General features: G+C 53.5%; 77 protein-coding genes (2 of these 77 only partly in view). 50 read left to right on the top strand and 27 right to left on the bottom strand.

The window, feature by feature from the left end; genetic code table 11:
• On the top strand, positions 1-2629 hold the 3' portion of the coding sequence (locus KJ970_04655) for a T9SS type A sorting domain-containing protein (protein MBU2690197.1). It extends 494 nt beyond the left edge of the window; only the last 2629 of its 3123 coding nucleotides appear in the window; its start codon lies off the left edge, out of view; it ends in the stop codon at positions 2627-2629.
• Between the two features lie 16 nt (positions 2630-2645).
• Here the strand turns inward: KJ970_04655 and KJ970_04650 are convergent, their stop codons facing one another.
• Complete coding sequence (locus KJ970_04650; GenBank protein MBU2690196.1) at positions 2646-5159, bottom strand: DNA polymerase II; 2514 nt, start codon at positions 5157-5159, stop codon at positions 2646-2648.
• A gap of 251 nt (positions 5160-5410) precedes the next feature.
• Here KJ970_04650 and KJ970_04645 point away from each other — a divergent pair, with 251 nt between their 5' ends.
• The 9 genes from KJ970_04645 to KJ970_04605 all read left to right on the top strand — a co-directional run bounded on the left by KJ970_04645 (position 5411) and on the right by KJ970_04605 (position 15655).
• The gene (locus KJ970_04645) at positions 5411-7696 is read left to right on the top strand and encodes a chemotaxis protein CheA (GenBank protein MBU2690195.1); all 2286 of its coding nucleotides are present in this window, start codon (positions 5411-5413) and stop codon (positions 7694-7696) included.
• A 34-nt stretch (positions 7697-7730) separates the two neighbouring features.
• Entirely contained in the window at positions 7731-8213 is a 483-nt protein-coding gene (locus tag KJ970_04640) for a chemotaxis protein CheD (protein MBU2690194.1), read from the top strand.
• Between the two features lie 26 nt (positions 8214-8239).
• Positions 8240-8668, top strand: coding sequence for a response regulator (locus tag KJ970_04635; GenBank protein MBU2690193.1), 429 nt, complete (start codon positions 8240-8242; stop codon positions 8666-8668).
• Positions 8669-8737: 69 nt separating this feature from the next.
• Positions 8738-9781: a chemotaxis response regulator protein-glutamate methylesterase gene (locus KJ970_04630; protein MBU2690192.1), complete on the top strand. Its 1044-nt coding sequence runs from the start codon at positions 8738-8740 to the stop codon at positions 9779-9781.
• Positions 9782-9856: 75 nt separating this feature from the next.
• A complete protein-coding gene (locus KJ970_04625; GenBank protein MBU2690191.1) occupies positions 9857-10369 on the top strand; it encodes a chemotaxis protein CheW in 513 nt (170 codons plus the stop codon).
• 48 nt (positions 10370-10417) lie between these two features.
• A complete protein-coding gene (locus KJ970_04620; protein ID MBU2690190.1) occupies positions 10418-11248 on the top strand; it encodes a protein-glutamate O-methyltransferase in 831 nt (276 codons plus the stop codon).
• 15 nt (positions 11249-11263) lie between these two features.
• Positions 11264-11731 carry a chemotaxis protein CheX gene (locus KJ970_04615; protein ID MBU2690189.1) on the top strand — a complete coding sequence of 156 codons (468 nt, stop codon included), beginning with the start codon at positions 11264-11266 and terminating at the stop codon, positions 11729-11731.
• Between the two features lie 91 nt (positions 11732-11822).
• A complete protein-coding gene (locus KJ970_04610; GenBank protein ID MBU2690188.1) occupies positions 11823-12989 on the top strand; it encodes a radical SAM protein in 1167 nt (388 codons plus the stop codon).
• A gap of 98 nt (positions 12990-13087) precedes the next feature.
• Entirely contained in the window at positions 13088-15655 is a 2568-nt protein-coding gene (locus KJ970_04605; GenBank protein ID MBU2690187.1) for a response regulator, read from the top strand.
• Between the two features lie 157 nt (positions 15656-15812).
• Here the strand turns inward: KJ970_04605 and KJ970_04600 are convergent, their stop codons facing one another.
• The 3 genes from KJ970_04600 to KJ970_04590 form a co-directional block, all read right to left on the bottom strand.
• Positions 15813-16775: an HDOD domain-containing protein gene (locus KJ970_04600; GenBank protein MBU2690186.1), complete on the bottom strand. Its 963-nt coding sequence runs from the start codon at positions 16773-16775 to the stop codon at positions 15813-15815.
• A 111-nt stretch (positions 16776-16886) separates the two neighbouring features.
• Positions 16887-20276 (bottom strand): AAA family ATPase, encoded by a 3390-nt coding sequence (locus KJ970_04595; protein MBU2690185.1) that lies wholly within the window; start codon positions 20274-20276, stop codon positions 16887-16889.
• The gene (locus tag KJ970_04590; GenBank protein ID MBU2690184.1) at positions 20273-21496 is read right to left on the bottom strand and encodes a DNA repair exonuclease; all 1224 of its coding nucleotides are present in this window, start codon (positions 21494-21496) and stop codon (positions 20273-20275) included. The genes KJ970_04595 and KJ970_04590 overlap by 4 nt, the downstream gene beginning before the upstream one ends.
• Positions 21497-21682: 186 nt before the next feature.
• On the opposite strand from KJ970_04590, the gene KJ970_04585 reads away from it, so the two are divergent.
• From KJ970_04585 to KJ970_04575, 3 genes are all read left to right on the top strand, one after another.
• Positions 21683-23575 (top strand): GNAT family N-acetyltransferase, encoded by a 1893-nt coding sequence (locus KJ970_04585; protein MBU2690183.1) that lies wholly within the window; start codon positions 21683-21685, stop codon positions 23573-23575.
• Positions 23576-23667: 92 nt separating this feature from the next.
• Positions 23668-24717, top strand: coding sequence for a hypothetical protein (locus tag KJ970_04580; protein ID MBU2690182.1), 1050 nt, complete (start codon positions 23668-23670; stop codon positions 24715-24717).
• A gap of 122 nt (positions 24718-24839) precedes the next feature.
• Positions 24840-26081: a T9SS type A sorting domain-containing protein gene (locus KJ970_04575; protein ID MBU2690181.1), complete on the top strand. Its 1242-nt coding sequence runs from the start codon at positions 24840-24842 to the stop codon at positions 26079-26081.
• Positions 26082-26088: 7 nt separating this feature from the next.
• Here the strand turns inward: KJ970_04575 and KJ970_04570 are convergent, their stop codons facing one another.
• Positions 26089-28431 (bottom strand): PEP/pyruvate-binding domain-containing protein, encoded by a 2343-nt coding sequence (locus KJ970_04570; GenBank protein MBU2690180.1) that lies wholly within the window; start codon positions 28429-28431, stop codon positions 26089-26091.
• 16 nt (positions 28432-28447) lie between these two features.
• Positions 28448-29311 (bottom strand): hypothetical protein, encoded by an 864-nt coding sequence (locus tag KJ970_04565; GenBank protein MBU2690179.1) that lies wholly within the window; start codon positions 29309-29311, stop codon positions 28448-28450.
• Between the two features lie 380 nt (positions 29312-29691).
• Here KJ970_04565 and KJ970_04560 point away from each other — a divergent pair, with 380 nt between their 5' ends.
• The 3 genes from KJ970_04560 to KJ970_04550 all read left to right on the top strand — a co-directional run bounded on the left by KJ970_04560 (position 29692) and on the right by KJ970_04550 (position 36032).
• On the top strand, positions 29692-30948 hold the full coding sequence (locus KJ970_04560; protein ID MBU2690178.1) for a Glu/Leu/Phe/Val dehydrogenase: 1257 nt from the start codon (positions 29692-29694) through the stop codon (positions 30946-30948).
• 169 nt (positions 30949-31117) lie between these two features.
• Complete coding sequence (locus KJ970_04555; GenBank protein MBU2690177.1) at positions 31118-32875, top strand: PEP/pyruvate-binding domain-containing protein; 1758 nt, start codon at positions 31118-31120, stop codon at positions 32873-32875.
• Positions 32859-36032, top strand: coding sequence for a nucleotidyltransferase domain-containing protein (locus KJ970_04550; GenBank protein ID MBU2690176.1), 3174 nt, complete (start codon positions 32859-32861; stop codon positions 36030-36032). Before KJ970_04555 ends, KJ970_04550 begins: the two co-directional genes overlap by 17 nt.
• Positions 36033-36099: 67 nt before the next feature.
• On the opposite strand, the gene KJ970_04545 is transcribed toward KJ970_04550, so the two are convergent.
• The 5 genes from KJ970_04545 to KJ970_04525 form a co-directional block, all read right to left on the bottom strand.
• Entirely contained in the window at positions 36100-37413 is a 1314-nt protein-coding gene (locus tag KJ970_04545) for an OFA family MFS transporter (GenBank protein MBU2690175.1), read from the bottom strand.
• Positions 37414-37509: 96 nt separating this feature from the next.
• A complete protein-coding gene (gene acs / locus KJ970_04540) occupies positions 37510-39453 on the bottom strand; it encodes an acetate--CoA ligase (protein ID MBU2690174.1) in 1944 nt (647 codons plus the stop codon).
• Positions 39454-39904: 451 nt separating this feature from the next.
• On the bottom strand, positions 39905-41278 hold the full coding sequence (locus KJ970_04535) for an ADP-ribosylglycohydrolase family protein (GenBank protein ID MBU2690173.1): 1374 nt from the start codon (positions 41276-41278) through the stop codon (positions 39905-39907).
• A 108-nt stretch (positions 41279-41386) separates the two neighbouring features.
• Complete coding sequence (locus tag KJ970_04530; protein MBU2690172.1) at positions 41387-42208, bottom strand: HAD-IIA family hydrolase; 822 nt, start codon at positions 42206-42208, stop codon at positions 41387-41389.
• A gap of 265 nt (positions 42209-42473) precedes the next feature.
• A complete protein-coding gene (locus KJ970_04525) occupies positions 42474-43838 on the bottom strand; it encodes a radical SAM protein (protein ID MBU2690171.1) in 1365 nt (454 codons plus the stop codon).
• A 161-nt stretch (positions 43839-43999) separates the two neighbouring features.
• Here KJ970_04525 and KJ970_04520 point away from each other — a divergent pair, with 161 nt between their 5' ends.
• Both KJ970_04520 and KJ970_04515 read left to right on the top strand, forming a co-directional pair.
• A complete protein-coding gene (locus KJ970_04520; protein MBU2690170.1) occupies positions 44000-44620 on the top strand; it encodes a hypothetical protein in 621 nt (206 codons plus the stop codon).
• Between the two features lie 104 nt (positions 44621-44724).
• A complete protein-coding gene (locus KJ970_04515; GenBank protein ID MBU2690169.1) occupies positions 44725-45330 on the top strand; it encodes a hypothetical protein in 606 nt (201 codons plus the stop codon).
• A gap of 23 nt (positions 45331-45353) precedes the next feature.
• Here KJ970_04515 and KJ970_04510 read toward each other — a convergent pair whose 3' ends face one another.
• Positions 45354-46841: a hypothetical protein gene (locus KJ970_04510; GenBank protein MBU2690168.1), complete on the bottom strand. Its 1488-nt coding sequence runs from the start codon at positions 46839-46841 to the stop codon at positions 45354-45356.
• The gene (locus tag KJ970_04505; GenBank protein ID MBU2690167.1) at positions 46838-47320 is read right to left on the bottom strand and encodes a hypothetical protein; all 483 of its coding nucleotides are present in this window, start codon (positions 47318-47320) and stop codon (positions 46838-46840) included. Before KJ970_04505 ends, KJ970_04510 begins: the two co-directional genes overlap by 4 nt.
• 86 nt (positions 47321-47406) lie before the next feature.
• Between KJ970_04505 and ggt the strand changes: the two genes are divergently transcribed.
• Positions 47407-49320: a gamma-glutamyltransferase gene (ggt, locus tag KJ970_04500; GenBank protein ID MBU2690166.1), complete on the top strand. Its 1914-nt coding sequence runs from the start codon at positions 47407-47409 to the stop codon at positions 49318-49320.
• Here the strand turns inward: ggt and KJ970_04495 are convergent.
• Positions 49317-51167 (bottom strand): DUF2723 domain-containing protein, encoded by a 1851-nt coding sequence (locus KJ970_04495; GenBank protein ID MBU2690165.1) that lies wholly within the window; start codon positions 51165-51167, stop codon positions 49317-49319. The genes ggt and KJ970_04495 overlap by 4 nt on opposite strands.
• Positions 51168-51490: 323 nt before the next feature.
• Here KJ970_04495 and KJ970_04490 point away from each other — a divergent pair, with 323 nt between their 5' ends.
• Genes KJ970_04490 through KJ970_04475 form a run of 4 tightly spaced genes read left to right on the top strand, consistent with a single transcriptional unit; the run spans position 51491 to position 55839 of the window.
• Complete coding sequence (locus KJ970_04490; protein ID MBU2690164.1) at positions 51491-52693, top strand: aminotransferase class I/II-fold pyridoxal phosphate-dependent enzyme; 1203 nt, start codon at positions 51491-51493, stop codon at positions 52691-52693.
• 9 nt (positions 52694-52702) lie between these two features.
• Positions 52703-53866 (top strand): N-acetyltransferase, encoded by a 1164-nt coding sequence (locus tag KJ970_04485; GenBank protein ID MBU2690163.1) that lies wholly within the window; start codon positions 52703-52705, stop codon positions 53864-53866.
• Between the two features lie 54 nt (positions 53867-53920).
• The gene (locus tag KJ970_04480) at positions 53921-54940 is read left to right on the top strand and encodes an NAD-dependent epimerase/dehydratase family protein (GenBank protein ID MBU2690162.1); all 1020 of its coding nucleotides are present in this window, start codon (positions 53921-53923) and stop codon (positions 54938-54940) included.
• Entirely contained in the window at positions 54913-55839 is a 927-nt protein-coding gene (locus KJ970_04475) for a phosphatase PAP2 family protein (GenBank protein MBU2690161.1), read from the top strand. The genes KJ970_04480 and KJ970_04475 overlap by 28 nt, the downstream gene beginning before the upstream one ends.
• Before the next feature lie 7 nt (positions 55840-55846).
• On the opposite strand, the gene KJ970_04470 is transcribed toward KJ970_04475, so the two are convergent.
• Complete coding sequence (locus KJ970_04470; GenBank protein ID MBU2690160.1) at positions 55847-56059, bottom strand: hypothetical protein; 213 nt, start codon at positions 56057-56059, stop codon at positions 55847-55849.
• 19 nt (positions 56060-56078) lie between these two features.
• A complete protein-coding gene (locus tag KJ970_04465; GenBank protein MBU2690159.1) occupies positions 56079-57176 on the bottom strand; it encodes an MFS transporter in 1098 nt (365 codons plus the stop codon).
• 143 nt (positions 57177-57319) lie between these two features.
• On the opposite strand from KJ970_04465, the gene KJ970_04460 reads away from it, so the two are divergent.
• Positions 57320-57901, top strand: a complete 582-nt coding sequence (locus tag KJ970_04460; GenBank protein ID MBU2690158.1) for a T9SS type A sorting domain-containing protein — start codon at positions 57320-57322, stop codon at positions 57899-57901.
• Positions 57902-57932: 31 nt separating this feature from the next.
• On the opposite strand, the gene KJ970_04455 is transcribed toward KJ970_04460, so the two are convergent.
• Positions 57933-59477, bottom strand: a complete 1545-nt coding sequence (locus KJ970_04455) for a hypothetical protein (GenBank protein MBU2690157.1) — start codon at positions 59475-59477, stop codon at positions 57933-57935.
• The gene (locus KJ970_04450) at positions 59470-60153 is read right to left on the bottom strand and encodes an endonuclease III domain-containing protein (protein ID MBU2690156.1); all 684 of its coding nucleotides are present in this window, start codon (positions 60151-60153) and stop codon (positions 59470-59472) included. The genes KJ970_04455 and KJ970_04450 overlap by 8 nt, the downstream gene beginning before the upstream one ends.
• Before the next feature lie 422 nt (positions 60154-60575).
• Here KJ970_04450 and KJ970_04445 point away from each other — a divergent pair, with 422 nt between their 5' ends.
• The gene (locus tag KJ970_04445) at positions 60576-63506 is read left to right on the top strand and encodes a M28 family peptidase (protein ID MBU2690155.1); all 2931 of its coding nucleotides are present in this window, start codon (positions 60576-60578) and stop codon (positions 63504-63506) included.
• 32 nt (positions 63507-63538) lie between these two features.
• On the top strand, positions 63539-66565 hold the full coding sequence (locus KJ970_04440) for a T9SS type A sorting domain-containing protein (protein MBU2690154.1): 3027 nt from the start codon (positions 63539-63541) through the stop codon (positions 66563-66565).
• 84 nt (positions 66566-66649) lie between these two features.
• Here the strand turns inward: KJ970_04440 and KJ970_04435 are convergent, their stop codons facing one another.
• Positions 66650-68260, bottom strand: coding sequence for a M2 family metallopeptidase (locus KJ970_04435; GenBank protein MBU2690153.1), 1611 nt, complete (start codon positions 68258-68260; stop codon positions 66650-66652).
• A gap of 134 nt (positions 68261-68394) precedes the next feature.
• Here KJ970_04435 and KJ970_04430 point away from each other — a divergent pair, with 134 nt between their 5' ends.
• The 3 genes from KJ970_04430 to moeB are packed head-to-tail and all read left to right on the top strand — an operon-like array spanning position 68395 to position 71319.
• Positions 68395-69561 carry a cysteine desulfurase gene (locus KJ970_04430; GenBank protein MBU2690152.1) on the top strand — a complete coding sequence of 389 codons (1167 nt, stop codon included), beginning with the start codon at positions 68395-68397 and terminating at the stop codon, positions 69559-69561.
• Positions 69558-70001: a M67 family metallopeptidase gene (locus tag KJ970_04425; protein MBU2690151.1), complete on the top strand. Its 444-nt coding sequence runs from the start codon at positions 69558-69560 to the stop codon at positions 69999-70001. The genes KJ970_04430 and KJ970_04425 overlap by 4 nt, the downstream gene beginning before the upstream one ends.
• Positions 70002-70041: 40 nt before the next feature.
• Positions 70042-71319, top strand: coding sequence for a molybdopterin-synthase adenylyltransferase MoeB (moeB, locus tag KJ970_04420; protein MBU2690150.1), 1278 nt, complete (start codon positions 70042-70044; stop codon positions 71317-71319).
• Positions 71320-71389: 70 nt separating this feature from the next.
• On the opposite strand, the gene KJ970_04415 is transcribed toward moeB, so the two are convergent.
• On the bottom strand, positions 71390-71992 hold the full coding sequence (locus KJ970_04415) for a GyrI-like domain-containing protein (GenBank protein ID MBU2690149.1): 603 nt from the start codon (positions 71990-71992) through the stop codon (positions 71390-71392).
• A gap of 434 nt (positions 71993-72426) precedes the next feature.
• Here KJ970_04415 and lysF point away from each other — a divergent pair, with 434 nt between their 5' ends.
• The 8 genes from lysF (at position 72427) to KJ970_04375 (ending at position 80722) form a co-directional block, all read left to right on the top strand.
• Positions 72427-74373, top strand: coding sequence for a homoaconitase (lysF, locus tag KJ970_04410; protein MBU2690148.1), 1947 nt, complete (start codon positions 72427-72429; stop codon positions 74371-74373).
• Between the two features lie 41 nt (positions 74374-74414).
• Complete coding sequence (locus tag KJ970_04405) at positions 74415-74945, top strand: hypothetical protein (GenBank protein ID MBU2690147.1); 531 nt, start codon at positions 74415-74417, stop codon at positions 74943-74945.
• A gap of 93 nt (positions 74946-75038) precedes the next feature.
• On the top strand, positions 75039-76415 hold the full coding sequence (locus KJ970_04400) for an MmgE/PrpD family protein (GenBank protein ID MBU2690146.1): 1377 nt from the start codon (positions 75039-75041) through the stop codon (positions 76413-76415).
• 148 nt (positions 76416-76563) lie between these two features.
• Complete coding sequence (locus KJ970_04395) at positions 76564-76953, top strand: class I SAM-dependent methyltransferase (GenBank protein MBU2690145.1); 390 nt, start codon at positions 76564-76566, stop codon at positions 76951-76953.
• Between the two features lie 231 nt (positions 76954-77184).
• Positions 77185-77487, top strand: a complete 303-nt coding sequence (locus tag KJ970_04390) for a GYD domain-containing protein (GenBank protein MBU2690144.1) — start codon at positions 77185-77187, stop codon at positions 77485-77487.
• Entirely contained in the window at positions 77471-78916 is a 1446-nt protein-coding gene (locus tag KJ970_04385) for an MBL fold metallo-hydrolase (GenBank protein ID MBU2690143.1), read from the top strand. The genes KJ970_04390 and KJ970_04385 overlap by 17 nt, the downstream gene beginning before the upstream one ends.
• 58 nt (positions 78917-78974) lie before the next feature.
• Complete coding sequence (locus KJ970_04380; GenBank protein MBU2690142.1) at positions 78975-80357, top strand: SLC13 family permease; 1383 nt, start codon at positions 78975-78977, stop codon at positions 80355-80357.
• A gap of 53 nt (positions 80358-80410) precedes the next feature.
• On the top strand, positions 80411-80722 hold the full coding sequence (locus KJ970_04375; GenBank protein ID MBU2690141.1) for a hypothetical protein: 312 nt from the start codon (positions 80411-80413) through the stop codon (positions 80720-80722).
• 43 nt (positions 80723-80765) lie between these two features.
• On the opposite strand, the gene KJ970_04370 is transcribed toward KJ970_04375, so the two are convergent.
• Both KJ970_04370 and KJ970_04365 read right to left on the bottom strand, forming a co-directional pair.
• Positions 80766-82859 (bottom strand): methyl-accepting chemotaxis protein, encoded by a 2094-nt coding sequence (locus KJ970_04370; GenBank protein ID MBU2690140.1) that lies wholly within the window; start codon positions 82857-82859, stop codon positions 80766-80768.
• A gap of 103 nt (positions 82860-82962) precedes the next feature.
• Positions 82963-84228: a substrate-binding protein gene (locus KJ970_04365; GenBank protein ID MBU2690139.1), complete on the bottom strand. Its 1266-nt coding sequence runs from the start codon at positions 84226-84228 to the stop codon at positions 82963-82965.
• Between the two features lie 754 nt (positions 84229-84982).
• Here KJ970_04365 and KJ970_04360 point away from each other — a divergent pair.
• From KJ970_04360 to KJ970_04330, 7 genes are all read left to right on the top strand, one after another.
• Positions 84983-85432, top strand: a complete 450-nt coding sequence (locus KJ970_04360) for a hypothetical protein (protein MBU2690138.1) — start codon at positions 84983-84985, stop codon at positions 85430-85432.
• Positions 85433-85648: 216 nt separating this feature from the next.
• The gene (locus KJ970_04355) at positions 85649-86518 is read left to right on the top strand and encodes a hypothetical protein (GenBank protein MBU2690137.1); all 870 of its coding nucleotides are present in this window, start codon (positions 85649-85651) and stop codon (positions 86516-86518) included.
• A 21-nt stretch (positions 86519-86539) separates the two neighbouring features.
• Positions 86540-87715 (top strand): 4Fe-4S binding protein, encoded by a 1176-nt coding sequence (locus tag KJ970_04350; GenBank protein ID MBU2690136.1) that lies wholly within the window; start codon positions 86540-86542, stop codon positions 87713-87715.
• Positions 87716-87791: 76 nt separating this feature from the next.
• On the top strand, positions 87792-88355 hold the full coding sequence (locus KJ970_04345) for a sigma-70 family RNA polymerase sigma factor (protein ID MBU2690135.1): 564 nt from the start codon (positions 87792-87794) through the stop codon (positions 88353-88355).
• Between the two features lie 59 nt (positions 88356-88414).
• Positions 88415-88942, top strand: a complete 528-nt coding sequence (locus KJ970_04340; GenBank protein MBU2690134.1) for a hypothetical protein — start codon at positions 88415-88417, stop codon at positions 88940-88942.
• Complete coding sequence (locus KJ970_04335; GenBank protein ID MBU2690133.1) at positions 88939-89460, top strand: periplasmic heavy metal sensor; 522 nt, start codon at positions 88939-88941, stop codon at positions 89458-89460. Before KJ970_04340 ends, KJ970_04335 begins: the two co-directional genes overlap by 4 nt.
• Positions 89461-89471: 11 nt before the next feature.
• Positions 89472-90008, top strand: coding sequence for a hypothetical protein (locus tag KJ970_04330; protein MBU2690132.1), 537 nt, complete (start codon positions 89472-89474; stop codon positions 90006-90008).
• Positions 90009-90109: 101 nt separating this feature from the next.
• Here the strand turns inward: KJ970_04330 and KJ970_04325 are convergent, their stop codons facing one another.
• Positions 90110-94111, bottom strand: a complete 4002-nt coding sequence (locus KJ970_04325; GenBank protein MBU2690131.1) for a hypothetical protein — start codon at positions 94109-94111, stop codon at positions 90110-90112.
• Between the two features lie 214 nt (positions 94112-94325).
• Between KJ970_04325 and KJ970_04320 the strand changes: the two genes are divergently transcribed.
• The 5 genes from KJ970_04320 to KJ970_04300 all read left to right on the top strand — a co-directional run bounded on the left by KJ970_04320 (position 94326) and on the right by KJ970_04300 (position 107331).
• Entirely contained in the window at positions 94326-97163 is a 2838-nt protein-coding gene (locus KJ970_04320; protein MBU2690130.1) for a T9SS type A sorting domain-containing protein, read from the top strand.
• A gap of 535 nt (positions 97164-97698) precedes the next feature.
• Positions 97699-103365, top strand: a complete 5667-nt coding sequence (locus tag KJ970_04315; protein ID MBU2690129.1) for a hypothetical protein — start codon at positions 97699-97701, stop codon at positions 103363-103365.
• A 144-nt stretch (positions 103366-103509) separates the two neighbouring features.
• Positions 103510-104940: a hypothetical protein gene (locus KJ970_04310; GenBank protein MBU2690128.1), complete on the top strand. Its 1431-nt coding sequence runs from the start codon at positions 103510-103512 to the stop codon at positions 104938-104940.
• Positions 104941-105066: 126 nt separating this feature from the next.
• Complete coding sequence (locus KJ970_04305; GenBank protein ID MBU2690127.1) at positions 105067-106494, top strand: hypothetical protein; 1428 nt, start codon at positions 105067-105069, stop codon at positions 106492-106494.
• A gap of 354 nt (positions 106495-106848) precedes the next feature.
• Positions 106849-107331 carry a hypothetical protein gene (locus tag KJ970_04300; GenBank protein ID MBU2690126.1) on the top strand — a complete coding sequence of 161 codons (483 nt, stop codon included), beginning with the start codon at positions 106849-106851 and terminating at the stop codon, positions 107329-107331.
• Between the two features lie 9 nt (positions 107332-107340).
• On the opposite strand, the gene KJ970_04295 is transcribed toward KJ970_04300, so the two are convergent.
• Positions 107341-108780, bottom strand: a complete 1440-nt coding sequence (locus KJ970_04295) for an IS4 family transposase (GenBank protein MBU2690125.1) — start codon at positions 108778-108780, stop codon at positions 107341-107343.
• 107 nt (positions 108781-108887) lie between these two features.
• Between KJ970_04295 and KJ970_04290 the strand changes: the two genes are divergently transcribed.
• Positions 108888-109196 (top strand): hypothetical protein, encoded by a 309-nt coding sequence (locus KJ970_04290; protein MBU2690124.1) that lies wholly within the window; start codon positions 108888-108890, stop codon positions 109194-109196.
• A 36-nt stretch (positions 109197-109232) separates the two neighbouring features.
• On the opposite strand, the gene KJ970_04285 is transcribed toward KJ970_04290, so the two are convergent.
• The 3 genes from KJ970_04285 to KJ970_04275 form a co-directional block, all read right to left on the bottom strand.
• The gene (locus tag KJ970_04285; protein MBU2690123.1) at positions 109233-111926 is read right to left on the bottom strand and encodes a hypothetical protein; all 2694 of its coding nucleotides are present in this window, start codon (positions 111924-111926) and stop codon (positions 109233-109235) included.
• Positions 111927-111939: 13 nt separating this feature from the next.
• Entirely contained in the window at positions 111940-112629 is a 690-nt protein-coding gene (locus KJ970_04280) for a hypothetical protein (GenBank protein ID MBU2690122.1), read from the bottom strand.
• Between the two features lie 430 nt (positions 112630-113059).
• Positions 113060-115343, bottom strand: partial view of a T9SS type A sorting domain-containing protein gene (locus KJ970_04275; GenBank protein ID MBU2690121.1) — the 3' portion only. 5 nt of this gene lie beyond the right edge of the window; the window shows 2284 of its 2289 coding nt (coding positions 6-2289); its start codon lies beyond the right edge, outside the window; it ends in the stop codon at positions 113060-113062.

Below are 115343 nucleotides of genomic sequence, written 5' to 3'. Positions count from 1 at the left end.
CAGTCGCGCTCTTCAACAACCTCTGAAAATAGAAGCGATGATGATTGATGCCTCGGGACATCCTGGAGACGCATGGCTTATAACATCCCAAGAAGCGGGCGTGAATCCGGTTGCGGCCGGCTCGTCGAATGGCGGATTGGCGGCATGGTCGATCTTTGGAAGCAAGATCGCGGGGCGACTATTGGACGGGACGGGCCGTCCGGCGGGCGCCCCGCTCTCTCTCTGGGAAATTCCACCGGATAGGCGGGTTGATCAAATCCAAATCGCGGCCACCGCGCATGGGTATCTCGTCGGATGGGTATCGGATGCGCTGCAAGCGGAAAATAGGGAACTCCGGATGGGACGGATCGATTCCGCCGGCGCCGTTTTGGATTCTTCCGGCGTGCTGATAAGCACGGGGGCGCTTACCGATGAAATTGATTTGGACATAGAATGGACCGGCGGATCCGGTGAGGTAGGATGGGCCGTCTGGTGGGATTTGTATGATCGCCTCGTCGGCCGGCGCTTCTGTTTAACAATTGACGATTCGATTCGCTTCCTGGATGAAGAACCCGTGAGACTCATTGCCCCAACAAGAACGGAACCAGCCGCCACTTATTCTCAGGTCGCGCTGACGTCGGGCGGGGGGTGGTTTTGGGCCGCCGCAATACGGACAGCTGTTTCCACCCCCGCAGGCGATATCGCCGGCGAAATCTGGGGACAGGCAATCAATCCTGATGGAGTACGGGAATCAGCCGATGGGCTCTCTTTGATCCAAAGGACGGATCCGGTGAATCCGTCGGTGCTGTGGGACAGCCGGGATTACATTGTCTATCTTTTTTCACCAATGTGGGATGGAGGGGCTTATTTCCCCTTTATGGTCAATCCCGTCACCCTGAGGGTATATCCGCAAAGTCCGGTTCGAACAACCGCCCATCCGGAAGACCCTCACGTGGAAGCGGCCGATCCCTTCGGTACCTTCCAGGTCCGAATGATGCGCCGTCCGGTGAATGCCATCGAGATTGTCCGATTGAATCGTCTTCATCATTTGGAGAATTCGATTCATTTCCGGCTTCTTGATGAAGGTCCGGTTTCCCCACCTTCTTTAATACTGCAGAGGGGAGAGTTGTTTGTAGCGGCGGTCGACGGCGGTCGCGTTTGGATTCGGGTGATAGATGCTTATCTGACACTTCTGACCGAGAGATCACTTGGTGGGGAATCAGGAATGCCGGAGCAGGTGAAAATTGTCGATGTTGCCGGTGAATTGTACCTCTTTTGGAGTGAAGTGGATGATGGGCGCCTGGTTCTTCGCCGCAGCCGGCTCGCGGCCGGCGCTTTTCCACAACCCCCGGAAGGTGAATGGGTGCTGGAAATGCCGAGCGAGGGCGGTTGGACGGCCGCCGGCAGTGAAGAGTATGGATTTGTTGTTTGGACTGGGGGAGCGGCGGCCGATTCTCTGCTGGCATTCCGGTTTAATGTACAGGGAACACGGCTCGACTTGGATCCTCTCTTTCTGGCCGCGACACGGGCGGTGGAGCCGCATCCGGCGGCTGTCTGGGACGGCCGGACCTTTGTTATACATTGTTCTGAGGATACCGGAACACAGCTTGTGCGGGTGGATGAATCGGGCTCGGTTCTCAGTGTTGATTGGGTGCCGGGGGATGTTGTGATCAAGGACTCGGCGGCCGGAGCCGGCCCTTCAGTGCTTCTTGCGGAAGATGGGGGCCGCATCCGGCTCATGTTGGAGCCCCCGGGGCCTCCAATGCCGTTCGCATTGATGTCCCCGGCGGACAATGATACCCTCTGGGTGAATCGTCCCACGTTTCGTTGGCAAGCGGCCCAGGATATTGATGTTGATGATAATGTTACTTATACATTGAATATTGCTCTCAATCCAAACTTTGAAGAAGCGATCTTATACCCGGCGCTTGAAGACACATTCTATACCATTCCAAATGAATTGAGCGGGGATTCATTGTACTATTGGGATGTCACGGCATCGGATCGATTTGGCTTGAGCCGGTCATCCGCCAACGGCCGGCGGAAATTCACCATCTCATCAGAATCGACGCCGGCGTTCGTTCAAGAATTCTCAACAAGGTTCGCCGCCGATCGGAAGATCGTGGAGATGACCTGGGTGTTTCGCGGCGAAAACAACCTTCGGGGTGTTTTTATCGATCGCCGCATTGAGGACGGGCCGTGGGTCCGCCTGACAGCGATCCCGCTTCCCGTCGGTCTATCCGGGCCATTCATCGATACGGAGCCCCCGGAATGGGCGACCCTGGATTATCGTCTTGTAGGAATGTGGGACGGATCGGTCGAGACGATACTTGTTTCATCGCAGGTGTTTACGGCGGTGATCCAGGGTTCCTCGCATCTCTTACCGCCCTATCCAAATCCTATGACGGGGTCGGTAACAATTAGATTCGAATTGGCCGAGAGTGGCAGGGTTTCCATTTCGATCTACGACGTTCAGGGCCGGCTGGTCGATAAGGTCCAAGATAAACGATACTCTATCGGACCTCACACGACCTATTGGGACGGAAGAGACTCGGTGGAGAATCGCGTGGCGGGCGGGATTTATATTCTGAAATTTGAATATCCGGGCGGAGTAAAACACAGCAAGATAATTGTCTCTGGAGATAGGTGAAATTATGACAGGTCATTTATAATGGCAACTCGTCCTGGCGGCTCCAGATTCGTTCCCAGGAAATATTAAGATGCTGCAGAATCGTCTCTGCAACCGGCCGGATTTGCTTTTCCACATAATGCTCATAGTCGTGAGGATCGGTCTGCATCTGCACAGGTTGTGGACCTTTTATTGTAATGACATAGGAGATAATCCGCCCTGCCCTTTTTCCAAGGAGTTTGGCGGCCTTGACATGTGGTGGTGTTGTTTTTGTGTATTCGTCGATATTCTTCCGCAAGGCTTTATGATAAACAAGTAGCTCGTTCAGCTCGCCATTTCGCAGTTTATCAACAAAATTGCGGATCATCTCTTCGATCTCTTTGGGCGGTGAATGCTCTTCGAGTCGGAATACCAAGTCGAGCAGATCATGTTGAAATAGTTTTGCCAACTGGGTCCAGTCCCGCCGTACCGATTCCATACCTGTAAAGACAATGCGTCGCTCGCCATCCTCATAGACAACTCCGGCATAACGCTTTTTGCTGCCTTCGAGAGAATGGCGCAATCCTGGGAGAAAAAAGCGATGGTAAATCTTTTCAAAGCGAAGCTCTAGAAAGCTTTCAACGGCGTAATACTTTTCAATATGCCGGTTGAGCTCGGAACTGATGCGCCCGGCCAGATCCCGGCCTAATTGTTGCGCCTCGTCGGGATTTTGAAATTTGCCATCGACAAAAATGGAATCTGTATCGCCATATAGGACACGCAGATTTTCATGCTCCACGCGGGTCTTCGTCCAGCGGAGAATCATTTGGCCGAATTGGGTAATGGCATTTGCCGTTTCGGATGAATAGAACCGGCATCTTGGAGTGGCGAGGACGCCATAGAGTGAATTCATTGCAATCTTTATGGCGGATGCGGCGATGTGGTTTTCCAGGACCAGGGCTTTTTCGCGCTCAGGAAAAAATCGATCCAAAAGCGCGGGCAGGATTCCCCCCTCCTTTTTAAACTTGGCGCCATTGGGGGCTGTGACATAGCCGGGGTCATTAATGATATGACCTGATGCAAATTCAACTTCACTGTAGCGGTTGTTGGTATTGGAGACGAGATTCATTGGATCCAAGCGGAATGTTCGGATGAGATTGGGATAAAGACTGCGGTAGTCAAAGACCAAAATATTTCTATAGATTCCAGGAATAGCGTTCAAGACATATCCGCCCGCTGTTGGGTGAATTGGAATATCGTGATCCACCGAGGGTGCAACAATTCCACGTTTTTTCATTTCGGAAAGATATAGAAAATCAAAAGATGCGATACTTGCGGATACCCGATCCATCGGCATCCCGGTCAGAAGGCTGCGTTTGATGGCAAGAGGGATGAGTTGGAAATGATCCAGTATATCCAATACGAGCCGGGCGTCGGTTAAATTGTATTCTACAAAAGCCGCCGGATCCTCTCTGTGCAGGCGGAGAATTTCATCGGCCTTGTTTCCAACGATCCTATTCTCACCGCGAGGGCTCTTGCCGGCAATTGTCTCACTGGTAATCGTCTTCCCCCGGCCGAGAGCCTCTTGTGCGACTGTTTCCAGGCGGTAATCGTCGGTGCGTATAAAGGCTCCCCGCAGCAGCGCCAATCCGTCGAGGACGACGCGACCCGGAAGTATCGCTCTGGACGCCCCCCAAAGGGATTGATCAAGGCGGAGTTTCGCGGGGATATCGGCGCGACCGAATGTAAAGGGAATGCGATACTTCCGAACTAACTTTTCCAATATGTAAAGATCAAAATCGATAACATTCCATCCTGTAATTATGTCCGGATCAATTTGGCGAATACGGCGGTGAAGATTATTGAGAAGCGTCACCTCATCAGGATATGCCAAGGCATAATCAGGAAGGTTTCCCACCGGCATGTCCGAACAAACAAGATGGACTTCATCGGTTTCATCTCCGGCAAGGGCGACGGAAAGTAAACGGTCCATGCTTGGATTTGTCTCAATGTCCAGCGATAGGATTTTGAGATGCGGCATCACGTCAGCGGACTTAATATCAGGATTTTCGTAAATTCGATCTATCAGCCTACCCTTTTTGGAAATTCCGGCAATCTCTATACCGCCGCGGATGTCATGGTCTATCAAGAATCGGGTAGCGAAAGGAATGTCAGCTTCAAAACATTGAATATCCGCGTCTGTCAGACTTTTCCGCAGTTCGGGTGTGTCGGTAGGAAGATCGAAAACCAATCTTGAAACGGGAATCCCGGCCATTGTCCTATAACCCGAGGACCGGATTTCGCCCGCCCCGGCTTTTCGGGCTTTGGATGTGTCGGTCTTTTTTATAAAGAAGTAGGGGCGATACCTATCATTGCGAACGACAAAGGTCTCTCCCGACTCCAATTTCCCAAATAGATGAATGACCGGGCGGCCTTTCTCTATCCGATAGGTGGGGTGTAGGATGAATCCCCTTGGCATCACGCTTGCCTGCTTTCCGATGACGACCAGAATAGTTGTGATCCCCTGGTTCCGCTCCCATCGATTATATGTTGACACCCGATGCCGCACCATGGGTAAAGCCGACCGCAGATTGCGGCTAGGACGCTGGAAGGCATTACGTTGCGCTGTTCCTTCAGATCCGCGAGGGGCAAGCCCGCTGAGAATAATGGCTTAATTGATTGAAGGACTAATGGTTATGACTCTTCTCGCTGCTAAATACCTCTATCTGCCTCGCCGATGGTTACATAGGCCCCATCCCGGCGACAAATATCGCCGGGGGATCCACCATCCCAGCGGGTTACTGGAATATTTGTGAGAAACCTGTGGGACGTTTTGTGGGAAAGGATGAAATGCCGCCAAAGGACAGAGGCAAAAACCAGTCCATCGGTGCCTGCAAAATGAACGCCTCATCATGCACCCTTCATGATGCATCGATTGTCCTCATTCAATCTGAAGTGAATGATCTCAAGGCGCTTGAACAAGCCTCGGCCATCCTTCGTGCGGTACTCAATCCAGGCGGTGCCGGAGCGGACTATCCCGATTTCATTAAGCAACCCCTTGAAGAGGCTATGCATTTGCTCAATGAAATCACCGCGGGAGCATCAAAAAACCCGAGCCGTATTCTTGATGAAATCTATAAGCGTATTGAGAACGCCGCTTCACTGATAGAAGTTCAAGAATTCAAATTATCCGTGAAGAAAGCCGGGTTAGAGACGGCTTCTACAAACCAGACGCCGTCACCAATAGATACTGATGGAAGCAGATTAATAGATGAATCCGGGGAGAAAACGCCAAAGAAGAAGCCTCGGCTGCCCGAGCCGATCATTTCCTTAAGCGCGAATGACAAATCTCTGTCGGATTCCTATACAAATGTGCCCCTAAAGGAATCCTTTCCGGAGAATTCTGACACTGGTCTTTTGACAGAGTATGTCAATGAATGTTGCGAATATCTGGAACAAGCCGAAGCCTCTCTGCTGACTTTGGAATCTGATCCATGGAATCAAGAATCTATAAATCTACTTTTTCGTATTCTTCATACCATGAAAGGGACTTCAGCCTTCCTTGGAATGCGGAGACCTCATGAACTGGCGCATTGCATAGAAGGCATTTTATCGCGGATGCGCACCGGCGAGATCGGCTGCACGCGTGATTATGCGGATCTTATCCTTCGATCCATTGATATGCTGAATGAGTTGATCGCAAATGTACAGAACGGTTTAAGTGACAACATTCTTAGGATACCTGCCGGGTATGCTGCGCTAATGCGTGATTTGATGGATCCGAATCCCAACGTCATAAGTCCCGGTGCAAAGGCGCCATCAGGGACGGCATTGACTTCGGCAATTGCATCAAGCCTGCCCCTGCAAAAAATATCGGAGCATGTCGTTGGTTCAATGGATTCGACAGTTCGTGTTCAAACAAATCGTTTGAATCGTCTGATAGATATGCTTGGTGAGCTAGTGATTGCTCATTCAATGATCTCCCAAGACGAATTGATTTTGACGAATAATAATCATGAATTGATTAAGAAGGTAGATCACACGGCCAAGATTGTCAGGGATTTGCAGGATCTTGGAATGTCAATGAGGATGGTTCCCTTCCGAGGCACTTTTCAGAGATTGCTTCGGGTTTCCCGGGATGTTTCACAAAAATGCGGAAAGAAGATTGCATTCATCACCAGAGGCGAAGAGACGGAAATTGATCGTAATATGGTCGATGTGATAAACGATCCTCTGGTTCATATGGTTCGTAATGCTGTGGATCATGGGATTGAAATGCCTGAAGCCCGCCGCAAAACAGGAAAAGAAGAGGTAGGAACGATCTCCTTGTCGGCTCATCGTGCCGGCGACAATGTCGTCATTGAGTTAAGAGACGACGGGAAAGGACTTTCGAGGGACAAAATCGTTCAAAAAGCACTGGAGATGGGTCTGATTGAGTCGGATCTCGGAATGACGGATATCGAGGTATACAAATTTATTCTTGAGCCGGGATTTTCTACGGCGGAAGAAATTACTGATGTCTCCGGACGCGGTGTTGGGATGGATGTGGTCCGGAGAAACATTGAGAGGCTCAAGGGCCGAATCGATATTAGTTCAATACAGGGGGAGGGGACTGTAATTACAATCCGGTTGCCGCTGACGCTGGCCATCACCGATGGCATGTTGGTGGGTATTGGACGGGAAAGATACATTATTCCAATAACGAACATTATTTTGAACCTGCGTCCTGAATCAGATTCATTATCGACAGTAGTGAAACGGGGAGAAATGATTTGCATCCAGGATCGCATGATTCCGATTTGTCGTCTTTATGAATTATTAAATATTGAAGGAGCTGTCGTAGATCCTACCAAGGGTATTCTCATTATCCTTAGCGATGGCGAACAAGAGATAGCCCTCTTAGTGGATGAGATTCTTGGGCAACGACAGCTGGTTGTGAAGTCATTGGATGGCAGTATGGCAAAGGCGTCGACATTTTCCGGTTTTACCATTCTCGGCGACGGATGCGTTGGCCTCATACTAGATCCGGAAGGTATAATCGCCGCGGCGAAAGAGGCTTCGAATCGAACGCCGACGATTTCGCGGGACATTAAAGCTGCATGTGGGTGAGCGCTATACTTTAAAGACTATCTTGAGAGGAAACGTGAAACAAGTCATAAGCGTTGCAGACATGAAAGTATCCGCCACACCGGGCGAAGAGTTGATCACATATGCCTTGGGAAGCTGTTTGGGAGTGGCAATCTATGACCCTGAAGCCAAGATCGGCGGCATGCTGCATGTCATGTTGCCGCAGTCATCGATTGACAAAATCAAGGCTTCGGAAAATCCGTATATGTTTGTTGATACCGGGGTGCGGGAATTATTCTTGGCGTGCTACAAAGCCGGTGCGGAGAAGAGTCGTTTGATTGTTAAGGTTGCTGGTGGCGCGGCGATTCACACAAGCATGGGAAGTGATCATTTTCAGATCGGCAAAAGGAATTTTATCATGCTTAGAAAGCTACTTTGGAAAAACGGCGTTATGTTAAATGCTCATGATGTCGGGGGAGATTATTCCAGAACGATGATTCTGAATATCAGTACCGGGGAATTGAAAATTAAAGGAAACGGCAAGATCAGCACTTTATGAATATTTTGAACTAGGAGGGGAATCCCGTGGGATTAAATGTCCTCGTTGTTGATGACAGCGCTGTAATGAGAGCAATGATTGAAAAGACTCTGCAAATATGCGGGATCCCTATCAATCAAATATACTATGCAGGGAACGGGGTGGATGCTTTGGCGGAGCTGGATAAGAACTGGATGGATCTGGCCCTGATCGATATCAATATGCCTGTAATGACAGGCGAAGAGCTTTTGTCTCAATTGAGAAAATCTGATGCGATGTCTGATCTGCCGGTCATTATTGTTTCTACCGAAGGTAGTATGAAGCGGATCGCCGCCCTGCGGCAGCAGGGTGCGGAGTTCGTACATAAGCCTTTCACGCCTGAAATTCTGAGAGATTCGATTTTTCGTGTTATGGGATTGACGGAAGATGACATCTTGAGTGGCCGTCAAACCGTGGCCGATGGACCGGATTTTTAGGATCCGTGCCGGATCTTTGCCCGGCCCGTTGTACGCTGCAGGGATCAGGCGGCATTCAGGAGTTTTGTAATGATTCGTGTCTTAATTGTAGATGATTCTGCAACGGTGCAAAAAATGCTCTCCGCCGAGTTGTCCAAATTCAGCGATATCGAGGTCGTTGGGAGCGCTATTGATCCTTATACGGCGCGAGACAAGATTCTCCGACTCAGACCGGATGTTTTAACATTAGATATCGAAATGCCGCGAATGGATGGCTTGTCGTTTCTAACTAAACTCATGAAGCACTACCCCATGCCGGTTGTTGTTGTCAGTTCGTTAACCCTGGAAGACAGTGAGGGGGCTCTCCGTGCCCTATCATTGGGAGCGCTTGATGTTGTCCCGAAGCCGGGATCCCAGTATTCGGTGCCGGAGGTTGAGAGAAAACTCATAAGAGCGATACGAACCGCCGCTGTCTCGAAAGTGATACATCAGCCTAAGGCGCAGCCTGAAGAGAATATTTCAAGGGTATCTCAACCGGTTTCCCCGAACATGGCAAAGAAGATCATTGCCATCGGCGCATCCACTGGAGGAACAATAGCCATTGAGCGGATATTGAAGGACTTCCCAATGAATTCACCCGGCGCCGTTATTGTGCAGCATATGCCGGCGAATTTCACAGGTTCTTTTGCCCGCCGTTTGAATGAGATGTGTCAAGTTGAAGTCCGGGAAGCTGAAGGCGGCGAGAACATCATCCCTGGTGTGGTTTTCATCGCCCCGGGAGGCCGGCATATGCTTTTAGAGAAACATGGTGCCGTATTCAGAACGCGTCTTAAAGATGGACCGCCTGTGCACTATCAACGGCCGGCGGTGGATATTCTCTTTCACTCGGTCGCTATGCATGCGGGGCGAAACGCCGTGGGCGTGCTTCTGACCGGGATGGGATCGGATGGGGCAAAGGGTCTGCTGGCCATGAGGCAAAATGGGGCGCATACAATTGTTCAGGATGAGATGACAAGCGTTGTCTTTGGTATGCCGAGGGAGGCGATAAAGGTCAAAGCGGCTTTGGAGATTGAGCCTTTGGGTTCGATCGCGGGCGCCATCTATAAATCGTTGAAGAGCAAGAGGGCGGCCTGAGACGAAGGTCACCTATAGTGAGCCAGACTGGAATTGTTGGCCGCCCTGCAATTCAGATGTAAAGGGAGAGAGTCCATGGATCGAGATGGGAAGATAGAAGAGAAGTCGATTCCAGAAGCGGCTGGGATTAAGAATCTTTGGGGAAAGTATCTCACCTTTTACCTTGACAATGAAGAGTATGGAATCGAAATACTCAAAGTTCAAGAGATTATCGGCAAGATAGAAACCACAAGAGTGCCACAGACTCCAAGATACATCAAAGGTGTTGCCAATCTAAGGGGCAGGATCATTCCGGTCATAGATTTGCGGTTGATGTTTGATTTAGGGGAAGTGAGGCAGTCCGCTGAAACTTGCACCATAGTGGTTCAAGCATCCGGAATAGTAGCAGGTATCATCGTTGACAGGGTTTCAGAGGTATTGAATATCCCCGCCGAAAATACCGAACAGACCCCCGCGTTTGGCGCCGGTGTAAATACCGATTATATTCGCGGGATCGGAAAATCTGGAAGCGGCGTCATTCTGTTTTTGGACATCGACCGGATTTGTGACATTACCGAAGCTCTGGAAACGTTGAAGGATGCATCGTGAGAGATAACCCGAAACATCTGAATCGTTTCTCATTTTAGGAACTGCTAGATGAATAACCAACTTGAAAACCTGGAACTCAACGAGTTGCAGTTCAAGCGAATCAGCCGGATCCTCAATCAGGCAAGCGGGATTCATCTTCGTTTGGGAAAGGAGGAACTGGTACGATCCCGCTTGTTGAAAAGGCTTCGATTTTTGGGGTTGGCCTGTTTTGATGAATATGTTGACTACATAGAAAGAGAAACATCGGGAACGGAAATGATTCTAATGATTGACGCCTTGACGACCAACAAGACATCATTCTTCCGTGAGTGTAAGCATTTTGATTTTCTGAGTAAATATGTGCTGCCAGAGAAATTGACCGAAGGAAGTAAAATCAGGATTTGGAGCGCAGGGTGTTCATCCGGCGAAGAACCCTATTCCCTTGCTGTACTTCTAATGGAATCAATTCCAAATATTGAAAACTTGGATGTGAAGATATTAGCCACTGATATTTGTACGGAAATGCTAACCAGCGCTCGAGAGGGCTGTTTTGGGAAGCAGCAGTTGGAAGAGACTCCGCCGGATCTCTTGAAGAAGTATTTCACAAAAAAGGGAAACTCCGAGAAGGTTGTATTTCAGGTTCGCGATGAAGCGCGGGCTCTTGTGCATTTTGCGAAACTGAATTTAATGGATTGTTGGCCGATGAAAGGATGCTTCGATATTATCTTTTGCCGGAATGTCATGATCTATTTCAGTAGACTCACTCGGGAGATGCTTGTTGAGCGATTGAGTTCAAAGTTAAACAGAAATGGATATCTTTTCATTGGGCACTCGGAGAGCCTGGCCAGCAAAAGGACGGATCTGCGATATGTTCGACCGTCGGTTTATGTAAAGCCTTGAGAAAACGAGGAAATCATGATTGACAATTTAAAAGCTGAACTCTATGAAGCCGCCGCCATGACCTTTCAGGAAATGGGATTCGTGTTCTTGACAGAAGAACTTGAAGCTGAACAAATCAAAGCCGTTTTTGAAGCCGGCGTTTCGCTGGAGTTTCTGGGACCATTCAATGGGGGGCTCATTGTCAGGGTTTACGGCAGTATGCTTCCCAATATAGCCGCCAATATGATGGGTATTGAAGGGAATCCGACAGTTCAGTTTCAACACGATGCCCTTGGCGAAATTGCAAATGTTATTTGTGGCAATGTCCTGCCCCGAATCGGGGGCGCCAACGAAATTTTCCACATCTCTGCTCCCGATGCCGCAAGAGAGTATGAAAAGCTCCTTCAGAGATTCCCTGGCGAACCTGCGGCACAGGTGACGCTGGGGTTTGAAGGGGGCAGGGCAGAAATTTCGATCTATCTCACCGATGAAAGGGCGGCATAAAGGGAACCAGAAGTCTCATCTGAGAAAGAAAAGTGTTTATCAACGAGAAAGGGGGTTGACAAATTCAGCCGAATACCGTACAAATGTTCGCATGGGAAGCCAAGAATCTAAGATATCCGGCCGGTCCGAGACTCTCCTGGAAGCAACTGATTTCCAACAAGTTAGCTTGCCCCTTCCAACCAACCGGCAACAGACTAAGAGGCGCTCTAAAAAAAGCCCTGAATTACTGAGAGCAAGCGGGCTTTCTCGGCCGACCCCAGGTCGCCATAAAGAAAAGACCAGCGGCCGGTCTCTTGATCCGATTTTCGAAACCGCCAGGGCCTGTTATCGACCCCTATTCTCACAAACGATTCTCAATAAATGCGCGAGCCCGAACCTCCCTTTTCGCTACTCCATTAATCCTTACCGAGGTTGTGGATTCGGGTGCCCTTATTGCTTTGCCCGCTTTACTCACGAACTTATGGATCACCATCAGGTTGATGATTTTCACCGTAAAATTTATATAAAGGTTGATGCCGGGTCGGTTCTTCGCCAGGATCTGAAGCCCAACCGATTAATAGGGAACCCGGTTGCCATCGGAACAGCAACGGACCCATATCAGCCAGCAGAGCGGCGATTCGGCGTCACGCACCGGGTTCTCGAAATTCTACGGGGCGAACCTGGTTTGGATCTTTCAGTGACAACGAGAAGTCCATTGATTCTCAGGGACTTGGAGCTACTTCACGACATCTCCCGTCACAGACCCCTCGTGATCAACATCAGTCTTATCACACTCAATGCGCAGCTTTGCCACCTCGTGGAGCCCTGGGCGCCGCGACCCCGGCGCCGTCTCGATGTCATCCGACAGCTTTCCGCGGCCGGCCTTAGAGTCGATCTCTTCGTAATGCCGGTTCTCCCGGGTTTGACCGATTCCCGCGACGAACTGTTGGCCCTCTTAAAGGCCGCTCGCAAAGCAGGAGCGATGGATGCCCACCTGGATCTCCTGAGGCTTCGGGGGCCGGCCCGGCGCTCTTTTGATCCTATACTGCGTAAGCATTTCCCACATCTGATGCCCCAGTATGAGCGATTCTATGGAAATAACCCCGATGCGCCGCTCCCATACCGGGAGAGGATCATGACCCTCTTCAAGGCGCTCAAAATCCAGGCCGGGTACCCATCAAGGGATCCAAGAAACACCTGTAATCCCTTACCGGGAGACCAGTTGGAGCTCGAATTTCAATTGGTGACTCCATCCGACTCCAAGGCGTCGGCGCTTTAATCCGGCGAAAGATCGCTTAAACTTGTGGCGATATAGATAGTGTGACCGTATGTCCTCTACCTGTGTTTCTTTACAGCGCCCGTTATGAGGAGCGATCGATGGAAGAGCCAAGGATTGAAGGAGAGGCTCAGAAGAATCTCCACAATCCCATCCGACAAAATCAGGATCTTGGCAGTGTGGTGGAGAATCTGCGGGTTATGATTCAAGCCCTCGATGCGGATGGGAATATTCTGGCCTGGAATACTGAATGTGTAAGCGTGACAGGCTACAATTCCGAAGAAATGATCAACAATCCAAAATCAATGGAGCGACTCTATCCCGTCAAGGAATATCGTGAAAGAAAGCTAAATGAATGGCGGGAATGCCGGGGGGATTGCCGCGATTTCGAATGGACTCTGACATGCAAGAATGGCGCGACGCGTACTATTCTTTGGTCGAGTTTCGCCCAGTTCGACCCGTCAGGCCATTGGATAGCATGGTGTACTGGAACTGATATCACGGAAACAAATGAAGCTGAAGCCCACGCGCTGATATTGAAGAAGGATATGGAGATCCCGCCGGCACCAGAGACCGGGATCCCGGAGCTCAGGGGGCGGCAAGGAACCAATTGGCCAACACAAGCGCTGAAAGAGGCAAACCTGGGTTGGTGGGATTGGAATCCACAGACCGGAGATGTCATTCTGGAAGATGGGATGGCCCCGGCGTCTATAGATTCAAATTCTGAATCGATGGGCCGAGTCACGACCTGGAACGAAGTCTTGCATCCAAATGATTTTTCAAGATTTCTAAAAAAGATCAACTCGTATCTCGAGAGGCGCACACCGCTGTTTGAAATGGAGCATCGGGTTCAATTTTCTCCGGCAGAGACCCGGTGGTGGCTGACGCGAAGCGGCGCTATACAATCTGATGCCGATGGGATGCCCGTAAGGGTTGTGGGAATACATTGGGATATCACCGAACGAAAACTCCGTGAAGAAGTACTGCTTCAAGCAAAGATTGATACTGACAAAGACAATGAGGAACTCGAGAAGGCGGTTGGCAACGCGAACAGGCTGGCGACTGAAGCCGAATATGCAGAAATTGCAAAAGTTGAATTCTTGTCAAAAATCGGTAGAGAGATCCATTATCCGGTGGACACAATAATCGGAATGTCTGGATTCCTGCTGGATGCCGAATTAACCCCGGTTCAAAATAAATATGTTGAGGCTATACGCAGCAGTGGGGACAATCTTCAAAGAATTATTCATGATATCCTGGATTTCTCAAAAAAGGATGTGCATCGGTTGGATCTGGATATCATTGATTTCGATCTTTGTGCGACATTGGAGAGCATGAACGGAATAATCAGCTTTAAGGCGCACGAAAAGTGTGTTGGATACAATTATACGATATTTCCCGAAGTGCCTTCGCTTGTGCAGGGTGATCCGGGGCGGTTGCGGCAGATCCTAATTAACCTGATTGACTATGTGATGAGCTATACCAGTGAGGGAGATGTTGATGTTTATGTAACCCTTATGGAAGAGAGCGAGGATATTGCGAATATCCGATTTTCCATTGTCAGTAACGGCATCCCTCCTCAAAACACCAGCTGCTTAAACAAAATACTGGAGCCCAGCTCACAGGAAGTTAATGTAATGCAAGCCCTGGAGTCGCAGGTCGAGATTCCCAAAAGACTGATAAAAATGATGGGCGGAACCCTGGGTCTTGAGAAAACGGAATTGGGGGAAAGGGGTGTCTGGTTCACAGCAGTGTTAGCAAAACAGGCTGCCGATTGCACGTGTGATTCCATTAGCGAAGATCTCAGAGGGAAAAGGATTCTGGTCGTTGACGGCAATGATCTGAATCGCAGAATCATCATCTCGTTGCTGAATGCCTGGAAATATCGTTTTGAAGAGGCCCGAGATGGTGTCACGGCCCTTCATGAATTGAAAACCGCGGCTGAGGCAGGCAAACCCTTTCATGCGGTCATTGTCGATAAGATCATTCCCGGGATTGACGGTGAAACACTGGGTCAAAAGATCAAAGAAACTGCAGCCTTGAAAGATACGGCGCTGATTCTGATGACATCATTTGGACGGCGGGGAGACGCGTCGCATTTTGAGAACAAGGGCTTTGCGGCATATTTAACAAAACCGATTCGCCAATCACAATTATATGATTGTTTGGCGATCGTCTTGAACCGGCAAGCCGGCCATGGCCTTTGCGGTCGAAAGATCGCCACCCGGCATTCGATTGCCGAGGTGAGACGCAGGACGACCAGGATTCTAATCTCAGAAGATGAACCTGCGGCAGCTCATTCGGTATCGACAACTCTCATGGTGATGGGTTACAAAACAAAATCGGTGGTCGATGGCGGCCAGGTGATCGAAGAACTGAGATCAACGGCATATGATTTAGTCATCATCGATGTTGATTCTCTAGAATATGATGGTTTCTCCGTTTCCCGGGATATAAGAAATACATCATATGGGGTTATCAATCACCAAATACCGATTGTCGCCGTTACCATGCGTTCAAGGCAGGAAATTCGGTCAAAGTGTATTCAAGCCGGGATGAATGGATATTTATTGAAACCGGTGAAACAACAAGCCCTGTCGGAAATTATAGAGAAGTGGTATCAGCATGTGGCCGATGACAATTCGGATTCGATCATCGAGGCCGCCTGATATCACAAGCGATGTTTCCAGTCCGGCATTTTCCCTGAAAAGAGTCCCACCTTTGTGAAATCGCCTCATCTGGCCGGGTGCGCGGGAGCCGGTAAAGGGAAATCGCTCCGGTCGCAAGAACGGAGCGATCAGAAAGAATCGAATGTAGAAAGGTGCGCTAGATAGATGTCAATGAGAAAATGTCCTTCATTTTGGTCATCATTGTGAGTGTCTCGAAGATAACTCTTTCATATATTTTTGTTGAGACCCCCAATCGCTTGGAGACATCGTCCGAGATTCTGTACCTCAGGCCATCTTGTCCAATCCCTATACCCGACATGATGGCGATCCCGTCGGCGCAGTGAACGATATCCAAAGATATGGATGGCTCAGGGGCTTCTTCCGGATCGTGATGCCAGCGAACGACATCGACAATGATTTGAGGGAAGCTCCACTCATGCAATAGGGCCGCTCCTACCTCCGCATGATCAGTGCCCAGGATTTGTTGCTCGGCTTTGTTAAAATCGAGGCCCTGTTCGCGGGAGAGCCTCATGATTGGACCCGATCCGATTTCAACAAAAGTACCCATGACGATCTTTCCCACATCATGCAATATGGCCGATGTAAAGGTCGCGAATGGCATTTGGATACCGAGCGCCCCGGAAAGTTTTTCCGACGCGATGGCCGTCGCTACGCTGTGCTCCCAAAGAGCACAGGACTCAAGGGAGTAACCCTTTATCGATTGGCGCACGATGGGACCGACAACCGACGCCACAACGAGGTCGCGCACCCTGCGGATCCCCAGACGAATGCAGGCTTCCCGCACTGATGTTATATCTCTCTGAAATCCAAAGTAGGGAGAGTTGACCAGCCGTAAGAGATTCGAGGTCAGACCCGGATCGAATTCAAGGCAGGGAATCACCTTCGGCAAATCGACATCGGGATCCATCAAGATATCGAGAGCCTTGGAGGCCGCGGGAGGGATCGCCGCAATATACTGCACGGAGGATAGGATCTTTTCCCGGATTTCTTTGGTTCTCCTGTCTGCTCCTAAAGATTCCCCTCTGCCGCGGGTTTGCTCCGGCGGGAAATCATCATTTGGCATCCTGGCGTGAGAGTCGTGCAATGTCTTGTCTCCCATGTGGTTGGGCCTGTTGACGCGGGGAATTCACCTCATTCCGGCCCGGAATCCGGGCTCTCCAGTAAACATCGACAAGGTTTTAGGACCGCTTTAGCGGGGACGTTGGTGAGATTAGAGAGGGGAAAGCTCGGTTCGAATCGGAGCTCCCCAAGCCCGCAAGCGCTCATCTTTCGTCCAGATGAGGATTTGCCGCTCTTGTGACAGCCGGGATAGGGCGTCCCCGGCCCGTGTCAAACGCTCGAAATCAAAATTGACAAAAGGATCATCCATGAGAATCGGCAGGATGATATCCCCTCCGATTTTTTGAGCCAATGCCAGCCGCACCGACCAAGTCAACTGATCGCCGGCGCCTTGGCTCAACTGCGCCGATGAGCAGGGCTGATCATTTTCGAGGATTTCAAGTTCCAGTTTTGGGGAAAGATCGATCCGGCGCCCGTCCTTTTGTGTAATCAGGAAAAAAAGACGGGAAATTTCCTGCGCCAGGGCCGGACCGAAACTCCGGCGGAGCTCTTCAACGGCATCTGACATCAGACGCCAGGCTTCCAGGATCGTATCCCGCCGCTGCTCCAGGTGTTCGAGTTCGCCGCGGGTTTCACGAATCTCCAATTCCGCTTGGGCCAGATGCACCGATCCCTCTGGTTTCAGGCTTCGCAAAGAAATCCGGACATCGTCAAATTCGGACTCTAATGCTTTTGCATGGGTCTCCAGCTCTATTAATTGATCCATTAATCCCTGACGATAGGAATCTCTCTGTTGCGCGTCTTCGAGTTCTTCAAATACCCGGAGAGCATCGCTGTCTTTCACAAGATCCCGCATGGCTCTATGGTGAAAATCCCATTGTTCAACTAATCTATCCCGGTTTTTTTTAAGTGACTCGGGGTCATCGTTGTTCCCCTCTTGGATGGCCAATGCTTGATCACGAAGCTGCTCAGCTCTCCGGATCTGTGCATGGAGTTCCTGTGCATCATTCAGCTGCTGCTGCAGTCGCTCAGGGTCTCCTCCCGCCAATTCCAAATAGGGAGCGAGTTTCATCCGCCACGATTCCCATTCGAGCTTCACCAGATTGAGGTCATTTTTGAGATTGTCGATGCTGTTTCCCAATTCTTTTTTCCGAGCCAGTAGGCGGCGTTGCCTCTCTTCCGCCTGACGAACGGCGCGCAATCGGGGCTCGATCGCCTTAATATCAACATCGAGCGCCCAGGGGCGGCAGGAGGCATTCAAATCGACGAGCTCCTTTTCTAAAAACGATAGGCCGCCTGGGGTCTTATCTCCTTTGATACGGGTTTGCTTGTCATCAAGATCCGCGATTTCCCTATGGAGCGCGGCTTGCTCCGCCGCTTCATCCATCCATCGCCGCCAATTTTCCTCTTCCTGTTGGGAAAGCCAGTAAAGGAGATCACTGCCATTTTTAAACTCTATATTTCCCACAGATCGGGCGAGAAGCGCCAAGTCAGGGAATGGAGCGGGAAGTTCCTCAGGAGTTTTTGTCTGGCCTGCAGATCCAGGTTCTTCCTCCTTTGAGAGCGGGCCGAAGAGATCGATTTCCGCCTGACGACAGATCAATTCGGCCGTTAGGTATTCCTGTTGGGCCGCCCGCCACTCGATGAAGTCTTTTGAAAGCGCCGTTAAACCGCCGCCGTCGATTGAAGGGAGCGAAAGCGACTTCATCAATGGTTCGAACCTGGATTTGAATTCAGAGATCTTTGTTTCAATCTCTCCTTTGCGCTTTTGTGTGCCGCTCAAAGCCGTTGTCAAAGCTTCAATCAATGATTGCTGCGATGTCGGCAGGCGCCACAAAATGGTAGTGATAGCAAAGGCCACCATAAGACCGAGCCCCACGGCGACCAACGGCGGAACAAGATTAGTAAACCAGATCAACCATCCGACAATGACTCCAGCCCCTGACCCGCCGACACCTTCCAGAATCCGCCGGCGCACTTCCATGCGCTTGGCGGATGACCTTATCCGCCCGGCCCGGCGCTGCTCGATCTCTTCCTGCGCCAGGACAGCTTGGCTCTCTTGCGCCAGGCGTTCCCATGTCGCCACCGCGGAAAGAATTTCGTCGGGTTCCGGTATCTGTGGTTGTGTGAAGATCTGCCGGCGGTCGAGTTGCGATTTCAGTCTTTCTTGATTGGCGAGCTTTTCCTGCCAGCGGATCCATCTTTCCTTCAATGTTTCGGATTCCCGATGAATCCCCTCCAGAAACGAAGGAAGATGTTTGGGGATGGTGTTCCATTTGTGAAAGAGCTCTAGCTTCCGCTTGAGCTCGATCGAGCGGGCCGCAAGTGAGTTCAATTCCTTGCCGATCAAGCCGGTCTGTGTTCTGACGACGGATCGTCTTTGCAGGGCGGACCAGAAATCATCGGGACGTCCGGCCAGGTCCGGTTCCTCACTCAGCTCGCGCCCGACATCCTCAATCTCCACCAGGATAGCGGCCAGTTCCTCTCCAGGTCGCTTCAACTCCGCCTCCGCTTCCTGGAGCTTCCTCTGGGCCGCAAGTGCCCGCGAGAAATCATTCTTCAGTTCGGGAGGTATAACCGCCAAATGAGGGAAGCGATCCTCAAGCTCCCTTTGTAACTCCCGGCGCTTCACTTCGTTCTCTTCGTAACTCTGCAAGGCCCGCGTCAGTTGATCCCTTCGTTCACGGAGGTGCGAAAGTTCCTTGCTGTTCTCTCTATAGCTCTCGATCTTTGCGAGGATGACCTGAGTTTCACCCTGTCGTTCCCTATTGCGGCCGACGGATTCTCTCAGTTTCTGGCTCTTCTGTTCCAGGTCCTTGAGCTGTGCGAAACACTCTTCGCCTTCCGCCCGGGCCGATTCCAATTCTCTCAAGCGGGCGTGAAGCGTGTCCAATCGTCCATCGGTTCTCTGATCCGTCGGACGCTTGCCCGGTTCATGGATCCCCGTCTCACCGGTCTTCCGGCTTATTTCTTTGAACCATTGAAAGAGCAGAGCGAGAACACGATCCCCCGCCGCTTCTCCTGTTCCTGTTATGAGTCTCTGAACCTCATGCGGAATTTGACGTTCGTCGGGCAATGGTTGCTGCAGACAAAAGATACTCTGAAAAAGAGTCTCATCGGTTACAGCAATCAAATCTCCCAGAATCTCCCTATACCTGCGGATCCCAAGAGTTCGGCCCATGGGATTGGCTTCGCCCTCGAAGAGAAGCGGCGGTCCGTTCCCCCGGCAGATGATCCGGGTCTGATGTGTTTGGAAATCCCTTTGAATGCGATAGGGATTACCGTCGATTTCCAGTTCAAGGGTTCCCGAAAATGTGGAGGAAGGTGCCCAGGATTGAAATCGTACCGTTCCGAATTTTTCGCCGTCATTTGTATGGGGCAGGCCGAAGAGAACAGCTTGAATACCATGGAGGACGGTGGACTTTCCCATTTCATTAGGCCTGGTATCGATCGCCAATCCCCGCGGGAATGAAAAGAGAGTGGAGCGGTTATATACACCAAACCCCTCGAGCCTCAAAGATGTAAAGGTAACCCTCTTCATCGGGTCACATTTCCTTCTTGAGTCGCCACATGCAAAGCCCTCAGAGCCACCGCGGCGGCCTCCGTCAAGAACCTCCGCTCCTCCTCATGCGCGGCCGCGCCGATTTTTTCCATCGCCGTTCGAACGACGGCGCCTCTCAATGTTTCTTCGTTCTTCCAGCGGGTCCAATCACCCAGATCCCATGCCGGATCCTCAACCCGGATCTCGAGGGCAAGAAACCGAGGCGCCAGGCGGGCTTGAATCCGCTCGATATCGAGAACGAATCCAGCATGACCTTGGAGACGGATGCGCAACGCCATGGAACTGAAGTCGACCTCTCCCTTAAAATCCGTCAACCGGGGATACTTTTCGGCCTGAAGATTGTGGCCCGCCCATTCTAAAATCCGCCGTTCCAGGGCTGATTCATCCTGAACCTCGTGAAGAGAAATGATCCCATTCCTTATTATGTGCCGGTTGATCGGCCTGCGTTCTAATACCGGTGGGCGGGATGAGGGATCGACGAGCAGCAGGCCGGCGCCGCCGGGATCATGGTAGGACTTCCCTTCGATCGCTCCCGCGTAGGCTGCGGCGGCCCCCGCCGTAGTCCATTCAAGGGGGCCGTTATGGATGTGTCCCAAGGCAACGTAGGAGAATCCCTTTTGAGACAGGTCATCGAATCGAACTTTGAGGGCGCGATCGCCCTCTGCGATGAAGCCGCCCAATCGATCGGTCAGTGTGGCGTGGACCGCAGCAATGTGAAAGACATCCTTTCCGCTTACGGGTGGGAAAACCGGGGAATCGGGAGATTCGCTTTGGATGTAGGCCATGGAATGAACGGCAACAACCACCTTGTCCCACTCAAGAACCATGACTTCATGGGGACGGGGGTGGGTGACCAGCCGGCCGGGCCAGCGATCGGCATGAGTCCGGTAGACGCCGTCGGTATAAGTCAGCTCATCGTGATTCCCCGGGATTGTTATAACCTGAATTCCGGCCGCCACAAGCCGGGAGAGTTCCCGGATCACTGATTCCACCAACCCGGGTGCGGGGTGGGGTGATTCAAAAAGATCGCCGACGATCAGAAGAAGCCCCACTTCATCGCGGGCCTCCTCGAGAACCCATGAGACAATGCGGGTTAGCAGGGTATCCCGTTGCTGCTGATGCAATCCGGCGCCGTCGCCAAGGGTGTGCGGCTTATATCCCAGGTGTAAATCGGCGAGATGAAGGATTTTTCTGCCCATGCTTCTCTCCACACAATGCTTGCTCGAGTCCCTTCTGGGAGAGTCTACTCCATGGTGGGTGATTTGTCCTCTCCTTGTCTCGCCGACCGGTCACGCGGTCGAAAAAGCCCCTTGTGGCCTCCTGCGGGCGGGTTTGCTATAGTCCCGCTGGAGGCTCAATTTTTTTGGCATAGAAGGAGATTCAACATGGTGGTAAAGCGCTGGAAAGAGGCCTATGACGCTAAGATTACGACCGCCCGGGCGGCGATGAAATATGTCAGACCGGGGCAGCGGATTTTTATCGGTACAGGTTGCGGGGAGCCGCAATCGCTGGTCCGGGCCTTGGCCGCGGCGGCGGGCGATATCCCCGATACTGAGATTCTGCATACACTGACATTGGGTGTGGCGCCCCATACGGATGTGGAATACAGCGATATTTTTCGCCACAATGCCTTCTTCGTTGGGCCCAACACCCGGGAAGCGGTGAATGAGGGACGGGCCGATTACACACCCATTTTCCTTTCGCTTCTTCCAAAGCTGTTCAAATCGGGGGCGGTTCCGATCGATGTGGCGCTGATTCAGGTTACCCCGCCGGATGAACACGGCTACTGCAGTCTCGGTGTCTCGGTGGATATTGTAAAAGCCGCCGCCCAAGTCGCTGATATCGTGGTCGCCGAGGTCAACAAGCAGACACCACGGGTCCTTGGGGACAGCTTTATCCACGTCGACAAAATCCACCATTTTGTGGAGAATGATGAGCCCCTTTTAGAGATCGATTACTCAAAGCCAAGCGATATATCGCTTCGTATCGGTCATTACATCGCTGATCTGATTGATGATGGATCGACAATCCAGGTTGGAATCGGAGAGATACCCAACGCCGTGTTGGCTTGTCTGGAAAACAAGAAGGATCTTGGCGTCCACACCGAAATGTTCAGCGATGGGATTCTCGATCTCTTTGAAAAAGGGGCGATTACCAATCGCCGAAAAAGCCTTCATCCCGGGAAAATTATAGCTTCGTTTTGCATGGGAACAAAAAGGCTGTACAATTTCATTCACAACAACCCTATCATCGAATTTCATCCAAGTGATTATGTGAATGATCCCTTTGTGATAGCCCAGCACGACAATATGGTCGCGGTCAACAGCGCCTTGGAGATTGATCTGGGGGGGCAGGTTTGCGCCGACTCACTTGGATATTACTTCTACAGCGGTCTAGGCGGGCAAACCGATTTTATGCGCGGTACGGCGCGTTCGTTGAGGGGAAAGCCGATCATCGCGATAGCCTCGACGACAGACGATGGCGAACATTCCCGTATCGTTCCGCATCTCAGCGAGGGCGCCGGCGTGGTGACGACCCGCGGCGACGTGCATTATATTGTGACGGAATATGGCGTGGCTTATCTTCATGGCAAAACCATACGGGAAAGAGCAATATCTCTCATAAATATCGCCCATCCGAAATTCCGCGATGAATTGTTGGCGCATGCCAAGCGGATCAAATATGTCTATCAGGATCAGATGTCGTTGAATGTCGCGGCGAGGTATCCCCAAGAGCTTGAAAAGACAAAGAGAATCGGAAAAGAGGAATTTCTATTCCGTCCCATCAGGCCGACTGATGAAAAATTGGTCAGAGCCTTTTTCTATGCCGCCTCAAAGAAGACCAAGTATTTCCGGTTCCACGGAGAGTTACAGACTTTCCGCCACCGCGATGCGCAGACCTACTGTAATGTTGATTACGAGAGCAATTATGTCATTGCAGTTGTCAGGAAGGAAGAAGACCATGAGCATATCATCGCCATGGGGCAATATGAAGTTAATCCCGCGACGAATATGGGCGAGTGCGCTTTTATGGTCTCCGATGAGTTTCAAGGAAAGGGAATTGGAACCCTGCTTTTAAAGAGACTCATCGAACATGCAAAATCAAAAGGTGTTGCGGGCTTCGTGGCGGAAGTGTTGGCGACGAACCAGGCCATGCTGCACGTTTTCCACAAATCAGGATACACGATTCACAGCTCCATCGATGAGGGTGTTTATCATGTCTCCTTCACGTTCCATGAGGGACTGGAACGCGCGGAAAGGACTGAGATTCAATCATGATCTCACAATATCCTACCGCATTTATTCATTCTGACCGATTTGAGCAATGGCAGTTGGGACAGGACCATCCATTCAAGCCCCAAAGATCCAAGTTGGTATACGATCTGTTAATGAAATATAGATGGCTCAGTGAATCCTGGATGCGTGTAGAGCAGCCGGCGTTATTGACCCCTGAAACTATGGCTCTCTTTCATGATGCGGAGTATATTGCCCACCTTCAGAAGGCGAATGATGGCGTCTTCGAGCCGAAGATGATCGAATTCAATTTGGGCACGGCGGAGAATCCGATCATAAATGGGCTCTTTGATTATGCAGCATTGTCCGCCGGCGCCAGTTATCGCGGGATGGAATTATTGCTCAATGGAGAGGTAGAGACCGTCTTCAGCCCCTCGGGTGGAATGCATCACGCGGCGCGTAGGCACGCCGATGGATTCTGTTATATCAACGACTGCGGGATTGTCATTGAGAGGTTAATGGCTGAGGGAAAGAGGGTCGTTTACATTGATATCGACGCGCACCACGGGAACGGAATTCAAGATGCTTTTTATAGGGAACCCCGGGTTCTGAAAATTTCCATCCACGAGAGCGGCGAAACGCTTTATCCATGGGGAGGGTATGATAAGGAAATCGGCGGGGGTAAAGGCCGCGGATATAATGTTAACGTACCGCTGCCTCCCGAAACCGATGACGTTTTATACATAAAGACTTTTGATGCAATTGTCCCGCCATTGGTCCGGGCATTTGATCCCGATATCGTCGTCTCCGTCATCGGCATTGATACAGTGGCGGCGGATCCGTTGACCCATCTCAGCCTTACAAACAACGGTTTTCTCGATGCCGTAACGCGTATTCGTGATTTTGGCAAACCCCTGCTGGCTCTCGGCGGGGGTGGTTACAATATGGATAGTCTGGCCCGTTCCTGGGCGCTGGCCTGGGCGGTTCTTAATCATATTGAGCCGCAGGATGACTATGCCGGAGCTGTTGCCGGGATTTTTCTCGGACAACAGGAACTTGAGGGCGCCAACCTTCGCGATATGCGCCAATTTACATCAGGACCCAAGAAGACGGAAAACGAAGACAAGGTCGGACGCGTCATTGAATTCCTCCGTGAGAATATCTTTCCTGTACATGGGATAGCCTGACGGGAAGACTCCCGCCGCGATCTGTGTTATAATAGAAAAAATGTTATGTGATCGTTCTGTGCGGGCCGATAGGGCCGAGGTGGGCCGCATTTTTGAGGAAGAGGTTTATTGAGGACCGGAGCGTGTTTTTCAAAGGAATCGTAAAGACGGCCGCCTTCGCCACCTTGATGTGGATTCTGGCCGCAACGGGCTCCCGCGGCGTGATTTATGACGATACAGTCCTTCCCGATTCCGACGACACTTATACAACAGCCCTCTTTCGGATCTATTTGCCCGAGAGTGCCCCGCTCATCAGGGGGATCTATTTTTATGTTGATCCCTACAATGTCGATTCGCGTTATATAGCCGCCCATCCCGATTTTCAGGCCTTATGCGGGAAAGCGGATTTTGCCCTCATGGGCGCTCAACTTGACAGCCGGTTTATGGAGACTGGAATCGGCAAGGCCGTCCTCCGAGCGCTTCAACACTTTGCCGGGTTGAGCTCGCATCCCGAGCTGGAATTCTCAACGATCTTTTTCGAGGGGTATTCCTGGGGCGGGCAATTTTCCTACCATTTCGCGATCTGGCTGCCCGAACGTGTGATCGGTTTTGTTACACAAAAGGGGGGATACCACGATACAGGTCCCGCCGGCGCGGCAGTACAGGTTCCAGGATATCTCTTCGTCGGCGAAAACGATGAGCCGTATCGCATTGAAAACCTAACGGGAATATTCAAAAAACAGCGCCTCCTCGGTGCGCGCTGGATCCTGGCGATGCAGCCCGATGCCGGTCATGAGCGGATAACGGACCGCAATCTTTTGGATAATTATTTTCAGACAGTGAGTGAATTGCGGTTACCGGGCACAATCCCGGTGGATCGACCGGTTCAATTAATTGTTTTGGATGAGACAGAGAGTTGGCTTGGAAATCTCGTGACGCAGGAGATTGGTGATTATATCTGCTACAATGACAGCGTGGAGACGGCTTGCTGGTTTCCATCCAGCGAGATCGGGAAGCGCTGGCAGGTCTTTGTTTCGGATACGACCGTCACTGATACGATACCCTGTGGCTCCTCTGGAATCGATGCCGGCGAGAGTCTCCATTCCAGGCTTCACGAGGGCCTGAGGGCAATCCCCAATCCTTGCCATTCTTCCATCGCTATCCATTTCTATCTGCCGACGGCCGCTGAGGCCGAGCTGTCGATCTATGACGCCGCCGGACGGGTGGTGTTGAAATTGATCGATGATAGGCTGCCGGCGGGGGCGCATACCGTTCGCTGGCAAGGCAGCGACGCCGGCGGCGATGCCATGAAAAATGGCATATATTTTTCAAAATTGAAGGCGAATTCTTCGGAGGCTACCGGCAAAATCATCCTTATACGATGAAGTTGACCTAAATCAGATACGCCATGGCTTGTTGGTTGTCCCCATCCATTTCAACCTGCAGCAGCATCCCGGACGCCGCACCCGGAACGTGCAGGACTCTGACGACATCTATAAAATCCCGGGCATCGGGAAGAATACTTGGAAGGGAATTTTTCGATTTGTGAAGGAAGTCGGTATTGAAACAAATGTCGGGGTCGTCGGGATAGAGCGCGAGATATTGAATATTCGATTCGACAAGGTCTTGAAAAAAATGACTGCCATATGAAACTTCCGGCATATAACCGCCTTCCCTGCGCGCAATTTCAATGAGAATCCTGGTATTGTTGATGTCTGAATAACCCACTCGAATCCCGAGCCGCAGATCTTTGCTTCCCCACCGGCCGGGTCCCATTAGGATAAAAACCTTGTCCGATAGTTTATCATTGAGCTGGTGGACTATTTTCGCCACGCCCAGACGCTTCTCCGTACTGTGAATCATATTGTAGTCTTTTGGATCGATCAAAATGACATACTCAATTTTGCTGACCCTTGCGGAAATAATATCCCTGTTTGCCGTAAAAACGGTTCGTTCCGGCGGTATATAGGCCGGCAATCTAATTTGGGTTTCCTCGCGGCGCATGGCCTGCGGGCGGCATTGAAGAAGATAAAAATGCTCCCCATCGTAGGCGAATTCGATATCAATCGGGCACTGATAAGCTTTTTCCAATGTTTGCAGACACCACTTCAGGAAAGCCGGATAGGGTGTTGAATGAGTCAATCGATCGAAGGTCACGACAAGATCTTCAGGCCGGTCTAATATTCCATCTCCCATCATCTGCCGGATAAAACCATGTTTCAGCACCGAGAACACGTGGCTCAACCCCGGCATTCCGGCGTTTTCCTGGAGCAAGCTTGATATGGGTATGGTCTCGAATCGATGTGTCTCCAGGTTGACAACATCGACGAATTTTTGTGATACGCGCAGGATATCTTCCGGTTTTATCTCGGGCCGAAGGGTTGGGAGACCCAGCGGTATGATGCGTGGAAAATCCTCAGAAACCCTGTCTACTGCGCGTGTCCCGAGACCGAAAACAAGACGTGTCATTCCATCTTCGGGACGGATGCGCGGATTGCGGCGGTACAGGTTTCTTGAAAAGCCGACACCGGCCCACACCGGAAGAAAATAGGAACCCACCCGTGTTCCGACCAGCTTCTGAATCAATACAGCCATATTTTCGCTGTAATCGAGAAGATCATGCCGGCGGCGATAGCTGAGGGGGTCCGGGTGCAGGGTGCTGGCATAGACCTCTGCAATGGCGCCGAGTAGCTCTTGAACCCTGGACTCCTCTGAGCCTTGGTTGGAGACGAAAACACTGCGATACTTGCCCGCAAATGTGGTACCGAAGCGATCCTCGAGCAGGCTTGATGAACGAACGATAAGAGGGTGCGATCCCAGGGTCTTCAGCAGATCTCGAATCATTGAAACGAGATCGGGTGGGAAATCGGCATTCTTAAATAGATCAAGAATCATGGGGTAATCATTGCGGATATCGGCGATCTCTTTATATTTTTGATCTTGTAGATGCTGCAATCCGTTATATCGCAGGAAGGTGTCCAAAATATCCGATCTTAAATAGTACGATTCCGGGGTATGGATTCTCACATTAGGAGCATGGGGATCTTCATTCTGGGCCCGGGTCAGGATCCGTTCCCCGAGAAGATTTCCTCCCGCTTTCCCGCCGATCAGCCCGGCTCCGTTCTCATCGCCTATAATCCGGCTGACAAGGTCATCAAAATCCCGGATATACAGATGATGTTTCGCGATGCCGATGAACTCCAGTTGGTCGGAAATAAACCGGCGGATGAGGGCTACGCGGACCGACAATGATTCTTGCGCGGGAAGGATCGTCTGGCCTTTTGGGAGGCGGCAAAAACTCTTAATCTTTTCAATCAGAAGTCCTGATGAGACCGAAGCGAGATCCGCAATTTCCCCCAGCGTCTGCGCTTCTTCCCGCTTGCGCGTCAGGTTGACGAGATCATCAATCTCCACCTCGGTAAAATACTCGGCGGCGTAATCCAGAGTGATCTCATGTATCTGTCGCTTTTCCTTTTCATCCCATCTTTGAACCAATTGAATATTGTCATTATGCAGATTATCAGATGCCTTTATATTCTCACTGGCCTTTCCGCTTCCCTTTCCTCTGGCCCTTCCCCTGGCCAACCGGTGGGCCTCGTCGACAGAGATAATTCCCCGGCTGTGCAAAGTAATCAGGAGCGTCCGGCTGATCCGTTTTGACAATTCCGGAAAACGCTTCAGGATTCCTTCAATGTGACGGCGCTTCTCTTTCTTTGAGTGATCTTTCTCCGGCATAAGATGTTTTCTCCGACTAAATGAGGGCCCGTGTCGCTCGGGCAGGATCATCCGCATCAAAACGAACAAGAGCCAACTCTGGTCCATCATGAGCCCCTGAGAAGAGATGTGTTCGTCCCATCTGATCCCTCCAAGAGCCGGTTAGCCGGGCGGACTCGTGGACATGGCCGTGAAGGGTGATCCAAGGCTGGCGTTCCTCAATGAATCGGCGGATGGCGATACTGCCGATATGGACATCAAGGGGTACGTAATCGATCATCCTCCCGTCAAGGGCGGCGCGATCGAGTTTTGTTTGATAAGGAGGGGCGTGGAAGAGGAATACCGCCTTCCCGAGGTCATCTTTTCCAGCCAGCAAATCCAAATCCCCTTGGATGGTCGCATACCGGATCTCATTGTTAGACATTGGGATAGAGCGGACGCCTTCTTCTGGAGAGAGCGCTCCCAGGTCGACAAATCGGGAGACATCATACCGTTCCCAGTCTTTCAGCTGGAAGGGTGTCGGGGGGACATTGGCGTAGCCATAAACGGTTAGGGACCCCAATTTGACTCTGTGATTGTGCAGATAGTGCCAATATCCCTGAGTGGCGGCCCTGAGAAGGGCCGCCTCCTCGATCCGGGGATCATCGTTGCCCAAAATGACGAAAACCTCGGGATAGTCCGGCCCCAACGACTCTCTCAATCTACGGAATCCGGCAATCAATAGATCCTGAACAAAATCCTGGTGGGCGAAATCCAGGGCCCAACTCCGATCAAAAGAGATCGGCAGGAGGTCGCCGCCAAGGAAGACAGCCTCAGGGCGTTCTTGGGCGATACTCTCAAATAGGCTGTGATATCTCTCGATCTTCCCGTGAAGATCGGAGGTGAAGAAGCATTGAAACACCTTCCCTCCTTGCTATCGTGTTAACCCTATCCCTAAAGCGTTCCTTGGGATTGCGCAAGCCCCGGCGTATGTCTCCGCGTGCAAAAAGACGGGGTTCCGGGATCCGATTGTGTGTCGACCTCCGACGTTTCTGTAATTATACTGGGTTTGGTTGGGTGCCCAACCGACAGACCCAAGGGTCTTATGTGCCGAACGCGTCTGCGTGCGGCTCATTTGTTGAGCGGGATGTTCATGACTCCCGGCTCCTTGGATGGGCTTTAACGGGTACCGGGCGTTACGTGCCGTGTGTCCACAAGGGGATAACGGCCGCCGTAGCTTGGCCAGAGGACCTAAAAAGGGGACAAATCGTGGCTGAGAAATCTTCTTTCAATCCATTTCAAATGGCGCGTGCGCAGTTTGATAAAATCGCAGACTTGATCGGTTTGGATACCGGAACACGTGAATTGTTAAGGACTCCCATGCGGGAATATCAGTTCAATATTCCTGTTCGTATGGATGACGGGGGTGTGAAGATATTTCGCGGGTTTCGGGTTCAACACAACGATGCCCGCGGCCCGGGGAAGGGCGGTATCCGGTTTCACCCTCAAGAGACGATTGATACGGTTCGGGCTCTTTCAATGTGGATGACCTGGAAATGCGCAGCGGTGGACATTCCGCTTGGCGGCAGCAAAGGCGGAGTCGTCTGTGATCCCCATAATCTCAGCGCCCGGGAGCAAGAGGCGATCTGCCGCGGCTGGGTGCGGCAGCTTGCCCGTGACATTGGACCGAATATCGACGTTCCCGCGCCGGATGTGATGACAAACGCCCAACACATGTTGTGGATGCTGGATGAATACGAAGTGATTTGCGGCAGCCGGCATCCCGGCCTCATCACGGGGAAGCCGGTCGGTATGGGAGGTTCCCTGGGGCGGACTCAGGCAACCGGATACGGTGTAGTATATACGCTGCGTGAAGCCTTGAAGGAATTGAAGCTCCGGCCGGACGACACCGTTGCCAGCATCCAAGGTTTTGGAAATGTAGCGCAATACGCCATAGAATTGTACAAGCAAATCGGCGGCCGCGTTATTTGCGTCTCGTGTTGGGATCAGGAAGACCAGACCTCTTATTCTTTTAAAAAGGCCGACGGGCTCAGTCTTGAAGAACTGCGTTCGATTGCGGATCGTTTCGGGGGCATCGACAAAAAGAAAGCCGCCGGCTTGGGGTATGAAATTCTGCCGGGCGGCGCTTGGCTGGAACAGGATGTCGATATTCTTATCCCGGCGGCTCTGGAGCATCAAATCACCGCAGATAATGTCGGCAACGTGTCGTCAAAGGTGAAGGTCATTGCGGAAGGAGCCAATGGACCAACAACTCCTGAAGCGGATGAAGTTATTCATAAGCGCGGTATTTTCATGATCCCTGATTTTCTGGCGAATGCCGGGGGCGTCACCTGCAGCTACTTTGAGCAGGTTCAAAGCAACATGAACTACTACTGGGAGATGGATGAAGTTCTCGGAAAACTGGACCTCAAGATGACCTCGGCGTATATCGCCGTCAGCGAATTGGCAAGAAAACAGAAACTGTACATGCGTGATGCCGCGTATGTATTGGCCATCAATAGGGTGGCTTCAGCATGCCATGATCGCGGCTGGGTTTAGATTTACGGCCCGGCTATGAAATCGCCGAACGCGCGGAGCTGAATCGGGAATCGATAGACTCCCAGACTGGAGAATCCGCAACGAAGCAACTCGACCCCGTCATTCGTAGAGTACCGGATGACGGGGTCTATTCTCTTGCCATCCGGAATGCATTCTCAAGGAGAATGATATGTCGGAGCCTGATAATTTGGATATCCCTCAGTTTGATCGGCGATTCTTGCACCCGGATGCCGGGTTTACCCAGATAGGTTCCGGTGATTTAGGTGGAAAGGCATCCGGCCTGAATTTGGTTCGAACCAAGATCCTTTCCAAGATCAAGAGTGAAGAATTCCCGCAAATTGAAGTTAAAGTGCCGACCCTCGCTGTTCTTACGACGGAATTATTCGATATATTTATGGAACAAAACGACCTTTATTCTCTCGTAAAGAATGATATGCCGGATGATCGCATTGCACATGCTTTCCAAAAGGGATCCTTTCCAGCCAGGTTTATTGGAGATCTCAGGGCTCTTATTTCAGAGGTTCATACGCCGTTGGCCGTGCGATCCTCAAGCCGGCTTGAAGATGCGCTGGATCATCCGTTTGCCGGCGTCTATGGGACCAAGATGATCCCAAACAATCAGCCTGATATCGATACGCGTTTCCAACGGCTGGTTGAAGCGATAAAATTCGTCTATGCGTCGACATTTTTCCGCCAAGCCCAAAATTATTTGAGCTCGGTGGGACAAGAGCGATGTTCGGAGAAGATGGCCGTCATTGTCCAGAAAATCGTCGGAAGAAGATATGCTGATCGATTCTATCCAGGCATATCCGGCGTCGGCCGCTCTTATAATTATTATCCTTCAGGGCAGTCGAGTCCCAGCGACGGCGTTGTTAATCTGGCGCTGGGTTTAGGCAAGGAAATCGTGGATGGCGGACTCTCCTGGACCTATTCGCCGGCATCTCCCCAAGCTCCCTCGCCGTTTAATGACATTGGGGATTTGTTGAAGAATACTCAGACTCGTTTCTGGGTTGTCAATATGGGCCGCCCTCCACTGCCCGATCCTGTCCGCGAAACCGAATATCTTAATCATATCGACTTGTCGGCGGCAGAGATGGATAATACTCTAAGATTCATCGCATCGACATTTGACGGATCTTCCGGGCGCATGCGGCCCGGGGTCGGTTTTTCCGGCCCTCGAGTCTTGGATTTCGCTCCTATTCTGCAATATGATTCCCTTCCGCTGAATCAGTTGATTAAGAGGCTGTTGGAGATATCCGAAGAGGCGCTTGGGGCCGAAGTGGAAATTGAGTTTGCCCTCAATTATGATTTGAATGATGGCCTGCCTGTTCAGTTTGGATTTTTACAGGTGCGCCCCATGGTGGTGTCCCATCAGCAAATCGACATTCAACCTGAAGAATGTATTGGAGACAGTGTCGTTCTAGCGACAGATCGGGTCCTTGGGAATGGATTGCGCGACGATATACTCGATATCGTTTTTATTAAACCCGATACATTTGATGCTAAATATACCCGGGAAATAGCAACTGAGATCGAAACGTTGAACCGGCAGATCGTCAATGCGGGCGGTATTTACCTCCTAATAGGATTTGGGCGCTGGGGCAGCTCGGATCCCTGGCTGGGAGTGCCCATTGAATGGGGGCAAATAAGCGGCAGCCGTGTTATTGTTGAGGCGACCCTGCCGAATATGAATCCTGATTTGAGCCAAGGTTCACATTTTTTTCATAATCTGATCGGTCTGCAAATTCTATATATGTCAGTCCCCTTGCACAGCCAATTCAAGATCAATTGGGATTGGCTCAATGAGCAACCTGTCGCAACTGAGACAAAATTTGTAAAGCATGTGAAACTGTTGTGGCCTCTTGAAATCAAAGTGGACGGAAAGAATGGAAGAGGGGTTGTAAATTATCATGAAAAGAGATCCTAAGGCGCGAAAAAAGCTTTTGGATTCGCTTCAAGAGAGAGCCAAAGAGCTCAACTGTCTGTATCGGGTCGAAGAGATTCTCAGTCGTTCCGATGAAACGCTGGATCAAGTCTTTCAAGCGATTGTGGAGGTTATGGCGCCCGGATGGCAATATCCCGATCTCTGTCAGGCGAAGATTACTTTCGACGATAGGATTTATATTTCAAGCCCATTTGATCCGACACCCTGGGTCTTGAGCGCCGGAATTTTTGTCCAGGATCGCAAGGTCGGAGACCTGAGGGTCTATTATTTAGAAGAGCGTCCCGATGGAGACCAGGGTCCGTTCCTTAATGAAGAAGTTCGCCTTATTAACACCATTGCTCAACGATTGGGTCATTATATTCTTTATCAACAGATCAAAAACGCCCATCAAAGTTGGCAGGATATGCAGGTCGGCTATGGCAGTAAACAAGAACGGTCATGGAAGGCGCCGGTCAAGTTGCTCCGGGAGTCGGATCGAGCCCTCTATTTGCGATTGGCCCGCAAGATGCTCAATCACCTGGTCCGGATCGGCGTCTCCGATGCCCGGAAGTACCTTCCGGCCGAAGAGACAAGAGACGCGGATCTATCCTATGGCGAAGTAAACGTTCCCGGAAGGAAATTCAGCTCGGACGAGGCCCATTTGCTGAGTGACAGCCCCTTTGAATTGGCTGGTAACCATATTAATGATGACGAAATACTGGGCCTCCTGCAAAAGTGGGTTTATGAAGACAAGGCGGGAGCCTTTATAAGAATATTGAGCAGTCCGCGATCCTCCCTGCTTGAAATAGCGGATGCCCTAAGGCGTTTTCACCTTGGGTTGGGTGATGGTTCTGAGCTGGCTCCCTCTACATTAAAGAGCCTCCGTGTCACCTTGACACAAAAGCTCTTGACCGAACAAATTGATTTTGTGAGAACCGCGAAAAAGTATGTTGAAACAAAGGACTTTGAAGCCCTGCTGGACAAAATGATAATTCCGGGAGACAGCCACGGAAAGCTGGGCGGGAAGAGCTCGGGACTCTTTTTGGCGCAAAAGATCCTCCAAAGAGCCCCGCATGATGACCGGCCGATCGGGAAGCTGAAGGTTCCAAGAACTTGGTATCTTGTCTCTGATGGGCTGTTGGCGTTTATTCATCACAATGATCTTCAGGATGTGATTGAACAAAAATATAAGGAAATAGATCAGGTACGGCAAGAGTATCCCAACATAGTCCAGTTGTTTAAAGGTTCGTCTTTTCCAAGCCGCATTATTGATGGATTGTCTGTTGCCTTGGATGATCTCGGAAAGGTTCCTTTGATTGTCAGAAGTTCCAGCCTTCTTGAAGATCGCATGGGAACGGCCTTTTCCGGGAAATATAAAAGTCTCTTTATTCCCAATCAGGGTCCCAAGCGCAAACGTCTGGAGGCCTTGATGGATGCGGTCGCCGAAGTCTATGCATCGACATTTGGACCCGATCCCATTGAATACCGGGCCGAAAGAGGATTGCTTGAATTCAATGAAGAGATGGGAATCGTCATTCAGGCCGTGGTAGGCCAAAAGGTCGGGAAATACTTCTTTCCCGCCTTCGCCGGTGTTGCCTTCAGCAACAATGAATTCAGATGGTCCACCAGAATTAAAAGGGAGGACGGACTCATTCGGATCGTGCCCGGCTTGGGCACAAGAGCCGTGGATCGGGTTGGTGATGATTATCCAGTGCTGATCGTACCGGGGCAACCGAATCTAAGGGTGAATGTGGCTATTGATGAAGTGATCCGCTACTCGCCCCAAAAAGCGGATGTGATTAATCTGGAGGCCAACACTTTAGATACAGTGGAAATATCGGAGCTTATGAAAGAGATCGGTTCGGAATACCCCTCGCTGGAATTGGTTTTTTCCGTCCATAAAGAGGGCATGCTGAACAAGCCGGTCGGGCTCCTGGTGGATCCACAGAAAGACGATTTGGTGGCGACGTTTGGCGGTCTATTAACCAATTCGAAATTTGTCAGAAATCTCGGTAATATCATGAGCATTCTTCAGGAACAATTGGGAACTCCTGTTGATATTGAGTTTGCCCATGACGGCAAAGATTTGTATCTGCTCCAATGCCGGCCGCAAAGCTACTCTCCAGATGAGACTCCTGCGCCGATCCCGAAAGATGTCGCTGAAAAGGATACGCTGTTTTCAGCCAATAAATATATATCCAATGGGTGGATCCCGGATATCACACATATTGTTTATGTTGATCCGAACCGGTATGGCGAGCTCTCCAGCCGGAATGACATGCTGGCCGTGGGACGAGCTGTCGGGCGGCTCAATCGGCTGTTGCCGAAACGGCAATTTATACTCATGGGCCCCGGGCGCTGGGGCAGCCGGGGGGATATCAAGCTCGGCGTCAGCGTGACCTATGCGGATATCAGCAATACCGCCATGCTGATAGAAATTGCCAAAAAGAGGGGGGAATATCTGCCAGATCTCTCCTTCGGCACACATTTTTTCCAAGATTTGGTTGAATCACGGATCCGTTATCTTCCTCTCTATCCGGACGACGAGAATATAATGTTCAATGAAAAATTCCTCTTGAGCGCCTCCAATCTCGTTCCGCAAATGATTCCGGAATTCACGGAATTGGCCGATACATTGCGGGTTATCGATGTACCCGCGGAATCCGATGGCCGCATCTTACGAGTATTAATGAACGCCGAGCTCGATGAAGCGATCGGAGTCTTTATGGATAGGAGCGAGGAAAGCACACAACCTCTTGGGAGTGACGCCAAAATTCAGAAGAAACCGGGTCATTACTGGCGCTGGCGCCTGAAAATGGCGGAGAAGATAGCGGCGGAGCTTGATGCGGAGCGTTTCGGCGTCCAGGCCATCTACGTGTTCGGCAGCACCAAAAATGCGACGGCGGGACCGGGAAGTGATATTGATCTCCTCGTTCACTTCCGGGGCACGGAAAAGCAAAACGATGATCTCATGAATTGGTTCGAGGGCTGGAGTCTATGTTTGAGCGAAATGAACTATTTGCGAACCGGATATGTTACTGAGGGCCTACTGGATGTTCACCTCGTGACGGATAAGGATATCGAGAACAGGACAAGCTATGCGGTGAAGATCGGCGCGGTGACGGATGCCGCCCGTGAAATGCCGCTATCCAAGAAATGAGAAACGGACCCGGGACAGAATCCCGGGTCCGTATTTAAATATTTTTTGCGCCTGCAGCTGAATGAATCTAAGCGTGCTTGTGCTTCGGCGCCTTGAGCAGCAGACCGAGAACCGCCGCAATGAGACAGGCCACTCCCGCGATGATAAAGGGAGTCGCCCAAGCGCTCACATCGCCGCCCTTGGCCGCATCCTTGAAATATCCGGCGACCTGGGGACCCGCAATACCGGCAACACCGTAGGCAAGGAAGACCCAGCCGTAATTCGTGCCGACATTCTTATTACCAAAGAAGTCTGCGGTTGCCGCCGGGAAGAGCGCGAAGTTGCCACCGAAATTGAATCCGATGATGCAAGCCCCGACGGTGAGCCCCACAACCGTGCCGCCCATCTTGAAGAAGAGCAGCATGATGATTCCCTGGAGCAAGCACATCAGGAACAGAGCGAATTTCCGACCGATCTTGTCGGAGACGATACCCCAGACGATCCGGCCGAGGCCGTTAAGGATCGCATACCAGGCCATCGCTGTTCCGGCGGCGGCCCCGGCGGCGGCGCCGACCACCGCGCCACTTGAATTCAGCGCGTCGATACCGAAGAGACGGATGCAATAGATGACCATGAGGCCGGCCAGGCCGGAACCGATGAACATCAGCAAAAGCATCCAGTACTGGGGTGTGCGCAGCATCTCATTGCTCGTTAAATCGACTGATCCGGTCGCCTTGGTCGTCGTCGCGGCGGGAGGATTCCATCCCTTCGGCTTGTAACCGGCGGGAGGATTCACCATCACGATACTTCCGATAAGGACCAGAACGAGAAAGACCACGCCGTAGATAAAGAAGACACTCTGCACACCGGGAAGGCCGAAGATATGAGTGGTGTTTAACAAACCGCCGCCCCAGCTTCCCGCCAGCTTCACCCAGATCGTCGCACCGAAACCGAATCCGGCGACCGCGAGACCGGTGATCATCCCTTTTTTATCGGGGAACCATTTGACACCCACGGCGATCGGAACGACATAAGCTAATCCGATTCCGGCCCCGCCGATCACACCGATACATAGAAATTGAGCAATGAACGACTTGCCCAGAAATCCACCCAGCATATAGCCAATACCCAAGACAAGACCACCGGCCACCGCGATCGGCCGCGGGCCGACTTTGGCCTGCATCCGGCCGGCCATAACCATGACCACGGCAAAGGTCGCCAGACCGACCGAGAAAACCCAGGCGGCCTGCGTGGCGGTAAATCCGTAGAGGCCGCCGTCAGCCAACGGCATGGTGATCATTTTTGTAAAGACGCTCCATGCGTATATCGCTCCGAGGCACAATTGGATAAGAATCGCGCCGATGACAACCATCCAGCGATTCATGATCTTATCTTTCTCCATTTGAGAACTCCCCCCAACGAGGTAAAGGGGAGGGATGCCAAGGCAGCCCTCCCCCATCCGAATCATTCAGGTGACATGCGATCGAATCGCCTACCACTATTCCTTGTTCGCCACCAGCGTGTCGACGACAGCCGGATCGGCGAGGGTTGAGGTGTCACCAATCTGATCCATATCACCGGACGCGATCTTGCGAAGGATCCGGCGCATGATCTTACCACTACGCGTTTTCGGAAGACCCGGAGCCCAATGAATCACATCCGGTGATGCGATGGGTCCGATCTCGTCACGGACATGGTTCCGGAGTTCTTTTTTCAGCTCATCGGTATATTCCACACCGATGTTCAGGGTGACATAGGCGTAGATGCCTTCGCCCTTGATGTTGTGCGGGAAACCGACGACGGCCGCTTCGGCGACCTTCGGGTGCGATACGAGAGCGCTCTCGACTTCGGCCGTACCCATCCGGTGACCGGAGACGTTGATGACATCATCGACGCGGCCGGTGATCCAGTAATACCCATCCTCATCCCGCCGGCAACCGTCGCCGGTGAAGTAGAGACCGGGGAATGCGGAGAAGTATGTCTCTTTGAAACGCTTGTGATCGCCATAGACGGTGCGCATGATGCCCGGCCAGGGAGCCCTGATGGCCAGGATGCCGCTGGCGGCGCCATGCAGCTCTTTGCCCTGTTCATCCAGAACGAGCGGCTGGCAACCGAAGTACGGCAGGGTCGCGGAACCAGGCTTGAGCGGGTGCGAGCCGGGCAGCGGGGTGATGAGGATCCCGCCGGTTTCGGTCTGCCACCAGGTATCAACGATCGGGCAGCGGCTGTCGCCGACGACCTCGTAATACCATCTCCAAGCCTCGGGATTGATCGGTTCGCCGACAGAGCCGAGAAGACGCAGGCTCTTGCGACTGCGCTTCGTTACATGCTCATTGCCCTGAGCGGCGATCGCGCGGATGGCGGTTGGAGCGGTATAGAAGATGGTGACCTTGTACTTATCGACGACATCCCAGAACCGCCCGGCGTCGGGATAGGTCGGGATACCCTCGAACATCACCGAGGTGGCGCCCATGGCGAGCGGCCCGTAGACGATGTAGGAGTGTCCGGTGACCCAGCCGATATCAGCGGTGCACCAGAAGATGTCGTCATCATGATAATCGAAGATGTACTTGAAGGTATGTGCGGTATAGACCATGTAACCGCCGACCGTGTGAGCGACACCCTTGGGCTTGCCGGTGGATCCGGATGTATAGAGGATGAACAGAGTATCTTCCGCATCCATCCACTCAACGGGACAATCGGCGGAAGCCTTGTCCATTTCCTCATTCCACCAGTAGTCACGCCCCTTTTTCATCTCAACCTTCATATCAGGAACGCGGTTGTAGACGATACAGGCATTCACGGTGCAACCCTTTTCGGCGGAGATGGCCATCGCCTTGTCGGCATTGGACTTCAGGGGAACGGCCTTGGCGCCGCGATAGACGGCGTTGGTTGTCAACAGGGTTTTGCAATCAGAATCGAGAATCCGGTCAGCCAGCGAATCGGCGCTGAATCCGCCGAAGACGACGGAGTGGACGGCGCCGATACGCGCGCAGGCTAGAACGGCCACCGTCAGCTCCATGACCATCGGCATATAAATAGAAACGCGATCGCCCTTCTTGACGCCCTTGCTCTTTAGGACGTTGGCGAACTTGCACACCTCTTCGTGAAGCTCTTTATAGGTAACAGTGCGCTGCTCACCGGGCGTGTTGCCTTCCCAGTAATAGGCGACCCGATCGCCGCGGGTCTTGAGATTACGATCCAAGGCGTTGTAACAGGCGTTGGTCTTTCCGCCCTTGAACCACTCGATCTTGATGCTTTTATCAAAATCCCAGGTGAGAACCTTGTCCCACTTCTTCTCCCAGTGGAAGGTTTCCGCCCATTCGGCCCAAAACCCCTCGGGATCCTTCACGGACCGCTCATACATTTTTTTGTACTGGTCCATCGTCTTGATCCAAGCCCTCTCACTCACTTCGGGCTTGGGCGAATAAACGTCACTCATCTTTTTGCCTCCCCACCAAGTAATATTCTAACCTAGGCGCCCATACTTCCCCGAAAACCTGGCCCAAGCGCTGCAGCAGCGATCGAACAGATCAATCAGGAAAGCCTGGCAGTTGTGGAAATTTGGCCTACAAACGCTTGCCCAACGGCCCTTCTGAAGCACCGAAAACGGGTCAGTCGAGAGTTGAGGGCACTCGAACGACGCACGTACTGTGAGTCGTGAAAACGTCTCTAAAAAGGAATTCTTTCTAGGCTCAAAGTCTGCAGCTTAAGCGAGAACCTCGCGGGGGTCAACCCCAGTGAGATGAGAATTCACCGGGCGTCAGAAAGAAGGGAAAACCTGACAACTAGCATGATAACTACCAATTAAGAGGATTTCCCGCCTCGATTCAGCCCGAAAAGCTATTAGCTATCATAAAAAGAGCCGCCCGGATGGGGGCCGTTTGTTAATCCTACCGTCCGCGTTCCCTTGACCCTGAAGGGGAAAGCCTCGGCCCACGGGATCGGTCCCGATCGCGGCGGTTCCCACCATGCGAATCACCCCCACGGTCGCCGCCCCGTGAATCATCCCGCCGCCTGGATCCGGATTCGTATGAACCTCTTGAGCGTTCCGGCCTTGGCTCAATCGGCCGGATGACAATCTCCTGGAGGTCCGCGAGTTCGGCATCCGTCAGGGGCGCGAGTTTGAGATACTCCCGCCGCATCGCTTCCTCAGCCAGGGTCCATTCCAGCTCGCTCGTGGGCAGATCGACCCAGAGTTCCGGTTCAAAGGGTTCGCCCGAGAGGCCCAGGGCCCGCAAGGTGATCTGGTTGTGTCCAATAAGATCATCCCGCCACGCCTCCGGAATGCCGTCTTTACCATGGAGGGCGCCGGCGATGGCGCCGGTAATCGCGGCCACCGAGTCGGCATCTCCACCGGCATGAATGGCCATCGAGACAGCATCGGCGAAAGATCCGGATTCGTGGAGGAAGAAATAGATCGCCGCGATGACGCCCCCCAGGGCGAATCCCTGGCAGGGGTGGCGCAATGTGTATTCCGCGATCTCTTCGGCGTTTTGTGTGATCAGGGGGAGCACCTTCTCCGGCGGATCGGCTAGATGCCCGGACAAGCGGCCGAGGGCTTTTGAAAAATGGTTGGAGGCATCGAGCGTCTGCCGGGAGAGATGCCTTTCATGTGTATCCCGGAGCCACTCCTGTGTCCGTTCGGAAAAGCCGACTGTGGCGCGGAGGAGATTTTCCGGATCGAGGGACTCGGGGGTCTCCCCGATGGCCCGGCCCACGAGATAGGCCACGGCGCAGGCCGCTGCGACACCTCGGGGATCTTTATGTGTCACAAAGGCTTGAAGCGCTGCATTCTCTCTGATCGCCGCGTCGTCGCCGGAAAAGGCCAATCCGACGGATGCAACACGCATCGAGGCGCCGATCCCGGCGGAATTCCTCGCCCCACCGTTCCAGTGGCAGCCCCTCTTCCAGGTGTCGACAGTGAACTCAAAAGACCGGCCGTAGCCGCGATGGGCTCCAAGGGGAAGGACTCTTGGACCACGTGCGAGGGATAGGAACTTCCGGCCGATAATGTCTGGATCGGCGCGCCCGGATTCCAGCAGGGTTTCTGCAATCACCAGCGCTTGCTGGGTATCGTCAGAGTGAAGGCCGGGAAGATACCGGCGGTCATTCTTGTGCGGCGGCCCTTCAACGAAGTGTGTCACCCTGCCATAGTATTGTTGAATCTCTTCAGCCGACAAACCCTCGAGAGGACGCCCCAGCGCGTCACCCGTCGCCAATCCCAAAAGAGAGCCGACAAAACGGTCCGCACGATTCCTTCCCACGTTCTCAACCTCCCATTCCGATCCACCTTCCAGCCGAACACTATCCGTAGAATACCTCCAAATGTGGGGAGTCCCAAGGAGACCTTTATGTGAATCTTCTTGTGAAGCTCACTCTCCAAGGTGCGTCATCAGCTCCAATAGATTTTTCACGACGCCATGGGGCGGGGGATCGATCAGGGTCTCGTCCCTCCTCTGATATTTCCCCGTTTTGACAAGCACGGCCGGCAGACCGGCCTTCTGCGCGCCGTCGATATCGACCTCGACATCATCCCCAACCATCAACACATTCTCCGGCGGAAGTTTCAATAGGCGGCAGGCCTCAAGAAAGATCGACGGATTCGGTTTGGCGGTGAGGAGGGCCTTTCGCCCAATGGCGTATTCAAGCGCGGCGACATAGGGCCCCGAATCCAAGACCAGGCCATTGGGCGACATCCAGTACCGATTCGGGCTCATGGAGACGAAGAGGGCCCCTTCGCGAAGGGCGAGGAAGGCTTTATTCATCACCGGAAAGGTAAACCTCTCTCCGAGATCGCCGACAACAACGGCGGGGACCGTCACATCGCCACTCTCCGGAGGATGTGGATCAATGCCCAGCTCTATAAAATCGTCGGCGCATGTTTCGGGCGCCAGCAGCAGACACTTCCGAATGCCCTTTGAATGCAGGAACTCCGCCGCCGCGCGCGGGGCATTGAGGATTTCTTCCGGCGAGCAGGAAAGCCCCAATCCACGGAGCTTTTCGCGCAGGTGAAGGCGCGACACCGAGGTTGTGTTGGTTATAAAAAGGACAGGGGTCTCTCGATCTCTGATCATCCGGAAAGCTTTCTTGTTTCCAGCGATCAGCCGGTGTCCCTGATAGATGACGCCGTCGAGATCGAGAAGAAGGCCCTTGATTTGAGCCGGATCGAATTCGGATCGAAACTGTTGAACCATTGATATCCCAATTCTGTTTGTGTGAGATTTCTTACGATTTATTTAAAAGAATAGGTGAAAAAAGAACGGGTGTGTGATAATATAATTTCACCCAGGGATTACGGACCGGTCCGGCAGCGAGTGTCGATTCCGGTTCCGGCGCAAGGGAGCGTCGTCCAGCTTATCACTGGACCCACGACCACGCCGGTGCCTCGAGAGACACCCCGAAGACCGGTTCTCCTTTTTTTGGCTTTTTTGCTGATTTCAAAAACCTGCAGCCCCCATTTTAGAGACCCCACTTCTCACGCGGCGGATTGAAATAACCGAAGCGCAGTCCCGGCAGCTCTTTCTGGATCTTCGCCATCCATCGGCGGATGCCGATCGGCGCCCCATCCGTGTCGATTCCGGTCCTCATTTCGACGACGGAGGCGTAAAGGTCGGGATCCATGTTGAGATTGCGCATTTGGATCAGATTCGGCCTAATGCGCCGGCATAAATCGAGAAAGGCGGCCGTCTCCTCGGGATCGTCTGTGAATCCGGGAAAGATGAAGTAGTTGAGCGAGATCCATTTCCCGGCCGCGCGCATCTTGAGCCCCGAAGTGATGACATCCTCGAATGTATACGTTTTCGGGCGGTAATAGCGCTCATAGGCTCCTTTGCGGGCGCTGTTGAGCGAAATGCGGATGCTGTCCAATCCGGTTTTCGCGAGCCGCTCCACTTCAAGCGGCAGGCCGGCGTTGGTGTTGAGATTGATCACCCCTCTCTGCGTCCGCTTCCGGATCAGGCGTATCGCCGCATCGATCGTATCGGAGCGCAACAGCGGCTCCCCCTCGCATCCTTGGCCGAATGAAACCACCGGAAGCTCGGCCGTCTCGAGATGCGGTACGGCGAGATCGACGATCTCCTCGACGGTGGGAAGAAATCTCAATCGCGGTTGTGTCGGGGGGATCTCCTGCTCCTGCGGGGGCTCCGAAATACATCCGACACATTCGGCGTTGCATCCGGGTGAAATCGGCAGGGGCGCCTCCCAGCGGCCCATGACATAGTTGCGCGCCGCGGGACAGCGGTAGGTCAACGCGCAGTTGGCGACAACATGGCGGATGAGATTGTTTTCCCCGCGCGCTTCAATGATCTTCCGGCCGCGTTTCTCCATTTCATCATCGCAGGGAAATTGCCGGTGATCCTGGCGGATGTCGGAATCGATGCGCACACCGGCGGAAACAAACCGGCCCCGCAGCCATCCCAGCGCCGTATAGGCGAACATCGGGAGAATTTTGGCGTGCGGTTGCTTCTCAAAGGCCGACCACCAGGTCGCGGTATGGGCCGGCGCCATGAAAGAAGCCGTCGCGCGGACGGGCTGGCCTTGGATTTTGGTGAGTCGAACAGCTTGACCGGTGCGGCGATCGAATCCGACGGGATCGCGGTCGGGGAGGGCGAAGAGGTCGCTTCCCTCCGGTTGATCAATAAAATCGGAGGCTTCGGGAACCGCGTAAAAGAGGCCCGCGCGCCCGGCCACGGCAAACTCCGGCACCTCAAAGGTGCGCCCCTCGGGATCGGAGACGACAAGATCGGGCGCCGCTTGAAGCTCTTCTCGCGATGGCTTTTTGAGGATTCTATCGGTTGGGATATTTGAAAATTCAATCGGATTCATAAGGAGAGAATATACCGGATAAGACGGCCTGGGAATCGTTCTCGACAAAGGGATCTATCTTGTTTATTCTCAGTGCTGTAAGAATGCAACGCTTGAAACCCATGCTTCGGGTGTGACTGTTGAGCTGTTCGATCCTGTGATCACAATAGAGGGAGGCGATCATGCGATGGCTGATGCTTGTTATTTTTGTTTCAGCGGCAGTCGGTCTTTTTTCGTGCAGTGACGATCCAAAGAAGCCTGAACCGGAACCTGTTCTGCAGATGCAGGCGGGATCCTGGGGCGAGGCGATTTCTCATTTCGCCACGGCGTGGGAAACAAGGAATTTTGAGCTCTATGATTCGCTGCTAACCGCTGACTATGTCTTTTTTTTCAACGCGGAAGATGTAGAGGAAGATCCCGATATCCCTCCAACATGGAACCTCGCTCAGGAGCTGGCGGCTGTCAGTAACATGTTTGTTGATCCCAATATCGAACGTATCACGCTGGATTGGAATGTCGGCGCTATAGAAGACCCAATTCCGTTTCACCTGGATGGCTCTGTTCTTGTGACCGATATCGATTTGGAAATCGATATCCGCGATCCCGAAACCGGTGAGCTTTGGGAGAATGTGATTCATGGCGCCGTGTGGTTTGGATTGCGGAAAATGCCGTATGCGACAGCGGATGGCGATACTGTCTGGAAAATCGCGGAGTGGAAAGATCTCACGAACGTGTCCCCTCTTATGGTTCCGGAGGGCCAAACACAGGAAGCGAGCTGGGGGCGGATTAAGAGTATTTACTAGTCATTATTTTTGTGGAAAGGCATCGGACAGTTTCCCCGGAGGGCATTTTTCAGGGGAATGTTTATGTACACATGCCCTGCGGCTCAAACAGGAGGGAGATTGGTATGCGCTGGGTGATTTTGATTCTGGCTGCGATGTTGCTTGTGTCGTGTAGCGATGATCCTAAGAAGCCGAAGCCTGAACCGGAACCTGTTCTGCAGATGCAGGCGGGGTCCTGGGGCGAGGCGATTTCTCATTTCGCCACGGCGTGGGAGACAAAGAATTTCGAGCTCTATGATTCGTTGCTGACGGAGGATTACATCTTCTATTTCAGTCCGGAGGATATAGAGAACCAAGATATCCCGCCCACTTGGAACCTGACGCAGGAGCTGGGGGCCGTCGAGGCGTTGTTCGCTGATGCCGATGTGGAAGATGTCGAATTGAATTGGGTTCCGGGCGATATGGTGAATCCTGAAACAGAGGGGCTGGATGGCAAGGTTCTTGTAACAAACATTTTTTTAGTCGTTGATGTGCGAGATTCCCAAGGCGAGCTTTGGAATAATGAAATCAGAGGTAATGTCGAGTTTGAATTGAAGAAAATGTCCTATACAACGGCATTCGGCGATACGGTATGGAAGGTGGCACGATGGAAAGATCTCACGACTATAAGGACAAAGAGTGAATGGAGTAGAACCAAGACGACGACCTGGGGGCAGTTGAAGATCCGCTAAATTAAAAACGCCCTCATTTAAAATCAGGCCTTCTTGAAAAACCGGATCTCGAGCGCAACCCACCACAATCTCACCACCGATAAGATAAAGAGCAGCATGATCGGGACGTAGCGGAAGAACCCCCGCTTGAAGGTATGCGCCATCGACCAGAGGGGATTCAGAACCGGATCCCATTGATAGAAAAAGGGAAGGTAGGCAAGAAAGGTCAAGAGGAAAAGAGACAGCACGGCGCCGGGAGCAAGACGGCTATTGAGAGATTGTAGCGATCCGCTCGAAGATGAATTGCTTGCCGCCCGCGTCTTGCCGGCGGGGGAATCACCGGCCGCCATCGCGCCGGCACCCATCCGCCGGCCCAAAACAATCCAAAGAAGCCATGCGCCGAGGCCTCCGAGGAAGAGCCACCACAATTCACCGAATGTCTCTCTGTCGGTCACGATGACGACGGCGTAACGAATGACTTTCCAGGCCCGGGCCGGATCGATATCGAGAGTGGTGCGGAAATGATCGGCGGGATTATAGCCGAGGAGGACGCGGACATAGAAGAGGTTCCAGAAGAGGAAGAGAGCGACACCCGGTAAAACAATCCAAAGGGGTGACCCGCTGCGGAATCGAACCCGGATCCACATCCAAAGCGCGGCGGCGGCGGCGATCAGGATTGTTTCCGAACGTGTCAGCGTCGCAATAAACATAAAGACGGCGGCAAGGGGCACCGACCTCCGATCGTTCGGATAGGCCAGGATCCAGATGAAGGCGAGCGAGACAAAGACCATATTCGGCATATCGGTTTGGGCTACGGTAAGATGAAAATTTATTTCGGGAAATGTGAAGAGGAGCAGCAGCAGAAAAGTCGATAAGAGCGAAGAACGGGTTCTGCGCCAAACATCCTCCCCGAAGAGAATCATAAAGCCCAGCACCAGAATCGGGATCCAGATCCGCGGCGTTCCAGGCGTGAAAATATAGCAGAGGCCCTGCATGCAGGCGGTGAGCGGCGGGTAGGTCGCCTGGGCGTTGAAGCTGATCTTTTCAAAAACGCTGGAGCGGTAGACCCCTTCGTATGACATGATTTTTGCGACGAGATCCCATCCGACCAGAGCGTCGTAAGCCATCGGAACCAGGTAGATCATTTGCAGAAAGCTGGCGGCGACCAGAGAGGCCAGCAGGAGGGAGGTGAGCAGAGAAGGCCATGAGATTTTGTGCAGGCCGCCACGGCGCCATCCGCTGAGACATTCACTACGCCATTCGCCAAGCCCGCGGACTCTTTGCCGCCGGACCAACAGCCGCACGGCCAAGGATATGCCGGCCGCCAGCAAACTGGAACCAATGATGGAGCGCCGGTTTATCGGGATGCCGGCGGCGTCCATCACGAGAAAGAAGATTGTAAGAGCGGCCATGCCGAGCAGCAGGCGGAGGGCGAGTTTGTAAAAGATCGAGCGATCCAAATCCGGATCCCTGAGCAGTTGTACAATCGGCTCACCGGCCGCGATCATGGCGAGAAGGATCACACTGATCATGGAATGCTCCGTCCGCCGGGCCACGGCAGGATGCCGAACCGGTTCTCTTCGGTCAACGGGATATTCGGCCAAAAAGTTACGAGGGCCCAGTGATCGTAATTCAGAACGTGCGTGACCCTGTCACGATAGGGCGCCTTTTCACCGTAGTGGACCGGGACGCGGGGATAGATGAAAGTGTAAGTGGCGGAGGCGCTGGCGGCGAGGGGGATCTGTTCCTTTCCGCCCCGGAGGAGTTCCCGGGGGGGAAGGAGGATGACGGCGTTTTCCGGCGTCCGTTTGTTTATCTCCAACAGCAGAAAATAACTCTGATCCATCAGCAGGCCGCGGCGTTGCTCGAGGGTCAGTTCCCGCCCGGTTTTCTGCGCCACCCAACTGCGGAGTGTGATATTCCGCAGCGCGGCGCCGGGGCGTGTGCCGAAAAGAAAGAGAAAGAATCCCAGCATCGCGATGATCAATTTGGGAATCTGCCGGCTTCTCATTGGATTCAATTCCTGTATCCAATTCCAAGATTCAATTTCAAGACGACGGTTGACCGTTTCGTGCTCCGCATGATGCAATGCATGCTATGAGATCATATCCCACAATCCAAAAGAAAATAAAGATTGAGGCCGCTTTCAGCCCGGCCTTGCCGGCATACCTCACCGGTCTGTTCCTTCTGATCCTAATTTTGCTGCTCGGCGTGCGCCCGGCCGCCGCCGCCGCGCCACAACCCGTCGTCGGTGAAGCGGGGATCGTTGTCGCGGTTGAAAAATACGCCTGCGATGTCGGGCACGACATTTTATCCCGTGGCGGCACGGCGGCCGATGCCGCGGTGGCGGTTGGTTTTGCCCTGGCCGTGACCTATCCCTCGGCCGGGAATCTCGGCGGCGGCGGGTTTTTGCTGCATCGCGCCTCCGGAGGCGCGACGGAAGCGCTCGATTTTCGTGAAACAGCGCCGGCCCGGGCCTCCCGCGATATGTTTCTGAACTTCGATGGAACGGTGAATGAGGGGATGAGTCTCTGGTCGCCGCTGGCGGCCGGTGTCCCCGGGACGGTCGCCGGTCTCGGTACGCTTCATGAGCGCCATGGAACCTTTTCCTGGAATGAATTGCTGGCCCCGGCCATCGCTTTGGCGCGGGACGGCTTTGTCATCGATCGCCTGACGTCGGAACGGTTTCAATTATATGCGGGACGACTCGGCCCCGACCCGGAATCCCGCCGCATTTTCCTCAAGGACAGCACCTTCTATCAGCCCGGCGACACCCTGCGCCAGCCGGAGCTTGCGGCGACGCTTCAGCGGATCGCCGCCGAGGGTCCGCGCGAGTTTTACACGGGCGAAACGGCGCGGCGGTTGGCGGATTACATGATGCGGAGCGGCGGTCTGATGACGAAAGAAGACCTGCGGTCCTACCGCTCCATCGTGCGCCGGCCTCTCGAGGGCCAATACAAAGGATATACAATACTAGCGATGCCGCCGCCCAGTTCGGGCGGCGTCGCCATCCTCGAAATTCTGAATATCCTCGAAGAGTTTCCCCTGTCGGATTGGGGATGGGGTTCGGTGCGGGGGTTGAACATTCTTGTTGAGGCGATGCGCCGGGCCTTTGCCGATCGGGCCGCCTACCTCGGTGATCCCGGTTTTGTCGATGTGCCGGTCGATGGATTAATCGATCCCGCCTATGGGGACTCGCTCCGGCGGCTTATACAAGAGGGTTTAACGAATCGACCCGGCAGCGTATCGCCTGGAAAACCCCGTGGGCTGGCCCTTTTCATGGATTCGGTGGGCGGGTCGCTCGGCATCATCCCCAATGAAGGCGGGGAGACAACGCATTTCAGTGTCGTCGACGCGGAGGGAAACGCCGTGGCGATGACAACGACGATCAACGCCTCTTTCGGCTCCGGCATCACCGTGGAAGGATTGGGATTCCTGCTGAACAATGAGATGGATGATTTCGCCGTTCAACCGGGCGTACCGAATTATTATGGTCTTATACAAGGTGAAGCGAACGCCATCCGTCCGTTGAAACGCCCCCTCTCATCGATGACGCCGCTCATGGTGCTGCGTCCGGTGGCAGCGAGGCAACAGGACGCCGCCGGATTTAACATTTCCGGAACCACGGCGCCCGGCTCCGCCGCTGAACCCGAGATGGAGCTATATCTCCTTCTGGGTTCACCCGGGGGCCCGCGCATTATCACATCCGTCTTGCAGGTCTTACTCAATGTCGTCACATACGGGATGGAGATCCACGAAGCGGTCGGCGCCCCCCGTCTCCACCATCAGTGGATGCCCGATACCCTCTGGTTCGAACCGGTGGGATGGGCCACGGACCTGATGGAGGGGGCGCGCGCGAAAGGTCAGACTGTCGCCACCTGGGATGAGGTGATCGGCTCGACGCACAGCATCATGGTCGCTCCGTCGGGTCGCCTGCTGGGCGCGCCGGATCCGCGCCGATCGGGGCATGCACGCGGTGTGGACCGGGTGATACGGCGGGAGGACAATTAAGGTTGAGCGAGCCGTGTCTGCAGCCGCCGCGATTCCTGTTGCAACGCATGTGATAGATCATCGCCCTGCCCGGTCATCAATTGGGCCCGGGCCATGGTCATGGTGGCGAGCACCTGCCGCATGATTCGTATCTCGGAATCGTCGGTGCGAGGTCCCATCTGGAGAAAGGGCTCGATGGGGGGCAAGGGCCCCCGGCCGGCCAACATCTCTTCGGTCGGGTTGAGAAGAAAAACAAGGCCATAGGGAGAAATCCGGCTGGCCATCGCCGCATTGGGAACAGCCTCAGGTGTCATGGCCACGGGCCTTGATCCGGCATAGGCGTTCAGGAGAGCCAGTTGAAGGGCTTGATGGCGCGCATCCCGGCGGGAACGGTTAAAGGGGCGGCCGGTCTCGAATAATTCCAGATCCTCCAGCAACACCGCGAGCTGCGGTCGCACTGGATCGAGTAAGTGCGGGTACCATCGGTCCAGCTGCGTAAAGTACCAGGAGCGGTGCATCAGCTCCGTATCCACAATAGCAACATCCGGGCGACACCCCTCTACCCACTGCAAGTAGATGGCATTCGATGTGAAGGCATCCCATTGGCGGCTCAGGAGCAGGGTGTTCGGCGGAAGTCCTTCCAGGAGTGAACGCGCATAGATGCCCGGAAGGGGTGGGCCGGAAGCGGCGCATCGATTCCAGCGTTGGCCGATTCCCAGGATCATCGTGGCGCACAGAACGGCACCCAGTATCGGTCCCGCAAGGCGAAGGGGTACCCAGCGTTGTGAGGTCAGGAGATGCAAACCCAGCACTCCCAGGGCGACAACGGCCAGGTCGCTGGCCGCATAGTAGGATTGGATATCGGGAATATTGTACGACGATGCCCAAAGGAGGCTCACCACACAAAGAATCACCCAAAACCACCCCAGCGCCGCGCGGCGGCGCCAGAGAAGAATCAGACCCGGAACGGCCGCCAGAGGCAGAATCCAATTGAGATCGGCCAACAGCCCTGGAATGCGATGGGCCGCTTCCCTCAACGATTCCGACCCCGAGAAAAGCCAGATTCGATACTGCCATCCCGAGGCGTGACGAAACCAGGATCCAAGGGTGGTGGGATGACCCCAATTCAGCAGAGGTCCTTGTGCGGAGCGCAGGGGAAGGTAGAGCTGGCATGAGAGACCGAGCAGGAACCAGGGCAACAAAGAGAGCCAGCGGCGCGCGGGTGGCCAAAAGCTGATGTGCGATCGGCCGGGAGAGGGATGGACGGTCACCGCCAGGGCCAGCAGGAGCGAGGGGACGGCGAAGAAGAGCGAGAGGTGGTGACAGAAGCCCAACCCCAAGACATAGACCAGCAACACCCTGCGCCGGTGAGCGTTCTGTTGGCGTTGCAGGAGGGAGACGCCCAGCCATAGGCACACGGCCAGGATGAGGTAATGGAGGCCGTAGACCTCATTGACAACGGCCATGCGCCATACCGAAGGAGACAAACCCCAGGCCCAAGCACCCAGGAGAGGGAGCCCCCCGGCAAGAATCCCCCGGCCGGATGGTGGCTCATCTTTCCGCCCGAGCAGGGTCAGGCTTTTCCGCAATGCCAGAGCGGCGAAGCCGACCGCCAGCGCGCAGCTCACGGCGGAGAGAAGATGGAGGCGCGTGAGGGGTGTTCCGAGGGGAAGAAGTCCCCACACCCGGCCCAGAAATGTATAGAGAGGATAACCCGGAGGGTGGGCGATTCCCAGGAAGCGGCCAACAGCAGCCAGCTCTCCACTATCGATGGTGCCGAGGTCGCGCTGCAAGCCGGTGACATAGAGTCCGAGGGGGGGCGCCGCGGCGAGGATGAAAATCAACCAAGCGGGGGGAGAACGCCTCATCGGGTCACGCACCTTCCTTCCGGATCATCCGTCTAAATCGACACTCTGCCGGTCGCGTTTTTGATCCATTTCGATGGGGTATCACTCTCAGACGAGTCTGAGGATACACTTCCAGCCGGTTCCGGTCAGCCCCCATTCTGAGCCCGTCGGATCCTGGGACTCCTTAAAAACTTGGCAAAGTGGTCGTTGACACCCCTCTTTCATCCCAATAGCATGAGGGATGCCTCTATATCTCCATCCGGAGATCCAAGTTGTCTACCCGGTTACCATGAGTTTGAGGGATTGAGAATCAAATGAGTCATGAAGCCGCCAACGATCGTCCGATGGAAAGCCGGCCACAGTCCGACATTTTCCAGAAATGTTATGAGTTCACCCGTGCCGACATTGCCAAGAAGGAGGGATGGTATCCCTATTTTGTTCCCCTACAGGCATCTGACGGCACCGAAGTTACGATCAAGGGTAAAAAACTCATCATGCTGGGGTCCAACAACTACCTGGGGCTCACACATGATCCGCGGATTATCGAGCAGGCCGAGGCTGTCGCCCGGGTCTATGGGACCGGGTGCACCGGCAGTCGTTTTCTCAATGGGAATCTCGACCTTCACGAGAAATTAGAAAGGGAGCTGGCCGATTTCGTGGGGATGGAGGCGGCGCTGGTCTTCTCGACCGGATTCCAAACCAATCAGGGTATCCTCACCACTATCGTAGGCCGTGATGATACGGCGATTCTCGACAAATTGGATCATGCCAGTATCGTCGACGGGGTTCGTCTTTCCGAGGGCGAGTCGATCCGGTTCCGCCACAATGATGTCGCTGATATGGAGAGCGCGCTGCGCAAGGCCGAGGCGCGGGACGGCGGGAAGATGGTCGTTGTTGATGGCGTCTTCTCCATGGAAGGGGATCTTGCCAATTTGCCGGAGCTGATTCCGGTCGCGAAACGGTATGGCGCCGCTTTTATGGTGGATGAAGCTCACTCGGTCGGCATGCTTGGACCGACCGGCGCCGGAGCGGCTGAACATTTCGGCATGACCGACCAGGTCGATATCATCATGGCGACCTTCAGCAAATCATTTGGTTCTCTCGGCGGATTCGCCGCGGGCAAGGCGGGCGTAATCAGTTACATCAAACATCACGCCCGGAGCCTCATCTTCAGCGCCAGTATGCCGCCTTATGCCGTCGCGACGGTCCGGGCGGCGCTCGAAATAATTAAAAACGAACCGGAACGACGGGAGAAGATGTGGCGCAACGCCAAACGGCTCATCGATGGGTTAAAATCCCTGGGATTTGATATCGGTCCGACGGAAACGCCCATCATCCCCATTATTATCGGCGATACGATGAAGACCATCCTTTTCTGGAAAGCGCTCTTCGAAGCGGGGGTCTATACTAATCCCGTCATTGCCCCCGCCGTTCCCGAAAAGACGGCGCGGCTGCGGACCAGCGTCATGGCGACTCATACGGATGAGCAGATGGACCGCGTCTTGGAGATATGCGGTAAAGTGGGCAAGAAGATGGGATTAATTTAGCAGGGTATCATGTCCTTAACAATCCGTCCTGTTCAGAGTTCGAAAGATCTGCACACTTTCGTAACCTTCCCCTGGAAGGTCTACAAAGATAATTCCTATTGGGTGCCGCCTTTGATCCGGGATGAAAAGAAATTGCTCACACCCGGAAAACATCCATTTTATGAACACGGCGCGATTCAACCCTACCTCGCTGAAACGGCGGATGGTTCCGGGCGGCCAAAAGTGGTCGGCCGGATCGCCGCTATCCGCAATGAGAATCACGAATCGTTTCACGAAGAGGCGGTGGGGTTTTTCGGGTTTTTTGAACTCCTCGCGACGCCGCAGCTCCTAAGCCGGGAGGGCGTCAGTGGGGTCACACCGCAGGAAATTGTTAATGCCCTGATCGCCGCAGTGCGGGCCTGGCTCGCCGAACGGTCGCTGCCTGTCTTTCGGGGTCCGGTCAATCCGTCGACAAATGAAACCTGCGCGCTGCTCATCGACGGATTCGACGACCCGCCCCAGATCATGATGCCTTACAACCTGCCTGAATACGCCGTGCTGCTGGAAGGGTCCGGGCTCAAAAAAGCGAAGGATCTGGTCGCTTATACGGCTACGACCGCCGACGTGCCGGAAACACTGGTTAAGAGAGCGACGGCCGCGGCGGAGAGAACCGGGGTTATCATCAGGGCCCTTAACAAAAAAGATATGCGGAACGAGGTGAAGCGGGTCCAAAAGGTGTACAATTCCGCGTGGGAGAAGAACTGGGGATTCATCCCCATGACACCCGCCGAATTGGATCACATGGCCGATGAACTTGGGCAGATTGCAGAACCGAAACTTGTGTGCTTTGCCGAGAAAGACGGGGAACCGATCGGCTTCGGTCTCGGTTTGCCCGATTTTCATCAAGCCCTGCGTTACGCAAACGGCCGGCTCTTACCTTTCGGATTGCTGAAGATTCTCTGGCACCGCCGCAAGATCAACCGCGCGCGGGTTCTGGCGTTGGGGGTTCTGGCGCCCTACCGGCGGCTGGGAATCGACCAGCTGATGTACATTTGGCTCTGGCAGAACGCCAAAGAGATCGGGATTTATAATGGTGAGTTCTCTTGGATTCTTGAGGATAATATTCCGATGAGAACCGCCGCTGATCATCTGGGATCCAAAGTCTACAAGACCTATCGGATCTACGAAGGCTGACGAGCCGTTCCACAATGGTTTGAATCCGCTGCTGATGGAATCCTCAGGCTAAATATGAATGTTAAACCGAAGGTTTTGGTCACGGGAGCGACGGGATTCGCCGGTTCGCATCTGGCCGATCTCTTGATCCGGCGGGGATATCCCGTCCGTGTTCTGACCCGGACAACAAGTGATCTGCGATGGGTTCCTTCTGAAGCGGAACGAGTGATCGGGGATGTGCGGGAGCCCGAATCTTTAAAATACGCATTGCAGGACATCAATTGGGTCTTCCATTTCGGCGGATTGATCAGCGCCCGGAACCGCGAGGAGTTTTTCGTGGTGAATGCGGCGGGGACACGAAATCTCTTCCAGGCCTTTCTGCGGCATGGAGATGATCCGAAGTTGTTCCTTCTGTGCAGCAGCCTGGCGGCGGTGGGACCCGGCGCAGAGGGCGTCATGTTGAAGGAATCGGGAACCCCGCGACCGGTCACTGCGTATGGAGCCAGCAAGCGAGCGGGCGAAGAGGCCCTATTAGACGTTGGTGATAATAAGAGTGATAATAAGTGGGAACATCAAGGCGGGCCGGTTCGAAAGATCATTGTGCGTCCACCGGCTGTTTACGGCCCGAGAGATCCGTCCATCCTAAAGTTTTTCCGCTGGGTGGAGAGAGGCTGGATTCCGCTTCCCGCGCCACAAAATGCGCGGTTCAGCGTGATCCATGTTGACGACTTGGCCTTGGGTACGGTTCTCTTAGCAGAACAGGGCCTGTCCGGCACCTATCACCTCAGCGACGGAGAGAGTCACTCATGGCTGGATCTGGGAGAGAGGGTCGCGAGTCAATTGCACGTCAGAGCCCGCCATCTCCCGATCCCGTTTTGGATCTCCGCGACGGCGGCTCTGGGAGGGGAGCTATGGGGACGGTTGCGACATCATCCTCCCCTCATCAGCCGGGACAAAGTACGGGAGCTGCGCGGGATTTCATGGGTCTGCAGTATAGAGAAAGCGCGCAGCGAAGCGGGATACCAACCGAGTCGGATGATCAGCGAGGGCCTGAAGACGACCATCGCTTGGTATCGCGATTCCGGCTGGCTTTAAAAAAACATCTCAGCAGAACCGATTCCAAGGGTTATACACCCATTGATGCCGTGACACTGGCCTATCTCATTTTTACCGCGCTTTTCCTTCTCATCGCGCCTCACCATCCCGCCGGCTGGCTGAAATATCTTTTGATTCATCTCGGCGCGTTGGGCCTGGTTGCGTCTCTCCGGTATATTCCTCGACCGCGTTTTGTACCCCTGATGTTTCTTCGAGACGCCTATCCGCTTCTGGCCATGCCGTTGATGTACGGCGAACTTCAATTCCTGAATCAAATTCTGGCCAACGGATATTATGACGCCGTCATCATTCCTATCGAAAACCTTCTGTTCCGGACCCAACCGGCGATTTACCTCAGGGGATGGCTGCCGAGCCTGGCACTGAGCGAGTACCTGCATCTTTCTTATCTTTTGTATATCGGTCTTATTCCCTTTTGCGGCATTGTCTTTTACATTAAAAAGAGATATGAGAATTTCCGGATCTATGTCACAACGGTTCTTTTGACTTTCTTCCTTTGTTATGTCGCATTTATCGTTTTTCCTGTGGCCGGGCCGTATTATGCATTTCCGCGCCCCGATCCAAAAATGATCGGTCTCGTCTTTCCCGAATTTGTTCACTGGATGCTGGATCGTGGAGCGAGCTTGGGGTCGGCCTTTCCATCATCGCATGTCGCTGTCGCCGTGGCGAGTTTGCTGGTTGTTTTCCCGCTGGATAGAAAACTCTTCTGGATCATCTTACCGGTCGTCGCCGGAATCACCGTGGGTGTTGTCTACGGCGGATTCCACTATGCCCTCGACGCGATCGTGGGATCGATGGTCGGCGCCGGTGTAGGATTGCTTGGCCCGGGACTTTATCAAGAGATATCGGATACATTGAAGTCGCGGGCGCCCGAACGGTAGCGGCAAGTTAATCAATCCCGTGGAAGAATCCCTCCCGGCTTCTTAAGACAACCGCGCTCCAGATAATTCCGAGAAGGCCCAAGATGAGGAAGAGGATGGATCCCCGGCTGTGGATGAAGGCGCCCCCGACCGGCCCGCCGGCGAACGAACCGAAAAACTGGCACATATGAAAAACGCCGATCGCCGTCCCGCGGTGTTGTCGCGGCGCCTGCCGGGACATGAGGGCCGGCAGCAAGGGTTCAAGCAGGCTGAGACTGAGAATGAATAAACCCAGACCCACCGTAAGCCCGATAAAGGTTCCCGGCATGGCCGTCATGACGCCAAGAGGCAATGAAAAGAAGAGCGCCGTAGAGGAAGATGACGCGCCGGCGCCGGTGCCGATCCGCCATTCGCGCACTCATGACCATGAGGGCGAGTCCCGCCGCAATTGTCGGCGCGAGGATCAGCGACAGCATCCCCTGCCCGACATGCGCGGCAAGCTGAATCGGCATGATGACAAAGATGACCGTTAAGGTGGCATGCAGAAGAAAGATGCCGGCACAGAGGAGGAAGAGGGTCGGCTGGGTGAGAACAGCTTTTAAGTCGATCATGTGAAGTTGGCCCTTCTTCCCTGACAAGAATTCTTCAGGCCCCAGGCCTTTGACAGAAGAGGAGGGCTTGTTCAACCGGTCCTGTTTTGCTGGTGAGGAGATATGTACCGGTTCGGGAACGAGAAATTGCAGGTAAACAATAGCGATGCTCGAAAGAATGGCGGTTCCAATGAAAAGGGCGGGAACGCCGAATGTCGAAGCAAGGACCGGTCCTGCCACAACGCCCAAGGCGAGAGAGACGCCGACCCACAGACCCAGGCGGGCCATCGCCTGTGTTCTGGCGTGATCGGGGGATAAATCTGCGGCAAGCGCGACAACAGAAGAGGCGACGGCGCCGCTCCCTTGAAGAATCCGGCCCGCGATAAGCCAAACGATATGCTGGCCGAACGCCGCGAGCAGTGATCCGGCGGCAAAGAGCCCAAGACCAATGCTAATAACGCCTTTGCGGCCGATCCGGTCGCTCAGATGACCCAGTGGAATTTGGAAGATCGCCTGAGTGAGTCCGTAGGCGCCGAGGGCGAAACCGATGAGTACGGGAGTCGCCCCTTTCAATGAAAGGGCAAAAAGAGAGAGGACAGGAAGGATCATGTAGAGGCCCATCATCCGGAGCGCATAGATCATCGCCAGTCCTGTGAGAGCGCGGCTTTGCCTGTCGCTCAAATGACCGATACGCTTGCGGCGGAACGAGAGCCGGCGGATGCCGCGCGGTTTCTTGGCCTCAGGATTTGATGGTGAATCGTGCTTCATAACGGTGGAGTTTAACGGGTTTTTGGATGCGAGCCCAGGGCCTTTGCCGCTTGAATTTTTGGCTTTCGGAACTTACAATGCTTTCTGAGAGTTACCGATCCAATTGAATGGGGAATGGAATGCGATAGGGGAAGGGGAACGTTATGAAGAGAATTTATCTCAGATGGTTGCTTCCAGCGGTGATGGTTCTCTCCATGTTTGCCGCGCCACAGGTGATCCAGGCTGAAGAGCCGATGTTCGCCATTCGGTTGGTTGAGGGCGGGGACCGGTTGTACGCTGTGGGGGATATCGAACAGATTGGATTCGAGACCAATAATGACATAGAGGAACTTGTTGTTGTGCTTTCCGGAGGGATGGATCACTTTCCCGTTGAGGGTATTGCAAGAATTGATTTTGTCTGGGACCTGTCGGGTGTTGATAATCCCGAGGATGCAGCGGTCATGATCGACGCCATCCGCCTGTTCCAGAACCAGCCGAATCCCTTTTCGCCCGAAACAAAAATCCGGTTTGAGATACCCGAAGCAGGCCGCGCCGAGCTGACGATTTATGATGTGAGCGGCCGGCTGATCCGTACGCTTGTGAAGGATGAACGCCGGAGCGGAGCCTACAGCGTGGCTTGGGATGGATTGGATGATTCCGGGCGGAAGGTTTCCAGCGGCGTGTACTTTTATAGTTTAAGGGCTCCGGGTGTGGAAGAGAGCCGCAGGATGATTCTGCTGCCTTAGCGGGTGTCATCGGCCCGAGGAGCGTGGCGCGCTAATCCAGGCGATTGCGCCGTACCCAGTATTTGTGGAATCCAATATCAATCAATTCATAATTGCTCGCCAGAAAATCCCTCAATGTTTCGTATTCGTCGAGGGTGATGATTTTTTTCTGTTTCAGGATATCTATAAGCGCGGGTCTGCCCTCCAGGGGCCGGTCGAGAATTATAACGGGTTTTGATTGTATAATGTCTGCGGCGATTCCTTTGAGTGGGATGCGGACATCGGGACGGTCCAGCCAGTAGTAGAGCTGCCACGGATGACTCAGGAAGGTTGCGTTGGCGGCAAATATGGGGTGGCCCGGCGGGACACAAACAACCGACTCTCCATCCGCGATTTCCATCAACCGGGCGATCTCGGCGCGGCCGCGCAAGTATCCGCCATCGCGCACCCAATGCTGGATCGCTTGCAGGGGTTGCCATAGAACAAAAGCCAAGGCGAGAAGAATGGCGGTCATGCGTCCGGGGATGATCAACCGTCTTACTATGTATACGGCCGGTCCCGCCGCCAACACCGCTGCCAGAAAACCGAAGAATTGCTGGCCATATTGTAGATCGTGATTGGGTTGAACCGTATAGCAAGCGGCGCTCAGAATAAATCCAAAGACCAATAGGTTGACCCTGGCGCGGTTCTCCGGATTCGAGGAGCGCATGGCGTCGATGCATCCCCAGGCCGCGAGCCCGGTTACGACCAAGGGGAAATGGCCTTTTGCAACAAAGTCGCCCGAAATGTTGAACAGGTACGTCCAGTGGACGAAATCCTTTGTTAGGCTGTTTGAAAACAGATAGAGGGCCAGCGGAATCAAGCCCCCGATAGCACCCCCTGCGAATGCGGCGACTTGGCGCCAACAATGCATTCCCCGCAGAGCTTCCCAGAATAGCCACAATAGAATCCAGGGAAACAGGAACCAAAGCCGTGGTGTGATGGAAAAGGCGATTCCCATCAGAAGACCGGCGCCGAGAAAGCGCCGGGACGAGTTTCCGGCGAACAGGCACCATACACCGCCAAGCGCCAAGAGGTTGGCCAATAGATCAGGCCGAAGGTTATACAATTCAAGCGATACGGCTTGCCCCAAAACCAGAAGTGTCACCATTAATCCAGTACCGCGCTCATGCCAAAGATGCCGCGCCAGCCTGATGCTGACCCAGAGAATACAACCACTCAATGCGAGAGCCAAAGTGCGGATGAAATCACAGATCATCCCATTTTTTGGGAGGATATCCATAATAGGCGATAAGAGAAGCCAAAGTCCGGGCGGGTGATTTTGAAAGAAATCGGAATAAGGGATCAACCCTTGATGCATGAGCCAGGCGGTATGAATATGTTCGATTTCATCCCAGTCGGGCCGCCGGCCGATTAGCAATCCGATCATCAAAATAATGACGATAAGAACGAGGCTGGTTGCTTGAGCCCGAGTTGGAAATTCGCGGGATCCGAAACGGCGCCAGATCCGGCCGGCGGCAAAACAAGCGACGATCCCGACACCGATAAGAAGAAAAGTGTTCGCCCGGAGGCCGGTAGTGATGATCAGATCAAACATTGTTCCGCCCACCTTTTATGTTTCGGGCGACCCCGGGTAAAAGATCCTCCAGCGGGCAGCCCACGCAGCTGGGTTTTGCTTTGCAGTAGTTTTTCCCGAGCCAGACGATCTGCGCGTGGAAATCATTGTATAATTCAATATCGGAAGGCAGGCGATTCATGAAGAAATTCTGAAGATCGGGATATCCAATTGAACCGGGAGCCCATTTGTGGCGGGTTGTGACTCTTTTGGTGTAAGTATCCACGACAAAAACGGGTCTATCGAAGGCATAGAGCAGGATACTGTCAGCCGTCTCGGGTCCGATCCCCCAAATAGAAAGGAGCTCGCCGCGGAGCTTCGATGTGTCCGTTCGCGCCATCCGCCGCAGAGAACCTTCATAGGACTCATCCATAAACTGTACAAATGATTTTAGCTTTCGAGCTTTCTGGCGGAAGGCGCCGGATGGACGGATGATCCGGGCAAGATCATCCTCAGGGATTGATCTCAGGGCGGCCAGATTCAAACAAGGTTCCGTTTTGAGGTTCTGAAGCGCCTTCTCCACATTGGTCCACGCCGTGTTTTGAGTCAGGATGGCGCCGATAATGATTTCCAAACGGGTTCGGCCGGGCCACCAGTTGAGACAGCCGTTGGCGTCCCTGAGGCGTTGGTAGACTTCAAATAGCTGGTCGGATTTCATCTGAATGTCCGTTTCTCCAGCCCCCCATATTGGGGTGGTGTCATGAGGATTCAAGCCGGCACTCGTATGCCAGGGTATCAAAAGTTGTGTGCTTACGCCCTCCCGATATCTTTCGATTTCCGCCCATCCGTTAGCCCAAGAGATCCAAAGGGTTCGATGCCCCTATCTGAAGGACAAGAGCGATCTTAGGAGCCGCGAGCTAATCCATGTATTTTGTTTTATAACAAGTGCTTATACCAACCCCGAGATGGATCCAACCCGTCATCCGTCACTGGTATTTTATAGGCTTTTATGTTATCATAAGTAAGTGTGGCATAATAACCTCTTGGATTTCCCAGGGGGGACTTTTCGAAGACCCGACAGTTTACTGGGAATTTGGAATTTTAGGATCCTGCCACATATGAGAAGCAACCGGAGGTCAAGTGCGTCGCACACAACTGACATCCGCTGTTCGTTGCATACCCGTGCTGATGTTGCCGGGTTTGGCATTGCTTGCCGGACCGGGTTTGGCATGGAACGGTCAGGAAGGAACTCTTTGGTCTCTCGATTGGGACGCACCCACGGCAGAATCCCTGGCCTTGTTGGAAGGCCGGTCGGTTCTGCTGACATATAACCAAGATCTGGCGCTTATTCTTACTCCTGATAGCTGGACTATCCCGCCGATGGGTTCGGTAGAAATGATTCCATTGGAGCGGTGGAGAGATCAAGGACACTACTACCTTTATCAATTAAGTGATGCTTGGTCGGCCGAGTTTGAGCCGCCGGCCCGTGTTCTGCATCGTGAAGGCCGCACCGTTATCCTCTGGACATCAGGGTCCACTCCTGAACTTACCCCAGTATGTGCTGAAAAGATGCCGGGTCTTTGCCAGCCTGTCCGAATAAATTTAGCGCCGAAACCCTGGCCCGCCATAACGGTTTCGACCCCGGATAAGACCTCAACCGATTTTGATCCGCTGATCGATGTTATGGTCGGCCTGGTCGACGAAAGCGAATACGTCTCGGTCTGGCAGCAATTGGATGATTTTGAAACGCGTTATACATTCACTTCCCAGAATGAAGATGCCGCGCAATGGATTGCCGATCGTATGACTTCGCTGGGTTTGGATGTTTCCTTCCACGAATTCGATCAAGAAGGTCCGCACCGGAATGTCATTGGAACGCTTCCGGGCCTCATCCATCCTGAAGAGTATGTTTATCTGGTCGGCCACTTTGATTCAACAAGTGATGATCCGTACAATCACGCGCCGGGTGCGGATGATAACGCCAGCGGAATATCGGGCGTCTTAGAAACGGCAAGGGTTCTCACCCGGTTCAGCTTTGAGAAGTCGATCCGGTTTGTCGGCTTCAATAGTGAAGAGCAGGGATTTGTCGGTTCCAGCGCCTATGTGTACGATATTGCTCAAGCCGGAGAAAATGTAACCGGGTGCTATAATCTGGATATGATCGCCTACCGGGGCGAGGATCCGGCGCCTCCTGATTTTATTATTTATACCAACGAAAACTCCCAGCCCCTTGCACAAACTCTGAGCGACGCCGCGTCCTGGTATCTGCCGGAGGATCTGGAGCCGGTGATCGTTGTGCAGAGTATTCAGGCCTCCGATCACGCCGCATTCTGGGATTATGGATATCCGGCCGTTCATGGAGCGGAAGAAGAGGTTTGGGGCAGCGACTATTCGCCCTGGTATCACAGCACCGAAGATCGCATTGAAAATTATCCGACGGACTTCCCAGCCACGATCACAAAGGCCGTCGTGGCCGCCGTCGCGCAGACCGCGGGCCCCATCACGCCGCCGGAAGCGTATCTGGCCATTGACGCCTTGATCGTGGATGACGATCAGCTCGGTCTCTCGCACGGGAACGGAAACGGCATCCCGGAATACAGCGAAACAATCGAGCTTACGGTGATATTGAAAAATATCGGATTGTCTGCCGCCGCGGACGTTGAAGCCGACCTGGCATATGAAGGCGAATTCGCTTTCATAGAAGATGGTAATGCATCCTTCGGCGCCATTCCGGCGGGCGGAACAGCGGAGTCAGTGGATCCCTTTGTCATAGATATAAGCGATGAGATTCCAGACGATTACGATATGGTTTTTGAGATGGTCGTCAATGCGGATCCGGATGAACTCGGTTTCCATATGACCGCCTCGGCGCCGGTTCTTCGCGTTGCCGGATTTCAGTTGGATGATGTCGCCGGCGGCGACGGCGACGGAGTTGCCGAGCCTGGGGAGGCTTTGTTCCTGCGGATTACGGTGGCGAATGATGGCGGCGCTTCAGTGCCGGAGCTCTTGGGTGTTTTGTCATCGGATGAGCCGTATCTCGATATCGATCCGGCGCCCGGGAATTTCGGAGGCGTTCCTGCCGGAGAATTGAAACATGGGGGCCCTTTCGTTATACAGCTCCATCCGGATGCGCCCGTGGAAACTTACACCACAATGGCGATAGCGCTTACCGGTGACGGCGGCATTGCCCGCATTGAATCGCTCGTGCTGAATATCGGCGGTGTCTTTTCCGATGACATGGAGTCGGGCGAGGAGTATTGGACTCATCGCAGCGGGTTCCATGGGTTCGGTGATCAGTGGCATCTCGAGGATTATAGAAACGCGACCGCCGGGGGTGGATATGCCTGGAAGTGCGGCGGATCGGGCGCCTCCGATTATGACAACGGGCTTTGTGCCGTTTTGGAGTCGATGACGTTCAATGTGCCGTTCAGAAGCGAGTTGTCATTCTGGCATTGGATTGATGCCGAAATCATGACCGCCAGCCAGGCTTGGGACGGCGGTAATGTGGAGATATCTTCTGACGGCGGGCAGAATTGGGAACTACTCACTCCGGCCGGCGGGTATCCTTTCACAATTGTTGATAATGATGACAGCCCGTTCCCGGCTGGAACACCGATTTTCAGCGGACAGGAGGATTGGCGGCAGGAGTTTTTCGACCTATCGTCGTATTCCGGCGGGCTGAAGGTAAGATTCGTTTTCGGAACCGATGCGGTTGTCCAACAAGAAGGTTGGTATGTGGACGATGTCGAGGTTCTATTGGATGTTTCTGCAGTTGGAGAAAATGATAGAAGCGTTGTTCTGCGCCTCTATCCTGCAACCCCGAATCCCGCAAGGGGGCCGGCCTTGCTGAGATTTGATCTCCCCACTCGCAGTCATGTGCGGTTGTCCGTATTTGATGTCACCGGACGGGTGGTCCGGAACTTGATGTCGGGCACCCTCGAGAGTGGGCGGTATGAATCTCAGTGGGACGGTACGGATAATCGGGGAGGCCTAGTGGGTTCCGGGGTTTATTGGGTACGAATGGACGCCGGCAACAACGAAAAGACAACCCGGGTTGTGAGGGTGAAATAAGGAGTCTCCGGTCCAACCGGAGAGGAGGAATCATGTCCATAAAGCGGATGAGCTGTATAGCCTGTGCATTAGTCGCGATGTCGTGGGCTCTCCTGTATTCATTGCCGGCTATGGCGGAATGGATCCCACTAGGGACCGTTAAGACCGGTTTCCAAGTTTTGGATTCCAGCTCTCAGGGCATCACGCTGGAATACAATCTCGAAGGCTTGGAAAAGGAGCTGGTGGAAATCGACGGCCGGGATTATGCGCAGTACTTTATTCCGGATATGTCGATCTTAATGAATGAAGGAGAACCCCAACTGCCCGTGGTGCGCCAATCCTTTATCATTCCGGATCGCGGAGCGGTGGATGTGCGCATTCTTTCGATGGAAAGCGTAACCATCGAAACGGAACGGGTGGTTCCATCCAAGGGACACATCGAGCGTGATATTGATCCGGCGGATATCCCCTATATTTTTGGATCGGTTTACGATAACGCCGAGCCCTACCCGGCCGGTGGCGCCGCCATCCAGGAGCCGTTCATCCTTCGGGACTTCCGCGGCGCCGTCTTGGAGATCCAGCCTGTCGTCTACAATCCGGCTTTAGAGACGATAGAAGTTGTCACCAGAATCGAGCTGGAAATCACCCCGGTTGACGGCGAGGCGGTTAATGAGCTCATCCGGGATGAACCTTTGCGTTCCGTCGACAGCGAATTCGAAGCGATCTATTTGAACCATTTCCCCAATTATGAAGGGGACCGCTACACCGCTATCCCCGAGCCCGGACGGTGCGTCATCATTACCTATGATGCCTTTTATAGCGCAGCGGTTCAGCTGTACGAGTGGAAGTTGCAAAAGGGGATTCCGACGATTCTGACGAATCTTTCTTCGATCGGGAGCACCGGCGCCCAGGTCAAAAGCTATATTCAAGGGCTCTACGCTGAGCCGGAGGGTATAACGTATATCATTCTCATTGGGGATTCCGCGCAGATGCCCACTTTGTACGGTGATTACCAGGGCGCCGCCTCCGATCCCTGTTATGCGAAGCTGGCAGGCGGGGATCAATATCCCGACGCCTTCGTTTCGCGTATCTCGGCCCAGACGGTGGCTCAGGCGGAAACCCAGATTGCGAAATTCATCCGCTATGAGCGGGATCCTGATCTGACGACACCGGCCGGGAATTGGTATACCAAGGGGGCCGGTCTTGCAAGCAATCAGACCGGCGGGACCCCGTATACCGATTGCCAGAGAATCGGGTTCTTGTCGGATGCACTGCTCGGTTATACTTATACATCAGTAACGGAGATCTGCGATCCGTACGCCACCATTGCCCTGGTTGCGGCCGCCTTGAATCAAGGGTGCGGTGTTTTTAACTATATCGGCCATGGAAGCGGTACCAGCTGGAGTTCTTCTGGTTTCTCTGTGACCAATGTCCATCAATTAGTTAACGGCACAATGAATCCCTTTATTGTGGATGTCTCATGCTCAAACGGGACCTTCACACTGAACGAGTGTCTCGCGGAGGCGTTTCTCCGGACCGGAAGTGTTGCGGAACCCGCTGGCGCGATCGCCATGTTCTCGGCCTCCACGAGTTCTTCCTGGGTGCCTCCCTGCGACATGCAGACGGAAGTCATCCGCTGTCTGACCGAGGATGTGTGCAACAGTGTCGGCGCTCTCTTCTTTTCCGGATCGATGAAGGTTATGGATCTTTACGGGCAGAGTGGTGAGGGTCTCAAGCTGGTGGAGCAGTACAATATCTTTGGGGACTGCGCCCTGACAGTACGAAGCGACCTCCCGGCGAGTCTCACGGTTCTGCATAACGCCACCATCATCGAAGATCAAAGCACTTATGATGTTACTGTTCCCGGTGTGGAAGGAGCCTTGGCCGCCCTGTATGATGATGGTGTGCTCTATGGTTCCGCTTATACCGATCCAACAGGCTTGGCGACGATTACGCTTGATTCGGCGCCGACCGCCGGCCAGACACTCACGTTGACGGTAACGGCCTATAATCATGAAACGCGCCAGATCTCAGTTGATGTCGACTCGGCGACCTTGGCCGTTCTCGAGGTGGACTCTTTCACGATAAATGATCTAGGTATACGGACTGCGAACGGGCGTGTGGAGGCCGGGGAGAATGTCGAAGTAGAGGTCGTCCTGATGAATTCCGGGATCGAGACGGCATACAGCGTCGAGGCGAGCCTTCTCTCAAACAACCCCGGCATAACCATTGTTGATGGGGATGCTTCATTTGGAGATATTGCTCCCGACGCCACGGGAACTAATGATGCTCCATTTGTTATCTCGGTCAGTCCTGATGTTCCTGATGGGCAGCGTATAACCCTATCCCTCGAGATCAGCGCCGCTTCGGGCTCTTGGAACGGGTTCGTTAATTTCAAGGTCTACTGCCCGAACGTTATCATGTCGACCGTCCATGTTGACGACACGGCCCTCGGAAATGGTGACGGTTATCTGCAACCCGGGGAGACCGCTGATATCCTCGTGACTCTCGGCAACAATGGAGGCGGAGATGCGGCCGGCTTAAATGTCCGATTGGGCTCCACTTCGCTCTCCATACTGGTAACGCAAACACAGGCGGAGCTGGAGGAGTTATACTCACATTCAACCGGTGTGCTCTCACCGCCATTCACCGTTGAGGTGAGTTCTATAATCGGCCTGGGGGCCAAGGATTTTAGCTTAAACATTAACGGCGATAACGGTTTGCAGAAGCTTATCAACTTCCAGCTTTACGTTGTCGATGGAACACCTTCTTCGGTTGAAAATCATTGGGGCCAGCGAATGGACAAGGTCTGGCTTGCGCCGGTTTATCCGAATCCCGCGCCGGCTTGCGCCAAGATGACCTTCAATCTACCGAAGCAAGGCTCTGTCGATTTGGCGGTTTACAATGCCGCCGGCCGGCGGATCGCGACTCTGGCCTCCGGCACGCCGGATGCTGGAATCCATGAGATTCGCTGGGATGGACGGGATCAGAATGGCGCCGCGGTCGGCAGTGGCATCTATTTCGCCAAGCTGGTTGCGGACGGCGTGGTCTTAACACGGCAAATGACAGTTGTAAGATAGGTTGTCATCTAAGTTGTAAAACAAACCGTTGTTATTTTAAAAGAGAACCCCCGCTCTCGAAATGAGGGCGGGGGTTTTTCCAGGCTAGACTTCAACAAATTGCTTCACAAAGTATTCCGGATTGAGGCTCTCACCCGTAGACCGGCGGAGGAGTTCATCCCATCGCAGCCCCGTTCCGGGGGAGAAGATCTTTTCTTTCAGGTATCTGCCGACGGCGGGGTGCCCGGCGATAGAGGTATTGTTCTTGGGGAGAATTTCCCGATCGATCCATCCGCGGAGCTGGCTCGCCATAAACTCGCCCCAGAGGTAATTGTGATAGTAAACGGGGAAGCAGGCGATGTGGATTTTGCTGGCCCAATCGGGAGCGTCGCGTTTTTCCGGCCGGCGGATGACCTGGAATTGCTCCACAAGATCCCACCAGAGAGAGTTTAGATCGGTACCGGTTCCGCGATAGAGCTCTCTCTCAAAATGAATCATGACCAGCATCCAACGCGTCGAGACGAGCATCTGAGTTCGAAGTTGTTTTCGGGCCGCCACGGCCACCTTTGATAATTTCTCCTGAGGGACTCGCAGCACCTCCCGCAGCCAGGATTCCTCCTGAGCCAGCCGTCCCATCAACATGGCCACCGCCTCGGTGGTGAATGTGTGGCTTGCGGTTCGAAGAAGGAATGGGAGTTTCATGTCGAGGTATTTGTCATAAACCGCATGCCCGAATTCGTGGAGCATTGTGCTCATCCATCGGGTTGAGGGTTTTATGTTGCACAATACGCGAACATCTTCGTTGCGGTCGACATCGATACAGTAAGCATGCTGGTTCTTTCCTTCACGCTCGTAGAGGTCCGAGCGCTTCAGGATGTCGCCGACCGGAAGACCGATCCCCTCGTAAAAGTCCCGGGTGATCTCTTCCAGATTCCGACCGGCGAAGAGGGGATCAAGATCAGCATCCTCGAGCGCCGGGGCATCCTGGAAGAAGGGGTCTTCATAGTGCCAGGGCCGCATCTCATCCGGCCTGATCCCAAATCGTGCCGCCAGTTTGGCGTCCATCTCCCGCCGGAGCTTGCGAAACGGCGCATCGGAGAGTTTCTCGAACGTTCGGCAGATCTCCATGACTTCCTGCTCAGTTTGCTCCTGAAGTTCCAGCGCCATGACATAATAGTTTTCAAAACCGAGATCGCGGGCCACTTTGTTGCGCAGCGCCGCCAGCTCTAAGATTTGCGCCGCGACATGAGCGCCGACCTCTTTGCTGCCTTCCCAAGCCCGGCGCCGCTCATGGCTGTCTGTGCTCTCCTTCAGGATCCGCCGGATCTCATTGTCGGTCATCTTTGCGCCGTGCACTTCCGGCCGGTGGGTCGAAAATGCCGTCTCTATATCCCGTTGCTTTTGAACAAGTTCCTGCAGCATTTCAGCATCCATCTGGTTCTCGAGATGGGCATTGATGAGCAAAATCAACTGACGTTCGAGCAGCGGTTCGGTGATTTCTCCGGAATCCCTCCAGGCCTTGAGCCGGCTCAAGTTACCGGCGTTGGAAAAGATCTTGCGAAATCGCGTTTCCATTGCGGCGGCTTTTGCCGCATCTTCTTCCTTCCCCGTCAAGCTGGCCTGCCAATACGACTCGCACATCTCCTTGTAAAGCGGTTCGATCCGCCCGACACAATCGTCGATGAAATGCTGAAACTCATTTATGATATTTGACATGGGCGGCCTCCATGGAGAATCGGCGGGGGAGCCGGGTTCAGAGATGTACTTATTATTTGATATCCAGTTTCTTGGCCAGGATATCACTGTCATAGAGAAACGGGCAAGATACCCGAATTGACGAGGAAGAATTCATGAAACAGGACGGCACTGCATCGCATCCCATTTATTTGGACCATAATGCGACGACACCCGTGGCGCCTGAGGTTGTGAACCTCATGTCTCAGGTGCTGGCGGAAGATTTCGGTAATCCTTCCAGCGATCACCCCTATGGATTAAACGCCAGAGCGCGGGTGATCACAGCCCGGGCCGAGATCGCCACCCTTCTTGGTTGCGCGCCTGAAGAGATCCTCATCACCGGCGGCGGGAGTGAGTCGAATAATCAGGCGTTGCGCGGGATTGTTGAAGCGCTGGGGGACCGCTTCGGCGGACTTGTTATCTCGGCCGTGGAGCATCCAGCGATTGTAAAACCGGCGGCCTGGTTGGCGGCGCGGGGTGTTCAACTGCGGGTGGTCCCGGTTGATAAGTTTGGAAGGGTCGATCCGGGGGATGTTGAAACGGCTGTTCGAGATCTGAGCTGTGGCGGGCGGCTCGCCCTTGTCTCAATCATGCACGCTAACAATGAAGTGGGGACGCTGCAGCCGATCCAAGAGATCTCCCGGCGTGTGAAATCATGGGGAGCGATTCTGCATACCGACGCGGCTCAATCGGTGGGAAAGATACCCGTTGACGTGACGACACTAGATGTCGATCTCCTGACGGTTGCCGGGCATAAGCTTTACGGTCCTAAAGGGATCGGTGCTCTCTATATCCGTGCCGGGACGCCTATGGTCCCGCTGATTCTTGGGGCCGGACAGGAACGAGGGCTCCGCGCCGGAACGGAAAATGCCCCGGGTATGGCCGGATTGGGTTGTGCGTGCCGTCTCGCCCATCAGCGAATGCCGGAGGATGAGCCCTATGCGCGTCGGCTGCGCGACACTTTTTTAAGGATGTTGAAGGAGAGAATCCCTGGAATCGAGCGCAATGGCCATCCTGTTGAGGTGTTGCCGAACACACTGAATGTTTCATTCCCCGGTGTCCTAGGCCGTCATTTGCTGGAGAAGTGTCCGGGCCTCGCCGCTTCGACTGGATCGGCCTGTCATGCCGGTGAGGAGAAGCCATCTGAGATTCTTCTAAAGATGGGATTGTCGGAGTCTCGGGCGTTGGGCGCCTTGCGCCTGTCACTGGGGCGACACACAGAGGCGGCGCATGTCGAAAAGGCGACGGATTTCTTGACGGATGCCTGGAAGGCTTTGAGATGACCCTGCATCTTCAACAAGAGCAGATTGAGACAATACAGCGCCGGGGTCGAAGAGCCTATCCCATGGAGTGCTGTGGTTTTCTTCTCGGGATCTTTGATGGAAACGTCCGGCGGGTTCATGCAACCTGGGAAGCTGAGAACATTCAGAAAGGCGAAGCAGCCGGGAGACGATACACCATTTCACCTGAGAGCCTTTTTCATTGCGACCAGAAGGCCCGGCGTGAGGGAATGGAGATTCTCGGCGTCTATCATTCCCACCCCGACCATCCCGCAGAACCGTCGGAATTCGATGCGCAGCATGCAGTGGCCGATTGGTCCTATCTGATAGTTCAGATTAGCGCGAAGAGGACCGGTTCGGTGACTGCTTGGCGGCCAAGAAACGATCGTGCTGGTTTTGATCCTGAAGACATCCGTGTGGATGACGGGGGGGTGGAGGAGTGAGACAGGCGGCAAGACAGCGAGCAAGACAAGGAGCAAGCGTATGACGGCGAAATGGCCCTCCTGGGCCGTGGCCCGGGATATTTCGAATGTACAACTTACCCACGCTGAGGTCGCGCGGTATAGCCGGCACCTTATTCTGCCGGAGATGACGATAACGGGGCAGAAGCGCTTGAAGGCTGGATCTGTTCTATGTGTCGGGACCGGGGGATTGGGCTCTCCTCTGGCTTTATATCTCGCGGCGACCGGCGTCGGGCGGATCGGTCTCGTCGATTTGGATGTCGTGGATGCGTCGAATCTGCAGCGTCAGATTTTACACGGCACAAGGGATATTGATCGGCCGAAACTCGAGTCGGCGAAGGAGACATTGCAGGATATCAATCCCCATGTCCAGATCGATTGCCATGAGACATTCCTAAATTCGGAGAACGCCCTTGAGATCATCAAGGAATACGATGTCATCGCCGATGGCACCGACAATTTCCCCGCCCGGTATCTCATCAATGACGCCTGTGTTCTTCTGAAGAAGCCGGATGTCTATGGCGGGATCTTCCGCTTTGAGGGACAGGTGTCGGTCTTTTTTGGCGCCGAGGGCCCCTGCTATCGGTGTCTATATCCCGAGCCGCCGCCGCCGGGTCTCGCCCCTTCTTGTATGGAAGCAGGCGTGATGGGGATTCTGCCCGGGGTCATTGGCTTGATTCAGGCGACCGAGGTCGTGAAGCTGCTCACCGGCTTGGGAGAACCCCTCATCGGCCGGTTATTGCTCTACGATGCTCTGCCGATGACATTTCGAGAGATCCGGTTAAGCAAAAATAAAAAGTGCGGGCTCTGCGGCGATGAGCCGACTCAAAAGGAGCTGATCGATTACGAGCAGTTTTGCGGCATCACACAGATTCAAAACGACCAAGAGACCTTGAAAGAAGTCCGCCGAATGGCCGCAGTGATGCTGAGGCGTCTTCCCGTTGGGACCATATCCGGCGAGGGTCCGGTGATTGATCCTGCAAGTTTAAATGTTAAATCAGTTGAGTTAAAGAGGCGGTTGGATGCCGGGGATCCAGTTGTTGTTCTGGATGTGCGGGAACCACAGGAGGCCATGATCTGCTCGATCCCTCAATCCCGTTTGATGTCGTTGGAAGAGATTTCCTTGCGTTATAAGGAATTGGATCCGAAACAGGAAACCTATGTTTATTGCAAGGGTGGCGTTCGCAGCTGGGGGGTTGCTCTATTCCTGGCGCAAATGGGATTTGATAAAGTCTATAATCTCGAAAAGGGAATCGTCGGCTGGGCGGAAGAGGTTGATCCAACGATGCCGAAGTACTAAACCTATCGGCCGAGTCCTGTAAAATTTGACCCCGGGTCATGCCCGGGGTCAAAACCAAGGATGCTGAGTCCTATTTCTTCACGACTGGAATGACAATCTTTGTCTTGTTTTCCTCTGGCGGTGTGGTCCGGTCATCGGTCAGCCAATGCTCCTGTAACGGTCCGGCCGTTTCGTAGCTGTTTTTTGCGATCCACTCGAAAAGAACGCCGTAGCAAGGATCGGTTGTTTCAATCGGACCTGTACAGATCCCGTAGGCGGCAAGCATTTCCGGCATCTCAATCAGCTCATATGGCTTCTCGACAGCCGTCACGCCGGCCACGGGAACACAGACTTGCCAAAGTAATGAATCCTCGGCCACCTCTTCCGGGCTGTTGAGATAAATGCCGAAGGGTCCCCCGGTCATTTGGAAACCACTCATCCCTGTGTACATCATGAGTTTTCCGATCGCCGCGCCGTGCTGTTCATACGAGCCGGACATCGACAAGGCCACCAACGTCATTGCGGGGAGGGTTTCGGCCTTGATCTCACTCATGCTGTTCGGCATGACGACAACCTCCGACTTTTCACCCGGAGGTTGATCGGGGGGGGCATCAGCGGCAAGACCCGTGGCGGCGCACAAAAAAAACAGGACCAAGACCACATTGAATAGCGTTGAACAATGGGGGGTTCGCATGGCGTTTCTCCTTAGGTGGGACCCGTAAGGCAAGGGGGCTCAATCGGCCCTGTTATCCCTTTGTGATCCCTTTAGAGACCCTATCTTCCCTCACCGGCTCTCTGGAAAAGAGGGCCGATTTCTGATAACGAGAGTACTTCCGAAAAGGAATGCCCTGAGAGATTATCCGGATCAGCATCCTCCGATACCTCCAAGGTTGTCAACCGTCGACCGATAAATGTACCTCCCAAAACAGCTTACCTATCTTGCCAAACGATCCTGGAGTCGTTAGGCTTTGGCGTCGGCTGGCCGTAGAATCGGTCCCTCCGATCCCACGAGATCGGATTCCCGATGCTCGGAAGTCACATCATTATGGATAGAAATGAACCTCGGACGCCTGGGCCGACCGGCGTAAATTGTCTGTAACATAATGAAACACATGGAGATAGAGGTTAATGGGACAGAACAGGATTGAGAAAATTGCTGAGCGCTTCGCCATCGGTTTGCCTAAGAATTACAAGGTCCGATCGGGGGATTTTCTCACGATCCAACCAGCCCATGTCATGACCCATGATAACACCGGCGCCGTCATCCCGAAGTTCAAATCCATTGGTGCGACCAAGATTTATAATCCGGCGCAACCGGTCTACGGTCTCGATCACGACGTTCAAAACGAGGAGCCCGAGAATCTGGCGAAGTATGCAAAGATCGAGGCGTTTGCCAAAGAGCATGGAATTGTCTTTCATCCCGCCAAGATGGGGATCGTTCACCAGCTCATGCTGGAGAATGGTTTTGTACAACCTGGATCTTTTGTCGTCGGATCCGATTCCCATTCCAATATCTACGGAGCCGTCGGGGCCCTGGGGACGCCGGTCGTCCGCACCGATGCCGCCGCTATCTGGGCGACGGGCCGAACATGGTGGCAGGTTCCCGAGATTGTAAAGGTCAATCTCGAGGGACGCCTCCGGCCCGGCGTCACGGGCAAAGATGTCATCATTGCTCTCATCGGTTACTTCAACAAAGATGAAGTTCTAAACGGCGCGATTGAGTTCGATGGCGACGGTCTCGCTTCCCTTTCGATGGATCAGCGGATGACGATTTCCAACATGACGACCGAGTGGGGCGCCCTGGTTGGATTGATCCCATATGATGAAACGACGCGGGCTTTCTTTGTGATGCGCGCCGAGGAGATGAAGAAGCGGGGTATTGTTAATCCGCGCTTGACTCCTGAAATTATCCGGCGCTTTGAAGCGGAGAATCCTCAACCCGATCCCGATGCCTTCTACGCCAAGGAGTTTACCTTTGATCTCGGTTCGGTGACGCCGCATGTGGCCGGGCCAAACGAGGTCAAAAAGATCACACCCTTGTCCGAGATCAGCGGGCAAAAGGTAAAGATCCACAAGGCTTATCTGCTATCATGCGTGAATGGACGATTGGAGGATATGGCGGAAGCGGCGAGGGTGCTCAAGGGTGGAAAAGTACATCCTGAGGTGAAGTTGTACGTCGCCGCCGCATCGGCGTTTGTGCAGAGCGAAGCCCAGCGTCTTGGATATTGGGACATCCTGATGAAGGCCGGCGCCATAGCGCTGCCAACGGGATGCGGTCCGTGTATCGGCCTGGGTGAGGGGTTGCTGGAGCCGGGTGAAGTCGCCGTTTCAGCAACCAATAGGAATTTTAAGGGACGGATGGGTTCTCCCGAGGCGTTCGCTTACCTCGCTTCTCCCGCCGTCGTGGCCGCATCGGCCATGGCAGGGATTATCGCGGCGCCCGAATCGATGGCGCCGGCCGGCCTGCGCGGCGCTGTCAAGATCAATGCGCCGCAGGCCCAGGTAAAAGAAAGGATCGAAATCCGTGACGGCTTCCCCGGTTTCATCGAGGGTGAGCTGCTTCTTGTGCCGAAGGACAACCTCAATACCGACGGCATCTATGGCAAGGATTTTACCTACAAAGATAATCTTACGCCCGAGGAGATGGGACGAGCGGCAATGCTGAACTACGATCCCGAATTCCAAAATATTGTTGAAGTAGGCGACCTTTTGGTCGGCGGATGGAACTTCGGTTCCGGTTCGTCAAGGGAGCAGGCGGCGACCGCGTTAAAATACCGCGGCATTCAGATGGTTATTGCCGGATCCTACTCGCAAACGTACAAGCGCAACGCTTTCAACAATGGTTTTATCGTTGTAGAATGCCCGGAGCTTGTGACGGAGCTGCGGGAGAAATACTGCGACATGAAGGCTTTGACGATACGGACATCGATGAAAGCGCGGATTGACTTCGAATCGAGTGAAATATCCGTTGACGGCAAAAAGTATTCAATTTCTCCCTTGCGGGAGGTAGCTCAGGAGTTAGTGGCATTGGGTGGTTTTGAGGCGGTTCTGAGACAGCGGTTGGGTTTGGCATAGCTTCGCCGGCGGCGCCGTTGGAACGATACAGGAGGAGTATCATGCGTGATCAGATTATCGAAATGTTTCCCGAAATCAATGATATCCATGACAAGAACCTGCGCAAGCAGGTTGTGGATGTTTGGGAAGACGCCCTGACGCTCGGTGGGTGGAAGCCGGAGGATATGAAGAGGATCCCGTTCACGCTGCTGGCGGATGATGTTCGAATAATGTTTAATGAGCATGTCCGCACCGTCTGCCGGATGTGTATCGCCATGTATGATGTGTTGAAAGACGCCTATGATGATCGCTGCAAGGTTGATCATGATATTCTGATTGCGGGCGCGATGCTGGCGGATGTAGGGAAGTGCTTGGAGTATGTCGAGAAGGATGGGAAAATCGTCAAAGGCCGGGGTGGGGAGTATCTCCGCCATCCCTTTAGCGGTGTCGGTCTCTGTTATAAACATGGCGTATCCGATGCTGTCATGCATGTCGTCGCCACGCATTCAAAGGAAGGCGATCATGTCAGGCGGTTTCCGGAATCGATTGTATTCCATCACGCCGATTTCACCGATTTTGAATTGGTCAAATAACTGAATTGAATGGCTGAATTTTATGACGGAATTGGAAGACCGGATTGAGTGCCGGGTGGGATAACCGCCGGTGTTACCTGAGAGGAGAGGAAGATGGCCGAGTTTCTGTCAAAGACATTGGCTGATTGGGCTTCTCAATTGAAATATGAGCATCTCACTGATGATGCTATCGATGCCGCTAAGCGATTTATGTACGACTCCGTCGGATGCGCTATCGGCGGCGCCCGGACCGAAGACTGCGGGATTGCCGAAGCGTTGATGATGTCCAAAAGAGCGGTGGGGCAGGCTTCAGTTTTTGTCTCCGGGAAGAAAACGCATGTCATCGAGGCGGCCTTTTTGAACGCCCTGATGATAAGGGCGATGGACTATAACGATATCTATTGGAAGCAGGATCCCTCGCATCCGTCGGATATCATTCCGGCTGCTCTCTCGATCTGCGAGTGGAAGGGGCTCTCGGGACGGGATCTGATCCTCGGTATCGTACTCGCCTATGAGATTGAAATGCGTCTTTGTGAGTTCGCTCTGCCGGGGATCCGGGAGAGGGGATGGCATCACGCCACGCTCACCGCCTATGCCGCCCCGCTCGTTGCGGGCCGGATGCTCAATCTTGATGCGCAAAAAATGCAGCATGCACTTGGCATTTCAGCCTGTCATCACCTGACACTCGGCGCCGCCGTCGCCGGCAAACTGACGATGATGAAGAACACCGTTGATCCGATGGCGACCCGCTGCGGGGTTGAGGGCGCCTTGTTGGCGCAGGGCGGCTATACAGGCCCTGAAAATGTTTTGGACGGAAAAGAAGGAATGGTTCATTGCCTTGGACCGGATTGGGATTACTCAAAGTTGATCAATGATTTGGGGGGCTCATTCAAGATCAGCCAATGCGGGATGAAAGCCTATCCGACGGAGGCTCTGACACATGCTCCGATCACGGCGACTCTGGATCTGATCAAAGAACACAGCCTGAAAGCCGACGATGTCAAGACGGTGCACATCGAATCGATCGCGCGGGCGGCGGATATTCTCAGCGATCCGTCGAAGTACAATCCGCAGTCGAAAGAAACGGCAGATCACTCGCTGCCTTATTGCATCTCCGCCGCGCTGAGCCAGGGCCGGGTGACGCCTCCTGAGTTTCAGGAAGATATGCTTTTTAATCCAAAACTCAGGGAGCAGTTGAACAAAATCAAGGTCACGGCGAATCCCGAATTCGAAAAGCTCTTTCCTGAAATTCAGCCCTGCAAGGTCACTATCGAGACGATCGACGGGCGGAAGTTGGAAAAGCGGATCGATATCCCCAAGGGGGACCCACGCGATCCGATGACGGAAGAGGAGTTGCAGGTCAAATTCGATGCGCTCGCGTCGCCATCCTTCTCGGTGGGGCGGCGGAATGAGATCCGCAGGGCGATTCTTGCGCTTGATTCGATGGAGAATGTTTCAGATTTGATGAGGCTTTGTACAGGCGATCTGTAAACTTTACGGCCCTTTGGGCGGGATGAACATCCTGTGCACGCCTTGATCCATTCCGAGCAGGCGCGCACAGGATACGCGGCTCGTGACCCAATAAATTGATTACAACAGAATCGCCGCTGAATATGCCCAGCACCGCGGGATCCATCCCGTGGTTTTTAACACTCTGCTCAACCAGGGAGCCGTGGCATCGACCTCCAAGGTTTTGGAGGTCGGGTGCGGGACCGGGAATCATATTTCCGCCTTGAGAAGTGCAACCCAATGCACATGCTGGGGGTTTGGGCCGTCCAAAGAGATGCTGGGCAAGGCTCGGAAGAAGCTGGAATCGATCCATTTCGCTCTCTCCAGGGCGGGAAATCTCTGCGCGAAGCGGGATTTCCTCGATCTCATATACAGTGTCGATGTGATCCATCACCTCAATGATATCCCACCTATTTCCCGGACTCCGCCGATGTCGATGTGGCCGGTATCCCCGGATCTCCCTGCTTCAGACGTTTATGCGAGATGCCGGCTTCGGCGGCCTGTTCCAGCAGCAGGTTGAATGGATCTCGGTGCTGACCGATATAGGCCCTTACCGCAAAAAGCTTTCTCATCGCTGCATCTCATTTCCGACGCCGCCTTTAAGAGGGGGCTTCGCCGAATGAGCCGGGACCTCAGAAAAGGACCCATCCGCCATGTCGTGCGATATATTTTAGTTTGGGGGGTCAAATCGATCCGGTCTTGAGCCCCGGCACGTTGGGTGGGATGATGGATCCAAGAAAGGAGGCACATCATGCCGAGATTCATTCTGATGACCTGTCTGTCGGCCGAGTCCCTCGTCGATGCCAAAGCCAGGAAAGCTATGGGGAAGGATTGGATTAAGAAAGTGAAGGAGAAGTGTCCTGATGTGAAATGGGTCTCCCATTATGCGCTCCTCGGAGCCTACGACTTTATGGATATCTATGATGCACCCGATGCGGAAACAGCTCACAAAGTATCGTTGATTTCGTTGACCGAAGGCGCCGTCAGTGCGGAAAGTTGGCAGGCGCTCCCATATGATGAATTCCTGGACATCTTAGATGAGGTTCAAAAATAAAGTGGCTCAATCAAGGAATTTCGAGCTGTTAACATTGGGCTTTCATGGCGGTGTGGGAACCGTTACCGGTTCCCGCTTCCTTCTAAAAGCCGATAAAATATGGTCATTGATCGATGTGGGGATGTTTCAAGGACTCAAGGCGCACCGTGAGCTGAATTGGAAGAAGCCGACTTTTGAACCATCGCAGATCAATCATATCCTTCTAACGCATGCGCACCTTGATCATTCGGGGTATCTTCCCCGCCTGGCCAGAGAAGGTTACACCGGCCCGGTGCATTGCACCCGAGCGACAAGCGAGCTGACCGATCTTATCTTGAAAGACAGCGCCAAGCTTCAAGAAGAAGACGCGGCCTTCGCGAATAAAAAGGGCTTCAGCAAGCATAAACCGGCAGAGCCTCTTTATACCGTGAAGGATGCCGAGGCGGCGGTGCAGCTGTTCCGTGTCGTCGATTATGAGAAATGGCTTGACCTCGGGCGTGGGATCAGGGTTCGCTTTCACAATGCCGGACATATTCTTGGCTCCGCCTTTTTGGAAATCATCGTAGACAGCAACGGCTCGCAGAAAACAATCATTTTCAGCGGTGATGTGGGCCGTTATGACGTTCCATTGCACACAGACCCTGATCCAATGCCGCCATGCGATATCCTGGTTGTGGAATCGACCTATGGGAATCGCATCCATGAAAAGGGATCAATCGAAGATCAGCTTAAAGAACCGATTCTGAAGACATTTAAGCGGGGCGGTATGGTTCTGATTCCCGCGTTTGCCGTGGGGCGGTCACAGCTTGTTACTTTAATTCTACGACGGATGATGAAGTCGGGCGATCTCCCGGAGGTGCCCATCCATATCGACAGTCCAATGGCGGTGAAAGCGACAAGCATCTACAGCAAGCATCTCTACGATCATAATCTCGATGATGATCTTGTTGATGACGGCCGAAAGCGGCTTTTCCCGGACAATGTCCAATTGCATGTGACCCCGGACGAGTCAAAACAACTCAACCAGCTCAAGGGCCCGCGCATCATTGTTTCACCCAGCGGAATGCTCACCGGCGGGCGTGTCATCCACCATCTGGGGTGGCGGCTTCCGGATCCGAAGAATCTGATTATTCTCGTCGGCTATCAGGCGATGGGAACGCGTGGACGGGCGTTACAGGATGGCGCTGAGGTTCTCCGGATGCATGGCAGGGAGATACCTGTCAGGGCCGAATTTTTGAATCTGCACGGCCTTTCGGGGCATGCGGATCAGAAGGAAATGATGAGGTGGATCAAGACCTCTGGACGGGCGCCTAAAGAGGTCTTTGTCGTGCATGGCGAACCCGATTCAGCGGCTGTCCTGGCTAAGCATATTCGGAAGGCGATCCAAGCGAAAACCCATCGGCCGAGAATTGGGGACGAATTCGATTTGAACTCACTCAGTACAACTTGAGAAGAATACACCTAGGATTCACTTGTCGCGGCCGATAGGGTGTCCTTTGCAGGAGAGGGTGAATGGTATGCCGAAATATCTGAACCGGATATTGGCATTGGTTGTTGTGATCGTGTTTTATTTCTGCGGTGTCTTTGAAGTGTTCTCGGGCTGGGGGATGAGTAAACCGGTCCAAGTTTCCTTCGTTATACTGTTGATCGGCGCCACCCTCTGGATTACAGAGGCGATCCCCCTATTTGTCACCAGCCTGCTTATTCTCTTTCTTGGCAAGACCTGGTTACTGGGAGTATTGCGTGAGGGTGGAGTTAAAATTTCAGAAACGGTATTTCTAGGACCTTTCTTTTCGAACATTATCCTGCTGTTTCTAGGCGGGTTCGTCATTTCTTCCGCGCTGCACCGGTACAAAATTGACGAAGATCTTGCCCGCAGGATTATTACAAAAACCGGGAATTCCATACCCATGATGATAGCCGGTATTATGGGTATTACAGCCTTTCTGTCGATGTGGCTCAGCAATACGGCGACCGCGGCGATGATGCTGGCGCTCTGTATTCCAATCATCAATTCGCTTCCTGCGGATGATCGTTATCGAAAGGCAATCCTGCTCTCTATCCCCTTTTCCGCTAATATCGGCGGAATGGGAACTCCGATCGGTACGCCGCCAAACGCCATCGCGATTCAATATATGCAGAAAGCCGGTATCGCGCCGAGTTTTCTCAAGTGGATGATTCTCGGAGTTCCCAGTGTGATTGGCATGCTGGTCATAATGTGGTTTGTCATCATGTTCTTTTTTCGGGGAACGAGCAAGGGTATTGTTCAGGAATTCAAACCCCTGAAAACCGTCTATTCGCGGCGGGCCAAGCTCGTTATTGCGATCTCTTTGGTCACGGTGGCCCTGTGGATCACCGAACCTATTCATAAGTTATCTTCCGGAACGGTCGCCTTGATTCCAGTGCTGTTGTTTTTCGGCGTGGGGTTCCTCAAAATCAACGATCTTCGGGCTCTGTCCTGGGATGTATTGTTGATCATGGGCGGAGGCTTGTGCCTGGGCGAGATCATCAGCGCGGGGGGGCTTTCCAATTGGCTTGTGGCGCGGTTGCCCGTGGATCAGGGAAGCTTCTTTATGCTGGCGGTGGTGCTGGGCGTGGTTTCTTGCTTCATGTCAACCTTGATGAGCAATACGGCAACGGCTAACTTGATAATGCCGATTGTCATGGGCATGGGGCTTAGCCAAGTTTCACCAGTATTGGTCGGGGTCGCCTTCTCCTGCTCCTTGGCCATGTCACTGCCGATTTCAACGCCTCCGAATGCACTGGCCTTCAGTACCGGCGAAATAAGCGTGAAGGACATGCTGAGGCCGGGTCTGATTGGCACCATTATCGGGATTGTTTTGACCTTTACGGCGGGTTGGTGGTGGTGGAAGATCATCGGCCTCTATTGAGTGATTTTAGAGATATAAGACGTGTAAAACCGGCTTCGCGAGGGAGATTCTCAATGGAACTTCATCGTCAACAATGCCAAAAATGCAACTCCTATAACATGAGGAATTTGCTTGTCCGGGTTCCAAGCAAGCCTCAAGCCGTATTTGTACGATGCGCGGAATGCAATGAGTTTGTCGCCAGGTACAAATTGAGCGACTACTATCACCACGGGAAGGGCGCCGAGTCATATATGAGATCACACGGCTCCGGCGCTGCCGACAGTGGACGCAGAATCTTAAAGGAGTTCAGCAAGGTGGTGGGAGACGCTGAGAAAGAATTTGCGGAAGTCATGGAACAGTTCAAGAAAGAAGGCAAGGCCGAATGATGACTCCGGCCTTGCCTCTGGATTTTGACAGCCAATCCTACCGCTAGACTTTGAAGAGATTTACCAGTTCATGTAAGCGGGATGAAATCGCCGACAGATTCTGCGAATTTTCCTTTGTCTCATTCGAGTTTTCAGATGTATCATGAGCTGTTTGGTTTAGGCTCTGAATACTTGAAGAGATCTCATTGGCTCCACTTGATGCTTCCTGAACATTGTTGGAGATATTGATCGCTGCATCAGACGCCCCCGCGATGCTGCTGGAAATTTCATCTGTTGTGGAAGATTGTTCTTCAACGGCGCTGGCGATTGTATGGGTAATGCTATTGATTTCCTCAATAACATTCGAAATTTCCTCAATAGCCTTAACGGCGCTTCCGGTGCTGTTTTGCATATCGTTAATCTGCCGGCCGATTTCCTCGGTGGCGATAGCCGTCTGCTTGGCCAGTTCCTTGACTTCATTGGCCACAACCGCGAATCCCTTTCCGGCCTCACCGGCCGAGGCCGCTTCAATCGTGGCGTTCAGGGCCAGGAGGTTTGTTTGATCAGCGATATCGCTGATGGTATCCAGGACCTTCCCGATTTCAGTTGCGGAGCTGCTGAGTTGTTTCATTGTATCGCCGGCGTGCTGCGCCTTGGTGTTGGCATTGGATGCGATCTGTGAGGCTTGTGAACAGCTTTTCGCCACCTCACTGAGAGAAGAGCTCATCTCTTCAATCGCTGTCGCCACATTCCTGACGGAAAGCGACATGTCGTCTGAGACGGTCGCGACGGTGTTGAGATTAGTCGAGAGTTCGCCCGTTGCGGAGGCCAGATTATTGGATTGAGATGTGATCTCATCCGATCTCAGGGACATGTTGGTGGATGTCGCCGATAATTTTTGAGAGGCTTCATTCAGCGAAGACGTTGTTTCGGCAACGTCTTGAATAATCCCCTGGATCTTTTCAGTAAAGGCGTTGAAGTATCGGGCAAGAATATCAATCTCATTTTTCGTGTTTGTCGAACTTGTGGCCAGCCGTTTTGTGAGGTCGCCATCGCCCTGGGAAATGTCGCGCAGGGCTTCAATGGTCGCCTTGATCACCGAGGAAATATTTCTGGAAACCAACCAAATGACCAGGAGGATGAAAACGGCGCCGGCGAGGACCATGATTCCGGTTAAACGCAGAATGTTTCGGACGTCGGCAAGGACATTGTTCTCGGGTATTACGATGACATATTCATAGTCAGGTGACTTGATGCCGGTTCCAGCCAATAGATTTTTCGGGCCGATGATTCCAGCAGTGGCAATGTAGCATTTCTCATCATTGACCCTGCCCTTGACAACACTTGATGAGACCTCTTCCGTTTCACCCGGATCGGTGTCGGCGGTCTCTACAGTCATTTCACTCCCGGAAAAGAGCGAAGCCGAATCATAGATTGTTCCAAGAAGCTCCGGATCTGAATGAGTGAAGGCGGTCTGGCTGCTCTTGTCGTAAAGGAATATTTTAGAGTCAACCAACTCATTGTTGCAGAGCTGCTTGTACGCCATCGAGAGATTTTTTTGGATCATCCCCCAATCAACATATGCTAAAAACCAACCATTGAAGTCACCCGATGAATTTTGGCATGGGTAGGCGCAGACAAGCGTGCTGGTGTTATCCAGTGAAAGTTTTTTCAATATATCGCTCTTAATGAAGGCGATGTCTGTTTTGGCTTCTTTGTTGAAAACGGCCGCTTCCTGTACCGAAATTCCCTTCAATGTATTTGTTTCATGAGTCAATCCGTTGTTTTGAAAAGTGCTCAACAACACCTGGTTTTTGTCGTCCATAACCAAGAACAGATTAAATCCCGTCGAGTTCTGCATGCTCTGCATCTGCGATGCGAGCTCATCCATTGTCTCAAATTCAATGGCCAGGCCAAATGTCAGTTGATCGGTTATGCTGACGAATTTTTCGTATTGACTTGAAAGAAAGTCATTAACTTGTTCGGAAGAATTGGTTACAACGATACGAGCCAGATTTTCACTGCTCGTGATGGAAGAATTCTTGTGTGAATCGTAGCTTGCCCAGCCAATTGCCAGGATCGGCAGCAATGAGGGTATGAGAATACTGTTGATCTTGAATCTGATAGAGGAATTTTTCCAATATTTAAAAATGGACATAATGAATTCTCCCCGTTGAAACCCTACCACAGTGAATATGGAGTTGATCTGGGCGCATGAATAATGCGCCCAGATCTCCATCGCCACAAAAGAGCGGATGCAGCTATTCTAAAGGCTCAAGACTTGTCATTTTGTTGTCAGCTTTCCGAACTCCATCCCATTCCGCCTTCGTGATGAAAGCCTCGGAGCCGGCCATGCTGCTGATGATGTCAAAGTAATCAAGTTTGTATTTGTCCTTGAGAACATCAGCCTCATTCTTGCATCGAACAACATAAACGGTTTGGATAGACTGATGATCGAAGTCCCGCCACATCTGCTCATCTTTCAATAATGTATATTTGTGATTTTCCAGAGATTTGACTATATCGGCGGAGGCGATTGAATTCGCGCGTTCCGCGGCGGCTTTGTACTCATATATAATGGTGTAGGCGGATGCGCCCGAAGTACTCGGATAACGGTTATACTTTGCCGCAAATGCATCGACAAACTGTTGTCCCCTTGGATAATTGTACTTGGCGGGTACCGACCAGCACCAGGGAAGCGCCCCAACGACACCTTCCATAACCTTCGGACCGGCTGCTTCAGCCATGCCGAGAGTCAAGTTAGGAACAACAATGGCGCATGTTTCTTTAAGACCCATTGATGTCGCGATACGAATGCCCGATGCCATGTCGTCACCGAAGAGAACGAGCACGAGAACATCGGGTTTTACCAATTTTGCCAGGCCGAGGGCCTTTTTGAAATCCTCGTCGGAGGCTCCAGGGAAGGGTGTTGTGATCCCCTTATGGGTGGTTTTGTCTTCCGTATTGGTAAACTTTCTGAAGGAATCCTCGGTGGTCCAGCCCCAGGTATAGTCCGCAGTGACGTAGAAATACTTTTTCCCTGCGTAATTCTGGTTCATATAGGCGGCCATCGCCTTTGCGCCGGCCCAGGCATCGAAGCACTCGCGGAACGTGTGGCGATGCCCATCTTTGCCTGTAGTGTCGGTTGAATAGGTCAGTGTCCCAAAGAAAGGAACACCCTTTTGCTGGCACACGCCGGAAGCCGCGACGGCCACACCGCTTGAGGAGCCGCCAAAAACCATGCTGACACCTTCGTTATCAATAAGATCGGTAACATTGGCCACAGTCACGTCCGCTTTGGATTGCGAATCGCGCCAAACAAGTTCTACCTGCTGGCCGAGGATACCGCCGCTGGCATTGATCTCACCGATAGCCAGTTCCGCGGCCCGATATTGATCAAGACCCATATCGGCGTATGGTCCGGTCTTGGGATAGTTCAAACCGACTTTCACAGTGGATCCAAAGGCGGGTGTGATGACAAAGCAGAAGATGACAAGCACTGTGACGATGGATAGGACTTTTTTCATATTTAAGGCTCCTTATTCAGATGGGGCTTCTTTAACAAATTGACGGAATTGTGGCAATATCCTCATTTTGGAACCGCACAATAACCTTTCCCCACAGCCGGCGATGGTGCATGTGGGAGGCACATTGGTGCCGGCTCAAAAACAACTCCCCCCATTCGTTCTTTTGACCCCATAGAAGAGACGAGAAGGATCATCAATCACCGGACCGCGCATTGCCGATTCCCCATCACCCGCAAGCGAGGTGTCGATGCGATGACCTGTTTTACTCCTGTAATGGACTCTTCGGAAATCCGGTGAGTGATATTGAAGATTGAGATCACTGAAATTTAATAAGAGTGAAGAGATTTTAATGTCCAACAATTTTCGATTCATTAGGAAGAATAATTCTGCGGATGAAATGACCAGGGAGATTCGATTTGGTATTCCTTTCCGCGCTAAAACGGAGGGTGTATAATCTATTGCTAAATATTGGGTTATTACACCCATGCATAGGTTCTCTTCAAGGAACCAGCAAAATTGGATTAAAGTTGCTCATAATTCTTTGTTTAATGTGTACGCAAAAATCCTTATGGACGGACGGTGACCACCTGTATCTGGGGATGCGCCATCATACGGTAAGAGTCGTGAGTCTCGATTTCTGACCGATAGTCATATGTAGTGCCGCCTCCGCGGGTGGTCCTTCGGCCGAAGCGGTAAGACAAATTCAAGGATCGAGAAGGATCTTCCGGTGCCCAAAAACCAGGATACTTTCAAGATGATACGTGAGGCCGTTGCAGCCCGTGATGGCTTCCTGCGCAACCATCCCGAACTCCAATCGTTCCAGGATGAGATCATCCGGCAGACAAAAAATCTGGGGTGCGCCGCAAATCGAATGGCCGTTCTTGATGCGATGATGCGAGAGAGTGTGGCCGAACTTCGGAAACATCTTTTAGAGCTGAGACATGACCTCCAATCGTTGGTGGAAGAGAATCCGGCTGAGGCGCCGGCTCAGGCGCCCGAGGAATCGCTCGAACCGGGTGATGGTTCCGCAGAGAGGGCTGTCCCTGAATCCGAAGACCGGCATGAGCCGGAATGCAGGGGGCACTCCCCGGCCGGCAAGATCATCGGGCCGGCTGATGCGTGGCCCAGACCCCCCGTTGGTGAACGATTCCCGCCAAAGAAGAGTGACGGCGAGCCCACCGAACCGGAGCGCCGGGACGATTAACCCCGTTCTTGTTGTGTCGCAAGACGTTAAAGAATCAGATCGGCCGTCCCCGATGGTTGGTCCGACCCAGGGTTTCATCCTGTATCCCTTGCCGAACTCCAGGGGGATTTTGGCCGCCGGTTCGTTATATTATAATGAGGACAGGGCCGCTCCGGTTTCTGGTCTGTGTTTTCCACTGAGCCATCTATTTTCAAAACCTGGGGAGAAGATATTGTCATGCATTCAAAGCTTTCGGTGATCCTTTCGATTCTCGCCGTGACTTTTTTAACACCCTTTGCCGCTTCGGCGAAAACGGCCGAGGAAGCCTTCGCGATGGGGACCCAGCGGCTTTCAAAAGGTGATTTCTCTGGCGCCTATGAGGCCTACGGGGAGGCTGTCGAGATCGATGGTTCAAAGACGGAATACAGACAGGAGCAGGCTATTCTGCACCGGGTGATGAAAATCCGCGAAGATATCAAGTCGGAGAAGGATCCCGAGATTTGGGAACGAATGGCGCAATCTCTACGCGGGTATTACTACACTAAAGAGATCTATGAAGAGGCGCTTGATCTTGACCTGATGGTTCACAAGAAGATCGATTCAGTGCTCAGCGCAACGCAGTTGGCGGAAACGTATCTTCAATTGAATAAGAATGCGGATGCCGAGAAGATTCTGGCCGGAGTCGACGAGGCGTCGGCCCTGCCCTACGGACGGCTGCTTTATGGGATTGCCCTCGGGCGTCAGCAGAAGATCGAACTTGCAAAAAAGGTTTTGGAAAACGTCGAGATTCCAGAGGCGGCGGCACCGGGCATGCTCTATCAATCAGCCCGGCTTTACGCCTTAACGGGCAATGATTCGGGCGCCGCGGCCTACCTGACACGCACACTCGAATCGATTCCTCCCAGCCGCATTGAAACGGCCCGCCGCCAGATAATGGCCTGCAAGGATTTCGCCGGCCTGCTGAATAACCCGGTCTTTACAAAGGCCCTCGAAACTCAGTCGAAGGTCTCAGAATCGGGTTGCAGCGGTGGAACGAGCTGCGGTAATTGTCCGAGCCGGCAGAGCTGCGGGGGAAGCCAAAGCGCTCCCGCAAGTTCCTCAAAATAGAAAATTCGGTTTTAGAAGATATTGAGAAAGCTCAGAACAACTCTCCAGCTGTCATTTTTGGCTCTCACGCTGGCGGCGGTTTTTATTGTTAAAGGCAATGCCGAGAGGTGGTGTCCCTTTGGGGGGATAGAAGCCATCTACGCCTATTTCACCGACGGCAATATGCCCTGTTCCCTCGGCGTTTCCAATTTTTATATCCTAGGGGCCGTTCTGTTGATGACACTGCTGTTGCGGCGTGTTTTTTGTGGTTATGTCTGCCCGATCGGAGCCATCTCTGAGTGGATTCACCGCTGGGCGGTGCGAATCGGCATCAATCCGTTCAGGATTTCTCATAGACTCGACCGGGTGTTAAGTCTCCTGAAATACGGAGTGCTTGCGCTTATCCTCTATTTTACCTATCGGACCGGCGAGCTGATATTCCGCGGCTACGATCCCTGCTATGCCTTGCTCAGCCGCCATGGCGATGACATCACCCTCTGGGCCTATGTCGTTTCAGGTTTTATCATTGCCGGATCGATCCTCGTCACGATTCCCTTCTGCCGCTGGTTGTGCCCGCTGGCTGCCGTGCTTCAACCCTTCTCCAAAATGGGATTAACGCGTGTCCGGCGGGATCCGGAAGCCTGCACCGATTGCGGTCTGTGCGCCAAATCCTGCCTCATGGCGATTCCGATCGATAAAGATGAGGAGATCACCGCGGCGCGGTGTACAACTTGTCTCGAGTGCGTGACGGTTTGCCCATCCGCCAAAAGAGGAGCGCTGACCTGGGGACCGTTCTGGGCGCCGAAACGAAACTTACCCTATCCGGTGCCGGTGATCATCCTGTTGCTTTGCATCATGGGCGCCGTCGCCGCATCGGTATTCAATCCCATGCCGTCATTCACCTATAAAAGGGGTGCCGCTATCGGGAAGGTGGCAAGTGTCGAGCTGGGGATCCACGATCTTACGTGCCGCGGCCGGGCCTCTTTGCTGGTTTTTTTCCTGGATCGCGATGATGAGTTTGAAATTCCGGGTTACTTAAAGCTCGAGGCCTGGCCCGGACCGGGTGCCGCGAAAGCCAAAATCATATATGATCCCGCAAAGGCCGATGCGGAGCTTGTGCGGCAAGCCGTGACGGAGCCCTATTACAATTTGGGTGAGAATCTCTGGCGCGCGTCCCCTTTTACGATCGAAGGGTATAATCCCTTCGGCAATCACTAGTCGGCATTCACTAAATTCCCGAATCCGGCCACAAAGGGCGGATGGAGCCTCGGGGGACATAGGAACCGGTGACGGTATGATGCGACCCACCGACAATTCCTCCGATGACGCTTTGATACGGCGCGTCGCCGGCGGTGATTTGGGCGCTTTTGACGAGGTTGTCCGCCGTTATCAAAAATGTATCTGGAATGCGGCCCTTCGTTTTACCGGTGATGCCGTCGAGGCGGAGGATCTGGCTCAAGAGACCTTCCTTAGAGCGCTGACGGCCAAGTCTCCTTTCCAATCCACCGGCAGTCTTCGGGCCTACCTCCTGCGGATTGTCGGCCGGCTTTGCATCGACCGGTCGCGCAAAAAACGGCCAATCTATACCGATCAGGCGCCCGATCCCCAGAGCACCGATCCCTCGCCATCTCAAATCCGGGAAGACGATGAACGATGCAAGCGGGTCCGCGCGGCCCTTCTTACCCTGCCGCCGAAACAGCGTGTGGCGATCGTCCTGAAATACTATGACGGACTTCGGCATGCGGAGATCGCCGGAGTGATCGGCGGTTCAGAGAAGGCCGTGGAACGGCACCTGGCGCGCGCGCGGGAGCGTTTGAGGCGCCTGCTGCCGGATGAAGAGGGCTGCGATTCCCTTTAGGGATCTGGTTTATGGGGGGATTTCCGATTTTGCCACGTTATAAAGGTGGAGGAGATGAAATGAGATGTGATCAGGTGAAGGCTATCCTTGATACCTATAACTCCGGGGTTTGTGCGCCGGAGGAAGCGCGTCTGATAGAACAGCATCTCAAACAGTGTGATTTGTGCCGGGCCGAGGCGCGGGAGCGCCGCCGGATCATTAACTTTCTTCATGATTTTGGTGAGTCGGATCCGCCGGATGGATTTCATGCGCGGGTCCTGCTGGCCGCCGAGCGCAAGATCATGTTTGACCGGGAGAGCCTTTTTGAATCTCTGCTCCGGCCGCTGGAATGGTGGCGAGTGGCGGGGAGAGGACTCCGTGCGGCAACTCTGGCGGCATCAGCCCTGGGTGTGATTCTCGGCGGTCTTATGGGATCACAATTGTTTAACGCCCCGCCCGGTGCTTCCACCGAGGGTGTCAATGATGAACGGGGCGTGGCGCAGCTGCTTTACGGCGAGGATTGCCTCGGAGCGTCTCCCGAGGGATCTCTGCTGGAGAGCTATTTGGCATTGGTCGCGGATTTAGCGGCGCAGGAGAGGGAACGATGAAAGGAAAAATCATCTCTGTCATCTTCATCTTCTCCCTTGCCTTTAATCTGACGATTCTCATTGTCTGGGGCGCGAGGGCGATACCGGGGAATCAGCACTCCGATGACGGTGTGCCGGCGGAATGCGGTGTCCAATGCGGTCCCCATGAGTGGATCGGTTTCACCGCCGAGGATCGGGCTTCGATCTTGCCCCTGATTGAGGAATTTAATCAAAAGCGTTGTGACATTTGCCGCCGCTTGGACGGTCCCCGTGCGGAGTTGATCGATGAGATCGCTGCAGCGGAACCAAACCAGATCCGGATTAACGAACTCCAAGAAAAGATTCTCGATAATCAGCGGGAGATGCAGAGCCTGATCATTGAGCAGATGTTGAAAGAGAAACAGTTGCTGTCGGAGAAGCAACAAGAGAGGTATTTCCAATACTTTCGTCAAAGTTGTGGAAGTATGGGGATGAGAGGAGGGGTTTCCGGAGTCTGTAATCCGGAGCCAATGGGAACCAGAGAGGATGGATCAAAATGAGGAGTGATTTGATGACTCGATTTCTGTCGATCTTAATGATCGTTTGTTTGTTTGGGTTCGGTTTCGTGGCGGTTGGATGCAGTGGGGATACTTCAACTGAAAAGGGTGATGTCACCTCATCGAGCGATGATATTGCCATTCCATCATCCGATTTAAATTCAGGGCTGGCCGATGACGCCGCCTGCAACAAGGCCTGCCAGAAGGCTTGTACTGAGGCTTGTGCAAAGGCTTGCGCGGGCGGGGATAGCGCCGCCTGCCAGAAGGCTTGTGCCGGGGCTTGTGCTGGGAAATGTTCGCCGGAGCTGATGCAGCAATGCAAGGAGATCTGCAAAGCTGAGTGTGGTGATACCTGCACCGGCAAATGTAAAGAGAAATGCGCCGAAGTTTGCGCCAAGGCTTGTGCGGGACGGGATGGCGCCGCCTGCCAGAAGGCTTGCGCGGCGGCTTGTACGGGCAAAGACACGACGGCCTGTGCAAAGAAGTGCGCCGGTGCTTGCCCCATGATGTCCGGAGACAAGGGCGGCGATAAGGCGGTTGGAGGCAAGTAGGCCGATTATGCTTCATTCAGAACTTCGTTCTGAGTCTTGCGCTTGCCTATATCTGGAATGAAATTTGACCCCGGGGACTTCGCCCCCGGGGTCTTTCAGATCTACCGCACAATCGTGATCATTTGCGACACCCTCTTCCTCCCCGATTCGGCTCGGATCATGTAATTACCGCTGGCGAGATGGATGCCGTTGTCATCAAGGCCGTCCCAATAGAGTTGATGTCCGCCGGCCAAAAGCGATCCGGAGTAGAGATTCCTCACACACCGGCCGCCTATATCAAAAACGCGCAGGTGAACCGGCAGGAGCTGGGATGACGCGTCATTTCCGGAATTCAGGTGCAGATGAATCGTCGTTCCCGCGGAGAAGGGATTGGGATGATTCGGACTCAGCTGGATTGTCGCTTGCGCCGGTGAGCTGTTTTCCCATGGCACATCACTGTCCGGTATATCGGGCAGTCCGTCATGATCGCCATCGACGATGAAGGAGATGCAATTGTCCAATTCCGGCAGATCGGCGATGAGATTGCTGGGCGCGGAATCGCCACCCAGCTCACCGTCAGGTTCCGGGTCCCAGCAGATGGAGGCGACCACCGAAACCTGCGCGCCGACCGGAACCAGTCCGGGGCCCAATTCATAGAGAACATCCCAGGGAATCGCCAACTCGCTCCCACCTTCGTCGCCGTAGAAATGGGCCGAGTCGAAGGCGAGAATCACCTGCTCGGTGACATTCTCGGTGGTCGTCGGCGAGAGGATCCTCCACAGTCCGTTGCCGTCATAGGGGGACTGGTGCTGGTAACAGCCATACTCAAAATCGACCAGGAAACCGGGGCAGGAGAAAGAGGCGCCCCGTTCCCAGGCGTCAATCGCGGTGAGATCATCCTCGCCGTTGGGTCCATTAGGATCGGTGTCGATGTAGAGCAGCCAGCTGTTTCCGTATACCTTGCCATGCACCGCAATGTACAAGTAGGTCTCGTCCCAGGTCGTATAGAGCGCGACGATTTCGTTGGTGTCACCGGGCGCCGGTGTCGTCCACGCGGAATCCCAGCCATCATCGTGGAGCAGTGTTTCGGCGGTCCATTCCTCACTATCGACAAAACCGTCAATCGTGATCGTCGTCGCGGGTTGATACTGAATGGCGATATCAGCCGTGTTGTCGAGGGCGCTATTCCCGTTTCCCGCTCCATCCATAACCGCGCCGGCGTCGAGCAGGAGCTCTAGAGTCTCGGTGTTAAGAGTCTCAAGAGCGTTCGCCGTGGATTCATCTAATTCAATCTCAATTCGCTTCGAATCGCTCGTCGACAGGACGGTACAGGAAGCGGAAAGGGCCACATCCGGCATGCCGTCGTCGTCATCATCGATCCCGATGCCGGTCAGGACGATCGCGTCATATTGTACAGCCTGATCGAAGATGAGGACCAGCCGGTCGGGGCCGGGGTAATAGGTTCCCGATACGGCGAGCGGCGCCAGCTCATCGGCAAAGACCGCCGCCAGAGCTTCCAGCTCGGGAACTTCTTCATTTCCGTCGACCGTGGTCGCGTACCCTGCGTAGATCAGAACCTCAAAAGATTCCTCCGCGTGGATCTCATCCCCCTCCATCAGGGTCGCGCTGAATTGGAAATTATGGTCCGCCCCTGCAGTGCCGGTGATGATCGCCGCCGTCGCATTGGTGTTGGGATTCTGCTGCCCGAAATAGCGGCCGCCGTTATCCCAAACGCGATCGAGATCAGCATTCCAGAGCAGATCGACCAGATCGGGTGTCCAGGCGGATTTAACATAAGCATCCGCGCCGCCGGTCCGGTATGTAACGCGGAGATAAGGCTGTCCGCTGACGACCGTGATCGTTTTCTGTACGGCGGGGTGAACCAGGCGGATCTGTACCGTATCCCCGCTCGCTTGCACAACCTCGAAGCCGTAGAGATCGTTTTCGCGATCCATGCCGCCGATGCTGACGTCGGACAGGGGCGCCACATGATTCGTTTCGTTATAGTCGCCGTTGGTGTCGACCCAATAGACGGGACAGTTGCTGCCGACGGAGTACCCGTAGCCGGATCCCTTCGCAAAAATATAGTTCGCCTTCCCGCCGATCGACTCAAAAACGGCCATGATCCGCTCGTTATAGATCACGAGCTCTTCGATGCCGTCCTCATCGAAGTCGGAAAGATAGGCGCCGGTGGGATTGACATACTGCCCATCGGCCCAGCGGGATGCTTCAGCATAGGCATTGGCGTTCTTTATGTGATTTGAGTAATGATGGATCCAGCCGGAGACATATCCGTCATCATGCCACCCGGTCTCATGCATCATGGACATAAAGGTATACCAGCCCGATTCTGAGAGATCGTTGGACGGGCTGGACATCAGCTTTGTCAGCGTGTTGTTCCAAATCGCGCCGTAATTCCACTTGGGGGAGTGGCCATCCGAGTTTTCCTGGCCTGTATAACTTGCCCAATCAATATACCAGCTGTTGCAGCCGCCGCCGTATCCCCAGAATTCACCCAGCAGGCCGTAGGTGCCGTTTTGCACGGTGATGGGGTTGGAGCCGTAATAGAAGCCGCCCTCATTCAGGGTGTCGGAGAGTTTCCAGGTGCTGACCGTTGCGCTATAGGTCGAGCAGTTTTGTATGACATGAATGTAATTGTTCAAGCCCTCGGAATTCCCGGCGCCCTGGCTCACCTCCGCGGCGATCTCCCAGTCGTTTCCATAGATCAAGAGCTCGTCGGAGGAAAGTCCGATGATTGTATTCCAAGCCTGGCCCCAGTTCCAATTCACATTGCCGACGAAATCGTTGTCGATGGGGAGGATCTTGAGGCCGTTTGGAAGGGTATAGATGTGCCGGTCGTCGAAGGCGGTATTGTAATAGCCGCAATGAACATAATCATCAAGGATCACCGCTTCGATGCCGTTGGGAAGCCAGTTGTCGGATATCGTCGGATCGACGACGCCGCACGAGGCGTCGATGCCGTTTCCATCGACATCAGGATTCTCCAGCCAAACCCGCTCGGGCACCCAAGCGACCTTCGTGTCCACTCCATAACGCCAATCGGTCATCTGCTTTTCAATATAGACCGCCCAATCGTTCATATTGTTCTGCGCAAAAGGCATGATGTGCTGGGCATAGGCCGAACTAGTCATCTCAGCCCAGCCGGCGGAAATGCCGTTCACGAGCCACTCATTAAAGGAGGGATCATGCCATTCAGCCGAGGTCTGCAGCGTCGCGGCGAGATGGAAGTTGCAGGGGATACTGTAACATTCATGCACCGCCATGATCTCGTCGAATCCGTCATCCGGATTGGCTGGATCGCATTCCATACCGGGTGTTTCCCCGCGTTCCCCGCGGAAGACCGTGCTCCATGTCAGGCCCTGGTTGCCATGTTGTACAAAGGCGACATTGTGAGCGGTGAGGCGGGTGTCCTGTGATGTTTCGATATCATCGAGAACAACACGGCCGTCGGTCGTGAAGATATAAAAGTCGACCGGTGTCGCGTCGGTTTCGGCGATCTCTGCATAGGAGCGCCCGCCGGCGATCCTGTCGGTCGCTTGTATAAAAGCGGCCGGGAGGTGAATGGAGGCTTCCAGTGTTCCAAGCGAAGGCGTGGCGTGGATTTTCCGGATGAGGCTCGATCCGGCTTCGCTTCCATCCGCCGTGAAATAGCGTGCGCGGGGTTGCGCCCCTTGGGAATCAAGATAATCGAGGCAGAGCGCCTCATCCCAGGAAATCGGCGCCGAACCGGCCACCCCTGCGGGGAGAAGACGGGTTCCGCCGTCCCTATAATCGAGAAGAATATAAACGCGGGTTTGATCCTGGGCAAAACGGTTCCGCCCTTCCTGAATCATCTCGAACAACCCGACCCGGAAGAGAAGCCATTCCTGCTCCTGATTGTAGAAGAAAGCCATCAGGTCACCCGAGGTCCCCTCGGCGGCGCCGTCGAAGACCGGATCGAGAGCTTTAACATCGATGGACCGGTAGGAGTCCAGATCGCCGGTGGCGTCCAGCGGCGCGGCGCCGGCCGGGCCTCCAAAGACGGCAAAAGAGGCCAATATGGCCAGAAGGATCGGTGCGAGGATCGGTGCCACGTGTCTGATACGGCGGATGACGGATGTCATGAAGGGTCCTCCTTGGGATCCTGGGGATGCGCCCGGGATTGAATCCGGCTAACTCGTTGTAATGCAAAAGGATTGGGGTGTGGGTCCGGCAGTTTCCAGATTAAACCCCGTCACGCTAATTATACCAGAGAGAGGGGGGTGTGAGTAGTGGGGGAACCCCGGCGCATAGAGTGATACAATAGAAGTCGCAACCAAGAACCACACCGGAGGAATAATGATTCGAAGCCGCGGGACCCTTCTCATTGTCACCCTTCTCATCAGCGCTCTCTGCGGCCTCCTGAGCGGATTTATAGACGGCTCCGCCGCGTCGACCGGCGTTCACACGAGTTATCTTTGGCACATGCATCAGCCGATTTACTGGCCCGATAACAGCACCTGGACGCCCGGCCGTTATGAGACGGCCTATGAAACGATCGCCCTCGGGCATAGCGAGAGTGATGTTTTCTCAATCTTTAACGTTGATGACCGCGTTGCCGCCTATCAATGGTCGCCCCGCGACGCGGTGAATTCGATGCTCGATCTTCCCGAGGCCGGCGCACAGGTTTCCTTCGCCGGCGCCCTGATCGAAAATATAAAAAGCCTCGGCGATGCCGGATGGAACGGCGGGCGTTACGCATCGAACTGGTCCGCGAATTTTCGCGAGGCGCGCGGCTGGACGACATCCGGCGGGAAGCGGCGGATGGATATGGTGGTCGTCGGCCATCACCACGGCATCAACGCCCTCATGGATGAAAACGCGGTGCGCAAAGAGCTGGCCTGCGCCAAGGCGATTTACGACACGGCCTGGGGGGATAATGATTATTCGAAGGGATTCTTCCCCGCCGAGATGTGTTTCAGCGAACGGTTGATCCCCGCCCTGGTCGAGGCGGGTTTGGAATGGGTGATTGTGCCGGATGTCCATATCGCGCGCGCCTGCGCTAATTACCCCTACGCCGCCAATGAAGACAACTGCGATCCGCCCAATGCGGCCGATAAGATCAATCCGGCGCAGAACGATTATACAAGTCATTATATTTCCCGCGGGGTCACGCTGAAGGTGCCTTATCCGTTCGGGTTCACACCGCATCAGGCCGAAGCGGTGGATCCGCTGACTGGGGAGGTTTCACAAATCGTGGTGATTCCGGCGGCGAACGCTATGGGGTGGGAGGAAGGCTCGGGGATGTTCGGGACGGGTTCGATCGACGCGATGGCGTCGAGCAACAATCCGAATCAACCGATGCTCGTGCTCTTCGCGCATGACGGTGATAATCATTGGGCGGGAGGTTACAGCTACTATTACGAAAGCGTACCGCAGTTTTCGCACCAAGCCGCCTCGGCCGGTTATACACCGACGGTCGTGGCGCAGTATCTCCAAGACCACCCCGTGCCGGCTGATGATATCGTGCACATTGAAGACGGCGGATGGGTTAATGCCGATGGCGATTTCGGCAGCCCGCAGTATATCAATTGGAATTGGCCCCTCGTCGATCCGTCCGGCGCCTTTGATATCCCCAGCGGCTGGGCCGAGGATGAACGCAATTGGGCCGTCCTCACCGCGGCGCAGAATCGTGTGGAGACGGCCGAGCAGATCCTGGGCGGCGTTGATCCGGAAAAGATTGTGAATCCCACGGGAGCCAATAATGCGGAGCGGGCCTGGCATCATCTGCTGGCCGGCTACGAGAGCGGCTATATGTACTATGGCAGTTCGATCGATATGGAGATCAAGGCGACGCTGGCTTGTAACAACGCCGTCACCGCAGCCGATGCGGTCATCGCGGGCGGATCCGACGGCACGGCGCCGACGATCTGGTTGCCGCAGAGATTGCCTTGGAATCCCGGCGGATCCGGCGGGGGCGCGCTGTGGGGATATCCCGGCGGCGCCGGCGCGCCGATGTCATCCGACTTTCATATTTGGACTTTTGCGTATGATGTCTCGGGTCTCGCCAGGATCGAGCTGATGATCCGTGAGGATCTCGACGGCTGGAACGATCCTGAGTCGCATGACAACGAAACATTCGCGGGGGGCGCGGAGACCGGCGCATGGACGGCGCTTCCGATGACCTATCGCGATTTCCCGATCGGCGAGCCCTGGGACATTCCCGGGATCGATTTCACCGTGTTGCCCGATTATATCGCTGATGAATATTGGCTCCAGCTCACCGGCTATGCCGAGACGCTGCTCGATTACTATGTTGAAGCCGAAGACAACCTTGGGAATATCAAGCGCACACCAATCCAGCATGTCTATGTCGGCGAAGACGCCTCAGGCGGTTACGTCATGGACGGATCGCTGGATGACGGCGTAGCGCTGCTGGCTTCCGGCGGCGGCCTCTCCCTGTGGGGAGCCCGGGAAGACAATATTCTTTATCTCGCCACGGAGGGGATCGGCGCGACGGCCGATCTGGATCATTTTCTGATGGTACTGACCGACACGTCGTCTGTTGTCAATGCTCCCTGGGCGAAGTCCGGCTCGGTGAGAGAATGGGATTACTTCCTCGCCGCCGAGGACGGCAATGGATGGATCGGCTGGTTTGACGCCGCGCAATCGGTGCAAAGCGGCGTCTCTTACGGACTCGCCCAGGGAGCGGTGCTTGAGGGAACATTGAATCTCGACGCCCTCTATCCCGGCGGGATACCCGAGACTTTCTGGCTCGCGGCCTTGGGTTATGAAACACAAGACGGCGGAGCTCTGATCGCCCAGGCGCCGGCCGGGAACGGCAATGGAAATGTGGAAGGGGTGGAATATTGTGAATTGGCGCCGGCGAGCGAGGTGGATGATCCGGCGCAACAACTCTTTAACGGTCTAAGTCTCTCCCCGCATCCGACACCGTTCAGTTCGCACCTCACTCTACGTCTTGAGCTCCCACAAGCACAGAATGTACAAATCGATATTTTCAATATTGCCGGACAGCGTGTCGCGCAGATCTATGATGGACCGGCCGCAACGGGATCACGGGATCTTTCATGGAATGGCCGGAAATCAGATGGGACGGCTTGTCCCAACGGTATCTATTGGATCAAGGCGAGCGGCGAGACAGGGTCGGTATCGGCGCGGTGCGTCTTGATGCGATGAACCGCTGTCGGTTCGTGTCGGCGACGGGGATTCTGCATTGTCGAATTTATAAGTGACATGCGCGATGGGCCTTTTGCGCCCAATTTATCCGACCGTCTTGAGTAACAAAATCATTCACGTCACATTTTTGGAAACCGCATCTTGACCTGTAAGTCACATTCTGATATTATAGTCATGCTTGTAACTGACTGTTCTGCAATCGGCTTGGGATGAGTATTATCTATTTGTTGGGCAAATTATGCTAATGGTCTTGAGTCAGAGATCTGCTTTCTGTGCCGCCTCCTTTCTGGCGAATTGGATGTCCTTTGCATTGATCAAGCCCTCCAGCCCACGCGGGGGGGGGGGGGGCGCTCTAGCCCGCCTTTCCGGCATCTTCCTTCTGAAGAACCAACCTCTGCCAGCCTTTCTTGCCAAACCCTCGTCTTCTCATACCCGAGCCAGGTACTTTCGGTCAGCTACAAACCACGAATGTGAGACAGGATTGGTCCGGATGGGCCATCCGAGGGACCGCATGTCTTGAATATGGGAGGTGAAAATGGCCGCGACTTGGATGAATCGGCTTGCCTGGTATTCAATGCTCGGAATATTACTTTTGTTCTGCCTCTTTGCAGGCAGCACCCATCTGTCTGCCGGAAGGATCTCACCCGGAAACCAACCAGCATTGCTCACCTTCTCCTTCGAGATGGATTCTTCCAAAGTGCACATTCAACACCTCGCCGATTCTGACTACAGCGCTGTGACCTATGAAGGACTCCCCTCATTCAGAGATCCCGATTGGGACGGCTGCCCGATGTTGCCCGTTCTCAACAAGACAATTTTATTACCCTCCCGCATGCGCGTAACCTCGCTCACGGTTTTGCCGCGCGATCCCATTCTCATTGCGGATGACATCTTACCCCGGCCGGTTCCTTCGACTGAAGAGAATGAGGGATGGGAACCGAGTCCGACCTACTACGGCCCGGGTGGATCATTCCCGCCGCGTTTTGAAATCCTCGGCACCAACGAGGGATATCGGGAACTCTCCCTGGCCTCCTTCGCCGCCTTCCCTCTTGAATGGCGGGCGAACAACGGCGAGCTATATCTTTATCAAACCCTCGAGGTCGCCGTAAATCTGACCTCTATTTCGGATGATGAAGGCGCTCCCCCAAGACTCCGCCCCGAGCGCCGTTTCTCACGCGGCCGATGGGAGGTTGATTGGGCCCGTGAAAACGTATTGAATTCCGAGGAGTTTGAAGGATTTTATCCTGACCTTGGCTCCGAGGAGCCAAACTTCCATGCAGCAGTTGCAGAGACTGCGGCCGCTGCCGGTTTCGATCCGACGGAGAAACCCTCATTGCAGGGCTCTCCCGTAGATATGGTCATCCTGACCGAGAATACATGGACAGATGGAACGTCATTTGATGGTGACATGACCAGAGCTTTTCAGGTCTGGGCGGATTGGCGGACTGTAACAGGGATCCCGACAGTTGTGAGGTCACTCAGTTGGATTCGAGAGAATTATTCAGGAGGAGATGATCCCGAACGAATCCGTGAGTTTCTCAAGGAAGCCTATTCACTCTGGGGAACCGATTTTGTAATTCTCGGGGGAGATGTAGAGGTCGTTCCTTCAAGAACATCTCTGTATGAGATGCCCTATGCCGGAGAAGATGGTCAAGATCCCTCGAGCGATTGGTACTATGCGGGTCTAGACTCGGATTGGGATCAAGACAATAACGGTTTCTACAGTTGGACCTATGCGGTTGATGTTTATCCTGAGCTCTGGATTGGACGGATTCCTGCCAGAGATTCCCTAGAAGCTACTGCAATCATCGAGAAGCTCCAGACCTATGAGCGAGTTCCGGGCTTAGGCCTGGACACACCTCCAGATAGCTTTTACACAAAAGCGGTGCTTGCAGCGGGACTTACGAACTATAGTGCTTGGGACTTAGCAACTGATGATAGTTATAAGTGGTGGCACAGCGGGATTCGTCAAGCTGAGGCAATAAAGAGAAATATCTTGGATGAAGTGAGCCCTTCCTTTTCTACTGTGCAGCTCTATCCTGATCTCGGCACTACGGCAAGCTGCGGCGGCACATCTCTGGAATGTTATAAGGACATTAAGGACGCATTCGACACATACCCTTCGGAGCCTGGATTCACAGCGGCCAATGTCAGAGATTATTTGAATGCGAATGCAGCAATATTCTTTCACATGGAACACTCAGGAGCGCATGGATTGGGTGGTCCATCAAATGGTGCTTTAACAAAACCTCTGATAGACGATTGCCTACAAAATGTCGGTGCAGGTTGCACGGAGAACGGCTGTTTATCCTGGATCGACGTCTGTTTCGATGATTACAAAACCAGTAATATTTTCATTGGCCCAACTCGCGAGTTGCTATCGACTATGAGTAATGGGCCCTCATATTTCGTTGGCGCCTCGCGTGGTTGTAGCGTTGCCCGTCTGGATGAGGATTCCGTGGTGGAAACCTTGGTCCGAGATCCCGACGGCGGAGCTGTCTCTATGTGGGGAGGCTCGTCGCTAACAGGATGGAGGGAAGACAGCGAAAATCAACCCGCTACCGCGCTGCAGTACTTCGATTATATCCTGGCGCATTCTCTTCCCACGGGGGTCAGCCTCTACAATGCTCATTTAGACAATGATAGTCCAACTTCATTCAACCGATATTCCCGTCTTCTTTGCCATCTCTTTGGAGATCCCAGTATGCTTGCCTGGAGTGCGGTTCCCGATACGCTGACTCTAACCTCATCCATGGAGACTTTTCCCAGCCACCCTTCAACAGTGCCGGACACGATAATTGTCAAGATCGGCGCGACGCCAGTCGAGAATGCCCGTGTCTGCCTGAGTAAGAATGATCTCTATGTCATTGGCCGGACAGATGAAAATGGTGAAGCGATATTTCCTGCCCTGCAATTGCTGGATATCAGCGACACCCTCACGATCTGGGCGTCTGCACCCAACGTCATCCCCAAGATGATTCAAATACTTCCAGAAATCGGCATGCCTGGAAATCATCCGCAAGTTCTCGCTATCCCGCTCATTTACGACTCTCACGAATTCTCGGACTTGCCCGATTCAAGTACCAAGGCGGATTTTCTTGAGCCCGGCGATCTAGTGGACCTTACGGTGTACCTCCATAACCCTACCCTTTCAACAAGTTCGGCCGGCAAGGCGCTCCTGGGGATTAGCCCCAGGATAAAGACTTCAATGTTGATTAATTCCGAATACAATCCCGACCTCATCTTTATTGGCAAGGATAAATACAATCCCCCCGCGGAGCTCGACACTTTCTCCCTTATCATGAATGAATATGCATTCCGGCCTGAATTGGAACCGAATTACATGAACAACACCGGCGCCATTTACATCTGGCGGGATACGACCTTCACCTACAACGTTGTTGCTCATTATGACACGCCGGATATCGGCGATTCCTTCTCCGGGGTGTTCATAACCGAGGGGGGTATAGATGTGGTCTATGAAGGCATAGACGGCAGCGACGAGGTGTCACTGACAACTTGGGGATCGCTTGACGTGCTGGAATTCGACTTCGTTGGTGATGCAACCGACGACACGCTGCTTTTTAATGCCCAGGCGCAGAATTGGATCGAAGTCACCGCGGACTCGGCCGCCTATGACACCGTCTCGTTTATCGATGGGATTGATACGACAAGTGTCGAATTCCAGTTCCGAATAAAGCCGGGGATGCCTACCGATTGGCGTCTAAATATGAGTGTTCAATCAAATCCTCCAGGCAGCAATACGGATCCCACATTCAGTGATTTCTACACGACAATCCATACTCCCGACCTGGTCTTGAATTGCGTCGAAATCGACAGCCTCGACGGTCTATGGGACTGTGGCTATACTGCTGAGGAATTTGGCGCGCGGCCCAGGGTGTGGAATCGCGGGGATGCCGCAACAGGTGATCTTCTTCTGACCCTCGAGGCCACCGGTGCAAATATCTCAGTTTACAAGGATACACTGTGGCTGGATTTGGAAGCAGGCGAGGAAGATTGGACCCACGGCGAATTTCTCTTCTGTGATGATGAACGTACATTCAGAATCACTTCTCTGACAGCTGCTCGTGAAGTTGATGGGGATATGGACACGCTGGGTGTTTGGGAAAATCTGGATCCCTGGCCTCTGAACGACTACTGGGTCGAAGTTCCGGATATAGATGTCGAGCCGATGAATGGCGGCTTGAGGGTTAGGTGGGATGAAGCTCCTGGTGAAGGCAATATTCTAGGTTATTATGTCTATCGCGATTCTGCGACCGTCGTGCGGCGTGTCACCGGTGAGCTTCTCATCGATACCTTTGTGCTTCAATTGAATGACCTTGAATACAAGGACGGGGCGGGTAATCCCCTTTCCTACACCTACGGTGTCTCGGCCGTAACCAATGGTCTGTATGAGGGGCCGATAACCTGGGCGGGTTCTGAACTGACCACTCTCCAAGACAGGTCAGGCTGGCCGATTCGCGTCCCCAAAGGGTGCGTCACGTCAGTCGTACTCGCTGACATTGATCGTGAATCCTCATTGGAGATCATCGTCGGCGGGCGTGTGATATCTGCTTGGAATCTAAACGGGACGCCGGCTTATGGGGGCGATGGAACGCTGTATGACCCGATTCCAGATGACAGCGAGTTTGATCAACCCAACTTTGAGTTTCACGGAGATCTAGCCGCCGGTGACATTGATCATGATGGCAAAGACGAAATTGTAGGATGTTTCGGTGATGACTCCCTCTTGGTCATTGACTCCGATGGGGATCGGCTCTGGTCTGCCAGAGTCCATGCGCGATCGACTCCAACACTGGCCGATCTGGACGACGACGACAATTTGGAGATCATTCTCAATGGGTGCGACGGCGGTAGCCTATTTGTCTTCCGGGAGGACGGAGAGACCTACTGGTGCAACAATACAAATGGTCTCTTTGCCGATGCTCCTCAAGGGGATACTTATAATTGGGGCAATTATGCAGGAGTTGGAGTGGCTGATCTCAATGAGGATGGTGAGCTTGATATCATTCAGCCGCTTCCTTCCGGTTACGTATATGCCTGGGATTCCGATACTACCGGTTGTCCGGCTGGTCCGGATAGTCTTTGGGATCCTCATTATGTTGGTTGTCCGGGTTGTCCTCTTTCCACTCCAGCCCTAGGCCACGTGTACAGCAACGGCAATACCTACCTTGATGTTGTCTTCGCTGCACGGAATGTGCAATGGTATCCCGTCCAGACAATTGATGGAAATTCGGGAGACCCCCTGGGCGATTTCTGGTTCTACCGTGGGAGCGGTGTAGATAGCTTGGTGATCTTCGAGCGCCCTTCTCAGCCGAGCTTGGGGGATTTGGGAGGTAGTTCCGACACCCTTGAGGTTGTCATTTCGCGCCAGGCTGATAAAGACAGTATCATTACTTACGATCCGATCACCAAGGTTACCTTGCTCTGGGTTTATGATGGAGAAGATCACATCACGACCTGTCTGGATTCTATCCCTCTTCCCGGACGCAGATATCTTAACAATGCGGTGACCCAAGGCTCACCATTACTGGCAGATATTGACGACGATGGCCGGATCGAAATTCTCGTGCCTTCCATGCAGGGAGGACTCTTCTGCTGGGAGGCAATTTGGGATTCTGAATCTCATTGCTTTGAATGTGAACCTGAAAGCGGTTGGCCCATAGTCTATCCGGAAAATCCGGGGACACCGATCATTGCCGACCCTGACAATGACGGCTATTTTGAAATGATTGTTCCGGTGGGCGACTACGTTCATGTCTACAACCTGCCCAGCCTGACGTCCAGCGATGATGTACTCTGGGGGAGTGCGGCTCATGATTCGAGGCGGACTGGGAATACAGAGAGCGGAGTCTTGTACCGAATACAACACCCGGATGGGCCGGAAGAAATCCTCCCTGGCCATGGGGCTGCCTTCCTTCCAGAGGGCCCCAATCCCTTCAAGGGTCAAAAAATTCTGACCTTCCGTGTGCCGTTTAGAACACGAATATCGCTCGATATCTACGATACATCAGGAAGGAAAGTGAGAACGCTCGAAAATCGGATACTGGATCCGGGAGTCTATTCCTTGCCTTGGGACGGACAATCCGATGGCGGGCATAAGGTTCCGGCAGGTGTCTATTTTGCCCGCTATAAGGCCGGGCGGTTTGAGTTAACCGAGAAGCTTGTCCTGATTCGGTAGACAGGTGTATAATTATGGTATCTAAAGGTGCCTGATATTAAGGGGGTGACAGTTATGAGGACCGAAAGCGGGTCTTGGGGGCGATCCGGTGCTCACCTGTGGCTTGCGATTTTGATTCTGGGGATACTCATATCGAGCAGGCCGGTGGTAGCCGAAGACTGGTTCGGGGATCCGATCAAGACGATTCTTCCTGAAGAACCAAGAAATCTTGCCTTCGGATATTTCGATCAGGATAGCCTATTGGATGTGGCCTATCAGACCCTCACTCGGCACCTCTATATCCTTCATAATTTGGGAAATGGTCATTTTTCATCCACCGCCCCTTATGCGGGAGGAATCAAGGATGTCGCGGCGGGGGATCTTGATCACTACGCCGGTGACGATATCGTTACCGCTGACACAGAAGAAGGAAGTATGCTGATCTATCTCAGCGATGGCTACGGTTCCTTTGAGCCTCCGTTGATCATTCTACTAGATGTTGAACTGAATCTCATCCGAGTGGCGGACTTGGATTCTGACAATGATAATGATCTTGTCTGCTTCGGAATACTACCTCCTGACTATATCGAAAGCATCATCATCTATTGGGGAACCGGCGATGGTATTGATCCAAATCCAGATTTCTACGAATGCCAAATCGATCCGGGGTGCATGTGGGGGGATGACACTGATGCGAAGGAGTTGAAAGTCGCAGATTTCACTGGGGATTCTCTTAATGACGTTCTCGTATGTGCATTTGGCTCTCACTATGACTGCCTCAACGACATGGGCATCGGCTTGCTGCGCAGTGTGGGCGATCGTCAATTCTCGGAATCCGTCGAATGGATTTTGCGGGAACCTGGGGTCTGTCCCAACAATTGTAAATACAGAGACTTTGATCTCGGCTATCTCGATGCAGATAATCTTCTCGATTTAGGTCTAAATGGAGATCCGGAGCCTGACTTTAGGACATTTATAAATCTGGGAGATGGTCAACTTGTTGAAGGCCAGGGACTCGATACAATACCGGGTTATTATATGGATCTGGGAGATCTCAATCGTGACGGATTGACAGATCTTGCCTGGTCACATTTCGCCGGCGGTCTATCTGCAATAGCTCGAGGGGACGGAGCGGGTGGAATGGAACATGTCCAAATGCTGTACTCCGTTCTTCGCGATGTTGAGATGGCAGACATTGATACACATCCTGGTCATGAAGTTGTCGGATTCTTTGAGGACACGCTCACTGTCTATCCCAACATAACCTATCTCGATCCGTCATCGGTGGAACAAACTCAGATTGCCAAATCCCATCTTCTTCAGGTCTCGCCCTCGGTGGTTATCGGGAGCGGTTGCGACATTACACTTTTTACCGGAGCATCAACCAGCCCGCATCAGCACAGTAGTGTCGAGATCGTTGACATTCTCGGCCGCAGTCGCGCGACCTTGAATCTCAAACAGAGCACCGATGGAACGGCATTCGCTCATTGGGATGGCTGCAACGATTCCGGCCACCCTTTGCCTGCTGGGATCTATTGGATCCGTGCGTCCCAGAATGAGCAAATCGCGGCGACCAAGGTAACGATATTGCGGTAATCCTGCGTCTTCCAACCGAGGGGGGTGACGGTTATGAGGATCGAGAGCAGGTCTTGGAGGCGATCCGGTGCTCACCTGTTGCTTGCGATTTTGATTCTGGGGATTGCCAGTTTGTGTAGGCCGTTATTGGCTGAAGACTGGTTCGGGGATCCGATCAAGACGGTTCTTCCTGAGGAGCCCATACAGTTGGCGCTGGGATATTTCAATCCCGACACGTTACTCGATGCGGCTTATCTGACCCCGGATCTCAATGTAAGAGTGTTATACGGTTTGGGTGACGGTCACTTTCAGTTGGCAGCAACCTATCCAGGTCTTTACTATGACATTGCAGCTGGTGATATCGATGACTATGGAGGTGATGATATCATAACAGCCGGCGGCCATCCTGATGACATGCTTGTATATTTAAATGAGGGCGACGGGTTATTTGAACCACCCGTGGCCATCTCATTTGATGGTGGGTTGAGGTTGGCCCGAATTGCTGATCTCGATTCTGATGGAAACAAAGATGTTATTGCATTTGGATTTGTCACTGTTGAAGTTATTGAGAGCATCATCATTTTCTGGGGAAACGGCAATGGGTTTGATCCAATTCCAGATGCCTACGAGTGCCAAATCGATCCGGGGTGCATGTGGGGGGATGACACGTATGCAACGGAGTTGAAAGTTGCCGACGTCACTGGCGATGGGCTTAAAGATATTGTCGTAAGCGTTGTTGGCAGTCACTACGACTGCCTGCAGGATCGAGCCATTGCCTTGCTGAGAAATCTCGGAAGTCGCCAATTCCCTGAGTCAGTCGAGTGGGTTATTCGCGAAGAAGATGGCCATTTTTATGATAACTTCCCAGGAATGGATATTGCGCATTTAAACGAAGATAACTTGCTCGATATTGGAATGAGTGGTGGGCCCGGGAGCCTCAGGACTTTAATAAATACAGGTGACGGTGGATTTGCTCCCGGAGTGACATTTACTAACTCAATTGTGTCTTATTGGATTGGGCTTGATGACTTAAATGATGACTATGAAACGGATTTAGCATTTACAATGTATGGTCCGGGGCAATGGGGCGTTATTGCAGCTGGGGATGGGTCTGGATCCTTTGAGGAAACCCAGGTAATTCATGTAGTCTTGCGTGATTTGGAAATTACAGACATTGACGAGCATCCCGGCAAGGACCTGATCGGTTTCAATGAAGACACACTTAATGTTCTTCCTAACATCACGTATCTGGATCCGTCATCAGTGGAACCGGTGCAGATTGCTCAATCGCGCCGTCTTCAAGTTTCACCCTCGGTGATCGCCGCCGGCGGCTGCAAGATTACGCTCCAAGCCGAAACACCCAGCAGCACGCTCCGGTCATTCAGGGTTGAGGTCGTGGACATTGTCGGTCGTAATCGCGCAACCCTAAATCTCAGGCAGGGGGCTGGCGGCCAGGCATCCGTCTACTGGAATGGCTGCGACGATTTAGGCAACCCCCTGTCTGCGGGAATTTACTGGATTCGGGCAACGTGGGATAGGCACACTGCAGCCACAAAGGTGACGGTATTGCGCTGATGTGAAACGGCTAGTGTCAAGGGCGACCATCTCTTTAATAGGGAGGTGGTCGTCTATTTTCATGCCTGAAATGGCCGTTAGACGACCTGGACCGGAGGGTCAAGCGAGGCGGCGTGTTGACGAACTGAGAACCTCATACCACATTCAAATCCGATACGCCCGGCAAATTCCTAACGCCTGGTACCGACGCGCACGGGTGTGGGTTCATGTTAGCGACGGGAATTCTGCATTGTCGAATTTATAAGTCACATGCAAAACCGGCCAGTTGCGCGCATTTTCCTCCTCCTTCTCGATCCGGAATCCCACAAGCGCTCGTCGTTGTGGCACTGATCCTGCATTTGCCCCAGCGCATAGATGTCAACACGGCGACAAGTCTCCAGCGTGCGGACCTTGAGCGATGAAGCACGACTATCCTGTACCTATCGCCGCCGCCATCCCGAGACAACGGTCCTGTATGAGATCGTGCAGCAGCATCTGGAGACCTTCCTCGCCCGGCGGACAGCGGACACGTCGGCCTGGCTGGTGGATCAGCTTCTTCCCAAGGCGGGCTATCGGCAATGGGTTTTGACCTTTCCCTGGACCCTGCGCTTCCGCCTGGCGGCGGATCGAGCACTTCTGACCACGTTGTTGCGGGTGTTCTTGCAAGTTCTTTTCGCCTGGCAACGCCGGCGTGGGAGGTGGACGGCAGCGACTATCTCGATCCCGATCTTGCCGCGCTGTGCGAGGCGTTCTTCTTTGCCCGCAACGCCCCACTGGGAAAGCGGGCAAGTCCCCGCGTGGGACCGGGAAGCGCTGGAGCGCCTGCTCCGCTACGGTCTCCGCGTAAGCGATCAATAAACCTTCCAATTACCCACAAGTATTTCCCATCTGAATATCGAACCCGAGCTGAATGTCTGTGAAACGTGACAGGCCGCGCCACATGACGAGATTCCCAGGCGGCGGATCATTAGCTCGGGCAAGGTAGCCGCCAAGTTTTGCAACTTTTGTAATGTAGTCTGACAATGTCGCTTTCGTCATGCCGTGGCGTTTACAATCTCGCACCAGAAGGTCGAGGAGTTGACACTCTGAAGTGGTAAAGACGACGCTTGCAGGCAATGTAGCAGCCGTTCTATTGATCATCGTCATCCAGAAGATGCGCCAGCTTAGGAGACAGAATACCGCAATCAGTCGACACAGGCGTTCAGCGGTTCTAAGTTTTGAATCTTCAGCTTTGCACCCTGACTTGAGAATTTTGTGGAAGGTTTCAATTTTCCAGCGCGAAGCGTACCACTGCAATTTTTCAATTGCCTCAGCTTGGGAAGTCACCGGTAAATCCGTAATCAGCTTCCAGTTGATCTTCTCGCGATCCTTCGGTGTTCCGCGCTCCTGGGCGTATAGAACGGTGAGTTTAATTTCCGGATATCTATTTTGTTTGCCAATCGGGGGCAGTACTTGGATTCGGCGATAACGGATATCCAGAATGGCTTTTGATCTATTTCCTTTCCTGTCTTGCACTTCGATGCGATGAGTTCCTTTGACACGGACTTTCTTCATTTCGTCCGCAATCGTATGTTTGCCATCCCCAGCCAACCGGTTAACACAGGTCCGCACGAGGAAATGCGTCCCGATGTTTTGCGCAGTACAAAAGAGCTCATAGATGTCGCTTTCTCGATCACCGATATGAACACATCTGTCAGGCTCATTCATCAAGGTCGTGGATGCCTTGATGTTCTCGATCCACCGCATGCTTTCTTTCTTCTCGATTGGGACTCGTGTCGGATTGATTTTCTTCTTGAGAGCGTTGCATCCCTTAAATCTTTTTCGGGTCCAAAATTTCACAGCTGAGATACCGAGGGGGAGCCCTTCGGTAGTAATTACGAGGCTGGAATGCAAAAGCATTCCGCAAACTGTCTTGGCTTTTGGCATATATTCCTTTCGTTGTCCACCGCGTGTCTTACGCACGACTCCAATAGCCTTCTTGTTTTTCCTCTGAAATGAAAATTCAGTCGTGTCATGAAGCACAAGTGCGACTCCTTGGGTTGCACGAAACCGGTCACGGGTGGCCTGAAAATGTCCGGAAAGAATTTCTGCCTCACTCACACGCTCATTTGAGAAAAATCGGTATGCAGCCTTTGTGGCCGCCCAATCCTGGCAGGCCATTGGAATGCTTTCGCCAAAACTCTCCGACATGTGGTTCACGAGAGCCTTGAATCTCTTCTCCAAACGAACATCAGCAAATCGGCACCCTGCCAACTCTTTGTTAATCCACGAGTTCACTTGGTCATTTTTATTGACATGACGGATCATTGTTTCACCTCCGTATATAAGCAAAAAGTCGCTGGACTTATCGATAGTCCTAATGTAGATATACATCAGGAGGGGGATTATGCAAGAATACATCCGCTTTGATCTGGATGGACCAGTATTACCCGGGAGTGTTTCAACAGCTCATAGTCAGTGTGGAAAACCTAATTGTGCGTGCAAAGGCGATCCGCCCCGCCTTCACGGTATCTATTACCGATGGACCGGCCTTATTGACGGCAAAAGAACGACAAAGACAATCAGCAGACAGACGGCTATGGAATGCAAAAAGCGAATCAGAAATTATCGTAAACTCCAACGGCAAATTGCCAAACTGCTGCGCCAGTCCATTATCGACGCACCCTGGACGCAGGAATCCAGTAAAACAACAAAAAGGAGAGGCAAATGAATTGATCCTATAGTAATACTTGTGGGTAATTGGAAGGTTTACTGACCGCTTACCTTTCAATGTATTCCACACTTGCTGCCATGTCCTGCCATTGCATGGGGATGCCGATGTACACCATGCCCATTGCGTATTCGAAGTGTTCAGAGTAACGCAGGGCGAATGTCTGCAGGCAACGCTGATAGCAGTCGTAGGTATTGTTGCTGATGGGCATGTAGTAGTTCCAGAGCATCATCCATTCTTTATGGAGACTTTCGAGTCCGCCGCTCGAACAGCCGACCCACCATGCTGCTTGGTTGAGAAATTCTCCTGCAAGTGCTGGGCGGTATGCCGTGTTGCGGAATATGCCTGCACTGCCGCAGCCAGGAGCGAACATGCCGAAGGGCCGTTCGAGTTCTGGATCAAACAGGCTTCCGTCCCATGGGTTGCTTCCGCTTCCTTTGTGGACGAGGTATCCGGGTGTCTGGCTTGCTGCGCTGACCGGTCCGATGCTGGTGATATAGGAGCACCAATTGTTCCCATTGCGGATGTCTGCAAAGTCTATGTGGCTCTGCAAGTATCCGTTGATATTGTTGGGATAGTCGGAGTCTTTCATGACCTGCACTGCCCACCCGTCGTTCTCAAGTGAGGGGAGTACGTTCCAGTTGTACACAGAGATGCTCGTGTCTGGAGCGATGCCCGAGTCTTCTTCATCTCCTAAGAGGACGAGTGCGCGTCGTGGAAGGGTGCTGTCAAGTGCCTGTTGGTGGTAGCTCATGGCATTCAGGCAGTATGCCCCCACTTCTGCTTGCGTCCTTCCGGGAATGCGGGTGATGCCCACGTCTGGATGCCAACCGTCGATCTCCCAGTCTTGATTGAGGACGCCGTAATGCGCGTCGCCGGATTGCCATGGTGTCCAGTAGCATTCTTCGCATCCGTCCCACTTGTAGGGTGAGATGATGTTATCAGGATGCTCAGGATCATCACAGCCGCTCCCGATGATGGTCGCGCCTTTCGGTACTGTGCCAAATGCTTCCTGATACAGGGCAAGAAACATTTTCAAGTACCATGCTGAGTTCCCTATTGCAGGCACCATCTCGATATCGTCGTAGCCGAGATTGTTGAGGATGGCGAACACTGTCCAGAGTTCAGGAGTGAGCATCAAGTCCATCGGGCCATAGATGATCCAGTCAGGGCATTCTTCACGGAAAAGTTCGATGTCGTACTCGTCTTGTTCTGTGGGGACGAATTCTTGCATGCCTGATTGGTGCACATGACCGAGATGCTCGCTGGGTTCATTGTCAAGGACGAGATTTACCCTGCTTGTACTTCCGTCGGGTTCTTCTTGGACTTGGATGATGATGATGTCTTCTGCCTCTGTGATGGTGATCAGTTCATCGACAATATAGTTGTGCTGCCCTGATCCAGGGATGGTGGCGAGCTCTCGCATCTCATTGACATTGGGGCCGCCGAGAATGCGATGGAGTGTTGTTGGTTGCGGCACTCCTGCTTCTGTTCCTTGCAGCCATACCTTGAGCTCGTTTCCGTCACGCCATGCGCTGATCGGATCGTATGCACATGCATTGTTGGGATCATCGTGGATGCAAATTACTGGGACGAGCCAATCGTTTCCTACAGGACCTCTACCTGACCAGGAGACTGGATGATTGCCTTGCATGCTTCTGGTCATGACAGTGTCGCTTCGCATGGAGTTATATCGGATATTTGACCCTGCGTCGAGTTTTACACTTTCAACATTGAAGGTGAGTGTGTAGTCATTAACCCAGGTCTCTCCCCAGACCCACGCGCCGCCCAGACCTGACATGGTCGCGCTAGGGACATTCGGGTTCATCTTGCAGCTGTACACGACTGTTTCCTGGATGGGTAGGTCGTCATATATTTTGTTCTCGACTGTCGTTGTAGAGAACACGGTGGGGGTGAGTGCCATGCTGTCGATTCCCGCTGCAAAGTCAACATCGTATAACGGCATGCCGTTATAGTCGAGGTAGTGGTTGCTTCCTATCCATTCGTCTTGTTGGAAGGCGAGTGGGAGGGTGCGAAGCCGCTTATCAGGAAGGAAGTAGCCTTGCTGGTCAGTGCCGTTCATCCTGTACCAGGGGAGCATTGCTTCAAGATTGGTATGTTCGTTCCCTCTTAAAGTGATGAGGCAACGCACGCCAATTTCTTCAATGAGCCGTTCCCAGTGGGGGGAATCCCCTGTGTCACATCCCAGGATGAAGTATAAGTCGGGCCCTGTGATCCCGTACTCGGTAAAGATCTCCTTGAAGAAGTCGGCGGTAACGCCAATACCATAATATGGTATAGAGGTGTCCCTGTCTGCTCTCACTATTTGGTCTGCCGTGTAGAGATTTCTCAGATTCCAGTAGCTCTCGTCACGCGTGTCCTCGCCCAGATCAGTGTAGGCATATAGTTCGATGGCAAGGACATCCACGTTTGCATGCTGATACGTCTCCAGCACCCGGACCGGATCGGAAGTGTTGATAATGTCGAATACGAAATCCCAGATTTCATAAAGTGTGTAGGTGTCATAGTAGCCCATAAGGTTGAGGAAATTGCGGTCGTTGCCTGTTTGATAGCCCTGATTCTCCCAGCAACTGGTTGCGGCAAAATACTCTTCCATGTCAGGGTCGTGCTCAAATGCGCTTACTCCAAGGTAGAAGGTGTTTGTGCCGCGGGGGAGTGCATGATCTGCGAATGTATTTCCTGCAATGACTGCGAGCAGGAAAAAATATAGGACGATCCGCATGACTTCGCTCTCCTTATTGTGTACGCTTGATTTCCTCGATTGTCTGAGTGTCAAGGAGCTTAAAGTTTTTGCCTCCCTGGAGTACTCTGATCACTTCGCGGAGAACATTATTGACTTGTTGGGGGCTATAGGTCCTTGTAATGGGCCGACCATAATCTCTTCGCGCAGGATTAATAACTACAACACCTCCTTTGTTAAGGGTTTTGATGATACCGCTGACAAAGAAATTATACTGGGCATGCACTCGTTCTATTGTTGGTACTGAGTTGTCGGGTCCGGGCTCGCCAATCACCAAGATCTCCCGTTCCCCGTCGGGATACCAGATGTTATAGGAACCCGGCGAGACTTTCTCAATGCGGTCGATGAAGTCGTATTGATGTGCAAACTCCTGTAATGCAGCTTCGGGATCTGCACCGCTGTTCCTTGCCCGCCGGTACGTGTCGCTAAGGAACTTGGTGAAGTTGTGTTCGGTGATGCTGGTAGTGTCCATTCCACTGCGCTCTTCCAAGGTGACTTCCCAAATAATGGTGTCATTGGCAAAGAGCTTGGTGTCTTCGATTCTTAACTGAAATTCCTGGCCATCTAGAACAATTCCATGCAGGATGACCGTTCCGGCCGTTGGTTTGTACTCCAGTGGTTCGTCCTGGGCAAGCACAATGCCTGCCATTGAAAAGCACAAGAGTAGGAAGGGGATGTACTTCATGGCTCCTCCTAACACAAAATCCGCCACTCCATCGCTGGAATGAACGGATTCGATCTTCCTTCGGCTGCTTCGATGGCACGGCTCCATCTACGCCTCCGCTTGCTGTCCCGACCGCCAAATAACAGGGAACCCCAGCAAAGTCTCAATTATTCAATCTGCAGGGAGAGTATACCAATGCCTAATCGGCGTCAATCCCAATTGTGCGACGGCTGGATTGGGAGGGTTGTTTGAATGACGATGGCGTGAGGCAGGGAGGGGTGATCCAGGGGTCAAGCGGCCGACGATCGAAGGCTGTCATTGCTGGTCCACGGTCCCTGCCTCGCGCGCATCTTATACATCCGGTAAATCTTTAACCCCTGGTACCGACTCGCACGGGTGCGGGTTCGTGCGACCAAAAGACAAGAGCCTGTAACGCCCGCGAACAGCGCCGTCACTTAAGAAGGGTCATCCGTCTGGATTGCGTCTGCCCGCCGGCCGTTAATGTGCAGAAGTAGAGCCCGCTGGGCAAGCGATGCCCTTTCGCACCCGTGCCATCCCAAGCAATGCTCTGCTTGCCGGCTGTCAGCTCTCCATCAAACAAAGTGCGCACCAGGCCGCCGGTCACATTGAAGACTCTTATTAATCCGCGGGATGCCTGGGGCTGATCAAAGTGCAGAACCGTGCCTTCCACAAAAGGATTTGGGAAATTGCGGATTGTGCCGGCGCCGAACAATGTCTCATCGACCGAGGATGAAACATTCAGCGAGTCAAATGTCCCTGGGCTCAGGTTGTAGTATGTTCCGCTGCCGCTGGTTTCCAACTTTATGGCCCGCACCATATAGACATTCATCCCCTCCGAGGGAGATGCGTCGATCCAGGTGAGCCCATCGACCGGGGTCTCATTGATACGTTCAAATGCGGCGCGGATCGATGGCGCGCGATAGATGTGATACCCTTCCAGGCCGCTACCCGCCGAAGTCCAGGTCAATTCCACTTGTTCGCCGGGCAGTATGGTGGTTTGCAATTGAGAGGGGGAGGCCAGCACGTGAAGCTTGAGTGTCGGATCGCCCATCAACGCGGTGGGAACCTGCCGGATGCAATCACTGCTGGTATACTGATTGATATTGTTCTGTGTCAATCTGGTGCTATACCCGATCGAATGACCCAATGCCATATGATGAAGGTGCCAATTGGGCCGGCCGGAATAGACGCAGACAAGCGGCTGCCCCTGCGCGCCCAACATGGCGCGTAGAAGGTTGTTGGTTGAATCCCAGTCCCCGAAATAACTCCCGTAGAGAGAGGTGAAGACGGAAGTAACAGGCCGCGTTGCGAAGTCATAAGATGTGCCCACCCCGGCGCAACTTGTATAACTCCCCGCTCCACATCCGTAGCACCACAAGTAGCTCTCGCTCTCGAGCGTTGGAAAGAAATCCCCCTCAGACACCGCGCCGGCGCCGAAGAGGCCGGTGAAATAACGCCACCCCGTTGCGGCGGGAGCCAATCCATAGAGTTCCCCGACATTGTCGTCGATCAGACCCCGGCGGATGGTGGTTTGCTGGCCCGCGCGGAAAGCGTGGTTCTTATCCAGATAGCGCGCGATAAGCGCCTGTTCATCCTCTGCAAAGACCGACATATTGGCCAGATCCACTCTCCCGACCTGCAAATCCATATCCGAGGGAAGAAAAGTCTGATCGAACTTGCCGTCACCCGGGATATTGTGATTCTCCGGCCGGGAGGCGGTCGTATTGTTCACCGACAGGTCGGTCCATGTTCCGTCCAGTTCGCCGTAGTAAGTGTCGGCCGGCCACGCCCCGCAGTGATCGCTATGTTCCATGATGTTTCCGGAATAAGGGACAGGAATGCGCCCGAGGAGGAAGAGTGTTTCCATGCTTGGGTCGCCGGCCCGCTCCGCCAGGATGAGCGCTTTGACGGCGGGCACCTCGTCGTTGCGGTTGACCGTGCGGCGGCGCACCTGGTAGCCATCGGCTATCAGGTCCATTTCAAGCCGCTGAAGCCTGTCCGCGAGCGGTGCACTCAGTGATTCCTCTACCAGTAGGAGGATCGTTCCACGATTCTCAATCGCCGGGTACTTAATGCCGGCAAAAAGATGGCCGAAGTGCGGCGGGGCGTAGGGCCCGCCCTCGGCCAGCACCGCTCCCGAGGCCTCTTCGCTGAGCCGCCAGGTGGTCTCTTGTCCATAAACATCAAGGGTCACGTTAACAATCAACTCGTTGCACGGTTCCTCCGGGCTACCCAATGTGAAGGCGGTGATTTCCTCTGCTCCGAAACTTCCTCCTGCGGCGTAGACGACGCCGCATCCGGCGACTTCATAGGCCCCCAGGCCGTGGTAGCAGCACATTCCGTCGTGCCAGGCGTCATAAATGGCAAAGGTGAGATCGGATCCATTGGGTACCTGAATCGTGTCTGAAAAGAATCCGAGCGTCTTGCGGAATGCGTATTCATAACCCCTGCCACAGATGACATCGGAATCCGTGAAACTGGTGGCGCTGCCGTCGAGGTGGGCGATCGGAGCGGACCAGGAAGAATCCCCTTCTGTTCTTCGATAGATGAAGATCTCGGGCGCTGTCGGATCGGCCGGCCAGGAGAGATCTATCCTGGGCGGGGAATCCTGGACAACGGCGCTGACCTCGACGGCGTATTCGCGGGTTCCGGCATGGGCGGCCGGCAACCAGACCCCTATGAGTAGAAGGGCGGACAGCAAAGGAGTGCTGAAA

The sequence above is a fragment of the Candidatus Eisenbacteria bacterium genome (assembly GCA_018831195.1).
Taxonomy (GTDB): domain Bacteria; phylum Eisenbacteria; class RBG-16-71-46; order CAIMUX01; family JAHJDP01; genus JAHJDP01.
Note: the sequence above shows the minus strand (reverse complement) of the source record. Positions and strands in the feature narration are given on the sequence as shown.

Coding starts and splice junctions, on each gene's coding strand:
- KJ970_04650 (MBU2690196.1), bottom strand. CDS start 5,159: ATGGTGCGGCATCGGGTGTCAACATATAATCGATGGGAGCGGAACCAG.
- KJ970_04630 (MBU2690192.1), top strand. CDS start 8,738: ATGATTCGTGTCTTAATTGTAGATGATTCTGCAACGGTGCAAAAAATG.
- KJ970_04625 (MBU2690191.1), top strand. CDS start 9,857: ATGGATCGAGATGGGAAGATAGAAGAGAAGTCGATTCCAGAAGCGGCT.
- KJ970_04620 (MBU2690190.1), top strand. CDS start 10,418: ATGAATAACCAACTTGAAAACCTGGAACTCAACGAGTTGCAGTTCAAG.
- KJ970_04615 (MBU2690189.1), top strand. CDS start 11,264: ATGATTGACAATTTAAAAGCTGAACTCTATGAAGCCGCCGCCATGACC.
- KJ970_04610 (MBU2690188.1), top strand. CDS start 11,823: ATGGGAAGCCAAGAATCTAAGATATCCGGCCGGTCCGAGACTCTCCTG.
- KJ970_04605 (MBU2690187.1), top strand. CDS start 13,088: ATGGAAGAGCCAAGGATTGAAGGAGAGGCTCAGAAGAATCTCCACAAT.
- KJ970_04600 (MBU2690186.1), bottom strand. CDS start 16,775: ATGGGAGACAAGACATTGCACGACTCTCACGCCAGGATGCCAAATGAT.
- KJ970_04595 (MBU2690185.1), bottom strand. CDS start 20,276: ATGAAGAGGGTTACCTTTACATCTTTGAGGCTCGAGGGGTTTGGTGTA.
- KJ970_04590 (MBU2690184.1), bottom strand. CDS start 21,496: ATGGGCAGAAAAATCCTTCATCTCGCCGATTTACACCTGGGATATAAG.
- KJ970_04585 (MBU2690183.1), top strand. CDS start 21,683: ATGGTGGTAAAGCGCTGGAAAGAGGCCTATGACGCTAAGATTACGACC.
- KJ970_04570 (MBU2690180.1), bottom strand. CDS start 28,431: ATGCCGGAGAAAGATCACTCAAAGAAAGAGAAGCGCCGTCACATTGAA.
- KJ970_04560 (MBU2690178.1), top strand. CDS start 29,692: ATGGCGCGTGCGCAGTTTGATAAAATCGCAGACTTGATCGGTTTGGAT.
- KJ970_04555 (MBU2690177.1), top strand. CDS start 31,118: ATGTCGGAGCCTGATAATTTGGATATCCCTCAGTTTGATCGGCGATTC.
- KJ970_04550 (MBU2690176.1), top strand. CDS start 32,859: ATGAAAAGAGATCCTAAGGCGCGAAAAAAGCTTTTGGATTCGCTTCAA.
- KJ970_04545 (MBU2690175.1), bottom strand. CDS start 37,413: ATGGAGAAAGATAAGATCATGAATCGCTGGATGGTTGTCATCGGCGCG.
- acs (MBU2690174.1), bottom strand. CDS start 39,453: ATGAGTGACGTTTATTCGCCCAAGCCCGAAGTGAGTGAGAGGGCTTGG.
- KJ970_04530 (MBU2690172.1), bottom strand. CDS start 42,208: ATGGTTCAACAGTTTCGATCCGAATTCGATCCGGCTCAAATCAAGGGC.
- KJ970_04525 (MBU2690171.1), bottom strand. CDS start 43,838: ATGAATCCGATTGAATTTTCAAATATCCCAACCGATAGAATCCTCAAA.
- KJ970_04520 (MBU2690170.1), top strand. CDS start 44,000: ATGCGATGGCTGATGCTTGTTATTTTTGTTTCAGCGGCAGTCGGTCTT.
- KJ970_04515 (MBU2690169.1), top strand. CDS start 44,725: ATGCGCTGGGTGATTTTGATTCTGGCTGCGATGTTGCTTGTGTCGTGT.
- KJ970_04510 (MBU2690168.1), bottom strand. CDS start 46,841: ATGATCAGTGTGATCCTTCTCGCCATGATCGCGGCCGGTGAGCCGATT.
- KJ970_04505 (MBU2690167.1), bottom strand. CDS start 47,320: ATGAGAAGCCGGCAGATTCCCAAATTGATCATCGCGATGCTGGGATTC.
- ggt (MBU2690166.1), top strand. CDS start 47,407: ATGAGATCATATCCCACAATCCAAAAGAAAATAAAGATTGAGGCCGCT.
- KJ970_04495 (MBU2690165.1), bottom strand. CDS start 51,167: ATGAGGCGTTCTCCCCCCGCTTGGTTGATTTTCATCCTCGCCGCGGCG.
- KJ970_04490 (MBU2690164.1), top strand. CDS start 51,491: ATGGAAAGCCGGCCACAGTCCGACATTTTCCAGAAATGTTATGAGTTC.
- KJ970_04485 (MBU2690163.1), top strand. CDS start 52,703: ATGTCCTTAACAATCCGTCCTGTTCAGAGTTCGAAAGATCTGCACACT.
- KJ970_04480 (MBU2690162.1), top strand. CDS start 53,921: ATGAATGTTAAACCGAAGGTTTTGGTCACGGGAGCGACGGGATTCGCC.
- KJ970_04470 (MBU2690160.1), bottom strand. CDS start 56,059: ATGTCCCGGCAGGCGCCGCGACAACACCGCGGGACGGCGATCGGCGTT.
- KJ970_04465 (MBU2690159.1), bottom strand. CDS start 57,176: ATGAAGCACGATTCACCATCAAATCCTGAGGCCAAGAAACCGCGCGGC.
- KJ970_04460 (MBU2690158.1), top strand. CDS start 57,320: ATGAAGAGAATTTATCTCAGATGGTTGCTTCCAGCGGTGATGGTTCTC.
- KJ970_04455 (MBU2690157.1), bottom strand. CDS start 59,477: ATGTTTGATCTGATCATCACTACCGGCCTCCGGGCGAACACTTTTCTT.
- KJ970_04450 (MBU2690156.1), bottom strand. CDS start 60,153: ATGAAATCCGACCAGCTATTTGAAGTCTACCAACGCCTCAGGGACGCC.
- KJ970_04440 (MBU2690154.1), top strand. CDS start 63,539: ATGTCCATAAAGCGGATGAGCTGTATAGCCTGTGCATTAGTCGCGATG.
- KJ970_04435 (MBU2690153.1), bottom strand. CDS start 68,260: ATGTCAAATATCATAAATGAGTTTCAGCATTTCATCGACGATTGTGTC.
- KJ970_04430 (MBU2690152.1), top strand. CDS start 68,395: ATGAAACAGGACGGCACTGCATCGCATCCCATTTATTTGGACCATAAT.
- KJ970_04425 (MBU2690151.1), top strand. CDS start 69,558: ATGACCCTGCATCTTCAACAAGAGCAGATTGAGACAATACAGCGCCGG.
- moeB (MBU2690150.1), top strand. CDS start 70,042: ATGACGGCGAAATGGCCCTCCTGGGCCGTGGCCCGGGATATTTCGAAT.
- KJ970_04415 (MBU2690149.1), bottom strand. CDS start 71,992: ATGCGAACCCCCCATTGTTCAACGCTATTCAATGTGGTCTTGGTCCTG.
- lysF (MBU2690148.1), top strand. CDS start 72,427: ATGGGACAGAACAGGATTGAGAAAATTGCTGAGCGCTTCGCCATCGGT.
- KJ970_04405 (MBU2690147.1), top strand. CDS start 74,415: ATGCGTGATCAGATTATCGAAATGTTTCCCGAAATCAATGATATCCAT.
- KJ970_04400 (MBU2690146.1), top strand. CDS start 75,039: ATGGCCGAGTTTCTGTCAAAGACATTGGCTGATTGGGCTTCTCAATTG.
- KJ970_04390 (MBU2690144.1), top strand. CDS start 77,185: ATGCCGAGATTCATTCTGATGACCTGTCTGTCGGCCGAGTCCCTCGTC.
- KJ970_04385 (MBU2690143.1), top strand. CDS start 77,471: ATGAGGTTCAAAAATAAAGTGGCTCAATCAAGGAATTTCGAGCTGTTA.
- KJ970_04375 (MBU2690141.1), top strand. CDS start 80,411: ATGGAACTTCATCGTCAACAATGCCAAAAATGCAACTCCTATAACATG.
- KJ970_04370 (MBU2690140.1), bottom strand. CDS start 82,859: ATGTCCATTTTTAAATATTGGAAAAATTCCTCTATCAGATTCAAGATC.
- KJ970_04365 (MBU2690139.1), bottom strand. CDS start 84,228: ATGAAAAAAGTCCTATCCATCGTCACAGTGCTTGTCATCTTCTGCTTT.
- KJ970_04360 (MBU2690138.1), top strand. CDS start 84,983: ATGATACGTGAGGCCGTTGCAGCCCGTGATGGCTTCCTGCGCAACCAT.
- KJ970_04355 (MBU2690137.1), top strand. CDS start 85,649: ATGCATTCAAAGCTTTCGGTGATCCTTTCGATTCTCGCCGTGACTTTT.
- KJ970_04345 (MBU2690135.1), top strand. CDS start 87,792: ATGATGCGACCCACCGACAATTCCTCCGATGACGCTTTGATACGGCGC.
- KJ970_04340 (MBU2690134.1), top strand. CDS start 88,415: ATGAGATGTGATCAGGTGAAGGCTATCCTTGATACCTATAACTCCGGG.
- KJ970_04335 (MBU2690133.1), top strand. CDS start 88,939: ATGAAAGGAAAAATCATCTCTGTCATCTTCATCTTCTCCCTTGCCTTT.
- KJ970_04330 (MBU2690132.1), top strand. CDS start 89,472: ATGACTCGATTTCTGTCGATCTTAATGATCGTTTGTTTGTTTGGGTTC.
- KJ970_04325 (MBU2690131.1), bottom strand. CDS start 94,111: ATGACATCCGTCATCCGCCGTATCAGACACGTGGCACCGATCCTCGCA.
- KJ970_04320 (MBU2690130.1), top strand. CDS start 94,326: ATGATTCGAAGCCGCGGGACCCTTCTCATTGTCACCCTTCTCATCAGC.
- KJ970_04315 (MBU2690129.1), top strand. CDS start 97,699: ATGGCCGCGACTTGGATGAATCGGCTTGCCTGGTATTCAATGCTCGGA.
- KJ970_04300 (MBU2690126.1), top strand. CDS start 106,849: ATGTCAACACGGCGACAAGTCTCCAGCGTGCGGACCTTGAGCGATGAA.
- KJ970_04295 (MBU2690125.1), bottom strand. CDS start 108,780: ATGATCCGTCATGTCAATAAAAATGACCAAGTGAACTCGTGGATTAAC.
- KJ970_04290 (MBU2690124.1), top strand. CDS start 108,888: ATGGACCAGTATTACCCGGGAGTGTTTCAACAGCTCATAGTCAGTGTG.
- KJ970_04285 (MBU2690123.1), bottom strand. CDS start 111,926: ATGCGGATCGTCCTATATTTTTTCCTGCTCGCAGTCATTGCAGGAAAT.
- KJ970_04280 (MBU2690122.1), bottom strand. CDS start 112,629: ATGAAGTACATCCCCTTCCTACTCTTGTGCTTTTCAATGGCAGGCATT.